Raw genomic sequence first — 115,343 nt, forward strand, 5'->3', positions numbered from 1 at the left:
CATGCTGTACCGGCTCACGTTCATCTCCGGTCTTGCCGTCGGTTACGTGCTGGGCGCGCGGGCCGGTCGGGAGCGGTACGAGCAGCTGCGGAAGACCGCGCAGCGGGTCGCCCAGAACCCCGCGGTCCGCAATGCCGCGGAGTCCGCGGCCCAGAACGGACGGTCCGCCGCTTCGAAGGCCGTCGACACCGTCTCCTCCAAGGTCGGGCACCGCCTGCCCGACTCCGTGGCGGACCGGGTCCGCTCCCTCCGGGACCAGCGCGGGGCGGCGGAGGACGACTGGGGCACCAGCAACACCTGACCTCGAGAGCCCGAGGCCGCGGACGGCTCGGTGGGCCGGGCCGTCCGGGGCCTCGGGCCCGGCCCCTCTGGACGAGCCCCCTCCGGAGGAGGCCCCGGCCGGACGGACGAGCCCCCGCCTGGACGCCCCCGCCGGAGGCAGGCACCGGAGGACGGGCCGGAGGAAGCGGGCCAGGGGAAGCGGGCCGGAGGAAGCGGGCCGGCCCGAGCTCCCCGGGTGCCGCTCCGGTCCCCGAACTTCGCGCCGCCCTGAGCGACGCCCCTCTCACCGGACCCCGCGCCGACCCCCGAGTGACCTCGCCCTCACCGAACGCCGCATCGCCCCCGAGAGACGTTCCGGGACATCCGGGGCGTCGGGGCCGGGGTGCGGGAGGAGACGTCCGGGGCCCGGTCGCGGGGGGCCGGGGGGATCGGCCGGGCCGCGTACCGGTGCGGGCGGGCCGTCGGCCCTGGCCTGCACCGAGTGGTTCCAGCCGCCCGGGGCGGTCCGGATGACGGCACGGGGCCCGGGGTAGGGCATCATCGAGCGACATGGGGATAGTCGCCGGGTTGGACAGTTCTTCCGACTACACACGCATCGTCGTCTGCGACACCGAAACCGGTGCCGTGCTCAGGCAGGGGTATGCCCCGCATCCCGAGAGTGACGGTGACCCCGGCGGCAAGCGGACCGAGATCGACCCGCAGGCCTGGCTCGTGTCGCTCGGCGAGGCCGCCGGCAGCGGGGTGCTGGAGGGTGTGCAGGCCATCGGGGTGTCCGCGCAGCAGCAGGGGATGCTGGCCCTGGACGTCGAGGGCGGACTCGTCCGGCCCGCGCTGCTCGGCAACGACAAGCGCGCCCAGTCCTCGGCCGCCGACCTCATCGACGCGCTGGGCGGGCGGGCGGCCTGGGCCGAGGCCGTGGGCTCCGTTCCGCAGGCGTCGCAGCCGCTGGCGAAGCTGCGCTGGATGGCGCGGTACGAGCCGGAGGCCGCGGCCCGCACCGCGGGCGTCCTCCAGCCGCACGACTGGCTGGTCTGGCAGCTGCTCGGCCGGCCGCCGCGGCGGACCACGGACCGGGGCAGCGCCTCCGCGACCGGCTACTGGTCGGCGGCCACCGGTACGTACCGCCCGGACCTGGTGGAGCTGGCCCTCGGGCAGCAGGTCGTGCTGCCCGATGTCCTCGGTCCCGCCGAGCCCGCCGGGACCACCCCGGAGGGCCTGCTGATCGCGGCCGGTACGGGCGAGACGATGGCGGCGTCGTTCGGGCTGGGCGTGGGCCTCGGGGACGCGGTGGTCTCGCTCGGCGCCTCCGGTTCGATCTTCGCCGTGCACCACGAGGCGCTGGCGGACTCCACCGGCACCATCACCTCGTTCGCCGACGCGACCGGCATGCACCTGCCCGTGGTCCACACCAGCAACGCCGTGCGCACCCTCCGCGGCGCCGCCGAGCTGCTGGGCACGGATCTGGAGGGCCTGTCGGCGCTGGCGCTGAAGTCGACGCCCGGCTCCCACGGGCTGGTGCTGCTGCCCTATCTGGAGGGCGAGCGGACGCCGCACCTGCCGCACACCGCGGGGACCCTCGCCGGGCTGCGGCGGGAGTCCATGAAGCCGGAGAACCTGGCGCGGGCCGCGTTCGAGGGCATGCTGTGCGGGCTGGCCGACGCGCTGGACGTGCTGCGCGGGCGCGGGGTCGCGGTGAACCGGGTGTTCCTGCTGGGTGCGGCCGCCGAGCTGCCCGCCGTGCAGGCCGCGGCTCCGGCGCTCTTCGGCGCGCAGGTGATCGTGCCGCAGGCCGCCGACTACGCCGCGCTGGGCGCCGCCCGGCAGGCCGCATGGGCGCTGGGGGTGGCGCAGGGCTATCTGTCGCCGCAGCAGCCGCCGCTGTGGCAGGGCGCGACGGCGCAGGTCTTCGATCCGGGCGAGGAGCTGGCGGTGGGCCAGGCGGTCCGGCAGCAGTTCATCGCCGTGCGGGAGCAGACCCACCCCGGGGCGTTCCAGAACGTGTTCTAGGGCGTGGCCGTCGGCCGTCCGGCCGCCTGCGATACGTCCCGGCACCCGTTTCCCGGGGCGGTGGTTTCCGGTCATACCTCGCGCGGTGCGGACGGGTGTGCCGGCGGGCGGATCCGGCGTCGGCGAGGCCTCGGACGGCGCATGGACGGCCCGTGCGCGGCCCACTGGGGCGGCTCCGGTCCCGGTCGGCGGGGCCGTGGGCCGCCGTGCCCGGCTCAGGCGCCCGGCACCGTCCCGCGCAGGCACCCGGCACCCCGTCCCGCGCAGGCCCCGGCCCGAAGCGTGCACCGCCGTCCGGCCGGGGCATCCCCCCACCCGGGACGATGCGTCCGTAGGGTCCGGCTGAAGCGTCACTCCGCCCGCCCCGGGCGTCCGTCAGACGGCCCGGGACCGGTCGGTGCAGCCGACCGGCCGTGCAGCAGGACCGGTCGGTGCAGCGGGACCGACCGAACGACAGGCCCCGCCCAGGCAGCCGGCGCGCCCGCCCCAGGCGTCCGCCGCGGGCCGGGGCGAAACGTTCGGGGCCTCCCGGGCGATGCATCCGTAGCACCCCGCCGACGCATCCGCGGCGTACGGCCGGTACGTCCCTACGGCTGTACGTCCCTGCGTCCGTCCCTGCGTCCGTAACAAAACGTTTGACCTCAACTGCTGTTGAGGCCGCAAGGTGTCGCCAGGCCCGCCGGTTCCGGCCGGCTCCGTGCGCTCGCCGAAGACCGTCATGACCGAAGAGAGCCCGTTGTGCTGATCCGACTCCTCAGACCCCATATGGGGCCGTACCGACGACCCGTGGCGCTGCTGGTGCTGCTCCAGTTCGTGCAGACGCTCGCCGCGCTCTATCTGCCCGCGCTCAACGCCGACATCATCGACCACGGCGTGGTGACCGGCGACACCGGCTACATCCTGGAGACCGGCGGCGTGATGATCGCGGTCTCGCTGCTCCAGGTGGCCTGTTCGATAGGTGCGGTCCTCTACGGCGCGCGGACCGCCATGGCGGTCGGCCGGGACATCCGGGCCTCCGTCTTCGACCGGGTGCAGAGCTTCTCCGCCCGTGAGGTCGGCCGGTTCGGGGCGCCGTCGCTGATCACCCGCACCACCAATGACGTCCAGCAGGTCCAGATGCTGGTGCTGATGAGCTTCACGCTGATGGTCACGGCGCCGATCATGTGCGTCGGCGGGATCGTCATGGCGCTGGGCCAGGACGTGCCGCTGTCCTCGCTGCTGCTCGCCGTCGTCCCGGTGCTGGCCGTGCTGATCGGGCTGATCGTGCGGAAGCTCGGCCCGCAGTTCCGCACCATGCAGGGCCGGCTCGACACCGTGAACCGGGTGCTGCGGGAGCAGATCACCGGCATCCGGGTCATCCGCGCCTTCGTCCGGGACGACCACGAGCGGCAGCGCTTCGACCGGGCCAACACCGAGCTGACGGACGTCTCGGTGCGCACCGGGCGGCTGATGACCCTGATGTTCCCCACGGTGATGACGGTGGTGAACGTCGCCGGGGTGGCCGTGCTGTGGTTCGGCGCGCACCGGATCGACAGCGGCAGCATGCAGATCGGGGCGCTGACGGCGTTCCTGAGCTATCTGATGCAGATCCTGATGGCCGTGATGATGGCCACCTTCATGTTCATGATGGTGCCGCGCGCCGAGGTCTGCGCGGAGCGCATCCAGGAGGTCCTGGCGACGGAGTCCAGTGTCGTGCCGCCCGCCGAGCCCGTGACATCGCTCGGCCGGCGGGGGCATCTGGAGCTGCGCGGCGCGGACTTCCGCTATCCGGGCGCCGAGGCGAAGGTGCTGCGCGGGGTGGATCTCGTGGCGCGGCCGGGCGAGACGACCGCGGTCATCGGCTCCACGGGCAGCGGGAAGAGCACGCTGCTCGGCCTGGTGCCCCGGCTGTTCGACGCGACGGGCGGCTCGGTGCTGGTCGACGGGGTGGACGTGGCGTCGATCGCCCCGGCGCTGCTGGCGGAGACCGTCGGGCTGGTCCCGCAGAAGCCGTATCTGTTCTCCGGGACCGTGGCGTCCAACCTGCGCTACGGCCGGCCGGACGCCACCGACGCCGAGCTGTGGCACGCCCTGGAGGTCGCCCAGGCCAGGGAGTTCGTGGAGCGGCTGGAGGGCGGGCTGGACGCGCCGGTCGCCCAGGGCGGCAGCAATGTCTCCGGCGGCCAGCGGCAGCGGCTCGCCATCGCGCGGGTCCTGGTGCGGCGCCCGGAGATCTACCTCTTCGACGACTCGTTCTCCGCGCTCGACTACGCCACCGACGCGGCGCTCCGGGCCGCGCTGTCCCGGGAGACGTCCGGAGCGACGGTGGTGATCGTCGCGCAGCGGGTGAGCACCATCCGCGACGCCGACCGGATCGTGGTCCTCGACGAGGGCCGGGTCGTCGGCACCGGCACCCACCCGGAGCTGATGGCCGGCAACGACACCTACCGGGAGATCGTGCTCTCCCAGCTCACCGAGCAGGAGGCGGCATGACCACCCAGGCACCGGCACCGCGCCGCGGTCCCTCCCCGGCCGTGGGACCGGCGCGCTTCATGGGCGGCCAGCCGGCCGAGCGGTCCATGGACTTCGCCGGTTCGGGCAAGCGGCTGCTGCGCCGGCTGCGGCCGGACCGGGCCCGGCTGTACGGGGTGCTGGCCATGGGCGTGGCGAGCGTGGCGCTGTCCGTGCTCGGGCCGAAGATCCTCGGCGACGCGACCGACCTGGTGGTCGACGGCGCCGTCCTGCCGCCGCACCGGGGCGTGGACTTCGGCGCCGTGGCGGGGGTGCTGCTGTGGGCGCTCGGCGTGTACGCCGCGTCCGGGCTCTTCGGCGTCGTCCAGAGCCGGCTGGCCATCGGCGCCATCAACCGCACGGTCTTCCGGCTGCGCGAGGACATCGAGGCGAAGCTGTCCCGGCTGCCGCTGTCGTACTTCGACCGGCAGCCGCGCGGCGAGGTGCTGAGCCGGGCCACCAACGACATCGACAACATCGCGCAGACCCTCCAGCAGACCATGGGCCAGATCGTGAACTCGCTGCTCACGATCGTCGGTGTGCTGGCGATGATGTTCTGGATCTCCCCGCTGCTGGCCCTGGTGGCACTGATCACCGTGCCGGTGTCGGTGTTCGTCGCGACGGCCGTCGGCAAGCGGGCGCAGCCGCAGTTCGTCGCCCAGTGGAAGACCACGGGCAAGCTGAACGCGCACATCGAGGAGATGTACACCGGGCATGCCGTGGTGACGGTCTTCGGACGGCAGGCCGAGTCCGCCGAGGCGTTCCGGGAGCAGAACGAGGCGCTGTACCGGTCGGGCTTCCGGGCCCAGTTCATCAGCGGGATCATCCAGCCCGCGATGATGTTCATCGGCAACCTCAACTATGTGCTGGTGGCGGTGGTCGGCGGGCTGCGGGTGGCGTCCGGCGCGCTGTCGATCGGGGACGTGCAGGCGTTCATCCAGTACTCGCGGCAGTTCAGCCAGCCGCTGACCCAGGTCGCCAGCATGTCGAACCTGGTGCAGTCCGGGGTGGCGTCCGCCGAGCGGGTCTTCGAGCTGCTGGACGCGGCCGAGCAGGACCCGGACCCGGTGGCCCCGGAGCGCCCCGCCGAGCTGCGCGGGCGGGTCACGCTGGAGCAGGTGTCCTTCCGCTACGAGCCGGAGAAGCCGCTCATCGAGGACCTGTCGCTGGCCGTGGAGCCCGGCCAGACGGTGGCGATCGTCGGGCCGACGGGCGCGGGGAAGACCACCCTGGTGAATCTGCTGATGCGGTTCTACGAGGTGAGCGGCGGCCGGATCACCCTGGACGGGGTGGACGCGGCCCGGATGTCGCGGGAGGAGCTGCGGTCCGCGGTCGGCATGGTCCTCCAGGACACCTGGCTGTTCGGCGGCACGATCGCGGAGAACATCGCGTACGGGGCGCGGGGGGCGACCCGGGAGCAGGTGGAGCGTGCCGCCCGCGCCGCGCACGCCGACCGCTTCATCCGTACCCTGCCCGACGGCTACGACACGGTGATCGACGACGAGGGGACGGGGGTGAGCGCGGGTGAGAAGCAGCTCATCACCATCGCCCGCGCCTTCCTCTCCGATCCGGTGATCCTGGTCCTGGACGAGGCGACGAGCTCGGTCGACACCCGGACCGAGGTGCTGATCCAGAAGGCGATGGCGACGCTCAGCCACGGCCGGACCAGCTTCGTCATCGCCCACCGGCTGTCCACGATCCGCGACGCCGACGTGATCCTGGTGATGGAGAACGGCTCGATCGTCGAGCAGGGCACGCACGAGCGGCTGCTGGCCGCCGACAGGGCGTACGCGCGGCTGTACACGGCGCAGTTCGCGCAGGCCGTGGCGGAGATCGACTGACCGGCCGGGAGCACGGGGCTGCGGGGGTACGGGGCTGCGGGGGTACGGAGGGGCTGGAGGTACGGAGGGGCCAGGCGGCCCGCCGGCACGGGTGGTGTGTCCGTGTCCGGTGGGCCGCCCGGCCGCGTTCCGGGTCCGGGGTGCCCCGTTCGGCGGGGTGTCAGTGCTGCCCGGCCCAGCGGCGCACCGTCGCGGTGGCGTCGGCGGCGTCCGCGGGGGCGAGGTCGGCGATCCGCGCACGGTGGTTGGCGCCGGGGGCCAGCCGGACGGCACTGTCCCGGCTGCCGCTGCCCAGGCGGAACGGTTCCGCCCGCGCGGTGTCGTTCTCGCCGTACACGAAGAGCAGTTCCCGGCCGTGGCGCCGTACCCACCGGTCGATGTCGGGCATGGCGTCCGGCTGGAAGCGCAGCGGGATGTCCCGCGGCACGTAACTGCGCACCTGCTGGATCCCGGGGTGGCGCAGCAGGCCGGCCAGGTGCGAGGTGTCGAACTGGGCGTAGCCGAGCTGGGTGCCCAGCTGGTGGAAGTACGGGAGGACGGACGCGAGGCTGCGGTCGGTGTAGACCGGGAAGCGGGAGACGCCGTCGACCCACCGGTACAGCTCGTCGGTGGTGGCGGTGGGCGCGGGCACCGACGCGCAACCGTCGGCCCCGCTGTACATCCAGAACATCAACGGCAGGCGCAGGACGGCCAGTTCGTACGCCCTGTCCGCACTGCCGAGCGTGCGGAAGGTCTGCCCCTCCTGCCGGGCCCACTGGGCGTAGCGGCCGGCCATCTCCTCGCGGCGCACCAGCGCCTCGCGCTGCACGGCCCGCAGGGCGGAACGGCAGGCGGGGGTCCCGACCCGTCCCAGGAACCGGTCGTACGCGGTGTCGTCCCGGTCGTCGGTGTTGTTGGGCGCGCCGTACACGACGGTGCCGTCCACGTCGCGCGGGTGGAAGCGCCGGTGGTAGACGGTGGCCATGCCGCCCTTGCTGCCCCCGGTGGTCAGCCACGCGCCGCTGTAGAGCGTCTTGAGGGCGCGGATGATCCGGTGGTGGTCGTCGGCGGCCTGCCGGATGTCCAGCTTCGACCAGTCGGGCCGGTCGGGCCGGGACGTGCCGAAGTAGCGGTGCTCGGTGGAGATCTGGTTGCCGTCCACGAGCCGGGTGGGCTCGGCGCGGAAGGCGGGGTCGGAGCCGGCCTCGTAGCCGGTCGTGTACAGCACCGTCGGGCGGCGGAGGGACTTGTGCAGCAGGGTCAGCCGCTGCTCGAAGGTGCCCTTCCCGGGGTGCCGGTGATCGACGGGCTGCCGGTAGCCGAGCTCGAAGAAGCGGTGGCCGGTCGCGGCCGGGCGCTCGGCGATCACGCGCATGCCGGGGAGGGCTTCGATCCTGCTGCGGATGTCGGTGGGGGCGGGCGCGGCGGCTGGTGTGGCGGTGGGGCTGGCGGCGGGCCGGGGCGCTTCGGCAGGGGTGACCGTGGGCCGGGGCTTGGACGGGGCGGACGGTGTTCCGGCCTGGGCCGGTCCGGCCGTGCCGGAGAGGAGCAGCCCGGCCAGCAGGGAGAAGGTGAGCAGCCGTCGGGCCGGCACGGGGAGGTGCGGGCGCCGGCGCGGTGCCGAGCGGTGCGAAGTCCCGGCGAACCGGGGCGTCCCCGTCGCCGGATCCTCTGCCAGGAGGTCCCGGGCGGTGCCGTGCCGCCCGGCCGCGGCGTGGCGGAGTGCGGGCGGGACGTGGCGGAGTGCGGGCGGGTGGCGTTGAGAGGCGTGGTGGTCCGCGACGTCCTGGCCCGGTGATGTCCGGCGGGGCGGCTGGTGCTCGGTGGCGCGGGGTGGTGTGCCGGGGCCGGTGGTGCGGCTGCCGTGCCGCGTGTTCCTCATGTTCTTCATGGGATCCAGCCAAACCGTCGCTACCGGGGGGCCGGATCCCCCGGGAAGCGGAACGCCCTCCCCCACGCGGGGGAGAGTGCGCTGCGCACACCACCCGAACCAGGCCGTGGCCTGACCGCGCGGGTGGCCGGGCCCACTGCCGGGTGACGACGCCTCTGCTCACGAGGTGCTGTGCTCACGAGGTGCTGTGCTCACGGGGGTGCTGGGCTCACGAGGGGCTGTGCTCACGGGGTGTTGGGGCCCCGGCGCACAGCGCGTGGTCGATCAGGGCGCTGGCCGCGTTCTCCTGGTCCTTTATGTGCTCCAGGGTGTCGCCGCGGGCCTCGGAGCGTGGGCCATGGCGCGGGCAACCAGCCGCTCGGGCCGGTGGACGTCGTGGCGCTGCTGGTAGTACTCCTCCGGCGTGGTGTATCCGGGCAGGTCGTCGTGGATGCCGCTGGTGTGCTGGAGCAGCCGGCGGACGGTGATCCGGCTGCCGTCGTTGCCGTTGCCCTGCACCACTCCCGGCAGCCGGTGGGCGACCGTGTCGTCCAGGGACAGCCTGCCCTCGGCCTCCAGTTGGAGGACCACGGTGGCGACCAGCGTCTTGGATGTGCTGGCCATGCGGAAGTAGCCGTTGGAAGGGACCGGGCGGCCGGTGTTCAGGTCGGCGGTGCCGCTGGTGGCGACCGGGTGCCGGCGGTCGGGCGCGATCACGCGGGCCTGCACACCGCTGACACCGAGGGCGTGGATCGCCTCGGTGTCCTGGCTTGACGTGCTCCCTGGCCTAAAGTCCAGGGATTCCGGCCTGGGTCGGTTGACCCTTCCGGGGGCTTCCTGCTTCACCGCGCTGTGCGGGCACAGGTACCCGTCTTACCCGCGCTCCACAGGCGTTTGACGTCTCCACCCGCCCGGCGGCGACGATACGGCGTCCTTCGGCCAGGACGTTGCATGCTGCGTTGTGGTCACGCTCGTGCACGGCGCCACACCGGCCGCACGTCCACTCCCGGACGTGCAGGGGCTTGGGGCCGTCCCGGAATCCGCACGTTGAGCAGAGCTGGGAGGACGGGAAAGCACGGTCCACCTTGGTGAAGGTGCGGCCGTGCTTGGCGGCCTTGTATTCCAGCATGCCGACGAAGGCAGCCCATCCCGCGTCGTGCACGGACTTGGCCAGCCGGCTGCGCCCGAGACCGGACACCGCGAGGTCTTCCACATACACCGCTTGGTTGTCGCGGATGATCTGTGTGGACGCCTTGTGGTGGAAGTCCCGGCGCCGGTCCGCAACCCGCGCATGCTGGCGTGCGACCCTGATCCGCGCCTTGGCCCGGTTCCTCGACCCCCTGGCCTTACGGGACAGCTCCCGCTGAAGCCGCCTGAGCTTCTTCTCCGCCCGACGCAGGAAACGCGGACTGCCGATCTTCGTCCCGTCGGACAGGACAGCGAACGCGGACAAGCCGAGGTCGATACCGGTGTCGGTCCCCGCCTCGGGAAGGATGTCCGGTTCGGTGTCCACGACGAAGCTGAGGAAGTACCGCCCCGAGCTGTCCAGGGTGACGGTCAGAGAGGTGGGCGCGGCAGGAAGCCGCCGCGACCACCTGACCTTGAGATTGCCGACCTTGGCCACGTACACCGTGCCGTCGCTCTGGAGGGAGAAGGCGTTGGTGTTGAGACGGATCGACTGCCGGGTGTCCTTCTTCGACTTGTACCGCGGCGGCCCGACCCTCCGGCCCCGCCGCTTGCCCTTGACCGAATCGAAGAAGTTCCGGTACGCCGTGTCAAGGTCGCGCAGGGACTGTTGCAGGACGACCGCCGACACCTCGCCAAGCCAGGCACGCTCCTCGGTGCGTTTGGCCTGGGTGATGCGACGCCGGGACAACTCGCCCGACGTCACATATGGCAGCCCCGCCGCCTGCGCCTCCTTCCGGTCACGCAGACAGTCGTTCCACACCACACGCGCGCACCCGAACGCCTTCGCCAAAGCGCGGCACTGAGAGGCGTCCGGGTAGGCCCGGAAGTTGTAGCGGAGCTGCATGACCGCGACGCTACTACGACTTGGTCTCGTGAATCAGGAGAATGACTACAGGCGTGGCAGGCATGTGGTTTCGGCGATGCACGTTCACTTGGTCTTTGTGACCAAATACCGGCATGGAGTGTTCGACGATGAGATGCTGACGCGCTGCGAAGAGATCATGCGCAAGGTGTGTGAGGACTTCGAGGCGGAGCTGAAGGAGTTCAACGGCGAACGCGACCACGTCCACCTCCTGATCAACTACCCGCCCAAGGTCCCCGTCTCCAAACTGGTCAACAGCCTCAAAGGCGTCTCCGCCCGCCGGATCCGCCAAGAATTCACCGACCGGATCCACCCCGCCATCACGCACGGGCACCTGTGGTCACCCTCATACTTCGCCGCATCCTGCGGCGGAGCACCACTGGCCACCATCCGCCAGCACATCGAGCAGCAACAACGCCCGCTCTGACCTGCACGTCAGAGCAGCCTTGAGATGCATTCATCCCCGGCGTGAACGCCGGGGCTTTCTGCAAGAGCCCCGGTAACCGCTCCTCGGGGGACGGATCGGCAGGCTGGGCGACGGCGGTGGCGAGCAGCGCAGCGACACCGACGGCCATGGCGAGGTACCTTCGCAGAGTCGAAACCATGGCTGAACGCTAGGTTCGCCCCCAACGGGTCGCGATCCGGTGCTCCCCAGGACCGGACTGGGGATACCCCCAGCGGGGACCGTCACCAGTCCGGCGTCGGCATCTCGGCATCTGCAGGGGCATCGGGATCGGGCGCGCGTTCCCACGACGTGGAATCGGCTGACGGACGGTGTGCAGAAGGCCGGCGGGGCCAGAGGCGACGGCTCCGGGCTCACGAGCCCGCCGGCAACCGGCCGCGGCAACCGCCGGTCCGCGGCTCCCGGTCCTTCTCGGTGGCGACGGCCGAGGCGGACAGGAGCGTCGCGGCGGTGAGGCCGCCCCAGAGCGCGGCCGGGCCGTGGGGGGCGAGAGCGGTGATGGCCGCCGGGGAGACGGCGAGGCCGAAGCCCGTGGAGAGTTCGAAGCGGGCGAGGGCGCTTCCCAGGGCATGGGCCGGGGCGAGGGCGGTGACGAGCGCGGTGGCGCTGCCGGCATAGATGATCTCGCCGATCGTGCAGACGACGGACACCGCGGCGACGGCCGGGGCAGCCCAGCCGGGTCCCAGTGAGGTGGCCGCGAGGAAGCCGAGGTAGGACGCGGCGAGTACCACGCCGCCGAGAGCCAGCACGGCCCGCCGGGAGAAGCGGGACAGCAGGACGGTGACCGGGACCTGCAGGGTGACCACCAGCACCGTGTTGGCCACGAAGACGGCCGCCGACCACACCGGGGAGGCGTGCAACTGGGTCACCAGGACCAGGGGCAGCGCGATTTCGGGGACGTTGAGGCAGAAGACGTAGACCACGTTGGCGGTCAGCAGCGCGCGCATCCGCGGTGCGGGCCCGTCGGCGCCGTCCTCGGCCGGGGCAGCGGCCGTCCGTGCGTGGAGGTGGACCGACCACGCCAGGGCCGCCGCGGCGAGATAGGCGAGCCCGGTGCCGGCTGCCAGCGCCCGCAGTGCGCCGGTGCCGCCCGCCAGGCAGGCGGTGGCGAGGAGCGCGCCCACGCCCAGGCCGGCGTTGCGCAGGGCGCGGCCTGCCGCGAGAGCGGCGTCGCGCTCCCGGCCGTGGGCGACCGTGGCCACGAGCGCCGCGTGGGCGGCCGGCCAGGCCTGGTTGCCGATGCCGAGGAAGAGCGCCGCCGCCGCGAACGGCCAGACGTGCCCGGCCGGGGTGGCCAGCAGCAGCGCCACGCCCAGCGCCCGCACGAGCATCGACGCCGCCACGACCGTGCTGCGTGCGCCCCGGTCCAGCCAGCGGCCCACCGCGGGCATGCACACCAGCCCCACGACGATGCCGGCCGTCATGGCGATGCCGGTGGCCGGTGCGGACAGCCTCAGCACCGTCACTCCGTAAAGCAGCAGAAAGGGCCGCAGCAGGCCGGTGCCGAGCGCGTCCACCATCAGGGCGACGGCGTAGCGGGGGCCTCCGGAGGCACGGACGAGGGCACGGGACCGGCTCTTGGTGGTGGTTGCCATGGCGCCAACGGTGGGTCCGGCCGCCGGGCGGGCCATGCCGGTTGACGGACACCGTCAACCGACGCCGGCGCGGGTTGACCGGTCGGTGATGCTGAGGGGATGACGTTGAGGATCGACATCAGCGGCCTGCCGTCCGAGGGCCTGCGCTTCGCCGCCTCCCCGCTGGCCGAGCTGACCGCGATGCTGCACGTGCTCGCCGAACCGGGGCACCATCCGCAGCTCGCCGACTGGGCCGCGGACGTCCGGTCCGGGCTGCGGCCGGAGCTGGACGAGCGGTTGCGGGAGGCGGAGTTCCTCTGGCGTTCCTCCCAGGCCGACTTCCTGCTCCCCGCCCGGCCCCGGCCGACCCTCGCCGAGGAGTTGGACGACGTGGACCGGATCGACGACGCAACGTACGTGACCGCCGCGCTCGTCACCACGTGCGGCAGCAGCCGGGACCGCTTCGCCGCGCCGTCACCGCTCACCGACGCGGCCGCGCGCGGGCGGGCCCTGGACCTGGCGCAGGCCCGCGGCGCACGGCAGGAGGCCTTCGCGGAACGGCTGCTCACCGACCCGGCGGCCGTGCGGGCGCGGGTGCGGCACACCCTCGAACAGTGCGCCGAGGCCTTCTTCGACGCCGCCTGGGCGGACGTCGCCGTGCAACTCGCCACCGACCTGCGCCTGAAGAACGACCTGCTGCGGCGCCACGGCACCGGGGCGGCCCTCGCCTCGGTCTCCGGCGCGGTCGCCCTGGCACCGGACGGCGACTGCATCGTCGTGGACAAGCTGCAGGACAAGGCGACCTCCGCCCACGGCACCGGGGTCACCTTCATCCCCAGCGTCTTCGGCAGCCCGCACCTGGTGGTGGTCCACGCGCCCGGGTGGCAGCCGGTGGTGCAGTACCCCGTGGCCGAGCCGAGTCCGGCGGAGCCGGTGTCGCTGGAAACGGTCACCCTGCGGCTGGAGGCACTCTCCCATCCGGTACGGCTGCGGCTGCTGCGCACCCTGGCGCGCGGCCCGCACACCACCGGTGAGCTGGCCCACGCCTGGGAACTCTCCCTCCCGGAGGTCTCCCGCCACCTCGCCGTGCTGCGCCGCGCGGGCCTGCTCACGACCCGGCGGCACGGCCGCTATGTCCGCAACACCCTCGAGCTGCCCGAGCTGACGGCGCTGGGGGCCGACCTGCTGGCGGCCGTACTGCGCTGAGCGGCTTCGGTCCCCCTGATCAGCGACCCTGATCAGCGACCCTGATCACCGAGTGGCCAGGGCCTTCCCGGCACAGGTCCGGGCCGGGAGCCGTCACAGGCGGCCCCAGCCGCGTCGGACAACGTCCCTCCCCGGAACCGTCGGTGGGCGGAAAGGACAGGAGACCGGTGTGATCGCGTGATACGTTCAGCGCCGCCGTGCGACGCCACGAACCGAGGAGGTGGGACCGATCAACGCTGCAACAGGTCGGGGCTCCCTCCCTCGCATGGCCCGGGGAGTGCCCGCAGAAGGCATCCCGAAAGGCTGAACGCCATGCGCTTCACCTCTGAGACGTCGTCCGACGGCGTCACCGAACAGCTCTTCACCCTCGGCGAGATCCCCGGCGTGCTCTGGACACCCGAAGGTGCCGCCGGCTCCCGTCCGCTGATCCTGATGGGCCACGGCGGCGGACAGCACAAGAAGGCCCCGGGCGTCGCGGTGCGGGCGCGCCGCTTCGTGGCCGAGTGCGGTGTCGCGGTGGCGGCCGTCGACGTGCCCGGCCACGGCGACCGGCCCAAGGACGAGGAGCTCAACCGGATCGCGACCGAGAACCAGGCGCGCGTGGAGTCCGGCGCGGAGCCGGCTCCGCTGATCGCCGCCTTCCAGGCGCTCGTGGCCCGCCGGACCGTCCCGGAGTGGCGGGCGGTCCTCGACGCGGTCCAGGAACTCTCACACGTCTGCGCCGGTCCGGTGGGCTACTGGGGAGTTTCCCTGGGCTGTGGGCTCGGCGTTCCGTTCGTCGCCGCCGAACCCCGGGTCCGCGCCGCGGTGCTGGGCCTGGGCGGCGCCCGGGCCGTGGCCGAGGACGCCGCGCGGATCACCGTCCCGGTGGAGTTCCTCGTGCAGTGGGACGACGAGCGGGTCCCGCGGGCGGAGAGCCTGGCGCTGTTCGACGCCTTGGCCTCGGGTGAGAAGACCCTGCACGCCAACCCCGGCAAGCACGGGGAGATCCCGCCCTTCGAACTGGACAGCACGGTGCGGTTCTTCGCCCGGCACCTCTGCTGATCCCGGCACCTCTGCTGGTCCCGGCGCTTCTGCTGGTCCCGCGCCCCGGTCGGTTGAACACGCCGACCGGGAGCGGGGTCCGGAACCGAGGCAGCTCAGATGGATGCTCGATGTGCGGTCCTGTGCCCCTCTCTTCTTGTGCGGAAGGACTGCACGGAGGCCAGGTAGGTACGGTCCAGGAGGTCTTGTGAGCAGGGATATCGATGACGACGCACTGGTTGAAGAACTCATCCACATCGCGGGCGGCCCAGGGCACGACCGAGAAGAGCGGCAGCGGAAGGTTGAAATCAGGTGGTATGGCGGCTACTGCTCCTCGGTGGAGGGCCGTCGCACCTCGAAGTGGAAGCATCCGTACTCCAGTGCCCGGACGTGCACGAGCACCACGTCCGGGTCGCTGAACGCATCGTCGAAGGCTGCGTCGAAACCGGCCGTGGTGTCGACCGGAATCTCAAGAAGGCGGCCACCGGCGATATGACCCTGGGCGTCATAGCGGCGCACGGTACGCAGGGCGCCCGGCCGGTCGAAGGGGTAGTTCTCGCCGGGGGTGAACCCGCCGCAGTCATCGGCGTGAATGAAGACGGGACCCTGTTCGTCGTACGCGCCTGGAAGCGCACCCTCCGCGGCGGCCCAGCGTCGCAACGGAGCGTACGAAACAAGGGCAATCCGCTCGCTGAGCCTGATGGGGCGTAGGCAGCAGCGCAGCGGAGAGCCTGTGTCGTCGCGGGTCGCGACGTACGGGACGCAGGGACGGCCTGCGTCATCGGCGACACGCAGTTCCTTGAGGACGGCTGGGTCAACGGGGAGCACGGTGTACCTGGTCATGCGCCCATGCTGGCTCGACGCACGAGCGTCTGCTGGCAGGAAACGGACGTCACGTTCGTGCGTGCCCACGCACAAAGCTGACCGGAAACGTCACACCCGCTGTACGCAGGCCCCTTACGATCCCCACCCCTTGGAATCGATCATCTAGTCCAGATAGCCCCGCAGCTGGTCGGCGTAGGCGTGGTCGCGGAGTTTGCTGAGTGTCTTGGACTCGATCTGGCGGATGCGCTCGCGGGTCACGCCGAAGAGCCGTCCGATCTCCTCCAGGGTGCGGGCGCGGCCGTCGACCAGCCCGTAGCGCAGTTGCACGACCTTCCGTTCGCGCTCCCCCAGGGTGGACAGCACCGCGTCGAGGTGCTGCCGGAGCAGCAGGAACGCGGCGGACTCGACGGGTGAGGCGGCGTCACCGTCCTCGATGAGATCGCCGAACGCGACGTCGTCCTCCTCGCCCACGGGCGCGTGCAGCGACACCGGTTCCTGGGCCAGCCGCAGCACCTCGCCGACCCGTTCCGCGGAGAGGTCGAGATGGGCGGCCACCTCTCCGGGGGTGGGTTCGTATCCGCGTTCCTGGAGCATCCGGCGCTGGACCCGCACGACCCGGTTGATCAGCTCGACCACGTGCACCGGGACCCGTATGGTCCGGGCCTGGTCGGCGAGGGCCCGGGACATGGCCTGACGGATCCACCAGGTCGCGTAGGTGGAGAACTTGTACCCGCGGGCGTAGTCGAACTTCTCGACGGCCCGGATCAGGCCGAGGTTGCCCTCCTGGACGAGGTCGAGCATGGTCAGGCCCCGGCCGACGTAGCGCTTGGCGACGGAGACGACGAGCCGGAGGTTGGCCTCGATGAGCCGGCGTTTGGCCATCCGCCCGAGCACCACCAACCGATCTAGATCCAGGGCCAGTTGGGAGTCGAGCTGTGCGGCGGGAGTGCTGCTCAGCTTCTCCTCGGCGAAGAGCCCGGCCTCGACGCGGCGGGCGAGTTCGACCTCTTCGACGGCGGAGAGCAGCGGGATCCGGCCGATCTCGCGCAGGTACTGGCGGAAGAGGTCGGAGGAGGGGCCGGAGGTGTCGGCGCGCTGGGGCGGGGGCTCGGGGGTGATCTCCTCGACGACGATCTCGGCCGTGGACGGCTCGGATCCGGGGTCCGGGTCGTCGGTCGCGGACTCGGCCGCCGTACCCGTTATCGGAGCGGCGTCGGGGCCGGCCGCGGGGGCTTCACGACCGGCATCGGTGCCGGTGGCCTCGCCGAGTCCGGGGCCAGGTCCGGATCCGGCCGTGGACCCGGACCCGGACCCGGTCGTGGCCCCGGCATCGGACTCGGTGCCGGGCTCGGCCTCGGCGTCCGCCTCGGCGTCGGCCGCGGTACCGGCAGCCGCCGTCCGGGCCGGCCCGGGGCCGGACGCCCCGGTCCCGGAGGCGCGTGCCGAGTCGGCCCCGAGGGCGGCCGGGCCGGCGTCCGGGTGGTGCGGGGGCAGGGTCTGCGGCGGCACCTTGCTGACCGCACCGGTGAGTGTCTGGGATTGCACGGGGGCGACCTCCAGGGTGATCGCTGCCGGGCCGGGGGCGTTCCGGCAGCGGAACGGTTGCGGCTGCGCCACCCTCCGCTCCGGACATTCGGACAGACATCCGCAGGAGGTCCCGGCCGGGCGGCCGGGCGCACCGCGCTCCGCGGACTGAGGCACCGGCCACCAGTGTGGGGTAAGACGTACACCCGCCACGAGGGTCGTGCAGCAACTTTTGAGTCCGGTCCGTGACCGGGCGGATACGGCGCGGCGCGGATGCTTCACCGGGAAGGCGCGGACGATCGCGGCAGCCGCACGAACGACCACCGGCCGAACGCCCGCCGGCCGCTACAGCGCCGCCGCCCCCCGCTCGCGGAGGGACTGGCCGTACTGCTGAAGGACCCACAACTCGTTCTGCACGGTGGCCACATGGCCGGGGTCCGCCTGCGAGCCGAGGCGCTGGAGCGCGCCGCGGATGTCGGTGATGCGCTGGTTGACCGCGGCGAGGCGGACGGCCACGAGCTGGACGCCCGCGTAGACCTCGTCGGGGTCGCGCCGGGTGTGCAGGGGCTCCACGGCCAGTTCGGTGACCAGGGCGCGGACGGAGTCGTCGGGGGCGACGTCCCGGACCCGTGCGAGGTACTCGCGGTCCGCGGCGGCCGCTCCCCCGGCCTCCTCGATGGCCTGCCGCACGGTGGCGTAGGGCGGGGCGGTGAACTCGTCCGCGCCATAGGCGTCGAAGGCCGGGGAGACGAGGTCGGGGCGCTGGAGGGCGAGCTTCAGCAGTTCCCGCTCGACCCGGTGGGCGGGGCTGCGCAGGTTGAGGGCCGGGCCGCGCGGGCCCGGCGGTGCGGCGGGCTGCGGCGGCCCGTCCTGCGCCGGCCGGCCGTCGCGCCGGCCGTTCCGGCCCTCGGCGGAGGCGGGGCCGCGCTGCCCCCGCTCGCGGGCCCAGCGGGCGAGCTGGCCGACACGGCGGACGACGAACTGCACGTCGAGGATGCCCAGCAGGCCGGCCAGCGTGACCGCGTACTCGTGCTGGATGGAGCTGTTCTTGATGCCCGCGACGATCGGGGCCGCCGCCTCCAGCGCGGCGGCGCGCCCCTCGGCGGTGTCGAGGTTGTACCGGTCGACGACGTGCCGGATGGCGAACGCGAACAGCGGGGTGCGGGAGTCGACCAGACCCTGCACGGCCTCGTCGCCCTTGGCGAGCCGGAGTTCGCAGGGGTCCATGCCGTCGGGGGTGATGGCGATGGAGGTCTCGGCGGCGAACTTCTGGTCGTCCTCGAAGGCCCGCAGCGCCGCCTTCTGGCCGGCCGCATCGCCGTCGAAGGTGAAGACCACCTCGGCTCCGGAGTTGTCCATCAGCAGCCGTCGGAGGATCTTGATGTGGTCCCCGGCGAAGGCGGTGCCGCAGGTGGCGATGGCGGTGGTGACCCCGGCGAGGTGGCAGGCCATGACGTCGGTGTAACCCTCGACGACCACCGCGCGGCTGCTCTTGGCGATGTCCTTCTTGGCGAGGTCGATGCCGTAGAGGACGTGCGACTTCCGGTAGAGCGGGGTCTCCGGGGTGTTGAGGTACTTGGGCCCGTTGTCGTCGTCGCGCAGCTTGCGGGCGCCGAAGCCGATGACCTCGCCGGTGATGTCGCGGATCGGCCACATCAGCCGGCCGCGGAAGCGGTCGATGGGGCCGCGGCGGCCGTCCTGGGCGAGGCCGGAGAGGATCAGCTCCTTGTCGCTGAAGCCGCGGCCGCGGAGGAAGCGGACGAGGTGGTCCCAGCCCGCCGGGGAGTAGCCGACGCCGAAGTGCTGGGCCGCCGCCTGGTCGAAGCCGCGCTCGGCGAGGAACTTCCGGCCGATCTCGGCCTCGGGGCCGTCCAGCTGCTCGATGTAGAACTGCGCGGCGATCCGGTGCGCCTCGACCAGGCGGATGCGCTCGCCCTGCTGCCGGCCCGGGGTGTAGCCGCCCTCCTCGTACCGGAGGGTGATGCCCGCCTGGGCGGCGAGCCGCTCGACGGACTCGGAGAAGGAGAGGTGGTCGACCTTCATCACGAAGTCGAGGGTGTCGCCGCCCTCCTGGCAGCCGAAGCAGTAGAAAAGCCCCTTACTGGGACTCACCTGGAACGATGGCGACTTCTCATCGTGAAACGGACAGAGGCCCTTGAGGTTGCCTCCGCCGGCGTTGCGCAGCTGGAGGTACTCGGAGACGACGGCGTCGATCGGGACCGCGTCCCGGACCGCCTTCACATCGTCGTCGTTGATCCTGCCTGCCACGGGTGAAGTCTACGGCGACAGCTCGCGGCACCCGACGGCGACGGCTCCCCGCTGCCCGGCGGCGGCTCCCCCACGGCACCGCAGCCGCTCCCCCGCCGCACTCCGACGGCTCCCGGCGCCCCGTCCGGGGCCGGGTTCAGTCCGTGAGCTCCCGCACGAAGACGTAGTGGGCGCCGCCCGGGTCGAGGACGAACTCCTCACCCAGCCGGGTGAAGCCCTGCCGCTGGTAGAAGCCGGTGGCCGGGGTGCGGCCGTTGCACCAGACGTGGCGGACGTCCCGGGCCTTGATCTCGGCCAGCCCCGCCGCCAGCACGGCCTGCCCGTACCCCTGGCCGCGGACCTCGGGGTCGCTGGCCAGGCCGCGGAAGCGGTAGGCGGGGGTCCGGCCGCCGGGCGCGGCGGCCTCGGGGAGCGGGTCCGGGAAGAAGGTGCCGCAGGCCCGCAGGGCCCCGCTCCCGTCGTAGGCGGCGATGTGGAACACGTCCGGGTCGGAGTCCTCCGGGAAGACCGCGGTCTCCGCGGGCAGGCCGGCGCGCAGCACCGACCGGCGCAGCTCGAAGATCTCCGACACCGGGACGACAGCTGTGGGAATCGCCATGGCGCCCACGCTACGTGATCTTCGCCCTGGGTCCTGTCGTCGGACTCCCGTCGTCCGCCCGGAGGGCGGGCTCCGGGGCGTCAGGTGCATGCTCTCGGCGTGCCGGGCCCTGAGCCTCGTACCGGACGTACTCGGGCCAGGACCCGGGACGGCCAGAGGGGGTACCTCCCGCGCCCTTCGGGCAGCGGGAGGAGCGTGCATGGCGTCGCGGGGCAGACGGGAGTTCGACGGCAGGGCCTAGGCGACCAAGGACGACAGCGGCACCGAGGGGTCGGCGAGGGCCTCCGGGTCCAGCCGGTTCCCGGCGCGGATGAGCTCCTGGATCTGTCCGGTGACGTCCCAGACGTTGACGTTCATGCCGGCCAGCAGCCGCCCCTCGCGGAGCCAGAAGGCGATGAACTCCCGCTTGCCGACGTCGCCGCGGACCAGCACCTGGTCGTAGACGCCGGGCGGCGCGTACCCGGAGTACTCCAGCCCGACGTCGTACTGGTCGGAGAAGAAGTACGGCACCCGGTCGTAGGAGACCGGGTTGCCCAGCATGGCGCGGGCGGCGGCCGGGCCGCCGTTGAGGGCGTTGGCCCAGTGCTCGACGCGGAGCCGGGTGCCGATGGTGGGGTGCTGGGCGGCGGCGACGTCGCCGGCCGCGTAGATGTCCGGGTCGGAGGTGCGCAGCGACTCGTCGACGGCGATGCCGCCGCCGTGGGCCCGGTCCACGAGCTCCAGCCCGGCGTACTCGGCCAGCGCGGTGCGCGGGGCGGCGCCGATCGCGGCGAGCACGCCGTGGGCCGGGTGCTCCTCGCCGGTGTCGGTGCGGGCCGCGAGCACCATGCCGTCCTGGCCGACGATCTCGGTGAGCCGGGAGCCGAAGTCGAAGCGGACGCCGTGCTCCTGGTGCAGATCCGTGAAGAGGGCGCCCAGTTCGGGCCCGAGGACGGAGTGCAGCGGGGTGGCCAGCGGTTCGACGACGGTGACCTCGGCGCCGTAGCCCCGGGCCGCGGCGGCGACTTCGAGTCCGATCCAGCCGGCGCCTGCGATGACCAGATGGCCGTTGTCCCGCCCCAGCGTGGCGAGGACCTGGCGCAGCCGGTCGGCGTGGGCGAGCCGGCGCAGATGGTGCACGCCGGCCAGGCCGGTGCCGGGGATGTCGAGGCGGCGCGGCTCGGCGCCGGTGGCGAGCAGCAGCTTGTCGTAGTGGACGCGGGTGCCGTCGCCCAGGGTGACGGCCTTGGCCGCGCGGTCGAGGTTCACCGCGGGCTGGCCGAGGTGGAGTTCGATTTCGGCCTGGGCGTACCAGGCGGGCTCGTGGACGAAGACGCTCTCCCGCTCGGCGGCCCCGGTGAGGTAGCCCTTGGACAGCGGTGGACGCTCATACGGGTGGTCGCGCTCGTCGCAGATGAGGATGACCCGTCCGGTGAACCCCTCCGACCGCAGGGTTTCGGCGGCTTTCGCCCCTGCCAGCCCTCCTCCGACGATGACGAACGTCTGATGTGCGTCGACCACTTGGTGCCTCCTCGCTGCCGGGCCTTAAGGGGTTCCTGCACTATGCCCGCCCGGGTCGCGTGGTCCGGCACCGCACCTCGCCACGTTGCCGGAGAGTTCTGGTGGCTCCGCTACCAGAACTCTCCGGCGCCCTGCGATGCACGGCACCGGACCACGCGACCTCATCGGACGCTCATGGTGCAAGGACCCCTGAGCCAGTCTCCATGGTCCCCCGCTCTTCTCGCCTCAGGCGAGCCTCCCGCACGGAGCGTGATGCGGGAAGAGGCCCCCTCCGCCCCGGTGTCCCGTGCCCCGTCCCGCCGTTCGGGTGCGGTCCGGCCGTTCGGGTCGGGGTGTCGTGACGGTGTGTCGGTTCGGGGCGGGGTGTCGTGGGGGTGTCGCGGCATCGGCGTCCGGGGCCCGGCCCCGGGGACCTGCCGTGCGCTTGGCGGCGGCCCCGGCCCGCGGCGCGGCTCCCCGCCCCGGTGATCAGCGGCCCCCGGACGGTTCAGCGCCCCCGGGTGAGGCGGGCGTGCAGGCTCCGGGCCGTGGCGTCGGTCAGCGCGGCGATCTGGTCGACGACGACCCGCTGCCGCGCCCGGTCGTCGGCGGCCGCGTTGTACAGCGCGCGGAACTGCGGGTCGAGGCCCTCGGGGGCGCGGGCGCTGAGGGCCTCGGCCAGTTCCCCGAGGACGACGCGCTGGTCGGCGCGGACCTGTTCCTGCTCGTCGCGCTGCATCACATAGAGGTCGGCGACGGCCTTCAGCACCGCACACTCCAGCCGGGCGGCCCGCGGGACGACCAGCTCGGCGGCGTAGCGGGTGAGCCGGCCGGGGCCGTACGCCTTGCGGGTGGCGCTCTCCGCGGCGAGGCAGAACCGCCCGATGAGCTGGCTGGTGGCGTCCTTGAGACGGGCCTGGGCGAGGGCCGAGCCGTCGTAGCCGTGCGGCCACCACTCCTGCTCCATGAGCCGGTCCAGGGCCCCGGCGAGCTCGTCCGGTTCGGTGCCGGGCGGGGCGTAGCGGGCGACGGCGCAGGCGAAGACCTCCCGGCGTTCGGGCTCGGCGAGCAGCAGACCGGGGTCGAGGTGCCCGGCGTGCAGCCCGTCCTCCACGTCGTGGACGGAGTACGCCACGTCGTCCGACCAGTCCATGACCTGGGCCTCGAAGCACTGCCGGTGCTCCGGCGCGCCCTGCCGCAGCCAGTGGAACAGCGGGAGGTCGTCGGCGTAGACGCCGAACTTCGGGGAGTCGGGGTCGGTGGGGTGACCGCCGCGCACCCAGGGGTACTTGGTGGCGGCGTCGAGCGCGGCGCGGGTGAGGTTGAGGCCCACGCTGACCTGCTCGCCGTCCGCGTCGCGCACGAACCGCTTGGGCTCCAGGCGGGCGAGCAGCCGCAGCGACTGGGCGTTGCCCTCGAAGCCGCCGCACTCCTTGGCGAAGTCGTTGAGGACCTGTTCGCCGTTGTGCCCGAACGGCGGGTGGCCGAGGTCGTGGGCAAGGCAGGCGGTCTCGACGAGGTCGGGGTCGCAGCCGAGCGCCGCCCCGAGCTCGCGCCCGACCTGGGCGCATTCGAGGGAGTGGGTCAGCCGGGTGCGCGGGCTGGCGTCCCAGGACAGCGACCGGTCGCCGGAGGCCGGGTCGTGGGGTGCCGAACCGGGGGTGACCACCTGGGTCTTCCCGGCCAGCCGGCGCAGCGCGGCGGAGTGCAGGACCCGGGCCCGGTCGCGCTGGAAGGCCGTGCGGCCGGGGCGCTTGTCGGGCTCGGGGGCCCGGCGCTCGACGTCCTCCCCGGCGTAGGGGCCGTACTGCTCCTGTGCGGTCTCCCGCGCGGGAAAGGAGCTCACCCGGTCGTTTCCTGCCATAGAGGGACGGTAACGGGCGCGGCCGACAGCCGGGGCACCGCCGGTCGCGCGGGGGAGGAATCGGTTCCGCGCTGCCCTTCGTCCTCGGCTCTCTCTTCTCTGCCCCCGCGGGGCCGGCGCGCTCGTCTCTGCCTTCCCGCGGGGGCCGGCGCGCTCGTCTCTGCCTTCCCGCCGGGCCTGTCCGTCGTCCCGCCCGCCGTCGTCCCGCCTCCCGTCGCGGGCCGCTGCCCGCCCGGTGCGGTCCCCGGGCCGGGACGTCACGCGGCGTCCCGGGGGCGGGGCTGTCACGCGGCTCGGGAGCCCGGAGCCTCACGCCGCGGCCGGGCGCCGCTCCCCTGTCCGTACGGGTGCGGTGGCGAGCGCCTCGTCGTAGCGGTGCAGCAGCAGCCGGGCCATGGCCGGGTGGGCGCCGAGCGGGGCGGCGGCGATCCCCGGAGCCTCGGCCGCGCTCCGGACGGCGAACCGGCCCGGGGCGGTGTAGTAGGAGGCGACAGCGACGCGCTCGTGGCCGCGGGCGCGGAGCTCGGCCACCGCGTCGGGCACGGTGGGGCCGGCGGCCGAGGCGTAGGCGGGCAGGACGGGCACTCCGCCGAGCCGGGCGGAGAGCAGTTCGGCGGTGGCCGCGGTGTCGACGGCGGAGTCGGGGTCGCGCGAGCCCGCGGCGGCCAGCACCACGGCACCGCGCTCCATTTCCGTCCGGGTTCCTGCCGGTTCGCCGCAGTCTGCGCCCGCGCCGATGGAGTGGCCGGATCCCGCGGTACCGCCCGGGTGGTGGCCGGAATCCGTCGCCCCCGCGGCGGGCCAGCCCGCTTCGACGAGCCGGCCGTGCAGCGCCTCGGCGAGCAGCGGATGCGGGCCGAGCGGCGCGGCGATCCGGGCCCGCAGCCCGGCCGCGGCGGCGAGGGCCTCCGGGATGTCGTGCTTCACATGGTGGCCGCGGCCGAGCAGCAGCGGCACCAGCACGGCCTCGCCGCGCAGGGCGGCCAGCGTGTCGGGCAGCAGTGGCGCGTTGAGCTCGATGTGCCCGAGCCGGACGGGGACCTCGGGCCGCAGGGCCCGGACCCGGTCGAGGAGAGTCCGGACGGTGCGCAGGGCGCGCGGGTCGCGGCTGCCGTGGGCGACCGCGACCAGGGCCGGGGGCCGTCGGCGGTCGCCGGGCAGCGGGCGCCGCAGGCTGCGGGCGCCGGCGTGCGGCAACTGGCTGCTGAGCTGTGCGGTGATGCGGAACATGAGCTGCGCCGTACTGTCGAGGGGGACCGGGACCGGCCGGCCGGGGCTCCGGGGCCGGCTGCCGGGGTGGGACGAGGGTGGCCGAGGGGTGCCCGCGGGCGGTGTCGACGCCGTCATGAAGGAAGTCTGGCCACCGGTCGTTGCCGGGCGGTTGCGGCGAAATAACACCGGGTTTCGGAGGCCTCACGGGGCGGCGAACCCGACGGGGAAGCCCGTCCCCGGAGGGCCCGCGGACCGCCGGTGCAGGACCTGCGGAGCGCCCGGTCGATCACTCGTGCGAACCATTTCCGTCCTTCCGTCGTCCTTCCCCTGGGTGGGGAAGCGATCAGGGGAGGATCGGATGGGCGGGCCTCGGCTGCCGCAGTTCCGGGTACGTCCGGCCGGAAGGCCGCGTCCCGGGGTCCGAGGGCCGCGGCTCGGACCCCGCGGAGCATGGCCCGGGCTCCGGCGGCTGTGCACCGGGTGGCGGGCCTGGCCCCTCCGGAAGAGACGCCGGGCCGTGCGGGCGGCCGTGCTGGCCTGTGTGCTGGCGCTGCTGCCGATGACCTGGCTGTACGCGACCACGTCCGACCGGATGCGCGACGTCGCGAGCACCCCGTCCGCGCCGGTGGCCGTGGTCTTCGGCGCCGGGCTGTTCGGGGGCCGCCCCACGCCGTACCTCGCGCACCGGCTGGAGGCGGCGGCCGAGCTCTACCGGCAGGGGAAGATCCGGGTGGTGCTGGTGACCGGCGACAACAGCCGGACCGACTACGACGAGCCGGACGCGATGCGCGGCTATCTCGTGCGCCACGGGGTGCCGGGGCGCCACATCGTCAGCGACTACGCGGGCTTCGACACCTGGGACTCCTGTGCCCGGGCGAAGCGGATCTTCGGGGTGGACCGGGCGCTGCTGGTCAGCCAGGGGTTCCACATCCGGCGGGCGCTGGCGCTCTGCGGGGCCGCGGGCATCGACGCGTACGGCGTCGGGGTGGCCGAACCCCAGGACGTGACCTGGTGGTACGGCGGCACCCGGGAGATCGCCGCCGCGGGCAAGGCGGCCCTGGACTCGGCCCTGCGCCCGGAACCCCACTTCCTCGGCCCCCGCGAGCCCGGGGTGGCCCGCGCGCTGGGCGGCTGAGGTGCCGCAGCGCCGGACACCGGCTGCGGGGCGGCATCACCCGAGGGGCACCGAAGTACTGCGCTGCGCGAACACCCAACCCCCTGAGCAGCAGGTGTCCGATCCGTACACCGGCCGGGCGGAGGAGCCACTGACAGCCATGGCTTGTTGTGTCACATGCTGTTGTGATCGGCTCCGCCAGGCTCGATGATGTCCTGCGGCGACGGGGAGCGGGGGCGTGGGATGCTGCGAGGAAGTGCTGACGCGCCGGCGGCTGCCTCATGAGGCAGCGCGTGCAGCTCGCTCTGCAGATCATGCTGGTACTTGTCGCGAGTCTGCTCGGCATCGTCACCAACTACGCCACCAATACAGACAACGCGCCCTGGCTGTTACGCGTCATTCAGCAGGCATCCGTACCAGCCATCGGGCTGCTGATAACCGCCATGGTCGTCGGGCAGATCGTCATGTACCGGCTGGAGAATCCCGCACCGCCGCGCGTGGACTGGCCGCGCGACCGGGTGCCGTACCCCGGTCTTGACGCCTTCGGCGAGGACGAAGCGGCGGTCTTCTTCGGACGTGAGGCGCAAGCCGCCGAGCTGACCCGCAGGCTGCACGGGTCGTCGCAGCAGCCAGCCGAACGGTTCCTCATGCTCGTCGGAGCTTCCGGAAGCGGCAAGTCCTCTCTGGTCAGAGCGGGTGTGATGCCACGGCTGCGCGAGCGACGCTGGACGGTCCTGCCGGCCTTCTCCCCCGGGCCGAACCCTCTTGGCGCCCTGGCTTCCGCCATCGTTGAGGCCAGCGGCGGGGCGGAACCGGTGAGCGCCGTCCTGCGGCGTCTCCGCCAGGAGCCGAACGCGCTCGTCAGAGAGTTGACGCGGCTGCCAGGCGGGCGCTTCCGCCGCACGCTCATGGTGATCGACCAGTTGGAAGAGGTGGTCACTCTCGCCGGTGAGCGGGAGCGGGCGCAGTTCCTCGAAGCGCTCCGCACCTGTGTCGAGCAGGCCTCCGGTGTCCGCGTGCTGGCCACACTCAGGGTCGACTTCCTGGGCAGACTCCTGGGCACCGGGTACGCAGAGATCGTTCAGCACCCCCTCACCATCGGGACATTGAGCAGGGGGCAGTTGGCCCAGGTGGTGGAGCGCCCGGGAGCTATGGTGGGCCTCTCCTTCGCTCCTGGAGTGGTCGACACGATCGTGGACGAAACGGGCGCGGACGACGCCTTGCCGCTGCTCGCCTACCTCTTGCAGGAGCTCTACTTCGCCTCCGGCCCAGGGGGAACGGTCACCGAGGATCTGTACCGCGGTCTCGGTGGTGTGGCCGGCGCTCTCGCACGGCAGGCGGACCACACGGTGGCCGAACTCGCCCCGGCCGAGGGCATCGACTTCGTCCTCCGTGTCCTCCTGAGGTTCGTCACCGTTCAGGGGCAGGAAGCTGCCCGCCGACGTGTACTGCTGTCCGAGCTCACGGACCGGGAGCGTCACGTCGTGGACGCCTTCGTCGACGCGCGGTTGCTGCGGTCCGACGTGGGCGACGACACGTTGTTCGGCCAGGACCCCTGTGCCGAGGTGACGCACGAGGCCCTGTTCCGCCAATGGGCTCCACTGCGGCAAGAGGTCGAGGCGCGTGTCGAGCGGCTGCGCGAACGAGCCGAACTGGAACGTTGGGCCGAGGACTGGGAACACTCCGGCCGCAGCAACGACTACCTGCTGACAGGAGAACGATTGTCCCTGGCCCAGGGCTGGCTGGAAGCCTTGGAAGAGGCGGGGCAGGCATCGGAACCTGCCCGCGCCCTGGTGCGGTCCTCCCAGCAGTGTGATCAAGCTTTTCTCCGCCGGGTCTCGGACAGCATCGGCCGGCAGGCCCTCGGCGGTGCGGAGACCCACCCGGAGCAGGCAGTTCTCCTGTCGCTCGCCGCCCTCGGCGAATGCGCCCCGACCCCGTCGGCACGCCGGGCCTTGATGACCGCTCTGGCAGCCAGCCATCTGCGTACCCGGCTGGACGGGCACACGGACACGGTCCGAGACATCGCCTGGTCCCCCAACGGGAACCGTCTGGCCACCGCGTCGCGGGACGGCACGGCCCGGGTCTTCGACGCCCGATCCGGACGGCCCCTGCTCGTCCTTCCGACCGACGGTGCGATGGTCGAGTCGGTCGCCTGGTCACCCGACTCCTCCCACATCGCCACCGCTGGTCGGGACCGCGTGGTCCGTCTCTGGGACGCCTCCTCCGGCAATCCCGACCTGCTGTTGACCGGCATGACGGATGTCGGCAGGCAGGTGGCCTGGTCGCCCGACGGCCGACACATCGCGGCCACATCGAAGGACTGCGTCGTACGCGTCTGGGAAACTGGTACAGCCACTCCTGTGCAGGAACTGCGCGGGCACCGCGACGATGTCTGGGGCGTCGCATGGTCCCCCGACGGCACCCGCCTCGCCTCCGCCTCCCACGACCAGACGGCGATCGTGTGGAACCTGGCAACGAGCGCGGCGGTGGCGCAGCTGACCGGCCACTCGGATTTCGTCGAGGGCGTGGCGTGGTCGCCCGACGGACGCTGTGTCGCCACCGGATCGGGCGATCACACCGCCCGCATCTGGGATGCGGAGACTGGCGAGCTGCGACTCCTGATGCGCGGACACACCGACTACGTATGGAACCTGGCATGGTCCCCGGACGGCCGGATGCTGGCCTCCGCCTCGTCAGATCGGAGCGTGCGCGTCGTCAGCACCGAGGATGCGAAGGTCCTGGCCGTATTGCGCGGCCACACCGACACCGTATGGGGAGTGGACTGGTCGCCGACGGGCACACAGCTCGCCACCGGCTCGACCGACGGCACAGGATTCATCTGGGACCTGCGGCCCCGGGGGGCCGAGCGCGTACTGGTCCACGGGCACACCGGCCCCGTGAACCAGGCGGCGTGGTCCCTTGACGAAAGCCGTCTCGCCACCGCCTCCGACGACGGCACGGTGCGGCGCTGGGACGCGACGACCGGGACTCCCAGCGGGCAGACGGTACTCCTCGGCGACCGGGTGTGGTCTGTGGCCTGCTCTCCGCTGGACAACCGGCTTGCGCTCGGCACCAACGACGGCCTCTTCCGGGTCATGGACGACACCGGAAGCGTTCTGTTCGAGCATCGTGGCGAGGTCGTGGAGGCGTGCTCCTGGTCCCCGGACGGCAGCCGGATCGCCACTGGCGGGCACGACGGCACCGTTCGCGTCCGCTCTGCGCGGACCGGCGCCGAGTTGCAGGCGCTGACCGGGCATCAAGACTGGGTCAGCCGTATCGCATGGTCGCCCGCCGGCAGGATGCTCGCCAGTTCCTCGGACGACCGCACCTGCCGGCTGTGGGACGTCACCGAGTGCCGACAGCTCACCGTCCTGCGCGGCCACGACAACTACGTGGACGACGTCGCCTGGGCCCCGGACGAACTACGCGTCGCGACGGCGTCCGGTGACTGGACAGCCGCCGTGTGGGACGTGGCCACGGGACGCCGTATCGACATCATGAAGGGCCACGAGGGCCGGGTCCGCGCCATCGCATGGTCTCCCGACGGAAGGTTCATCGCGACCGGCTCGGACGATCGAACCGTACGAGTCTGGTCCTCCGCCACCTTCACGGAGATTGCGGTCGTCGGCGTACACCAGGACAAGGTCACCTCGGTTGCCTGGTCGCGGGACAGCACCCGGCTGCTCACCGCGTCCTTCGACGGAACGGCCCGCGTATGGGCCGCCGACCCTGACTTCGACCGGCTCGAAGCACATGCCCGGGGACGGGTCTTCCGCACGCTCGGCGAGGAAGAGCGGCGTCAGCACCTGCTGCCGCTCACCCCGCCGTAGTCAGTACCGCTCCTCGACCGAGCGGTCATCGGTGTGCAACAGATACTCGTCCGGATCGAGGCCCATCTCCTTGCGCGCCGACGACGCCCAGTACATCGCGTTGCGCTCGGCAAACGACTCGGGGCCGTCGTAGGAGATCAGCCAAACGAACTGGTTGCGCTCGCGGTCGATCCAGGCGCCGCCGATACCGAACCCCAGCTCCAGGCGGAGAGGAACGATTTCTGCACGCCACCGCTCCACCCACTCGTCCAGCAGGCCCTCCCGGACGGTGTACGTGCGGAGCTGGGTGGTCCTCGGCATCTGGACGTCCCTCCCGGGCAAGGCGCGGCGTTGGTCCTCAGGCTACCCAGGCCATGGGCAGCGGGTGGCCGGAACCGTACGGACGACGCACAACGAAGGCCGACGAACTGCGCCCCTTCCTCCCCGCTGCCGCCATGCGGATCACGGATCAGTTGACGTCGGTCGACGGAAGCTGCCCGCCGCACAGTCCCCCGTCTCCAGCAGGACACGCCGCCAGGGTGAGACCGCGGCCCCAGGTATGGGGACGTTCGGCCGTTGGTGGCGCCCGACAAAAGTCCATGGGCGCCACCGGCCCCCACTCCTCACCCCGCCCCCGCGCGCCCGCTGAGGTGACCGTGCGCCGGGTGTAACGCGGGGAGTCCCGGGCCGTAACACCCCCGACGCACGCTGGCCGCATGCGCACCGAGACCGCGGCCCCCGTCGACACCCACTGTCCGTACTGCTCGCTGCAGTGCGGCATGGGACTGCAGCCCGGGGCGGGCGGGGTGGAGGTGGTGGAACGGACGGCGTTCCCCGTCAACCGGGGCGCCCTGTGCGGCAAGGGCCGGACCGCGCCCGCCGTGCTGTCCTCCCGGGTGCGGCTGACCGAGCCGCTGGTCCGATCCGCCGCCGGGGAGCTCGAACCGGCCGGCTGGGAGGAGGCCCTGGACCGGATCGCCGCCGATCTCGCCGGGGCGCGCGCCGGGCACGGCCCGGACGCGGTCGGTGTGTTCGGGGGCGGCGGGCTGACCAACGAGAAGGCGTACGCCCTCGGGAAGTTCGCCCGGGTGGCACTGGGCACCTCGCAGATCGACTACAACGGGCGCTTCTGCATGGCGTCGGCCGCCGCCGCGCACCAGCGGGCGTTCGGGCTGGACCGCGGGCTGCCGTTCCCGCTGGCGGACATTCCCGGCGCGGGCTGCGTGATCCTGGTCGGCTCCAACCTCGCCGAGACCATGCCCCCGGCCGTCCGCTACCTCACCGAGCTGAAGGAGAACGGCGGGACCCTGATCGTCATCGATCCGCGCCGGACCCGCACCGCCGACCAGGCCGACCTGCACCTCGCGCCGCGCCCCGGCACCGATCTGGCCCTCGCGCTGGGTCTGCTGCACCTGGTGGTCGCGGAGGGCAGGCTGGACGAGGAGTTCATCGCCGCCCGGACCTCCGGCTGGCCTGAGGCCCGTGCCGCGGCGATGGCGCACTGGCCGGAGCTGGTGGAGCGGATCACCGGTGTGCCGCTGCCGCAACTGCGCCGGGCGGTCGCCCTGTTCTGCGACGCGCCCGCCTCGATGGTGCTGACCGCCCGCGGGCCCGAGCAGCAGTCCAAGGGCACCGACACCGTGGGCGCCTGGATCAACCTGTGCCTGGCCACCGGGAACGCCGGGCGCCCGCACGCCGGTTACGGCTGCCTCACCGGGCAGGGCAACGGGCAGGGCGGACGCGAACACGGCCAGAAGGCCGACCAGTTGCCCGGCTACCGCAAGCTCACCGACCCGGCGGCGCGCGCCCATGTGGCGGACGTGTGGGGCGTGGACCCCGACGAGCTGCCGGGCCCCGGCCGCAGCGCCTACGAGCTGCTGGACGCCCTGGGCACCGAGGTGAAGGCGCTGCTGATGATGGGCTCCAACCCGGTGGTCTCCGCGCCCCGCGCCGCCCACATCGAGGAGCGGCTGCGTTCCCTGGACTTCCTCGCCGTCGCCGATGTGGTGCTCTCCGAGACCGCGCAACTCGCCGATGTGGTGCTGCCGGTGACGCAGTGGGCGGAGGAGACCGGCACCACCACCAACCTGGAGGGCCGGGTGCTGCTGCGCCGCAGGGCCCTCGACCCGCCGCCCGGGGTCCGTTCGGATCTGGACGTGCTGAGCGGCCTCGCGGCCCGGCTGGGCCGGGAGAAGGGGTTCCCCACCGATCCGGAGGAGGTCTTCGACGAGCTGCGCCGCGCCTCGGCGGGCGGCCCCGCCGACTACGCCGGCATCACCTACGGCCGGATCGCCGCGGAGGACGGGGTGTTCTGGCCCTGTCCGGACGCCGGCCGGCCGCACCCCGGCACGCCCCGGCTCTTTCTCGACCGGTTCGCCACCGACGACGGGCGGGCGCGGTTCGTCCCGGTGACGCACCGGCCCGCCGCCGAGGAGCCGGACGCCGACTACCCCGTGCTGCTGACGACGGGCCGGGTGCTGGCCCAGTACCAGTCGGGAGCCCAGACCCGGCGCGTCGACGAGCTGAACACGGCCGCTCCGGGGCCGTTCGTACAGCTGCATCCGCGGCTCGCCGAGCGGGTGGGGGTGTCCGAGGGCAGCCCGGTGGCGGTGGTCTCCCGCCGCGGGCGGGCGGTCGCACCGGCCCGGATCTCGACCGATATCCGCCCCGACACGGTCTTCATGCCCTTCCACTGGCCGGGGGCCGGCCGGGCGAACTCGCTGACCAACCCGGCGCTCGACCCGACGTCCCGGATGCCGGAGTTCAAGGTCTGCGCGGTCCGGCTGGAGGCGGCCCCGGCGGACGGCTGACCCCGGCGCGGGGCCGGTGCGCGGCCATCGTGCAGGCGCCGTTCCCGACCGGCTCCTCCGGTGAACCGGGCCGACCGGCACGGGCACCCCGGCAGCACGGCCCCCGCCCCTCCGGCCGGCGGACCGGTCCCGCCGGTCCGCCGGTGCCAGTGGACGTCCATGGGCGTCAGTGGGCGTCGATCTCCCGCAGATACGCCTCCTTGGCGGGCTCGTCCAGGAAGGACGCCCGGAAGGAGTTGCGGGCCAGGGTGCGCACGGTCTCCTCGTCCAGCCCGAGGGCGTCGGTCACGGCCACCATGTTGTCGTGCAGGTAGCCGCCGAAGTAGGCGGGATCGTCGGAGTTGACGGTGACCAGCAGCCCGGCGTCCAGCATCAGCCGCAGCGGGTGGTCCTCCAGCCGGTCGATGACGCGCAGCCGGACGTTCGACAGCGGACAGACCGTCAGCGGCACCTGGTCGGCGACCAGCCGGGCGACGAGGGCCGCGTCCTCCAGGGACCGCACGCCGTGGTCGACCCGGTCGACGCCGAGCACGTCCAGCGCCTCCCACACATAGGACGGCGGGCCCTCCTCCCCGGCGTGCGCGACGCACTTGAGACCGGCCTCGCGGGCCAGCGCGTACACCTCGCGGAAGGCGGACGGCGGGTTGCCGACCTCGGCGGAGTCCAGCCCGACCGCGGTGATCCGGTCCAGGTGGGGGCGGGCGCTCTCGAAGGTCGCCACGGCGGACTCCGGGCTCTCGTCGCGCAGGAAGCACATGATCAGCCGGGTGGTGATGCCGTGCTTCTCCGGGGCGGCGTCCAGCGCGCGGGCGAGGCCGTTGATCACGGTCCCGATGGGCACCCCGCGCGAGGTGTGGGCCTGCGGGTCGAAGAAGATCTCGGCGTGCCGGACCCCCTGCTCCCGGGCGCGGGCCAGATAGGCGTCGGCCAGGTCCGCGAAGTCGTCCTCGGTGCGCAGCACCGCCATCAGCGCGTAGTAGAGGTCCAGGAAGGACTGCAGGTCGGAGAAGGAGTAGGCGGCGCGCAGCTCGTCCTGATCGGCGTACGGCAGCCGGATCCCGTTGCGCTCGGCGAGCGCGAAGGCGAGCTCGGGCTCCAGGGTGCCTTCGATGTGAAGGTGCAGTTCTGCGGTGGGGATCGGGCGCACGGGCGGGAACACCTGCTCTGTGTTGCGGGGACGGTCCGGTACCGGGGCCGGCAGCCGGGTTACGGGCCTGAGGGACGACGGGCTGTGGGCGTGCGGCCGCCCGGAAGCGGAAGTGATCATTCAGGGTGAGGGGTCATTCAGGGTAACGCGCCGATCCGTACGGCCAGTCGCCGCCGCGCACCTGCCTGCCGGACGTGCGCAACCGCCTGGCCACCGGTTCCGCGGCGAGGTAGACCCAGGCGCGGGCGCTCCCGCCGGCGGCGGGCAACACCTCGCGGACCACGCGTTCGTAGATGTTCGCGGGGTCGCCGGGGGCGTAGTCCTCCAGCTCGTCGAGGGCCGCGAGCAGCCGGTCGTAGTGGGCGGCGGCCGGGGTGACGAGCTCGCCGCGGATCTCCCCCCGCGGGTCCTGGACGGCGTACGGCCAGCCGGGCCCCTCGTAGAGCACGGCTCCGCGCATCGACCCCGGATCCTCGGCGACGGTGCGGCCGAGGAGGAAGCGGTCGTGGTTGACCTGGCCGGGCCGGAGCGTGCCGTAGACGAAGAAGGGCAGCCGCTCGGGGGCGGCCGGGTCCCCGGGGGTCGGTCGGGTCGTCATGGCAGGGGTACCTCCTCGGGGCCGGGGCGCTGGGACCAGCCTGCACCGGGGCGTCCCGGTGGCGGAGAGCGGGGCCCTCCCCCGCCCTGACCGGGCGGTTTCTCCCGTATCGGGGCGGCTTCCGGGAGCGCGGCGCGGCGGGCGCGGAAAGGCGTCCGTGGGGCCCCGGCCGTAAAATCCAGACATGGGAGAGCGGCCGTTCGCGCCCGCCGCACCGGAACTCGTCCTTGAAGCCGACGGCGACTCCCGGGTGATGCGTCCCAGCCGGTCGTACCACGTGGGGCGCGATCCCTCGAGCGACATCGTGCTGAGCGATGCCAGGGTCTCCTGGCACCACGCGGTGCTGCGTCCCTCCGCGGGCCACTGGATGCTGGAGGACACCGGCAGCACCAACGGCACATACGCGAACGGGGAACGCGTCCGGCAGTCGGGGGTGGGGCCCGGCACCGTCATCCGCTTCGGCAGTCCCGCCGACGGCCCGCGCGCGGTGCTCAGCGGGCTGCCGCAGCCCCGGCGGTACGAGCGGCCGCCCGCGGTCTCCCACCCGTCCGCCACCAACACCTTCCGGCGGCCGACCTCGGTCCGTCCGCTGCCCCCGGAGCGCACCGTGCGGATCGGCCGGGCGGCCGGGAACGACCTGGTCGTCGCCGATCTGTCGGTGTCGCGGCACCACGCCGAGCTGCGGGTCACCGGGGTGGACGGCGGGCACGAGATCGTGGATCTCGGCAGCCACAACGGCACCTATCTGAACGGGCAGCGCGTGCTGCGGGCCCTGGTCGGGCCCGGTGACATCATCGGGATCGGGCACTCCGCGTTCAGCCTGGCCGGGGACGAGCTCCAGGAGTTCGTCGACACCGGCGAGGTGTCGCTCGCGGTCCAGGACCTCACGGTGCGGGTCGACCGGGGGCGCCGGACGCTGCTGGACGACGTGTCTTTTCCGGTGGGCGAAAAGCGCCTGCTCGCGGTGGTCGGACCGAGCGGCGCGGGAAAGTCGACCCTGCTCAACGCGCTGACCGGGCTGCGGCCCGCGGACCGGGGCACGGTGCTCTACGACGGCCGGGACCTGTACCGGGACTACGCGGAGCTGCGGCAGCGCATCGGGCTCGTCCCGCAGGACGACATCCTGCACACCCAGCTGACGGTGCGCCGGGCCCTCGGCTACGCCGCACGGCTGCGCTTCCCCCAGGACACCGCGAAGGCGGAGCGGCAGGCCCGGGTGGACGAGGTGATCCACGAGCTGGGTCTGGACCAGCGGGTGCGGCAGCACGTCCACAGCCTCTCCGGGGGCCAGCGCAAGCGGGTCAGCGTGGCGCTGGAGCTGCTGACGAAGCCGTCGCTGCTCTTCCTCGACGAGCCCACGTCCGGTCTCGACCCGGGCATGGACCGCTCGGTGATGCACATGCTGCGGGGGCTGGCGGACGACGGGCGGACCGTCATCGTGGTGACGCACAGCGTGCTGAGCCTGGACGTGTGCGACCGGCTGCTGGTGCTGGCGCCCGGCGGGCGGATCGCCTACTACGGGCCGCCGGAGGAGAGCCTGGCGTACTTCGGCTTCCGGGAGTGGCCGGAGGCGTTCGAGGCCTTCGAGAACGACACCGGGCGGGACTGGGCCGGGCGGTTCCGCGCCTCCGCGCAGTACCGGCGGTACATCGTGGCCGCCACGGAGCAGCCGCAGCGCCCGCGGGAACAGGCGCAGAGCTCGGTGGCGCCGCCGAAGGCCCAGAGCTGGAGGTCGCAGCTGTGGACGCTGATCCGGCGGTACGCGGCGGCGCTCGCCGCCGACCGGACCTTCCTCGCCGTCATGGTCGTGCTCCCGTTCGTGATGGGCGCGATGGCACACGCCCTCGCCGGCAGCCGGCTCGGCCGGCAGGAGGCGATGAACACCCTGCTGATCCTGTGTGTGGGGGCCGTCCTGACCGGCGCCGCCAACGCGGTACGGGAACTGGTCAAGGAGAGAACGATCTATCAGCGGGAGCGGGCCGTCGGGCTGTCCCGCTCGGCGTATCTCATGTCCAAGGTGGTGGTGCTGGGGCTGATCACCGTGGTCCAGGCGGTGGTGCTGACCGTGGTCGGGCTGTTCGGGGTGGATCTGAACGCCCCCGGCGGCGAAGGGGTGTTCCTGCCGGCCGGCGTCGAGATCGCGCTGGCCGTGGCGCTGCTGGGGTTCACGGCGATGATGCTGGGCCTGTTCGTGTCCGCCCTGGTGCGGAAGGAGGAGGTCACCATGCCGCTGCTGGTCCTCCTCGCGATCGTGCAGGTGGTGTTCTGCGGCGCGCTGCTGAAGCTGAGCGGGGTGCCGGGGCTGGACCAGCTGTCGTGGCTGGTGCCCGCGCGGTGGGGGCTGGCCGCCATGGCCGCCACGGTCGACCTGCAGCGCATCGTGCCGCAGAGCGTGGCGTCGGATCCTTTGTACGACCACTCGGCCGGGATCTGGGTGCTCGACATGAGCATGTTGGTGGTGCTGTCGGTGCTGCTGGGTTACGCGGTGACGAAGCTGCTGCGCCGCCACGAGCCGGACGTCATGCGGGAGTAGCGGGTGGTCGTGGTGCGCGGCGGAGTACCGGGCGGGTGCGGCGGCCCGTCCGGCCGGCCGGGGACGAGGCGGGGCGCGGGGCGCGGCAGGGGGCGGGACGGAGCCCGGCGCGGACGGCAGGGACGGCAGGGCACAGGAAGCGGACGGCAGGGCGTAGAAAGGAGCCGCCGATGACGACCGAGGCCGACTTCCGTCCGAGCCATGTGGTCCCCCGGGAGGGCATGGCCACCTGGTCGGCACCGGACGGTGCCAGGCCATCGGTCCCGCTGGACCCGTTGCTGCCCGTCCAGGTGGTCGACCGCCGGGGGGACTGGGCGCTGGCGCTGTGTTCCAACGGCTGGTCGGCCTGGGTGGACGGGCGGCTGCTGGTGTCCGTGCCGCGGCACCCGCCGGCGCCCGGCCGCCCCGCCGTCCGGGAGGCGGACCCCCGGCCGCTACTGGAGCGGGTGGCCGGCGAACTGGCCGAGTACCGGCGCCTGGTGGCGGAGCTGGCGGCCGGGCGGCTGGACAGCGGCGCGTTCCGGCAGCGGACCGAGGGCCGCCGGGTGGGCGTGGTCGTGGACGGCGAGTCGGTCTGGCTGTACGACGCGCACCACGAGCGGTGGTGCTACTGCGACGGCACCTCGCTGCAGACCTTCGCCACGCCGCAGGGGCCGGTGCGGGACGGGCCCTCGCCGCCGTCGTCACCACCGCCGCAGGCGCCGGGACGGGCGCCGCCGCACGGCCCCGGGGCGACGGACACCGTGCCGGAGGCGGGGGCGGGACCCGCCGACGACTCCTTCGACGAATCCGCCGAACGGACGCGGATCGTCGAGCCGGAGGCGCGGGACGCGCCCGGCCACCGGCGGACCCGGTGGGGTGACGGCCGATGACGGGGCGGGAGCGGGGTGAGCCGGGGCCGGGCGTGCCGGAGCCGAGTGGGCGGGAGCCGGACGCCGGCGCAGGTGCCGGTCCGGGTGGGGATCCGGGACCGTTCGCCGCCGCCGGGGCCGGTCCCGGTGCGTCCGAGGGCCCCGGCCGGCGGGTCGCCGCGTACCGGCTGGAGCAGGAGATCGGGCGGGGCGGCATGGCCGTCGTCTACCGGGCGGAGGACCTGCGGCTGGGCCGCACGGTCGCGGTCAAGCTGCTCGCCCCCGAACTCGCCCGCAACGAGACGTTCCGCCGGCGGTTCGAGCTGGAGTCCCGGGTGGCCGCGGCGATCGACCATCCGCACATCGTGCCGGTCTTCGAGGCCGGGGAGACGGACGGCGTGCTCTTCATCGCCATGCGCTACGTCGAGGGCCGCGACCTGCGGGCGCTGCTCGACCGGGACGGCCCGCTGTCCATCGAGGACGCCTGCCGGATCGCCGTCCAGGTGGCGTCCGCCCTGGACGCGGCCCATGCGCACGAACTGGTGCACCGGGACGTCAAACCCGGGAACATCCTCGTCGCCGAGGGCACCGACGCCGACCACCCCGAGCACGTCTACCTCACGGACTTCGGGCTGACGAAACGGGCGCTGGCCCTCAGCGGGTTCACCAGCGCCGGGCAGTTCGTGGGGACGCTCTCCTACGTGGCGCCGGAGCAGATCTCCGGCCGCCCGGTCGACGGCCGCTGCGACGTCTACAGCCTGGCCTGCGTCGTCTTCGAGGCGCTGACGGGCGCCCCGCCGTTCCGCCGCGAGGACGACATCGCCCTGCTCTGGGCGCACCAGAACGACCCGCCGCCGGTGCTCTCCGAACGGCGGCCGGAACTGCCGCCCGCCGCGGACGAGGTGATGGCCAGGGCCCTGGCCAAGGCGCCCGGCGACCGCTACGGCACCTGCCGGGAGTTCGTGTCGGAGCTGCGCGCGGCGGGCCGGACCGTACGGCCCTCGGACGCCGGGCACCGGCGGCCCGCGGAGCGGACGCCGACCCGGCTCGATGTGCGGCCGGGCACCCCGGAACCGCCGTCGGCCCCTCCCCCGCCGCCGCGCTGGGCGGCACCGGTCTTCGCCGTGCGGCGCGGCTGAGCACACCACGGCCCGACGGCGACGGGCCTCCCGCTCACCGCGGTGCAGGCCGCCCGGGAGGCGGGCGCCGAGGTCGTGGCGGTCGTGACACAACCACGACCACTGCCACGACCACACCGTCCCCGGAACAGCGGCCCAGCGCCCAGGACCGCGGCCCCCAACTCCAGCCCTCGCTCAGGGTTTTACCTGGTCGGGCGGCTCGCCGGCGGTCACCTGCCCTGTGGAATGATCGAACAGAGTCGTTGCGAGGGGGAATCGTCATGACCGTCACCGTCCGGTCGGCCGCCACGGAGGACCGGCCCGCGCTGCTGCTGCGCCCCTGGGAGGACGGCGACGCGGACGCGCTGATCGAGGCGTACCGCGATCCCGCCGTGGGCCGGGCGAAGACACTGCGCGTGACGAACCACGAGGACGCCCGTCGCTGGCTGGACATCGAACGGCGGGGCTGGGCCGACGGGCACCGCTTCTCCTTCGCCGTGCTCACGGCCGCGGCGGACGGCGGGGACGAACCGGTGGGGTACGTGGTGCTGAAGCGTCCGGATCCCGCCGGGCCGCGAGCCGAGGTCGGCTACTGGACCATGCCGCGCGCCCGGGGGCTGGGGGTGGCTCCCCGCGCCCTGGAAGCGCTGACCCACTGGGCCTTCGAGACCTTCGCCGCCGAGGGGCTCGAGGAGTTGGAACTGCTGCACCAGGCGGACAACCCCGCCTCCTGCCGGGTGGCGGAGAAGGGCGGTTTCCCCTTCGTCCGGGTACTGCCGCCCCGGCCGCCGGAGTTTCCGCTGGACGAACACCTGCACCTGAGGCGGGCCCCGGCCTGAGCCACCGGGCCGGGCGCGGGCGGTCCGGCCTGCCGGGACGAGGCCGTCACGCCGGACCGGTGCGTCGCCGCCGCCCGAACACCGTGACGCTCCGAACACGGTGGTGCTCCGAACACCGCGACGCCCCGGACACCGCGACGCCCCGGGCCCGGCCGCGGTCCGCCGGCTCCGGAGCGGAACGGCCCGCGCCTACCGGCCGGACGGGCCGCCCGCGCCCTGCCCCCGGGCCTCCTCGCCCCGCGCCTCGACCGCCCCGTGGTGGCGTACGCGCAGGGCGAGCAGTCCGCCGAGGAAGCCCGCGGCCAGGCCCCACAGTGCGCCGAAGCCGATCAGCGGCAGGAAGTTCGCCCGCAGGGAGACCTCGCCGCCGAGCCCGCCGCCGAGGTCCCCGACACCGATCACGGTGAGGCCGTAGTGCGCGAAGATCCTGGTCAGCAGCCCGATCACCAGCATGGTCAGGGCCATCGCCAGCCCGAGGTGCCAGGCGTGCTGCCAGGGCCGGATCCGGGCGGGTGAGCGGACCGCGGTGAGGAAGCCCGCCGCGAGCAGCGCGATCACGGCCACGACGACCAGCACCCAGGCCCGGTCGTCGCGTTCGGCGACCGCGGCCAGATCGAGCGTCGCGTTCCCGCCGCCGGACGTGCGCAGCACCTCGTCGAGCACCCGCGGCACGGGCAGGCCGATGCCCTCGGCCACCCGGCCGTCCCAGGAGCCGCCGATGCCGACGCCGAACGCCAGCCACACCAGGTTGGGCAGCCCGAGCAGCAGGGCGGCCAGGGTCTCCGCGGGGTGCCCGCGGGTGGCGGCCACCACCAGGCCGACGACCACGCCGATCGCCACGTAGAGCAGCAGCACCGCCACCATCGCGAACGCGGGTGGCCGGACGGACTCCTGGAAGTGCAGCAGCCGGGACGGCAGCGGGGCGCGGTGGGAGACGAGGAAGGTGAGAGCCAGCACGGCCAGCAGCCACAGCAGGCCGAACCCCAACGTGGCCGGGACGTCGGCCCGGAAACCCACGGTCGGGTTGGCGTCGAGCAGATCGCCGATGTCCTCGGCCAGGCCGCCGCCCACGGACACCTCGAACGTGTGGCGGGCGAGGAGGGCGAGCAGCACCAGCATCAGGCACCACAGCACCGCCGTACGGACGACCCGGTCGAGCACCTCCCGGCCCGTGGCCACCGCCCGGTGCCGCAGCGGCAGCAGGAAGAGCACCGCCATGACGAGGGCACCGGCGAGCGTCACCGACAGCGGGACGACCTCGACGGCCGCGTCCGTCTGCGCCAGGAACCCGGCGTCGCCGGAGAGTTGCACCTCCCCCCCGACCGCCATGACGACCATGGCCACGACCACCCGGGGGTACGCCTCGCCCGGCAGGTGCGGGGCGCCCGCCGCCCACAGGCCGAGGCAGGCGACGACCAGCATCGTGACCGCACCCGCCAGCACCACCACCAGCGCGTCCAGCCAGGCGCGCACGGGCAGCAGGGCCGGTGGTTCGCTCCCCGTGGCACCCGGGGCGGGGCGTCGCATCTGGCTCACGCAGTCTCCTACGGACTCACGCCACGTCCTACCGACTCACACCGTCTACGGACTTCACGCTGTCTGCCTGCGGACCCGCGCCGCCTCCCGCGGGCGGGAGCGTCGCGGGGGCGCCCCGACCGGATGGCCCGATTCCTCGTCCCACCGTAAGCACGGGGCCGCCGCCCCGCTTGCGGACGGTGAGGATGTGCCGCACACAATGAGACGAAACAGACCATTGGGGTCAAGGCTGTCTCCCGGAAGCCCGCGCCACGGGCGCTCCGGGAACCCCGTGCCACGCCCCTCCACCCGCGGAACCGCGCCCGGGTCCCTCCCGGGAGCCCGGCGCCCTGCTCCCTCCCCGGGCACTCGGCGCCCTCCGACATGTTCCCGGGACGGGTGCTCCGCGCCGCGGAGCGGCCGGGCCGCCGTACGGCTCGGAGGTTCGCCGGCTGTTCGGAGGTTCGCCGCGCAGACCGGGATCACGCCGGGAAGGAGAGCCCGTGACCTCCCCACCCCCGCCCGGCCGCCGTCCGACGGGCCCGCCGTCGGGGCCGCTGTCCGGCCGGCCGACGGAGCCCGGCTCCTCCGGTCCGCCCGGCGCCTCCGGCCCACCGGGCTCGTCCGAGCCGTCGGAGCCGCTCATTCCGGGACCGCCGGAGGGCCCGCCGCCAGGCGGCTCCGGTGGATTCGGCGGCGGTCCGGAGGGGCCGGGAGAGCCGGGCGGCGGGCCGGGCGGGCGCGGACCGCGCCGCCCGTGGTGGCGCTCGGTTCCGCATCTCGCCGCGCTCGCCGGGCTGCTGGCGGCGGCCGTCGCGGTGATCCTCGTCCTCACCCGGTCGGCCGACGAGCCCGGTACGGGCGAGGTGTTCCTCCAGGCGGCCACCGACGGGGGCCGCGACCCGTTCACCGCGTCCACCGCCGAGGACTCCTCCGCCCCGGAGCGCCCCACCGCCACCCCGAGCGCGCCGTCCGCGACCGGCGGCACCCCGAGCATCACCGGCTCGACGCCCGGCCTCTACGGCGGCACCCGCAACGTCGCGAGCTGCGACGTCGAGCAGCAGATCGACTTCCTGGCCCGGAACCGGGACAAGGCCGCGGCGTTCGCCGGGGTCGTGGGCATCCCGCCGAGCCGGATCCCCTCGTACCTGCGCTCGCTCACGCCGGTGCAGCTGCGCCTGGACACCCGGGTGACCAACCACGGCTACCGGAACGGCGAGGATGCCGCCTACCAGGCGGTCCTCCAGGCCGGAACGGCCGTCCTGGTCGGTCCGCACGGGCTGCCCCGGGTGCGCTGCGCCTGCGGGAACCCGCTGCAGCCGCCGGTGGCCGTGGAGCGGAACCCGAAGCAGGTGGGGCAGGCCTGGCCCGGTTACCAGCAGTCGAACGTGGTGGTCGTGGCCCCGGCGTCCCGGGTGATCGACGTCTTCGTGCTGTTCGACCCGGAGACGGGCACCTGGTTCGAACGCCGCCGCGGTGACGACACGGCACGGAACGACCGGCGCACGAGCCGCCCCTCCGACATCCCGGCGGCCTCCCCCGCGCCGCCGACCCGGGACGCCTCACCACCGACCCGGGGGCCCCGGACCCCGGAGAGGTCCGAGCCTCCGGACACCGCCACGTCCCGGCCGCCCGAGACCCCGACGAGTGCGCCGACCGGCCCGGACAGCCCCGCCCCCGACGGCACACCACCGTGACCGTGCCGGGCCCGCTCGCCCGGGAGCGCCGGGAAGCGCCCGGAGCCGGTCAGGCCACCCACTGGTCCCAGGCCAGCTTGCACACCAGGCCCACCACCACGACCACCAGGACGCCCCGTACGAAGCCGCTCCCCCGCTTCAGCGCCATGCGCGCGCCCACCGTGCCGCCCGCCAGGTTGAAGACGGCCATCAGGGCGGCGAGCCGCCAGAGCACCGTGCCCTGGACGGAGAACGTCGCCAGCGCGCCCAGATTGGTGCAGACATTGACGACCTTGGTCGTGGCGGAGGCCGTCACCAGGTCCATGTGGAGGATCGCGGCGAGGGCGATGACCAGGAAGGTGCCCGTTCCGGGGCCCAGCAGGCCGTCGTAGAAGCCGATGCCCAGCCCCGCCACCAGCACGGCGGCGACGACGCGCCGCCGGGTCGCGGGGCCGGGTGCGGGCGCCGTGCCGAAGGCCGGCCGGAGCAGGACGAACGCCAGCACCCCGAGGAGCACCACCATGATCAGTGGCCGCAGCACCGCGCTGTCGATGCCCGCCGCGAACGAGGCTCCCGCGAGCGAGCCGGCCAGTGCCGCCAGCCCGATCCGGACGGCCGTCCGGACGTCGACCGGGGCCCGGCGCACGTAGGTGACCGCGGCGGCGGAGGTGCCGACGACCGCCACGGCCTTGTTGGTGCCCAGGACGTACACCGGCGGGAGGTGCGGCAGGCCGACCAGCAGGGCGGGGAGTTGGAGCAGACCGCCGCCGCCCACCACCGCGTCGATCCAGCCCGCCGCGGCGGCCGCGAGGCACAGCAGGAGCAGCGTTGTCAGAGATATGTCGGGCACCGCGGCAGCCTACGTGCCGCCCGTCCTCGGCCTCCCGTCGCCCGGCCGGTCGTCCCGCGGCTTGCCGGGCCCCGGGTCGCGCCCGGCCATCCGTCCGCGAGACGCGGCAGTGGGGCCGGTCCTGTGCGGTGTCCGGCCGACTGCCCCGGCACCGGGAGCCGGCACGGCCCGCCCCCGCACGCCGTCGCCCCCGCGAACGGGGCTCACAGTTCCCCGCCGGGCGCGCTGAGGGCAGCGTTGCGCACGGGAAACAGGGGTGATGCGGGCGGGAAACGCACACCCCGCAGGCTTCGGAGCATGGCACCCGCGCAGCACGACCCCGCCCGCGCCGCCGGCCACCGCATCACGGTGGTCGGCGGCGGCATGGCCGCTGCCCGGCTGGTGCAGCAACTGGCGGCGCGCGGCGGCGCGGACGACGCTCCGCCGCCGGCCGTCACGGTGATCGGCGAGGAGTCCCACGCGCCGTACAACCGGGTGCTGCTCGCCGACGTCCTGGCCGGCCGGTACGCGCCCGAGGTGATCGGGCTGCCCGCCCCGCCGTCCGCGGCGACCTGGCTGACCGGTGTCCGCGCCGTGCGGCTGGACCGCGCGGCGGGCGAGGTGATCTGCGACGACGGGCGGCGCGTCCCGTACGACGCGCTGGTGCTGGCCACCGGTTCGAACCCGGTCCTGCCGCCGCTGCGCGGCCTGTTCGGGCCGGACGGCCATGACCTCCCCGAGGGGGTGCACGCCTTCCGCACGCTGGACGACTGTCTCGCGCTGGCCGCCGCCGTCCGGCCCGGCACCCGGGCCGTGGTCATCGGCGGCGGGCTCCTGGGGGTGTCCGCCGCCCGCGCGCTGGCCTCCCGCGACGCGCAGGTGGTCCTGGCGCAGCAGGGCGAGCGGCTGATGGAGCGCCAACTCGACGCGGGGGCCTCGCGGCTGCTGCACGGGCACCTGACGGGGCTGGGGGTCGAGGTGCACACCGAGTGCCGGGTCCGGGGTCTGCGCCTGCGGCCCGCCGGAGGCGAGGGCACGGACCGGGCCGTCTCGGCCGTCGAACTCGCGGACGGCTTCCGGCTCGACGCCGATCTCGTCGTCCTGGCCTGCGGGGTCCGCCCCCGCGTGGGCCTGGCGCGGGCCGCCGGTCTGCGGACCGGCCGCGGCATCGTCGTCGACGACCGGCTGCGCACCTCGGACCCCCGGATTCACGCCATCGGCGACTGCGCGGAGCACCACGGCGTGCTGTACGGCCTGGCCGGACCGGCGCAGGAGCAGGCCGACGCGCTCGCGGACCTCCTCACCGGAGACGCCGGGGACACCCCCGGTTACACCGGGACCCGCTCGCTGACCCGGCTCACGCTCTCCGGGCTCGGGCCCCGAGGGGACCGGGCCGGGGCGCCGGACGCCGGCGCTCCCGCCACGGGAACCGTTCCCACCACGGGAACCGCCCGCGACACCCCCGACGCCACCGGCGCAGCGGCCCGCCGCGCGACCGCCACCGGCCCGGCCACCGCGGCCGGCGCATCCGCCCCCGCCCCGCTCCCCGAACCGGCCGCCGCCCCCGGGCCGTTCGACCTCGCCGCGTTCGGCGAGACCGAACCCGCCCCCGGCGACGACGTCATCCACCTCTCCGACGCCACCCGCGGCGCGTACCGGAAGGTCGTCGTCCGCGGCGACCGGCTCGTCGGAGGCATCCTGCTCGGCGATCTCGGCACCGTCGGTGCGCTCGCCCGCACCTGGGAGGGCGACGAGCCGCTGCCCTCCGCCCCGCTGCTCCACCTGCTCACCAACGATGGAGGCTCCTGATCATGGCGCTCGCGTCCCTGCCCACGATTGTGCTGATCGGCCACGGGATGGTCGGCCAGCGCTTCCTCGAGGCCCTCGCCGACCGCGGAGTCACCGACCGGGCGCGCGTCGTCGTGCTGTGCGAGGAGCCCCGCGCGGCGTACGACCGGGTCCAGCTGACCTCGTACTTCTCCGGCCGGACCCCCGACGACCTCTCCCTCGTCGAGGCGGACTTCATGGCGCGCCACGGCATCGAGCTGCACCTCGGCGACCCGGCGGAGTCCGTCGACCGCGCCGCCCGCACCGTGACCTCGCGCGCCGGGCTGACCATCGGGTACGACACCCTCGTCCTGGCCACCGGGTCCTACCCGTTCGTGCCGCCCGTCCCGGGCAAGGACGCGACCGGCTGCTTCGTCTACCGCACGGTCGAGGACCTGCTCGCGATCGAGGAGTACGCGCAGGGCCGGACCACCGGCGCCGTCGTCGGCGGCGGGCTGCTCGGGCTGGAGGCCGCCGGGGCGCTCAAGGGCCTCGGACTGGACACCCACATCGTCGAGTTCAACCCCCGTCTGATGCCCGTCCAGGTGGACGAGGGCGGTGGCGCGGCGCTGCGCCGCACGGTCGAGGAGATGGGGCTGACCGTGCACACCGGCGTCGGCACCCAGGAGATCACCACGGACGGGGACGGCGCGGTCACGGGCATGTCCCTGTCCGACGGCTCCGAGCTCACCACCGGGCTCGTCGTCTTCTCCGCCGGGGTGCGCCCGCGGGACCAGCTCGCCAGGGAGTGCGGGCTGACCGTGGGCGAGCGCGGCGGCATCAGCGTGGACGAGCACTGCCTGACCTCCGATCCGTCGGTGTACGCGATCGGCGAGTGCGCGCTGGCCGCCGACGGCCGGGTCTACGGCCTCGTCGCGCCCGGCTACGAGATGGCCGAGACCGCCGCGGACGCCATCGCGGGCCGGGCCCCGGACGCGTCGGGCTTCACCGGGGCCGACACCTCCACGAAGCTCAAGCTGCTCGGGGTGGACGTCGCCTCCTTCGGCGACGCGCACGGCACCGCCCCCGGCTGCCTCGACGTCGTCTACGCCGACTCCCGCGCCGGGATCTACAAGAAGCTGGTGGTCGGGGCGGAGGGCACCCTGCTGGGCGGCGTACTGGTCGGGGACGCCGACGCGTACGGCATGCTGCGGCCCCTCACCGGGACGGTGCCGCCGCTCCCGCCCGAGCAGCTGGTGCTGCCGGCCGGCGCGGGGGCGCCCGCCGCGCTCGGCCCGTCGGCGCTGCCCGACGACGCGGTCGTCTGCAACTGCCACAACGTCACCAAGGTCGCCATCCGCACCGCCGTCACCGAGCACCGCTGCACCGATGTCCCGGCCGTGAAGAAGTGCACCAAGGCGGGCACCGGCTGCGGCAGTTGCGTCAAGGTGCTCACCACCCTCGTCAACGACGAGCTGGAGGCCGGCGGCATCACGGTCGACAAGGGGCTGTGCGGCTGCTTCGAGCAGACCCGGGCCGAGCTGTACGAGATCGTGCGGGTCCGCGGCCTCACCACGCACGCCCAGGTGCTCGACGAGCACGGGCGGGAGGCGGCCCGCGGCGGCGACGGCTGCGAGATCTGCAAGCCCACCCTGGGCTCGATCATCGCCTCGCTCGCCCCCTCGATCGGCGCGGACGGCTATGTCCTCGCGGGCGAGCAGGCCGCCCTCCAGGACACCAACGACCACTTCCTCGCCAACCTCCAGCGGAACGGTTCGTACTCGGTGGTGCCCCGGATCCCCGGCGGGGAGATCACCCCCGAGAAGCTCATCGTGATCGGCGAGGTCGCCCGGGACTTCGGCCTCTACACCAAGATCACCGGCGGTCAGCGCATCGACCTGTTCGGCGCGAGCGTCGACCAGCTGCCGCGGATCTGGGCCCGGCTGGTCGACGCCGGCTTCGAGTCCGGCCACGCCTACGGCAAGGCGCTGCGCACGGTGAAGTCGTGCGTGGGGCAGACCTGGTGCCGCTACGGAGTGCAGGACTCGGTCCGGATGGCGATCGACCTGGAGCTGCGCTACCGGGGGCTGCGCAGCCCGCACAAGCTGAAGTCGGCGGTGTCCGGGTGCGCCCGCGAGTGCGCCGAGGCGCGCGGCAAGGACTTCGGGGTGATCGCCACCTCCAACGGCTGGAACCTCTACGTCGGCGGCAACGGCGGCGCCGACCCCCGGCACGCCGATCTGCTCGCCCAGGACCTCTCCGACGCCGAACTGATCCGGCTGATCGACCGGTTCCTGATGTTCTACATCCGCACCGCCGACCGGCTGGAGCGCACCTCCGCCTGGCTGGAGCGCATCGAGGGCGGGCTGGACCACGTACGGGACGTGGTGGTCCACGACTCGCTCGGCCTCTGCGACGAGCTGGAGCAGCTGATGGCCGACCACGTCGCCGGCTACCGCGACGAGTGGGCGGCGACCCTCGACGACCCCGACCGGCTGCGGCGCTTCGTCTCCTTCGTCAACGCGCCCGGCACGCCGGACCCGTCGGTGCGGTTCGTCCCCGAACGCGACCAGGTGAAGCCCGATCTGACCGTGCTGGCCGGTCCCGTCCTTCCTGTCCGGACCCTCGAAGGGAGCTCTGCCCGATGACACTCGCCCCGGAACACCCGCTCGCCCCCGAACGGCTCACCACGCGCGTCGAACTGCTCGTCGACCAGCGGTGGCTGGCCGTCTGCGACCTCGCCGCGCTCACCCCCGGGCGGGGAGTCGCCGCCCTGCTGCCGGACGGCCGGCAGGTCGCGGTGTTCCTGGACCGCGGGGGCGCCGTGTACGCGATCGGCAACCAGGACCCGTTCACCGGCGCGTACGTGCTCTCCCGCGGGCTGGTCGGCCGGACCGCGGAGGACGGCGGAGGCGCAGCCGGGGAGGCCGACGGCGGGAACCCCGCGGCGGCGGGCACCGACGGCCCAGGCGCGCGGGCGTTCGTGGCCTCGCCGCTGCTCAAGCAGCGTTTCTGCCTCACCACCGGCCGCTGTCTGGACGACGCGTCGGTGACCGTGCCCGCGTTCGCCGTCCGGGTCGGCTGACCCGGCTCGGCGGCCGGCCGTACGCCGGAGTCGGCGGGCGCGGCGGTGGTGCCCCCGGCCCGGGCAGCCGCCCGGCCCACCGGGGGTTCGGGGGCGGGCCGGGACACCGTGGGGCCGGTGGGAACGCCGGTGCCCCTGGGGTTCCGGCCCGCGCGGGAGCACCGGCACCCGCCGTGCCGCCCCTCGCGCTACGGCACGGCCGCGCCTAGGCTGACTCGCGGGTCACGCCCGCGGACGAGGCCGGCAACGGCACGGCCTCGGACGGGGCGGCGGGCGCCCTCCGGCGACGAGGCGAGGAGACCGGTCATGACGGGCTGGACCGCGAACGACATTCCGGATCAGGCCGGGCGCACCGCCGTGGTGACCGGCGCCAACAGCGGCCTCGGCTATGTGACCGCCCGCGAGCTCGCCCGCCGGGGAGCCCATGTGGTGCTCGCCTGCCGGGACGCCACGCGCGGCAAGGAGGCCGAGGCCCTCATCCGGAGCGACGTCCCGGACGCCGACGTGCAGTTCGCCCCGCTCGACCTCGCGGATCTCTCCTCCGTGCACGACTTCGCCCGGTCCTTCGAGCGCGACCGGCTCGACCTGCTGATCAACAACGCGGGGGTGATGGCCCTCCCGCACCGGCGGACCATCGACGGCTTCGAGATGCAGTTCGGGGTGAACCACCTGGGGCACTTCGCCCTGACCGGCCTGCTCCTGCCGAAGCTGCTCGCGACGCCCGCGGGCGCGCGGATCGTGACGGTCTCCAGCGGGCTGCACGTCCTGTCCACCATCGATCCGCGTGACCTCAACAGCGAGCGCGGATACCGCCGCTGGGTGGCGTACGCGCGGTCCAAGAGCGCCAACCTGCTGTTCGTCCACGAGCTGGCGCGACGGCTGACCCGCGCGCACGCCCCGGTGACGGCCGCCGCCGCACACCCCGGCTACGCCTCCACCCACCTGGCCACCGCGGGGGTGCGGATGGAGGGCCGCCGGGCGGCCGAGAAGATCGTGTCCGCGGGCAACCGGCTGCTGGCCCAGCCCGCCGGGAGCGGCGCACTGCCCTCCCTGTACGCCGCCACCGCCCCCGGGGTGCACCAGGACGCCTACATCGGCCCGCGGCTGCACTGGCGCGGCGCGCCGGTCCCCGCCCGACGGGCCCCGTGGACCCGCAACGACCTGGCAGGCGAGCAGCTCTGGGGCGCCTCCGAGCGGCTGACCGGGGTGGCGTACGCGGCGCTGGAGCGGTAGAGGCCTGTGACGGCGGCCCTCGGCCCGGCTCCCGCCTTACCCGCGGGCCGGCCGGGGCCTCGGCCGTCCACGGCCTGCCCGGGACGGGGCCCTGCCGGGGGAGCACCCGCACCCCGGCCCTCGGCTCCGGCCACCCGGCCGCCATCGGCGCTCCACCGCACCACGGCACAGCCGTCCTCCGGTTCCCCCTCCGCCCGTCCGCCGGTCCGCCGGTCCGCCGGTCCGCCGGTCAAAGAGCACTGCCGCTTCACCGCTCGTTGTCACCCCGGTCACGGCCCCCTCCTATCGTCCGGTGGCGCGTGACTCCGTGCGCCGTCCGGCCACGGGGTGGTCACACAACTGGCGGTGGAGTGACAGTGGAACGTCGCACTTTCCTGCGTGGAGCAGTCATCGGCGGCTCGGCCGCGGCCTTCGGGGGCACCCTGATGCGGGGAGCCGCCTACGCGGCCCCCGCACAGCCCGGCCCCGGGCCCTACGGCGCCCTGGGCGCGGCCGACGCGAACGGCATCCAACTGCCCGGCGGATTCAGCAGCCGGGTGATCGCCCGGTCGGGACAGACCGTCCCGGGCACCTCGTACACCTGGCACAGCGCACCCGACGGCGGCGCCTGCTTCGCCGACGGGACGGGCTGGATCTACGTCTCCAACTCCGAGATCGACCCCGGCGGCGGCGCGAGCGCCGTCAGCTTCAGCGCGGCGGGCACCGTCACCGGCGCCCGCCGCATCCTCTCCGGCACCCGGCAGAACTGCGCGGGCGGCAGAACCCCGTGGAACACCTGGCTGTCCTGCGAGGAGGTCAGCCGGGGCTACGTTCACGAGACGGACCCGTGGGGCGTGCAGCCGGCCCGGCGCCGCGACGCGATGGGCCGCTTCAAGCACGAGGCGGCCGCCGCCGATCCGGTGCGCCGGACGGTCTACCTCACCGAGGACGAGACCGACGGCTGCTTCTACCGCTTCACCCCGGACACCTGGGGCGACCTGTCCAGCGGCACCCTCCAGGTACTCAAGGCCGGTTCCGCGACGTCCGGTTCGTTCAGCTGGGCGACCGTGCCCGACCCGGACGGCTCCCCCACCCTCACCCGGAACCAGGTTTCCGGCGCCAAGCGGTTCAACGGCGGCGAGGGGTGCCACTACGCCAACGACACCGTCTGGTTCACCACCAAGGGCGACAACCGGGTCTGGCAGCTCGACCTGGCGAACAGCACCTACCAACTGGCCTACGACGACTCCCTGGTCGTGGGCACGGACGCCCCGCTGACCGGCGTGGACAACATCACCGGCACCTCCTCCGGCGACCTCTTCGTCGCCGAGGACGGCGGCAGCATGGAGATCTGCGTCATCACCCCGGACGACGTCGTCGCACCGTTCCTGCGGATCAACGGCCAGTCCGCCTCCGAGATCACCGGCCCGGCCTTCTCCCCCGACGGACAGCGGCTCTACTTCTCCAGCCAGCGCGGCACGAGCGGCAGTTCGTCGGCCGGCATCACCTACGAGGTCACCGGCCCGTTCCGGGCGTAGCCCCTGCCCGAGGCGGACGCGGGCGCCGCACCGGTGGTGGCCGTGCCGGTGGTGGCCGTGCCGGTGGTGGCCGTGCCGGTGGTGGCCGTGCCGGTGGTGGCCGTGCCGGTGTCTGCCTGGACGAGGACCGACAGGCGGACACCGGCACGGACGGTCCCGGCCCCGCGTGCCGGCGCCGTCGCGCGGGGCCGGCGGCGGCCGGGACCTCGTCCGGGCGGTCACCGTGCCGCGACACGAACCGGACGCTCAGGAACCGGCCCCGCTGGCCGCGGCCGACACCTCCGCGAGCTCCGACGGCGACGGCACCACGGCGGCGCCGCCCCGCAGCAGGGCGGCGCCCAGCGGCGTCAGGGTGTGCAGCACCGCGCCGCCGTGCCGCAGGGTGACGACCAGCCCGGCCTCCCGCAGCACGCTCGCGTGCTGACTGGCCGACGCGGCCGACACCCCGACCCTGCGGGCGAGTTCCCCGGTCGTACAGCCGTGGCCGATGGTCCGCAGCACCGCGGACCGGGTGTGGCCCACCAGCTTGCCGAGCGAGCCGACGTCCCCCGCGCAGCTGCGCACCGGCTTCGTGGGCACCGACTCCTCGGTGTGCTCCACCGGGTAGACCAGCACCGGCGTCAGATCCCGGTCGTGGAACGTCACCGGGGTCCGGCGGCAGAAGAACGACGGCAGCAGCAACAGCCCCCGGCCGCCGAGGTACAGGTCCCGGTCGACCGGATAGTCCGACTCCAGCACCGGGGAGCGCCACCGCATGGTCCCCGGCAGCGACGCCAGCAGCCGGTCGGTGCCGCCGTCGAGCAGCGCCCGGCCGCGCGCCGCCCGGTCCGCCTCGATCCGGGCCCGTATGTGCGGCCAGTACGGGGCGATGGCGGCCCGGTGGTAGCTGCGCAGGGCGCCGATCAGCCGGCCCAGCGCCCCGCTGTCGCCGTCGGCGAGCTCGCGCAGCCAGCCCGGCCGGGTGCGCGCCGTGCCGAGCAGTGACAGCTCGTGCTGCAGCCGCGGCGCCGGCGTCTCGCGCAGTGCCTCGATCGCCGGTTCCACGCCGAGCACCCCTTCCGGCGGCGTCAGGAAGTCGGGGAAATAACCGCGCGACGGCACCAGGGAAGAGAGCAGGCGTGTTTCACCATTCAACCTGGATCGCGCTTCACAACGCCACGGTCCGTAAACCGTTGGCCCTTGCTTGTCGCGTAGTCGGTGAAAACTGAGGACGGATTCCCATAGCGCGTCCGGACGTGCGGCTATCCGGACCCGGGCGAGATCAAGCCCGGTGAAATGGATGCGTAGCACCAAACCCCCACAAGTGGCCCCCGCCTTTGTCCCGGTCACCGAGTATGCACGCCAGCACTGTCGGTTACCACGCCGTTTAAGCCACAGTTGAAACGGGTCGCGGGCCTCCGGCCCCTACCGAAATGCTGGACCCCGTCGGGCACACGGAAGCCGCCGATGGGACTGTTGTGGGGGCAGTGCGGCGGTTCGCTTCCGGGCGGCTTTGGGTACCGCCTCGCGCTCGGCAGGGGTTACGGCCTGCGGTCCGGTGCACACGAGCCCGCCCGGACCGCGGGTCGAACACCTGGAAGCCGACCGCCCGGGCACCTTCCACGCGGCAGTCCGATCACGGCCCCGCCCCAGCGGACGTGCGGAGGAACAGGCTCCAAAAGGCGGATACGATTCCGCGAACCGCATGGAGCCGGCACGGCGCCGCATGATCCCGCCATCGCGCAGAGGATGAGCAAGGACACGGCGGCCACGGCAATCCACACGAGAACTCCGGGTGCACACATTGCGAACCCTTTGCGCACCGGTTGCGCGCGACAGGGCTGCCGCATTGCCCCGCACTCACGGGCAAGGCCGGGCGTTCCGTCGCCCCGTACGGAAGTCCCCATCACTGCACAGGAGTTGCCGGAATCCCCGGGACGCCGCACAAGGAACGTCGACAAGCCCATCCCCCGACCGAACTCATTCGCACGGGGGTGACGGACTCATTGCGCACGAGGCATGCGCACGGGCATGGAAAGCGATTGCGGCAGCCTTCTCCACCCACTCCACCCCGCGCGCTCAGCCCTTGCTGGTAAGGGTCCGGAGCAGGGTGTCGAGATAACGACGCTGACCGTCGATATCGGAAGGCAGGGCCTGCGGGACCGCATGGATGAGCTGGATCTGGCCGAGGTGAGCGGTGTAGACCAGCACCCCCCGGCGGTGCGCCTCGTCGGCGGGAAAACCGAGATCGGTGAAGATCTGGGTGACGAACGCGATCCGGCGCTCGGTCACCCGTCGCAGCACGGCGGCCACCTGAGGGTGTGAGATCGACGTCAGCAGGGTGACTTCGATCGGATCTCCGGTGGTCGCCGCCGCAGGGACCGCTTTGAACAGACTGCGCAGCCGCCGCTGCGGGTCCGGCTCCGGTTCCACCGCAGCGATCACGTGTTCCGTGTTCGCCTCTTCCCAATGGCTGAGCGCAGCCTCGATCAGCGCGTCCCGGTTGGGGAAGTGCCAGTAGAAACTGCCCTTCGTGGTCCCCAGGCGCTTGGCGAGCGGCTCGACCGCGACAGCCGTCAGGCCGCCTTCACCGATGGCCGTCAGGGCTGCGTCGATCCAGTCCTGAGCCGTCATGCGGCCGCTGTCACGGCGTGGCTGATTCTTGCGGTGCACCATGACGCCATACGCTACCGTATGGACATCCATACGCTTCCGTATGGTGCGCGGCGGAGCGTGCGCGAAGACGTTCCGTCGCGGTCGTGCGCGCCCGACTCGCCTGCCGTCGGGGCCGAACGGGACCAGGCGCATCAGGAGGGGTGTCGCGGCACGATACCGCGCCACCCCTCCGTTCGAAACGGGGGAACGAGACCATGCGAACGAACCGGCCCACAGCGCGCGGCACATGGGCAAGAAGCGGCACCAACGGCGAGAAGGCGGCAGCGGTTGCCGCCGACGGGCTCACCCCCGATGAGCCGGCCGGCCGCGGGGGGACGGAGACATGCTGACCGAGACGGGATACTGCACCCAGGAAGTGGCCCCGGAGGACCGGTTCGACTACTGGCGGGAAATTCTCTCCAAGAACGACGCGCCCGCGGAGATTCTCAGCGGCCGGGCAGCCGACTTCCCCGCGTCACTGCGCATCCTGCAACTGGGCGCCGTACGCCTGTGGAAGACCGAGCACCCTCGGATGACGCTCCGCCGCACCCGGAAACTGATCCGGCATTCCGATCCGGAGATGTATCACCTGTCACTGGTCCTCCGCGGCACCAAGACGCTGACCCTGCGCGAGCGCGAAGTGCATTACGGAGCCTATGACGTGACACTCCTCGACACCTCGCGCCCTTACTTCATGGAGGCACGCACCGAGGACAGCCGGGAGCGCGTCCTGAGCACGGATGCCTTCATTCCGCGCCACCTGCTGCCGCTGCCGGCGACGAGCGTCGGCCGGCTCCTCAACCGGCGGTTCTCCGGCCGGGACGGGCTCGGGGGCATCCTCGCCACCTTTCTCACCCGGATCTGGGACGACGCCGGCTCCTATCAGCCCACCGACGGGCCACGGCTGGGCACGGTCGCCACCGATCTGCTCTTCGCGCTCTTCGCCCACGCCCTCGACGCCGAGCGGCCCCTCGAACCGGAGACGCAGCGCCGCAGCCTGACCCTGCGCATCAGGACCTTCATCCACCAGCACCTCTCCGACCCCGGCCTCACCCCCCGCACCGTCGCGGCCGCACACCACATTTCCCTCAGCTACCTGCACCGCCTCTTCCAGGAGGAGCAGCTCACCGTCGCCGGCTGGATCCGCCACCAGCGACTCGAACGGGCACGCCACGACCTCGCCGACGCCGCGCTGTCCCACACCCCCGTCTACGCGATCGCCGCCCGCTGGGGTTTCCCCCGCGCCTCCGACTTCACCCGGGTCTTCACGTCCGCCTACGGCATGTCGCCCACGGCCTACCGGAACGAAGCGCGCCACACGGCCATCGACGCGTAGCGCTCGTCCGCGACCGCCGGCGGACGCATCGCCGGGCCCTCGCCGTCGAGGTCCGCTCGGGGTCGCGCGGCACAGCCCATCGGGCATCCGGCCGGCGTCAGGTGTTCCGCGGGCCGGAAAAGAACGGGGGCGGCACCTCCGCACAAGGTGCCGCCCCATTCAGGTGCCGAAGCCGCCGGGTCGAGGGTGAGTCCCGACGGGCGCTCCGGCGTGTGTGGCGAGGCGCCGACCGTCGCCCCGCCACGTCTCAGCGGTGGTCGCTGCCCTCGCTCTCGACGGCCGCACGGCCTGCCTCGAGACGCGCCACCGGGATCCGGAACGGCGAGCAGGAGACGTAGTCCAGTCCCGCCTCGTGGAAGAAGTGGACCGAGTCCGGGTCACCGCCGTGCTCGCCGCAGACGCCGAGCTTGAGGTCGGGACGGGTGGCCCGGCCGGCCTCGACGGCGTTCCGGACCAGCGAGCCGACACCGTCCCGGTCGATCGTCTCGAACGGGCTGACGCCGAAGATGCCCTTCTCCAGGTAGGCGGTGAAGAAGCTCGCCTCCACGTCGTCCCGGGAGAAGCCCCACACCGTCTGGGTGAGGTCGTTGGTGCCGAAGGAGAAGAACTCGGCGGCCTCCGCGAGCTGGCCGGCGGTCAGCGCGGCCCGCGGCAGCTCGATCATGGTGCCGAGGGTGAGCTTGAGGTCGGTGCCGGTCGCGGCCTCCACCTCGGCGATGACCTGCTCGGCCTCGTCCCGCACGATCTCCAGCTCCTGCACCGTGCCGACCAGCGGGATCATGATCTCGGCCCGCGGGTCGCCCTTGGCGTTCTTGCGCAGGGCCGCGGCCTCGGCGATGGCCCGCACCTGCATGGCGAACAGCCCCGGGATGACCAGGCCGAGCCGCACACCGCGCAGACCCAGCATCGGGTTCTGCTCGTGCAGCTTGTGGACGGCCTGGAGCAGCCGCAGGTCGTTCTCGTTGGGGTCCTTGCGGGACTCGGCGAGGGCGACCCGGACGGACAGCTCGGTGATGTCCGGCAGGAACTCGTGCAGCGGCGGGTCGAGCAGCCGCACGGTGACCGGCAGCCCGTCCATCGACTCGAACAGCTCGACGAAGTCGTCGCGCTGCAGCGGCAGCAGGGAGCCCAGCGCCTCGTCGCGCTCGTCCTCGGCGTCCGCCAGGATCAGCCGCTCGACCATCTCGCGCCGCTCACCGAGGAACATGTGCTCGGTGCGGCAGAGCCCGATGCCCTGGGCGCCGAAGCGGCGGGCCCGCGAGGCGTCCTCGGCGTTGTCGGCGTTGGCCCGTACCCGCAGCCGGCGTACCCGGTCCGCGTAGGCCATGATCCGGTGGACGGCCTTGACCAGCTCGTCCGCGTCCTCGGCGCCGGCGTGCATCCGGCCCTCGAAGTACTCGACGACCGGGGACGGCACGACCGGCACCTCACCGAGGTACACCTTGCCGGAGGAGCCGTCGATGGAGACGACGTCGCCCTCCTCGATCACCACGCCGCCGGGCGCGGTCATCCGCCGCCGCTTGGTGTCGACCTCGAGCTCCTCGGCGCCGCAGACACAGGTCTTGCCCATGCCGCGGGCGACCACGGCCGCGTGCGAGGTCTTGCCGCCGCGCGAGGTCAGGATGCCCTCGGCGGCGATCATGCCGTTGAGGTCGTCGGGGTTGGTCTCCCGGCGGATGAGAATGACCTTCTCACCCGAGCGGGACCACTTGACCGCGGTGTAGGAGTCGAAGACCGCCTTGCCGACGGCCGCGCCCGGGGAGGCGGCGATGCCGCGGCCGATCTTCTCGGTCTTCGCGCTCTCGTCGAACCGGGGGAACATCAGCTGGGCGAGCTGTGCGCCGTTGACCCGCTGCAGCGCCTCGGCCTCGTCGATCAGACCCTGGTCCACGAGCTGGGTGGCGATCCGGAAGGCGGCACCCGCGGTGCGCTTGCCGACCCGGGTCTGCAGCATCCACAGCTGACCGCGCTCGATGGTGAACTCGATGTCGCACAGGTCCTTGTAGTGCGTCTCGAGGGTTTCCATGATCTGCATCAGCTGGTCGTACGACGCCTTGTCGATCCGCTCGAGATCGGCCAGCGGCACGGTGTTGCGGATACCGGCGACGACGTCCTCGCCCTGCGCGTTCTGCAGGTAGTCGCCGTAGACGCCCTGGTGGCCGCTGGCCGGGTCGCGGGTGAACGCGACGCCGGTGCCCGAGTCCGGGCCGAGGTTGCCGAAGACCATGGAGCAGACGTTGACCGCGGTGCCCAGGTCGCCGGGGATGCGCTCCTGACGGCGGTACAGCTTGGCGCGGTCGGTGTTCCAGGACTCGAAGACGGCCCGGACGGCGAGGTCCATCTGCTCGCGCGGCTCCTGCGGGAACTCGCGGCCGGTCTCCTTGAGGACGATGCCCTTGAACTGCTCGACGAGCTGCTGGAGGTCGGCGGAGTCGAGATCGACATCGACCTTGACGCCCTTGGCCCGCTTGGCCTCCTCGATGGCCTCCTCGAAGAGCTCACCGTCGACGCCGAGCACGGTCTTGCCGAACATCTGGATGAGCCGCCGGTACGAGTCCCAGGCGAACCGCTCGTCCCCGGCCTGGGCGGCGAGCCCGCTCACCGACTCGTCGGAGAGGCCGATGTTGAGGACCGTGTCCATCATGCCGGGCATGGAGAACTTGGCACCGGAACGTACGGACACCAGCAGCGGGTTGTCCGGCTGGCCGAGCTTCTTGCCCATGTTCCGCTCGAGCGCCTCGAGGTGGGCGCTCACCTCGTCCCGCAGCGCCGGGGGCTCGCTGCCGCTGTCGAGGTAGACCTTGCAGGCCTCGGTGGTGATGGTGAAGCCCGGAGGCACCGGGAGACCGAGGTTGGTCATCTCGGCGAGGTTGGCCCCCTTCCCGCCGAGCAGGTCCTTGAGCTCCTTGTTGCCCTCGGTGAAGTCGTAGACGAACTTCTGCTGATCTTCTGTTTCCGACACGGGACTCGACTCCTCGCGGACGGCTGCCCTGACGGCCGGGAGCGTACCCAGATCGAAGGCATGTGAGTACGTCCACTCGGCCGTCATGCGGCTGTAACCACTCGTCCGCCACCAGATCGAAAGTGCGGAGCCCGGCGGCCACTCATTTGAGCGACTTCAAGAAATGAATTCAAAACTACTGAGCGCCACGAAAATTCAAGATCGAGTTACTCACAGCGAGAAAGTTATACAGTTCTCGAAGCTTCAATGGGTGGCACCCAGTGCCACCCATTGAAAAGCCGCACCCTGTCTTCGAGTGCTCATCTGAGCGGACCACTGATCAGGGGTGGCGAGGATCACGCGCTCAGCGAAGGCCGAATCTCATCCTGTGGACACATTCGGAGCGGTGTCGGCTCAGATGAGCACTCGTGTGGCGACCCGTCGCGCCGACCGTTTCTGTGATACCGAGACTCGGAGTGACCAGTTCCGGACGGAGCGCGACGAAGGGCAGGGCCGGCCGCATGACAGGGCACCATCTTCTGGTCCACGACGGCACCTTCGCCGTGGTGACCGACTCCGGCGACATCACGGGCGTCCGGGGCGCCTCTCCCGACGGGCTGTTCTCCCGGGACGCCCGTCACCTGAGCCGGTGGCAGCTGACCGTGGACGGCGCACCGCCCGACGTGCTCGTCGCCGCCGCGCAGGCGGGCCCCGACCGCCCACTGGCCGCGGTCCTCACGCCGCCCGCCGGCCCGCCCGAGCCGGCGGCCTGCACGGTCCGGCGGGAGCAGGCCGTCGCCGACCGCTCCCTGGCCGAGCGCATCCGGCTGACCAGCAACCGCCCCGAGCCGGTGACCGTCCGGATCACCCTGACCGTGGACGCCGACTTCGCCGACCAGTTCGAGCTCCGCAGCGACCGGCACCGCTACGACAAGGCGGACGCCGTGCGCTCCGCCGACGCCTCGCCGGACGGCGTCACCTTCGCCTACGAACGGGCCGCGCCCACCGGGCGGCCCGCCTGGCACTCCCGAACGGTGATCCGTGCGATTCCCGCCCCGGACACGGTGTCGCGCACCGCGGGCGGCACCGCCCACACGCTGGAGTGGCGCGTCGAGCTGCCCCCGCACGGCAGCGGACAGATCACGCTCCAGGCCTGGGCCGTGCCCTCGGGAACCGGGGAGGAACCGCCGCCGATCGAGCCGCCGGCCGTGGCGCTGGCCGGGCCCGCCCGGGAGAACGCCGCCTTCACCGGAGCACACCCCCGGCCCCGGGATCTCATCGGCTGGCCCGAGCTGGCCCGCACATGTGAGCAGGGGCTGGCCGACCTCGCCGGGCTGCGCATCCCGGCGCACGGCCCGGACGGGGAGCCGCTGCGGGTGCCCGCGGCCGGCATCCCCTGGTTCCTCGCCCTCTCCGGGCGCGACTCCCTGCTCACCTCGCTGTTCGCCCTGCCGTACCGGCCCGGGCCGGCCGCCGCGACCCTGACCGCGCTCGCCGCGGCCCAGGGCACGGCGTACGACGAGCCCCCGGCGCTCGGGGGCACCGGCCGCCAGGAGCAGCCGGGCCGGATCCCGCACGAGATCCGGCACGGCGAACTCGCGCACTTCGGGCAGGTCCCGTACGGGCGCTACTACGGGGCCGTCGACGCCACCCCGCTCTTCCTGACCCTGCTGCACGCCTGTACCGAGCAGACGGCCGACGACGGCCTCGCCCGGCGGCTGGCGCCCCAGGCACGGGCCGCCGTGGAGTGGATGTTCCGGGACGGCGGGCTGACCGAGCACGGCTGGCTGGTCTGCTCCGGGGACGAGGGCGCCGCGGCCCACCGGGGCGGCGACTCCCACCAGAGCTGGCGCGACTCCCCCGGGGCCCTCTGCCACGACGACGGCACCCCCGCGGCGGGACCGGTCGCGGTGGCCGCCGCCCAGGGCTACGCGTACGACGCGCTCCTCCGCACCGCCGGCCTGGCCCGCAAGACCTGGGACAACGTGGCCTTCGCGGACCGGCTGGAGGAAGCCGCCGTCCGGCTGCGCAGCCGCTTCCACGAGGAGTTCTGGATGCCGGGGGCGGACTTCCCGGCAGCGGCCCTGGACGGGTCGGGCCGCCGGGTCGAGGTGCTGACCTCGGACGCGGGCCATCTGCTGTGGTCGGGGATTCTGGACCCGGCGCGCGGCGAGACGGTCGGCCGCCGGCTGCTGGGCCCGGACTTCTTCTCCGGCTGGGGCATCCGGACCCTGGCCGCGGGCCAGCGGCCGTACCACCCGCTCTCCTGGCACCGGGGCGCGATCCGGCCGCACGACAACGCGCTGAGCGTGCTCGGGCTGGCCCGCTACGGGCTGACCGAACAGGCCCTGGCCGTGACCCGCGGGCTGGTCGAGGCGGCGGCGGTGCACGGCTGGCGACTGCCGGAGAGTATGGCCGGCTACGGCCGGGACGAACATCCGGTACCGGTGCCGTGCCCGCACTCGGGCTCACCCCGGGCATGGGCGGCCGCCACTCCCCTGGCCCTGCTCAGCGCGCTGAGTCCGGGGCTGGGGTGATCGGGCGGGGGGGGTGATCGGGCGGGGGTGGGCCTGAGGCCGGGTGGGGCTGGGGCCGGGGTGATTGCTGCGGGGATGGGGTCACCGCGGGGATACCGCGGGGATGAGGTGGTCACGGCTGGGGTGCGGGGGTGCCGGTCCGGACCGCGGCGCGCCCGGGCCTGCGTCGTCCGGTCCGACCGGAAGCGGGCGTCGCGGACGGCGCCGGAGCAGCCCGGCCGCCGTCCCTGTCGCGCCCGGGGTCCCTCGTCGCGCCCGGGGTCCCGTGTCGTCCCCCGCCGTGCCTTGCCGTCCCCGCCGTCCCGGGGTCAGCCGCCGGAGGTGTCGAGCTCCGCGTCGGCACCGATCCCGGCGCAGTCGTAGGGGTCGTCGAGCCAGCCGTCGGGCAGGACCACCCGGTTCCTGCCGGAGGTGCGTCCGCGCGGGCCGTCCGCGCCCTGCGGCCAGGGCTGGTCCAGGTCCAGCTCGTTCAGCAGAGCGTCCAGCTCGTCGAGCGACGAGGTGATCGCGAGCTTCTTGCGCATCTCCGAGCCGATGGAGAAGCCCTTGGTGTACCAGGCGACGTGCTTGCGGAAGTCGATGACACCCCGTGCCTCGTCCTCCAGCCACTCCCCCAGGAGCTGGGCGTGCCGCCGCATGACGACCGCCACCTCCTTGAGCGTCGGCGCTGCCGGTCCGGGGCCGGTACCGGCTTCGCCTGGCTCGTGCCCGCCCGGCTCGTGCCCGCCCGGATTCTCGAAGGCCGCGACCAGGTCTCCGAAGATCCAGGGACGCCCGAGGCAGCCCCGGCCCACCACGACGCCGTCGCAGCCGGTCTGCCGCACCATCCGCACCGCGTCGTCGGCCGACCAGATGTCCCCGTTGCCGAGCACCGGGATCTCCGGCACGGCCTCCTTGAGCCGGGCGATCGCGTCCCAGTCGGCGGTGCCGCCGTAGTGCTGCGCCGCGGTGCGCCCGTGCAGGGCGATCGCGGTGACGCCCTCCTCGACGGCGATGCGCCCCGCGTCGAGGTAGGTGATGTGGTCGTCGTCGATGCCCTTGCGCATCTTCATGGTGACCGGCAGGGAGCCCGCGCCCGCGACGGCCTCCCGGAGGATGGAACGCAGCAGGTTCCTCTTGTAGGGCAGGGCGGAGCCGCCGCCCTTCCGGGTCACCTTGGGCACCGGGCAGCCGAAGTTGAGGTCGATGTGGTCGGCCAGGTCCTCGTCCGCGATCATGCGGGCGGCCTTGCCGACCGTGACCGGGTCCACCCCGTAGAGCTGGATGGAGCGGGGCTTCTCGGTCCCGTCGAAGTGGACCAGCCGCATCGTCTTGGCATCCCGCTCGACCAGCGCACGCGTGGTGATCATCTCGCTGACGAACAGCCCTTTGCCGCCGCTGAACTCACGGCACAGGGTGCGGAACGGCGCGTTGGTGATCCCGGCCATGGGGGCCAGGACCACCGGCGGCTGCACCGTGTGCGGGCCGATCTGCAGCTGGGTCATCGGGAGAGCGTCCTTCAGGCGTGACGGGCGGGTCGGCGTCCCCGCGGTGCGGTCTCGGGGACCGGGCATCCGGCGGGACGGCCTCCCATTGTCCCGCATCCGCCGGGACGGTCCGGACGGTGCGGTTCGTCGTACCCGCCCGACCGGTGGTTGTACGGTTCAACCGTGTCCGGACTCAGCCACCGGCGGCGGCTGCTCGTGCTCGGTATCTGCTGCATGAGCCTGCTGATCGTCAGCCTCGACAACACCGTTCTGAACGTCGCCCTGCCCGCCATGCGCCGCGACCTCGACGCCTCCGTCCCGGGCCTGCAGTGGACCATCGACGCGTACACCCTGGTGCTGGCGTCACTGCTGATGCTGGCCGGCTCGACGGCGGACCGGATCGGTCGGCGGCGGGTGTTCAAGGCGGGTCTGGTGCTGTTCACCCTCGGCTCGGTGCTGTGCAGTGTGGCTCCCGGCCTGGGCTGGCTGGTGGCCTTCCGGATGGTGCAGGCGGTCGGGGGCTCGATGCTCAACCCGGTGGCCATGTCGATCATCACCAACACCTTCACCGACCCCCGGGAGCGGGCCCGCGCGATCGGCGTCTGGGGCGGGGTCGTCGGGATCAGCATGGCCGCCGGGCCGCTGGTGGGCGGGGTGCTGGTGGACGGCGTGGGCTGGCGGTCCATCTTCTGGCTCAACCTGCCGGTGGGGCTGGCGGCCCTGGTGCTCACGGCCCGGTACGTCCCCGAGTCGCGGGCGGCACGGCCCCGGCGGGTGGACGCCGTCGGTCAGCTGCTCGTCATCGCCCTGCTGGGATCCCTCACCTACGCGATCATCGAGGGGCCGGCGGCCGGCTGGACCTCGCCGCTGATCCTGACCTGCGCCACCGTCGCGCTGCTCGCCGCCGTGGGCCTGGTGCGCTACGAGCGGCGCCGCGAGGAGCCACTGATCGACCCGCGGTTCTTCCACAGCGCGCCGTTCAGCGGGGCCACGGTGATAGCGGTGAGCGCGTTCGCGGCGCTGGGCGGCTTCCTGTTCCTCAGCACGCTCTACCTGCAGGAGATCAAGGGGCTGTCGGCGCTGCAGGCCGGGGTGTGGATGCTGCCGATGGCAGCGACGACGTTCGTCTGCGCACCGCTGTCCGGACGGCTGGTGGCCGTCCGCGGTCCCCGGCTGCCGCTGCTGCTCGCCGGGGTGTCGATGGCCGCGAGCGGTCTGCTGTTCGCGGTGTTCGACGCGCAGCGCTCGGACGGGCTGCTGCTCACCGGCTACGTGCTGTTCGGCGTGGGCTTCGGCCTGGTCAACGCACCGATCACCAACACCGCGGTCTCCGGCATGCCGCGCTCCCAGGCGGGCGTGGCCGCGGCCGTCGCCTCCACCAGCCGGCAGGTCGGCCAGTCGCTCGGGGTGGCGGTGATCGGCGCGGTGCTGGCGACCGGGGTGCGTGCAACGGCCGACGCCGGGGCGTTCGTCGCGGCGAGCGACCCGGCCTGGTGGATCATCGCCGGGTGCGGTGCGGCGGTACTGGCCGTGGGCCTGGCCACCACCGGTGGCTGGGCGGCCCGTTCGGCCCAGCGGACCGCCGCCCTGTTCGAAGGGGGCACCGTGGATCAGGCGTCCGCGAACTCGAGGGCGTGAAGCTGCTCCAGCCGCTCGCGCGACTCGTCGTCCGCCGGGACGTAGGTGACGATCCGCGGTCCCTGCCGGGGCCCCAGCCAGAGGCTGGTGTGGTGGAGGTGCAGCATGCCGGCCCGGGGACTCCGGATGCGCTTCAACTGGTCCGTCGCGTTCAGCACCTCGTGCTCCTCCCAGAACGTCCGGAACGCGGGCGAGACCCGCTGGAGCCGGTGGAGCAGCGTGGTCCAGGCCGGCTCGGCGAGGTGTTCCGCCATCGCCGCCCGGAACTTGGCCACCATCGCCCGCTGCGACTCCTCGAGGTCGACCATGGCTGCCTGCCAGTCGGCGTTGGTGAAGCCGAGCCACATGCAGTTGCGGTCCTCGTACGGCAGCGCGTCCAGGTCGACGATCATCCGCGCGAAGCCGCGGTTGTAGGCCAGGACGTCGTACCGGCTGTTCTGGACACAGGCCGGGTACGGCTCCAGCTGCTCCAGCATCAGGCGCAGGGACGGGGAGATGCTGGGGCACGTGCGGCCGGGCGCCGGGTCGGATGCTCCTGCGAGCGCGAAGAGGTGGCTGCGCTCGCTCGGGTCGAGCAGCAGGGCGCGGGCGACGGCGTCGAGCACCTGCGCGGAGACATGGATGGGGCGCGCCTGCTCCAGCCAGGTGTACCAGGTGACGCCCACCGCGGAGAGCTGCGCGACCTCCTCACGGCGCAGGCCGGGTGTACGGCGGCGCCGGCCCCGGGGCAGTCCCACCTGCTCGGGGGCGATCCGTTCACGGCGGCTGCGCAGGAAGGCGGCGAGCGCGGCCCGCTGCGCCGCTTCCCCCTCGGGCCGCTCCGGGCCGGTGACCCGGGTGGTGGGAGCGGGAGTGGGGGTGCGGGTGGGAGTAGTGGTGGAAGTGAGCGTGGTGGCGTTGGCGTTGGCGTTGGCGTTGGCGTTGGCGTTGGCGTTGGCGTTGGCGTTGGCGTTGGCGTTGGCGTTGGCCGGGAACGTGGCGGTGGCCCGGGCGGTAACGGTCGTTGCGGTCCCCCGGGCAGCCGCGGCTGAGGTGGTTTCCGCGGGAGCGGCAGCCTCCGTTGGCGGAACCCGGGTGGCCGGGGCCTGCGCCGCCGTCCCGGACTGCGAGGTCGTTCCGGGCCGCGGGGTCGTCCCTGGCTGCGGGGTCGCCGCCTGTGCTGGAGTGGTCATAACGTCAGGGTGCCGCACCGTTCAGCCCGTTTCCAGGTAGTCCCGATACCAGGATAAAGAGACTCTGGTACCCGGCTCAGCGGTGATCGACGCTCGGAACCGTGAGCGATATCCGACTACGCACCCCGACCTCCACGTACACCACGGCGACCGCCGCCGCACCGCCCGCACTCGGCCGACTCGGCCTGTTCACCGTGCTGTTGGGCGCCTCCCTTCCTCTGATCGATTTCTTCATCGTCAACGTCGCCCTGCCGTCCATCGACCGAGAGCTCGCCGCCGGCCCCGCACTGCTGGAACTGGTGGTGGCGGGGTACGGCGTCTCCTACGCCGTCCTCCTGGTGCTGGGCGGCCGACTGGGTGACATGTTCGGTCGCCGCAGGCTCTTCCTCATCGGAATGGCAGCCTTCGGCCTGACCTCGCTGGCGTGCGGCGTCGCGCCGGACGCCTGGTCGCTGGTCGCCGCCCGGGTGGCCCAGGGCGCCGCCTCGGCCTTCATGCTGCCCCAGGTCCTGGCCACCATCCAGGCGACGACGTCCGGCGCCCGCCGGGGGCGCGCGCTGAGCCTGTACGGCGCGACGGCGGGGCTGTCGATGGTCGCCGGGCAGGTCCTCGGGGGCGTTCTGGTGGCGGCCGATCCCGCCGGGACCGGCTGGCGTTCGGTCTTCCTGGTCAATGTGCCGGTGGCGCTGCTCGGTCTGGCGCTCGCGGCCCGTACCGTCCCGGAGACCCGCTCCGAACGGCCGGCGCCGGTCGACCTGCCGGGCACCGTCCTGTTGGGCATCTCGCTGACCGCGCTGCTGGTGCCGCTCACCGAGGGACGGGCTGCGGGCTGGCCGCTGTGGACCTGGGTCCTGCTGGTGGCGGTCCCCTTCACGGTCGCCGCGTTCTGGGCAGTGGAACGACGGGCCGACCGGCAGGGGCGTACGCCGCTGGTGCCGCCGAGTCTGCTGACGTCGCCGGGGCTGCGGCGCGGGTTGCCGATGATACTGCCGTTCTCCATCGGCTTCGGCGGCTTCATGTTCGTCGTGGCGGTGGCACTCCAGCAGGGACTGCGTCTCGGGCCGGTGGCGGCCGGTCTGGCGCTGGTGCCGATGGCGCTGGCCTTCTTCGCCGCCTCGCTGATGGGCCCGCGGCTGGTCGGCCGGTACGGCAGCCGGGTGGTGACCGCCGGCGGACTGTTCCAGGCCGTGGGACTGGCACTGCTCGTCATGACCGCACTGCGGAACTGGCCGGAGCTGGGCTTCGGGGACCTGCTGCCGGGCACGGCACTGGCCGGGTTCGGACAGGGGTTCCAACTGCCCGTGCTCTATCGCATCGTGCTGGCGGACGTGCCGGGTGACCGAGCCGGTGTCGGCAGCGGCGTCATGGTGACCACCCAGCAGTCGAGCCTGGCGTTGGGCGTGGCCACCCTCGGCAGTCTGTTCCTGGCGCTGGACGAAGCGGTGGGGATGCGCGACGCGCTGGCCGGCACGCTCGTCGCCCAACTGGGGCTGGTGGCGCTGACGGTGCTGCTGAGCCTGCGGTTGCCGCGCACGGTGACCTGAGAAGCGGGCCCGACGGGCGGGCGCAGGGCCGGGCGCGGGGCACCGCAGAGCTCCCGGGCCGCCCGGCAACGTGCGGACGACCGATGCGCCGGGCGTGACCGAGCGCTCGGCGGGGCGGCGGCCGATACGCCGGGGTGGGGGCGACCGCCGGAGCAGCACGAGACCGCGCCGGAGCGATGCGGAAGCCAGGAGCGACCGAAGCCGGAAGAGAGCGAGGACGGCCGGAGCCCACAGGAGGACGGGACGGATCTGCGGGGCTGACTGACGTGCGGTCGATGCCGGCCACCGAAGGAAGCCCACACGGCCCCGTGTCCCGTTTCGTCCGCATCGCCACGCCTCGCTCTGCCTGCGCATCGCGTCCCCTGTCCGTCCCGGCGCATCGCACCGTCCTGCGTTCCGACGTTCACCGTGCCGCACTCGGCCGTCGTCCGCGCCCACTCCGCCGCGGACCCCCACGAAGGAGTGACAACTATTGAAATCTGTCATCACACATGCCATGGTCGGTGAGCAGAAAGGCATTACCCAGCAACCTCCGGCCCGCGGGCCGCCCACCTCCTCGGAGTCCCCATGACGTCGCAGCAAGTCCCCCTCCGCACTCTCGGCTCCACCGGCCCGCGAGTCCCGGCACTCGGCCTGGGCTGCATGGGGATGTCCGCGCTCTACGGCGAGACGGACGAGAAGGAGTCGATCGCCACCATCCACGCCGCTCTCGACGCAGGCCTGACACTGCTCGACACCGGCGACTTCTACGGCATGGGTCACAACGAGCTGCTGATCCGCGACGCACTGCGGAGCAGCAGCCAGGGCCGCGACCGGGCCGTCCTCAGCGTGAAGTTCGGCGCTCTGCGGGACGCCCGGGGCGGCTGGTCCGGACACGACGGACGGCCGGCCGCGGTGAAGAACTTCCTGGCCTACTCGCTCCAGCGGCTCGGCACCGACCACGTCGACATCTACCGGATCGCCCGGGTGGACCCGGCCGTTCCGATCGAGGAGACGGTCGGGGCGATCGCCGAGGCGGTCGAGGCAGGACAGGTGCGGCACATCGGTCTGTCCGAGGTCGGCTCCGACACGCTGCGCCGGGCGTCAGCCGTGGCCCCGGTCTCGGACCTCCAGATCGAGTACTCCCTGCTCTCCCGGGGCATCGAGGAGGACATCCTGCCCACCTGCCGGGAGCTGGGCATCGGCATCACCGCGTACGGCGTGCTGTCCCGAGGCCTGATCAGCGGGCACTGGAGCCGTGACCGTCGGCTCGACTCCCGTGACTTCCGCGGCATGAGCCCCCGTTTCACCGGGGACAACCTGAACCACAACCTCGATCTGGTCGAAGCTCTCCGCAAGGTTGCCGATGCGAAGAGTGCTACCGTCGCCCAGATCGCCATCGCCTGGGTCCTGGCCCGCGGAGAGGACATCGTTCCGCTCATCGGCGCCCGACGGCGCGACCGTCTCGGCGAGGCGCTCGGCGCACTGGAGGTCACGCTGGACGCAGATGACCTCACTGCGATCGAGGCGGCCGTCCCGGCCGGTGCGGCAGCGGGAGCACGCTATCCCGCGGCCCAGATGGCGCACCTGGACAGCGAGAAGATATAGCCCCGTACCCGAACGAGAGGCCCCAAGGACCCGATGCCGCCCGAGACTCTGACCCCCGCCCGCATCCTCGAGGTCACCGAGGAGGTGCTCCGGCGGTACGGCCCGGCCAAGGCCACGGTGGTCGATGTGGCGCGGGCACTGGGCGTCAGTCACGGCAGCGTCTACCGGCATTTCCCCAGCAAGGCCGCGCTCCGCGAAGCGGTCACGGCGCGCTGGCTCGACCGGACCTCGGCCGAACTGGACACGATCGCCTCCGGGCCCGGACCGGCCGCAAGCCGGCTCGAGCTCTGGCTGTCCACGCTGTTCGACGCCAAGCGCCACAAAGCGGGCGACGACCCGGAACTCTTCGCCACCTACATGGTGTTGATCGGCGAGAGCAGCGGAGTCGTCGACCAGCACATCGACGACCTGGTGGGGCAGCTGGCGAAGATCCTCAGGGACGGCTGCGATCAGGGGGTGTTCGCCGCCCCGGAGACCGGCTTCGACGCCACGGCACGCGCGGTGTTCGACGCCACGGGCCGCTTCCACGACCCGGCGTACGCCATGGAGTGGTCCGCACCGGAGATCACCACCGCGTTCGCGGGCGTACGGGACCTGGTCCTGCGGGGCCTGCGCAGCTGAGCCCATGTGCTGCACAGCGCCCAGGTGTTGAACCAACCCGCACAACACACGAGTGGATGACCCCTGCCCCGCACAACGCCGAGCAGCTGAGCCCTGTACCAGGCAACACCCGGGCTGCTGAGCCCCTGCCCTGCTGCGCAGCGCCCGACCTTCTGCGCCCTGACCTGGCGCAGTGCCCGAGCCACTGAGCCCGCTCCGGCGAGGTGCCCGAGCATCCGAGCCGGCCCTGCGCAGCGCCTGAGCAGCGGAGCCGTCTTCTGTACACGGTCTGCGCATCGGCCATCGCCGGGGTCCGCGAACCAGCGCGGAGCAGCGGAGCGGAGCGGGTGCTGCGATGTCCGTCGCCTTCAGGTGCTGCGGCACCCGACCGGGCCCTGCGGTGCCCGACGAGGCTTCGGCTTCCGGTCGGCTCAGGCCGAGGCCGGGGCGCGCCAGCCCGTGTCACGTCCCGTCGCGGCCAGCAGCGCGTCGAAGGCCGAAGCGCCGTCGGGTACCGGCAGGGGGTCGCCGAAGACCTTCATCTGCCGGGCCGTCGGAGCCATTTCTTCGACCAGCGCGGCGAGCGCGCCGATGCTCGCGGGGTCGGGGGTGAAGCGCTGTCCGGTGGCGCGTGCGAGGTCCCAGGCGTGCACGGTCAGGTCGAGCAGCACCATGCTGCCGAGCGTCCGCGCGGAAAGGTTCATAGATCCGGCGGTGCCCTCGTCGGCGCCCGGTGCGGCCCAGGCCTGGACGAGCCGCGCGGTCTCATCGCTGAAGCGTCCGCGCCAGTCCCCCTTCAGATAGTCGGGGGTGGTGGTGAAGTCCGCCTCCTTCCGGGCGGCCACCGCCTGGAAGCCGATGACCACATGAAGGAGGTGATTGAAGAGATCGCCCACGGCGTACTCCGCACAGGGGGTGGGCGCTCCGAGCTGATCGTCACGCAGGCCGCGCACCACGGGTGCAGCTTCCCGGGACGCCGCTTCGAGCAGTTCACTGATACCGGTCGTCATGGCTCCGACGCTAGAGGAGGTCCAGCGGAGGCGGCTTGAAAAAACGCGACGTACGATCGCCGTCATGGCACGACCACGGCGTGACACCCGGGGCATCATGGACGCCCCGGAGCTCCTCCGGCGGGTGCGCTTCCGCCGCCGCGAACCCGCCGGGCCGCTGCGTCCGTACCTGGAGCACTACTGGCTGATCGACTGGGATCTGCCCGAGCCGTACGCCTCCCATGTGGTGCCGCACCCGTCCGTCAACGTCGTCTTCCAGCAGTACGGCGACCAGGAGGGCTTCGGTGAGCTGTCGGGCATCGGCCAGGAGCTCTCGACGCACAAGCTCGAAGGCGTCGGCCGGGTGTGCGGTGTGCAGTTCCGGCCCGGGGGCTTCCGGCCGTTCGCTCCCGGCCCGCCGGTGTCGTGGTGGACGGGGCGGCGGCTCCCGCTCACCGAGGCCTTCCCCGACACCGCCGGAGCCGCGGAGGCGGTGCTCGGCCCGGCAGAGGAGGACGCCCGGGTCGCCGCCCTCGACGCCTTCCTCCTGGCGCACGGTCCGGTGGCGGACCCGCAGGCCGATCTCGCCATGACGCTGGCCCACCGCATCCGTACCGACCGGACGATCCTGCGGGTCGCCGACTTCGCCCGCGCCGAGGGGCTGTCCGTGCGGACGCTCCAGCGCCTCTTCGCCGGCTACGTGGGGGTCGGTCCCAAGTGGGTCATTCTGCGCTACCGGATCCACGAGGCCATGGAGCGGGCCGCTCTGGAGACGGAGGTGGACTGGGCAGCCCTCGCGGCCGAACTCGGCTACAGCGACCAGGCACATCTGGTGCGCGACTTCACCGCCACGGTCGGTGTACCGCCGACGGCCTACGCGAGCTGAGCCGGGGCGCACCAGCAACGCACCGGCGCCCCGGACCTGCGAGGTCCGGGGCGCCGGGATCAGCCGTGGGCCGAGGGGTGCGTCGCTCAGCAGCCGAGCAGGCGACCGCCCAGGTAGGCCTGGATCTGGTCGAGCGAGACGCGCTCCTGCTTCATGGTGTCGCGCTCACGCACGGTCACCGCGTTGTCGTCCAGGGTGTCGAAGTCGACGGTGACGCAGAACGGCGTGCCGATCTCGTCCTGGCGGCGGTAGCGGCGGCCGATGGCGCCCGCGTCGTCGAACTCGATGTTCCAGTTCTTCCGCAGGTCGGTGGCGAGGCCCTTGGCCTTCGGCGACAGCTGCGGGTTGCGGGACAGCGGCAGCACGGCCACCTTGACCGGCGCCAGCCGCGGGTCGAGGCGCATCACGGTGCGCTTCTCCATGACGCCCTTGGCGTTAGGCGCCTCGTCCTCGTTGTAGGCGTCGAGCATGAAGGCGAGCATCGCCCGGTTCACACCGGCCGCCGGCTCGATGACGTAGGGGGTCCAGCGCTCGCCGGCCTCCTGGTCGAAGTACGACAGGTCCTGGCCGGACGCCTTGGAGTGCGCGCCCAGGTCGTAGTCGGTCCGGTTGGCCACGCCCTCCAGCTCGGAGAACTCGGTGCCACCGAAGTTGAAGCGGTACTCGATGTCCGCGGTGCGCTTGGAGTAGTGCGAGAGCTTCTCCGCCGGGTGGTCGTACCAGCGGATGTTCTCCTCACGGATACCGAGGTCCCGGTACCAGTTCCAGCGCTGCTCCATCCAGTACTCGTGCCACTGCTCGTCCTCGCCGGGCTTGACGAAGAACTCCATCTCCATCTGCTCGAACTCGCGGGTGCGGAAGATGAAGTTGCCCGGGGTGATCTCGTTCCGGAAGGACTTGCCCATCTGCGCGATGCCGAACGGCGGCTTCTTGCGCGAGGTCTGCTGCACGGCCGCGAAGTTGGTGAAGATGCCCTGCGCGGTCTCGGGACGCAGGTAGGCGACGGAGCCGGAGTCCTGGGTCGGGCCGAGGTGGGTGGCGAGCAGGCCGGAGAACTGCTTGGGCTCGGTGAAGGCGCCCTTGTTGCCGCAGTGCGGGCAGTTCACGTCCGTGAGCCCGTTGGCGGGCAGGTGGCCGTGCTTGGCCTCGTACGCCTCCTCCAGGTGGTCCGCGCGGAACCGCTTGTGGCAGGAGGTGCACTCGGTGAGGGGGTCGGTGAACGTGGCGACATGACCGGAGGCCTCCCAGACCTCCGGGGCCAGGATCACCGACGAGTCGATACCGACCACGTCGTCGCGCGAGGTGACCATGGAGCGCCACCACTGGCGCTTGATGTTCTCCTTGAGCTCGACGCCCAGCGGTCCGTAGTCCCAGGCGGCGCGCTGGCCACCGTAGATCTCGCTGCACGGGTAGACGAAGCCACGGCGCTTGCTCAGGCTGACGATGGTGTCGATCTTGTCGGCGGCCACGGTGCTCTCTTCATTACGACGACGAAGGTCATGGTGGGATCCGCCGGAACACCCGCGCGCGGATGGGGACCGCCCCGCCCGGAGGGTGCGGGAGGCCGGCCCCTGCGGCCCAGCGAATACCTCAGATTACCGGCGGCTGTACCCCCTGGATCAAATCGGTTCGGCCTTGCTCCGCCCGATGCGCTTTGTTGACAATCGTTTCCACCTTTGTTGAAAATGAGTGTCATGAACGTAGGACGCCGTCTCATACCCGCCGCAGCCGTCGCCGGAGCCACCGCGCTCGGCCTGGTCGCCCTCTCCGCCTGCTCCCCCGCCGGCGGCTCGACCGGCACGAAGAACGGCAAGCTGGACGTGGTGGCGTCCTTCTACCCCATGGAATACCTGGCGAAGGAGATAGGCGGCAAGCATGTCTCCGTCTCCGCGCTGACGAAGCCCGGCACCGAGCCGCACGACCTCGAGCTCACCCCGCAGCAGACCGCCCGGCTGGGCGAAGCCGGCATGATCCTCTACCTCAAGGGCCTGCAGCCCGCGGTCGACGAGGCCGTCGGCCAGGCCGAGGTGGAGAACACCGTCGACGCCGCCCGCCTGACCCGGCTGGAGAACCACGGCGCCTCCGTCGGTCCCGACCACGGCCACGGCCACAGCCACGGCGAGGAGCAGCACGGCGGCGAGGGGGCCGCGGCCGACCCGCACATATGGCTCGACCCGGTGAAGTACGCGCAGGTCGCCGAGGGCGTGGGCAAGGCCCTGGAGAAGGCCGACCCGGACCACGCCGCGGACTACCGGAAGAACACCGAGCAGCTGGTGGGCAAGCTCGACGGGCTCGACAAGGAGTTCCGGAACGGCCTGAAGAAGCGTTCCACCGACACCTTCATCACCACCCACGCCGCCTTCGGCTACCTGGCCGAGCGCTACGGCCTGGACCAGGAGGCCATAACGGGCCTCAGCCCGGAGTCCGAGCCCAGCCCGTCGCGGATCCGGGACCTGCACGGGATCGTCGCGAAGGACAAGGTCAACACGGTCTTCTTCGAGGCGATCGCCAGCAAGCGGACCGCGAGGAGCCTGGCCCGGGACACCCGGCTGAAGACCGATGTCCTCGACCCGCTCGAGGGGATCACCCCACAGTCCCAGGGCGACAATTACCTCGAGGTCATGCAGGCGAACCTGCGGAACCTGCAGAAGGCGCTCGGGACCCCATGACGGCTCGGGACCACATGACGGAGGAACCCATGGCACGCCGCGCCGAAGGCCGTACCGACGACGAGGACCGGCCGGTCGTGGCGCTGCGCGGGGCGTCCGCCTCGCTCGGCGCGCGGCCCGTGCTGCGCAAGGTCGACCTGACCGTGCGGCGCGGCGAGGTCGTCGCCCTGCTCGGCGCCAACGGCTCCGGGAAGTCGACGGCCGTACGGGCCGTGGTGGGGCAGGTTCCGCTCACCGGCGGTGAGCTGGAGCTGTTCGGCACCGAGGGGCGCCGGTTCCGCGACTGGGCGCGCATCGGCTACGTGCCGCAGCGCACCACCGCAGCGAGCGGCGTGCCGGCGACCGTCCGCGAGGTCGTCTCGGCGGGCCGGCTGTCCCGCGCCCGGCTGGGTGTCCTGCGCCGCGCCGACCGGGCCGCGGTGGACCGGGCCCTGGAGCTGGTGGGCATGGCCGACCGGGCCAAGGACTCCGTGAACGCCCTCTCCGGCGGCCAGCACCAGCGGGTGCTGATCGCCCGTGCCCTCGCGGCCGAACCCGAACTTCTGATCATGGACGAGCCGATGGCCGGCGTGGACCACGCCAGCCAGGAGGTCCTCGCCGCGACCCTGCGCGAGGCGGTCTCCGGCGGCGCCACCGTCCTGCTCGTCCTGCACGAACTCGGTCCGCTGGAGCCGCTGATCGACCGCGCCGTGGTGCTGCGCGACGGCTGCGTGGTCCACGACGGGCCGCCGCCGCAGGCCGTCGGCCAGCACGCGCTGCCCGGTCACGACCATGTGCATCCGCACGCGGACACCGCCGCTGAGCCGATCCGGACGGGGCTGCTGACCTGATGACCACCACCACGACCCACCGCACCGGCCGTCGCCTCCGGCGGCCGTCCCGGGGGCGCTGAGAGCCATGGACCTCCTCACCTACGACTTCATGCAGCGGGCGCTGCTGGCCGCCGTGCTGGTGGGCATCACCGCCCCCGCCGTCGGGATCTACCTCGTGCAGCGCCGCCAGGCGATCATGGGCGACGGCATCGGGCACGTGGCCCTGACCGGTGTCGCCCTGGGTTTCCTCACCGGCACCAACCCGGTGTGGACGGCCGTGCTGGTCTCCTCGCTCGGCGCCGTGCTGATGGAGCTGATCCGCTGGTACGGCAAGGCGCGCGGCGATCTGGCACTGGCGATGCTGTTCTACGGCGGCATGGCGGGCGGCGTGCTGCTGATCAACCTCGCGCCGAACGGGTCCAACGCCAGTCTCACCTCGTATCTCTTCGGCTCGATCACCACGGTGTCCCGCTCCGACGTGGTGGCGATCTCCGTGCTGGCCGCCTTCGTGGTGCTGATCACGCTGGGCCTGCGGCGCCAGCTGTTCGCCGTCTGCCAGGACGAGGAGTTCGCCCGGGTCACCGGTCTGCCGGTCCGGCTGCTGAACCTGCTGCTGGCCGTGACGGCGGCCGTCACCGTCACCGTGGCGATGCGGGTCGTCGGCCTGCTGCTGGTCAGCGCGCTGATGGTGGTCCCGGTGGCCGCCGCCCAGCAGGCCACCCGCGGCTTCGCCATGACGCTGGCCCTCGCCATCGGGATCGGTGTGGTGGTGAGCCTGTCCGGCACGGTCGGCTCGTTCTACGTCAACGTGCCGCCCGGGGCGAGCATCGTCATCCTCGCCATCGCCGTCTTCGGAGTGATCACCGCGCTCGCCGCGCCGATGGCGAAAAAACGGGCCCGCCGGGCCGCGGCGGCCGGGGAAGAGTGCACCCTTGAAGTACCACCGGGCGTCGCCGCCACGGGGGACGACGTCAAGGTGTAACCGTTTCCGCACGCCCGGGCTGGCACAATGGCGACCCGTACGTGCGGGACGGGTGATCTCAAGGAGGCAACGGTGGCTACCGCGGGGAGCAGTTCGGCGAACACCGCCCCAGTGCGCGGCCGGTCGACCCGACAGCGCGCCGCAGTGGCGGCGGCACTCGACGAGGTGGACGAGTTCCGCAGCGCCCAGGAGCTGCACGACATGCTCAAGCACCGTGGCGACTCGGTCGGCCTGACCACCGTCTACCGCACCCTCCAGTCCCTCGCCGACGCCGGCGAGGTGGACGTCCTGCGGACCAGTGAGGGCGAGGCCGTCTACCGCCGTTGCAGCACCGACGACCACCACCACCACCTGGTGTGCAGCCACTGCGGCAAGGCGGTCGAGGTGGAGGGCCCGGCCGTGGAGAAGTGGGCGGAGCAGATCGCCGCCGACCACGGCTTCGTGGACGTCGCCCACACCATCGAGATCTTCGGCACCTGCGGGGAGTGCGCGGCAGCGCGGTCCTGATCCCGCGGGAGAGCGGCGAGGGCGGCGGCAGCACGCTCCGAGGCTCCCGTCCGGCACGAGAACCACCCCGGGGGCCCGTCCGGCGCGGGAGGCCCGTCCGGCGCGCGGACAGCGCCCGAGACCGGCTCCGTGCGCCCTCCGCACACGCACACCCGCCCCCGGACCGGGGAACCCCACGGCGCGGTCCCACCGCGCCCCCAGCCCGCTCCGCTCCCCCACGACGTCCGCCCCCGCACCGGACGAGGCGCAGGGGCGGAGCGGCGGCCTTCCGGCCGGGGTACGAACCGGCCGGGGGTCAGGAACCGGCCGGGGCGGAGGTCCCGTCGGTTTCCTCCCCCGCGTTCGGCAGCGCGCCACCGAACCGGCGGTCCCGGGAGGCGTACTCCAGGCAGGCCCGCCACAGGTCACGGCGGTCGAAGTCCGGCCACAGCACGTCCTGGAAGACCATCTCGGCGTAAGCGCTCTGCCATATCAGGTAGTTGGAGGTGCGCTGCTCGCCCGAGGGGCGCACGAACAGGTCCACATCCGGCATGTCCGGGTAGTACATGTACTTGGCGAGGGTCTTCTCGTTCACCTTCGAGGGGTCGAGCTTCCCCGCCTTCACGTCCGCGGCGATGGCCGCCGCCGCATCTGCGATCTCCGCACGGCCGCCGTAGTTGACGCAGAAGTAGAGCGTCATCGCGTCGTTGTCCTTGGTCTGCTCCTGTGCCACCTGGAGCTCCTGGACGACGGACTTCCACAGCTTCGGCATCCGGCCGGTCCAGCGGATCCGGATGCCCAGGGCGTCCATCTCGTCGCGGCGGCGCCGGATCACGTCGCGGTTGAAGTTCATCAGGAAGCGCACCTCTTCGGGCGAGCGCTTCCAGTTCTCGGTGGAGAAGGCATACAGCGAGAGGTTCTTGACCCCCATCTCCAGACAGCCCTTGAGGACGTCCAGGACGACCCCCTCGCCGACCTTGTGCCCCTCGGTGCGCGGCAGTCCGCGCTCCTTCGCCCAGCGGCCGTTGCCGTCCATCACGACCGCCACATGGTTCGGCACCAGCTCGGCCGGGATCTTCGGCGGGCGCGCACCGGACGGGTGCGGCTCGGGGGTCAGGTACTCGCGGCGGCGGCCCAGAAGCCCGCGTCGTGCCATTGCGTTCCGTCTCCTATTTCTCTACATACCTGAGCGAGCGCAGTCCACGCTCCAAATGCCAGTGCAGATACGCCGCCACGAGTCCACTGCCCTCCCGGGCGTGCCGGGCCTCGCTCCGGTCCGCGGTCTCCCAGTCGCCGGTCAGCAGCGCGCCGAGCAGCGTCAGAGCTTCCGTCGAGGGTACGACGCTGCCGGGGACCCGGCAGTCGACGCACACCACGCCCCCGGCGGCGACCGAGAAGAACCGGTTGGGGCCGGGCATCCCGCAGCGCGCGCACGCCTCGAAGCTCGGGGCGTAGCCGTTGACGGCGAGGGAGCGGAGCAGGAACGCGTCCAGGACGAGATGCGGCTCGTGCGCCCCCGACGCCAGGGTCCGCAAACCCCCGACGAGCAGCAGGTACTGCTGCACGGCGGGCTCGCCCTCGTGGTCGGTGAACCGTTCGGCGGTCTCCAGCATGGCGGTGCCGGCGGTGTAGCGGGCGTAGTCGGTGACGATGCCGCCACCGTACGGGGCGATGGTCTCACTCTGGGTGCAGAGCGGCAGGCCACGCCCCACGAGTTCGCTGCCGCGCGCGAAGAACTGCACGTCGACGTGGGAGAACGGCTCCAGCCGGGCCCCGAACTTCGACTTGGTGCGGCGCACTCCGCGGGCAACCGCGCGCACCCGGCCGTGGCCGCGCGTGAGCAGCGTGATGATCCGGTCCGCCTCACCCAGCTTCTGGGTGCGCAGCACGATGCCGTCGTCGCGGAACAGACTCATGCCGCCATTGTCCCGTACGCAGGGACCGGCACCGGCGGCCGGGGCGCGGGTCGGGGGCGGGGCGGGCACATACGGAGGGCGGTGCGGTGGGTCGCGGCGGGCTGGTCAGGAGGGGGTGCGGGCCGCCGCGACGAGCAGCCCCTCGGTCTCCTCGTGGCCGAGGAGGAGGGCCTGGCCGACGGCGGCGAGCGCCTCGCGCTCCGCGGGGCTGTACGGGCCGTCGGCGAGCGCGATCCGGGCACCCTGCAGCAGGATCCCCTCCCGGCCCACCGGGGCGAGGTGCGGGGACAGCGGTTCGAGGGCCTCGTGGAGCTCGATCGCCAGTGCGGTGCCGCCTTCGAGACCGCCGTCGAAGCAGCCGGGCAGCCGCCCGGTGTCGGCGGCCAGGGCTTCGACCAGCGCGAGCAGCTGCTCTCCGGTGCAGTCCTCGAATCCGGCGCCGCGCACCGCGCCGACCGCGACCTCCCGGACACCGCGGTCCTCGGCGCCGCCCGCCGCGAGGACGGCGAGCGCGACGGTGTGCACGGCGTCCCGGAGCATGGCGGAGAAGCGGGTGGTGGTCGGGTGGTCGAGGACGTCGGCGCCGAACCGTCCGTGGCAGGAGCAGCACTCGACGACGGGGCCGGTGGCACCGCGCGGGAGGAGCGGCAGACCGAACACGGCGAGCCGGCGGCGGCCGGTGCGCCGGCGGTAGTTGCGGTCGCCACCGCAGTCCGGGCAGAAGAACTCACCGTCACCGACGGTGCGCCACGTCGTGCGCATTCCCCACACGCGCTGCATTGCGCACCTCCGCCACATCGGCCCCGAATGTACCGACACGGACTGCCGTCACTCGGTGACTCTTCGGCAACGGCGCCGTGTGGAGGTGATGTTAACCACATCCGTGATGCGACGTCAGCACCCTGTACGGAGCCGGCCCTCCGGCCGCGCGCCGCGGCGGCGCCCCCCGGCGCCCGGGGGCGGGCACCCTGACCCGCCCGACCTGCGGCGGGCCGGCGGGGCGCCCGGCGGGAGCCGGCTGCCAGGCGGCGCAGATCACACCGAGGGCCCGCCCCGGACACGGCTGTGCCCCCGTTCCGGCGCCGGAACGGGGGCAGTGGGGCGGAAACGGCGCGGAATCAGCCGCGCGCGGCCCGGTTCACCGCGGAGATGACGGCCTTCAGCGACGCGCGGGTGGTGTTGGGGTCGGTCCCGATGCCCCACAGCACCTTTCCGTCGATGGCGCACTCGATGTACGAGGCGGCGCGGGCGCTCGCGCCCTCGCTCATCGTGTGCTCCTGGTAGTCCAGCAGCCGGGCGTCGATGCCGATCGCGGCCAGCGCGTCGAAGAACGCGGAGATCGGGCCGTTGCCGGTTCCGGTCAGGACCGTGTCCACCCCGTCGACCACGGCCTCCACGGTGAGCGCGTCGCCGCCGTCCGTGGTGGTCGAGGTCTGGGCGGAGCGCAGCGCGATCCGGCCCCAGGCGTTCTCCGGGGTGGGCAGGTACTCGTCCTGGAAGGTGGACCAGATCTGCGCCGGGGTGACCTCGCCGCCCTCGGTGTCGGTCTTGGTCTGGATGATCTTCGAGAACTCGATCTGCATCCGGCGCGGCAGGTCGAGGTGGTGGTCGTTCTTCAGGACGTAGGCGATTCCGCCCTTGCCGGACTGCGAGTTGACCCGGATCACGGCCTCGTAGGAGCGGCCGACATCCTTGGGGTCGATGGGCAGGTACGGCACCGCCCACTCGATGTCCTCCACCGCCTTGCCCTGGGCGGCGGCCTCGGTCTCCATGGCCTCGAAGCCCTTCTTGATGGCGTCCTGGTGGGAGCCGGAGAAGGCGGTGTAGACCAGGTCGCCCGCGTAGGGGTGGCGCGGGTGGATGGTCATCTGGTTGCAGTACTCGGCGGTGCGACGGATCTCGTCGATCTGCGAGAAGTCGATCTGCGGGTCGACGCCCTGGCTGAACAGGTTCATGCCCAGCGTCACCAGGTCGACGTTGCCGGTGCGCTCACCCTGGCCGAACAGGCAGCCCTCGATGCGGTCGGCGCCCGCCATGATGGCCAGTTCGGCGGCGGCGACGGCGGTGCCGCGGTCGTTGTGCGGGTGCACCGACAGACATACGTGCTCACGCCGGGAGAGGTTCCGCGACATCCACTCGAAGCGGTCGGCGTGCGTGCTCGGGGTCGAACGCTCCACGGTGGCGGGCAGGTTGAGGATGATCTCGCGGCCGGGCTCGGGCTGCCAGACGTCCATGACGCCTTCGCAGACCTCCAGGGCGAAGTCCAGCTCGGTGTCGGTGAAGATCTCGGGGCTGTACTGGTACCCGAAGGCCGTCTCGTCGCCCAGCAGCTTCTCGGCGTACTCCATGACCAGCCGGGTGCCGTCGGTGGCGATGGCCTTGACCTGCTCGCGGGAGCCGCGGAAGACCACCCGGCGGAAGACCGGCGCGGTCGCGTTGTACAGGTGCACGGTCGCCCGGTGCGCGCCCTTCAGCGACTCCACCGTGCGCTCGATCAGCTCCTCGCGCCCCTGGGTGAGGACGGAGATCGTCACGTCCTCGGGGATGGCGCCCTCTTCGATGATCGAGCGGACGAAGTCGAAGTCGGTCTGTCCGGAGGAGGGGAAGCCGACCTCGATCTCCTTGTAGCCCATGGAGACCAGCAGGTCGAACATGGCCCGCTTGCGGGCCGGGGACATCGGGTCGATCAGCGCCTGGTTGCCGTCCCGCAGGTCGGTGGAGAGCCAGCGCGGGGCCTGCGTGATGCGGTTCTCCGGCCAGGTCCGGTCGGGGATGTCCACGGCCTCGTACCGGCCGTAGCGGTGGATCGGCATTCCGGAGGGCCGCTGGGTGACGGACGCCGCGGTGATGGGCGTGGGGCGACCGACGGAAGAGGCGGGGTTCATGTGCGTGGGCTCCTGTCGAAGGGTTCTCGACGGCCGACGGTGGGCAACACCGGACTCCGCGGGGAGGGGGTCGGCCTCGACTACAGACCCTCGCCGCGGCGGCTAAGAAGAAGCAGCCCATAACGCATGATGATCCGCAGCGTAGCGGAGTCCGCCACCGGCCGCCGAGTCCGTTCCAGCATGCAAGACGGACGGGGGTGTGACGGCGAAGCGGTGTGACAGCGGGGACCGGGTTGTCACTCCATTTCGGTAATCATGGTCGCAACCAGTGACACTTTCATCACTCCGTGCCACATTGCGCAGCATGACCCCAGTCTTCTGCACGATCGTGCCGCCCCACGTCCTCGACAAGCTCGCCCGGACCGACGACCCGGTGCTGGCCTCGCCCGCCCGGCGCACCCTGGAGCACGACGCCTCGCAGCGCACCCGGCGCCGGCTGACCACGGTCATCGGAGCCGCCGCCGCGACGGCCTCCCGGGGCCCCGCCGACAAGCCCCTCCGCACCATCTGCGACGCCCGGCACCGGGAGCAGCTGCCGGGCACCGAGGTGCGCGGCGAGGGCGACGAACCGGTCAAGGACGCGACCGTCAACCGCGCCTACGCCGGGCTGGGCGCGACCTTCGAGCTCTACCTCAAGGTCTACGGCCGCAGCTCCATCGACGGCTCGGGGCTGCCGCTGGACGCGACGGTCCACTACGGCGAGGACTACGGCAACGCCTTCTGGGACGGCCACCGGATGGTCTTCGGCGACGGTGACGGCGAGATCTTCCTCGACTTCACCATCCCGGTGGACGTGATCGGTCACGAGCTGACCCACGGCGTCACCCAGTACACGGCCAATCTGGAGTACTTCGGCCAGTCGGGCGCCCTCAACGAGTCGATGTCCGATGTCTTCGGCTCACTGATCAAGCAGTACGCGCTGGGCCAGACCGCCCAGGAGGCCGACTGGCTGATCGGTGCGGGTCTGCTCGCCCCCCGGGTCACCGGGGAGGCGCTGCGCTCCATGAAGGCCCCGGGCACCGCGTACGACGACGACGTCCTGGGCAAGGACCCGCAGCCCGCGTCGATGGACGACTACGTCCGCACCGGCAGCGACAACGGCGGGGTGCACATCAACTCCGGCATCCCCAACCGGGCCTTCTACCTCACCGCCACGGAGCTCGGCGGCCACGCCTGGGAGCGGGCCGGGCAGATCTGGTACGACGTGCTGACCGGGGGCGAGCTGGCCCCGGACGCCGAGTTCGCGGACTTCGCCCGGCTCACGGTCGCCGCCGCGCAGGCCCGCTACGGCGAGGGGGCGGAAGGGGAGGCGGTGCTGAAGGCCTGGTCCGAGGTGGGGGTGCCGACCGGACGGCAACGCACCGCGGGATGACGGCGGGAACGGCCCCCGGAGTGGGTACTGGTCCAGCCATGCACATTCACGTGACACGCAGCGGAGGATTCGCGGGCATCGAGCGCAGCGCCGAGGTGGACACCTCGGGCCGGGCCGATGCCCCGGAGTGGCAGGCCCTGGCCGAGGAGGCGGCGGCCGCCGGCCGGGACGCGCCGCCGGCCGGGGTGCCCGACGGGTTCAGCTACCGGATCACGGTGGACGGCCGCACCTTCCACTGCGCCGAGCCGCGGCTGAGCGACGCCCAGCGGGAGCTGGTCACCCGGGTGCTGAAGGAAGGCGCGTAGCCGGACGTCGTGCCCCGCCCCGCGGACGGGCGGGCACGGGCGGCGGGGCCTCTACGGCCTGTCTGGCCCTAGAAGCCCAGCTTGCGCAGCTGCTTGGGGTCCCGCTGCCAGTCCTTGGCGACCTTGACGTGCAGGTCCAGGAAGACCGGGGTGCCGAGGAGCGCCTCGATGTGCTTGCGCGACTTCATCCCGACCTCCTTCAGCCGGGCGCCCTTGGGGCCGATGATGATGCCCTTCTGGCTGGGCCGCTCGATGTAGACGTTGGCGTGGATGTCGAGCAGCGGCTTGTTCTCGGGGCGCCCCTCCCGGGGCAGCATCTCCTCGACGACGACCGCGATCGAGTGCGGCAGCTCGTCCCGGACGCCCTCCAGGGCGGCTTCCCGGATGAGCTCGCCGACCATGACCTGTTCGGGTTCGTCGGTGAGGTCGCCCTCGGGGTAGAGCGCCGGGCTCTCGGGGAGCATCGGGACGATCAGGTCGGCGAGCAGGCCGACCTGCCGGTCACCCACGGCGGACACCGGGATGATCTCGGCCCACTCGATGCCGAGCTCCTTGCCGAGCCGGTCGATGGCGAGGAGCTGCTCGGCGAGTTGCTTGGAGTCGACCAGGTCGGTCTTGGTGACGACGGCGACCTTGGGGGTCTTCTTGATCCCGGCCAGCTCGGTGGCGATGAAGCGGTCGCCGGGGCCGAGCTTCTGGTCCGCGGGCAGACAGAAACCGATGACGTCGACCTCGGCCCAGGTGGTGCGCACCACGTCGTTGAGCCGCTCGCCGAGCAGGGTGCGCGGCTTGTGCAGCCCCGGGGTGTCGACCAGGACGAGCTGGGCGTCGGGGCGGTGCACGATGCCGCGGACGGTGTGCCGGGTGGTCTGCGGCCGGTTGGAGGTGATCGCCACCTTCGTCCCGACCAGTGCGTTGGTCAGGGTCGACTTGCCCGCGTTGGGGCGGCCGACGAAGCACGCGAAGCCCGCGCGGTGGGTCGCCTCCGGCGCGGACTGGGACGAGGGGGATCGGTCACTCATGGCGCCCATTCTCCCCGATCGCCCGGCCCGCCTCGACCAGCCCGGGGGACCGGGGCCCGGAGGGGGCGCGCCCGTCGGCCCGTGCGCTGCTGCCGCCGGGCGCGGGCGCCCCGGTCACCCGACGGTGACGGAGGCGCGGAGGGTGCCGTCGGGGCCCGCGAGGAGGACGGGGGTGTCCGGGCCGCCGAGGTCGCGCACCGCGGCCCGGTCGCTGTCCGAGACCTCCTCGGCGCCGGTGACCAGGGCCGCGGCCTCCAGGGACTGGGCGCCGCCGGCCACCGCCATCGCCACGGCGGTCTGCAGCGCGCTGAGCTTGAGGGAGTCGAGCTCGACGGTGGCGGCGACGTAGGTACGGCCCGTCTCGTCCCGCACGGCCGCCCCCTCCGGGACGGAGTTCCGCGCACGGGCGGAACGGGCGAGGATGATGATCTTGCGGTCGTCCGGGTCGAGAGGCGCTTCGCTGCTCATGCGGACGAGCATATGCCGCCCACCGTCGCTCGGCGCGGGAGGGCCGCCGGTGGGGAGAGCCGGACGTCGAACGGACGCCGGTGGGAGAGTCGTACGTGCCACAGCCGACGGCAGCCCGCAGACGTCCGTCTCCCGGTGACCGGCAGCCGCTGGAACCATGGGCGGTCGCCACCGTCGTCGCGACGGCCCCGGACGGCCCCGGACGGGGCGGCCGTCGGCCCGGCCCCGCCGCATCGGCGGCCGTCAGCCGGCGACCGGGGAGATCGACTCGCGGCGGCCCTCGGGGGAGGTCAGCCAGGCCAGCTTCGCGGCGGTGTCGGTGCCGTGCAGCGGGTTGTGCAGCACCACCGTCAGGTCGGGACGGGCGGGCAGGCGCAGCTGGGTGCTCTCGAAGAACAGGCTGCCGGCCACCGGGTGTTCGTGCTCCTTGACGAGCTGCCCGCCGGCCCGGACGTCACCGCGGGCCCACAGCTCGGTGAACTCCTCGCTCACCGCGGAGAGTTCGTCGATGATCTGCTGGAAGCCCTCGTCGTCCGGCCGCTCGGAGACCGACGCACGGAACTGGGCGACGACCGCGGGCGCGGCCTCCTGCCAGGTGCGGCTGCGCGACCGGTAGGCCGGGTCGGTGAAGAAGTCCACCAGGCAGTTGCCACCGGGCTCGAAGCCGAAGACCAGCGCGGCGGCGTCGTTGTGCATCACCGTGTTCCAGTACGGGTCCAGGATGTGCGCGGGGAACGGCATCCAGCCGTCGATCAGCCGGCGCAGCCCGTCGCACGCCGGGGAGCCGGGATCCTCGGCCTCGGGGAGCGGCGGGTTCAGCCCGGCGAGGATGTAGAGATGGCGCCGTTCGGCGCTGCCGAGCCTCAGCACCCGGGCGACCGCGTCGAGGACCTGCGGGGAGACCGTGATGTCGCGGCCCTGCTCCAGCCACTGGTACCAGGAGGCGCCGACCCCCGCGAGGACCGCGACCTCCTCGCGGCGCAGGCCGGGCGTGCGCCGCCGGGCGCCGCCGTCGGGCAGCCCCGCCTCCGCCGGGCTGATCCGTGCCCGACGGCTCATCAGGAAGTCCCGCAGTTCCTGCCGTCGACGGGACTTCCCGCCCGCCGCCTGCCGTGCCGCCCCGGTCCCCGTCACCGGCTCCCCCTCCTTGCTCGCCCCCGGCACCGTCCGGCAGATGTCCGCCTGGTGGTGCGACCACCAGCATAAACTCCCGCTCCCCGGGGGGACTTGGCGCCGCGGAGGCTGGTCGCATGGCGATCGACACCACTTCTCCACCGGCAGCTCAGGCCCCGCCCCGGGCGGAACGGCTCGCCCCGCGGGCCCGGCTCGTGCTGCTCATCCTGTGCGCGGCCCAGTTCATGGTCGCGCTCGACTTCTCCATCCTGAACGTGGCACTTCCCGTGCTGGGCGAGGACCTCGGATTCGGCCAGTCCGACCTCCAGTGGGCGGTCACCGCGTTCGCTCTGCCGTCGGGCGGCTTCCTGCTGCTGTTCGGCCGGATCGCCGACCTGTACGGGCGGCGCAGGCTGTTCCTCACCGGCCTGGGCCTGTTCACCGCGGCGTCCGTGCTGGCCACGCTGGCCTGGGATCCGGCGTCCTTCCTCACCGGGCGGGCGCTCCAGGGCCTGGGCGCCGCGGTCGTGGTGCCCACCGGTATGTCCCTGCTGACCACCACCTTCCCCGAGGGGCCGCAGCGGGACCGCGCGCTGGGCGTCAGCGGCACCCTGATGTCGCTGGGCTTCACCGTGGGCATGGTGCTGGGCGGTGTGCTGACCGACACGGCCGGCTGGCGGTCCACGATGGGCCTGCTGGCGGTGGCGGGCGCCGGCGTGCTGCTCGCCGCGCCCGGACTGCTCGCCGAGAGCCGTCATCCGCAGCGGCCCCGGGTCGACGTTCCGGGCGCGGTCACCGTCACCGGCGGTCTGCTGGCCCTGATCTACGCCCTGTCGACGGCGGCCCAGCGCGGCTTCGGCGGTGCGGACGTGCTGCTGACCCTGGCCGCCGGGGTGGTGCTGCTGGGCGCGTTCGTGGCCGTGGAGTCCCGGGCGGCCGAGCCGCTGGTGTCGCTGCGCATGCTCCGTCGTCCGACGGTGGCCTGGGGCAACGCCGGGGGCCTGACCGCCTTCGCGATGATGAGCTCCGTCATCTTCCTGCTGACCCTCTACCTCCAGGAGGTGCTGGGGCTCTCCGCCTTCTGGACGGGGCTGGTCTTCGGGGTGCAGGGCGTGGTCGCGGTGTTCTCCGGGATGGTCGCACCGCGGCTGGTCGCCCGGATCGGCGCCCGGTCGACGCTGCTCCTCGGCCTGTTGACGCAGGCGCTCTTCACCGCGCCGCTGTTCCTGCTCGGCACAGCCGCCTGGGGCGCCTGGGCCGCCACGGTGGGGGTGACCCTGGCCTGCGCCGGGCACCTGTGGGCGATCGTCGCCTACGGCAGCATCGCCACCTCCGGTGTCCCGGACGGCGAACAGGGGCTGGCCACCGGTCTGGTGACCAGTTCCCAGCAGGTGGGGCTCACGGTCGGCATTCCGCTGCTCAGCGCGTTGGCGACCAGCCGGGGCGACGCCCTGCGGGAGGCCGGTGCGGACGCCGTCGCGGCCACGCTGGGCGGCATCCGGCTGGGGCTGGGCGTGGACGCCCTCGTCGTGGCGGTCGTGGCGGTGCTGATCGGCGTCGGGCTGCGCCGTCGCGGGAGTGCGGCCCGCGGCTGAGTCCTTGCGCTCCGAGCGCCCGGGTCACGCCCTCATGCGGCAAGGACCCCTGAGGCGCGGGGAGGCCCGCCGCGGTCCGCGACGGGCCTCCCCGGGGTTTGCGGTCAGTCGTCGGTGCCCGCGTCCTCGTCGTCCGGCGGGCCCTCTCCGGAGCGCACCGGCTCGACCAGGACCGTGACGATCCGGTTCCGCCGGCCTGCGGGGGACTCAGCGGTCAGCCGGAGGGCCTTGAGCGTCGGGTCGGCGATGTCCTCGGAGAGGTCGACCTCGGCCGTCGCCCCGGCGATCGGGACCCGGCCCAGCGACTTGGCGAGCAGCCCGCCCACGGTCTCCACGTCCTCGTCGTCCAGTTGGAGCCCGTACAGCTCGCCGAGGTCGCCGATGTCGAGCCGGGCCGTGACCCGGTACCGCTCCTCGCCCAGCTCCTCGACGGGCGGCAGCTCCCGGTCGTACTCGTCGGTGATCTCGCCGACGATCTCCTCGAGGATGTCCTCGATGGTGACGATGCCGGCGGTGCCGCCGTACTCGTCGATGACGACGGCGACGTGATTGCGGTCGTGCTGCATCTCGCGCAGCAGGTCGCCCGCGTTCTTGGTGTCGGGCACGAAGGCGGCCGGACGCATCGCGGTGGAGACGAGGTCGGTCTCGGCGTCCCGGTTGATGTGCGTCTTCCGGGCGAGGTCCTTCACGTACACGATGCCGACGACGTCGTCCTCGTTCTCCCCGGTCACCGGGATGCGGGAGAAGCCGGAGCGCAGCGCGAGGGTGAGCGCCTGGCGGACGGTCTTGGCCCGCTCTATGACCACCAGGTCGGTGCGCGGCACCATCACCTCGCGGACCAGGGTGTCGCCCAGCTCGAAGACCGAGTGCACCATCCGGCGCTCCTCGTCCTCGATGAGGGACTCCTGCTCGGCGAGGTCCACCATGGCGCGCAGCTCCGCCTCCGAGGCGAAGGGGCCCTTGCGGAAGCCCTTGCCGGGGGTGAGGGCGTTGCCGAGGAGGATCAGGAGCTGCGGGACCGGCCCCATGACCCGGGCCAGCGGCAGCAGCACGTACGCGGCGGCCGTGGCGGTGTTCAGCGGGTGCTGGCGGCCGATGGTGCGCGGGGAGACCCCGACGGCGACGTAGGAGACCAGCACCATCACGCCCAGCGCGACGGCCAGCGCCTCCCAGGTCTCCCGGAACTCGCGCACACAGACGTAGGTGACCAGGACCCCGGCGGCCATCTCGCAGGTGACGCGGACCAGCAGCGCCACATTGAGGTAGCGGGTGGGGTCGGCGGCGACGGCCATCAGCTTGGCGCTGCCGCGCCGCCCGGAGCGGACGGCCTCCTCCGCACGGAACCGTGTCGTCCGGGCGAGGCCCGCCTCGGCGCAGGCCGCGAGCCAGGCCACGACGACGAGCAGGACGGCGGCCGCGACGAACGATCCGGTCATCGCGTGGTGGGGGCCGGGGACGGCCCGTCGAGGCCGCGCTCGGCGCGCCAGCCGTCGACGATCGCCTTCTGCAGGCCGAACATCTCGGCCCGCTCGTCCGCCTCCTCGTGGTCGTAGCCGAGCAGGTGGAGAACGCCGTGCACGGTGAGGAGCTGGAGCTCCTCGTCCATGGAGTGGGCCGTCTCCGCCTCCTCGCCCTGCTTCTTCGCCACCTCCGGGCAGAGCACGATGTCACCGAGGAGCCCCTGCGGGGGCTCCTCGTCGTCCTTGGCCGGCGGGCGCAGCTCGTCCATCGGGAAGGACATGACATCGGTCGGGCCGGGGAGATCCATCCACTGGATGTGGAGCTGCTCCATGGCGTCGGCGTCGACGACGATCACCGAGAGTTCGGAGAGCGGGTGGATGCGCATCCGGGTGAGGGCGTAGCGGGCGACGTCCAGGACCGCCTGCTCGTCGATGTCCGTGCCGGACTCGTTGTTGACGTCGATCGACATGGGGTTTTCGCGTTACTTTCGTTGGATTGTCACAGCCCGTTGCGGCTGTCGTACGACTCGTACGCGTCGACGATACGGCCGACCAGCTTGTGCCGGACGACGTCACTGCTGTTCAGCAGCGAGAAGTGGACGTCGTCCACCCCGTCCAGGATCTCCCTGACCTGGCGCAGACCGCTCTTGGTGCCGCCCGGCAGGTCGATCTGGGTGACGTCACCCGTGATCACGATCTTGGAGTCGAAGCCGAGCCGGGTGAGGAACATCTTCATCTGCTCGGGGCTGGTGTTCTGCGCCTCGTCGAGAATGATGAACGCGTCGTTGAGCGTCCGGCCGCGCATGTACGCCAGCGGGGCGACCTCGATCGTGCCGGCCGCCATGAGGCGCGGGATCGAGTCGGGGTCCAGCATGTCGTGCAGCGCGTCGTAGAGCGGGCGCAGGTACGGGTCGATCTTCTCGTAGAGGGTGCCCGGCAGGAAGCCGAGCCGCTCCCCCGCCTCGACCGCGGGCCGGGTCAGGATGATCCGGTTGACCTGCTTGGACTGCAGGGCCTGCACCGCCTTGGCCATGGCCAGGTAGGTCTTGCCGGTACCGGCCGGGCCGATGCCGAAGACCACCGTGTGCTTGTCGATCGCGTCGACGTAGCGCTTCTGGTTGAGCGTCTTCGGGCGGATCGTGCGGCCGCGGTTGGACAGGATGTTCTGGGTGAGCACCTCGGCGGGGGACTCGGTGGCGCCCGCTGCTCCGTCTTCCTCGCGCAGCATGGCGATCGAGCGTTCCACTGCGTCCTCCGTCATCGGCTGGCCGGTGCGGAGCACCAGCATCATCTCGTCGAACAGGCGCTGGATCAGAGCCACTTCCCCGGCGTCGCCGACGGCGCTGATCTGGTCACCGCGGACATGGATATCGGTGGACGGGAAAGCCCTCTCGATCACTCGCAGCAGGGAGTCGCCGGATCCCAGGACCGTGACCATGGGGTGCTTGGCCGGGACGGTGAAGTGGGCGCGCGCCTGCCCCTGCGCGGGAGTCTTGGCTGGTGTCTGAGTCATGAGCCGGCTCTCTGGCCTGCTCACCCCGCCTTCCATGCTCGACATGCCGCGCGCCATGCCGCACGGCACCTTGGGATACCAGCCTACGACGGAGCACCGACAACGCCCGAGCGCTTTTCGCGTACGCCCGAACGCGCTCCGCGTCCGGCCTCAGCGCGGCCGGAAACCGATGGTGGGCACCGCCCGGCGCAGCGGCCAGGGCCGGGCCCCGGCGGGCAGCAGCTCGTCGAGGAAGCGGTACCGGCGCAGCGCCGCCGCCTGGTCGTCGAACGACTTCACGTGCTGCCACCAGGAGGCGATCTCCACCCAGCCCGGGGCGGACAGCGAGCCGCCGAACTCCTGCACCGAGAGGGCGGCGGTCAGCCCGGCGAAGGCGAGCCGGTCGCCGAGCGGCCAGCCGGCCAGGGTCCCGGTGACGAAGCCGGCGACGAAGACGTCCCCGGCGCCGGTGGGGTCGAGCGCCTCGACCCGGATGGCGGGCACCTCGGCGGTCTCCCCGGTGCCGCCGTCGACGGCGTACGCCCCGTCGGCGCCCATGGTGACCACGGCCAGCGGCACGGTCTCGGCGAGGGCCCGGGCGGCGGCGCGCGGGCAGTCGGTGCGGGTGTAGCGCATCGCCTCCTCCGCGTTGGGCAGGAAGGCCTCGCAGAGCTCCAGGTCGGGGAGGGCGGCGAGGTCCCACTGCCCGGTGTCGTCCCAGCCGACGTCGGCGAAGATCCGGCTGCCCCGCCCGGCGGCGACCCCGATCCACTCGGCGTGCCGCCCGGGGGCCAGCGCCGCGACACAGGCGCGCGCCGGCGGCGGACAGGCCGGGTCGAGCCCGGCGGGCGGCGCCTCGTGGCCGTGCGTGACCATCGTGCGCTCCCCCTCGTACGCCATGGAGACGGTGACCGGGGAGTGCCAGCCGGGCACCCGGTGCGACTGGTCGAGGTCGATGCCCTCACCGGCCTCCAGGCTGTCCCAGCAGTAGTCGCCGTACATGTCGTCGCCGAAGGCCGCGGCGAGCGAGGTGCGCAGGCCGAGCCGGGCGAGCGCGGTGGCCATGTTGGCGACCCCGCCGGGGCTGGACCCCATGCCGCGCGCCCAGGACTCGGTGCCGCGGACGGGGGCGCTGTCGAGTCCGGTGAAGATGATGTCGAGGAAGACCGCGCCGGTCAGATAGACGTCCACCGCCGGATCGGCCGGGGTGCGCAGCGCGGCGAGCGGATCGAGCAGGTGGCCCGGCCCCGTCTCCCGCGCTTCAGGAATCCCGTCGGGTGTCGTCCCCATGATGTTCCCCGGTCTCACCACATTCGTTGCAGGTGGCACCACCATGACCCATCGTACGAACCGGGTCGAGCGCCGGTCAGCGGCGCTTGGGCAGAGCGACCCGCATGAGGTCCCGGGCGACGGTGAGTTCCCCGTCGAACCCGGCGGCGCGCGCCTGGCGTTCGAACTCGGCGGGCTCGGCGTAGCGCTGCGAGAAATGGGTCAGCACCAGGTGCCGCACACCTGCCTCCGCGGCGGCCCGCCCGGCCTGCCCGGCCGTCAGATGGCCGTGCTCCTCGGCGAGCCGGGTCTCCTCGTCGAGGAACGTCGATTCGATCACCAGCATGTCGCACCCGTCGGCGAGGGCGTGCACGCCCTCGCACATCCGGGTGTCCATCACGAACGCGAAGCTCTGGCCCCTTCGGGCCTCGCTGACCTGGTCGAGCGTGACGGTGACGCCGTCCTCGGCGGTGAACACGCCGTCCCGGCGGATGCGCCCGACGTCGGCGCCGCGGATGCCGAACCCGGCCAGCCGGTCGGGCAGCATCCGCCGGCCGTCCGGCTCGGTGAGCCGGTAGCCGTAGGACTCCACGGGGTGCGAGAGCCGACGGGCCTCGAAGGTGAACTCCGGCCCCGCGACCAGCACACCTCCGTCGCCGGAGACCGGCTCCTCCGTGATCGGGACGGTCTCCCGGTAGGCCGTGGACCAGCGCAGCCGGTCGAAGAACCGTTTCCCGCTGGCCGGGTAGTGCGCGGTGACCGGATGCGGCACGCGGTCGAGGTTGATCCGCTGGATCACCCCGGCCAGCCCGAGCGAGTGGTCCCCGTGGAAGTGGGTGACGCACAGCCGGTTCAGATCGTGCGCGGCGACCCCGGCGAGCAGCATCTGCCGCTGGGTGCCCTCGCCGGGGTCGAAGAGGATGCCTTCGCCGTCCCAGCGCAGCAGATAGCCGTTGTGGTTGCGGTGCCGCGTGGGCACCTGGCTGGCGGTGCCGAGGACGACGAGTTCGCGGGAGGACAAGGGACTATCCGGGGGGCCAGTTCAGGCCACGGCCGCCGAGTACATGGGCGTGCGCGTGGAAGACGGTCTGCCCGGCGCCGGAGCCGGTGTTGAAGACGATGCGGTAGCCGGTGCCGACGACCTTCTCCTCGGCCGCCACCTCACCCGCCTCCCGCAGGATCTCGGCGGTCAGCCCCGGCTCGGCGGCCGCGAGAGCGGCGGCGTCGGGGTAGTGCGCCCTGGGGATGACGAGGATGTGAGTGGGCGCCTGGGGGTTGATGTCCCGGAACGCGACGGTCGTCTCCGTCTCCCGCACGACGTCCGCGGGGACCTCTCCTGCGGCGATCTTGCAGAACAGGCAGTCGGTCTGCGGTTCTCCCGCCATGTGCCGAGCCTCCTTGAAATGCGATCAGTACGTCCGCATGCTAACGGGCCCACCGACCACCCCCACGATCACCACCACCCCACCAACCACCGAACCACAGGCCACAGCCCCGTTGAACCGGCCCGGGGCCACCGGGGGCCTACCTCAGGACGTGGGGACGCTGCCGTGCACAGAGGCGCGGTGCCACCGGGCGGGTCCGGGGACATGACGGCAGCGGGTGCCGCAGGGCCGGGTGAACGCAAGGGGGCAGGCCGCAGGGCCGGGTGAACGCAAGGGGGTGGGCCGCAGGGCCGGGTGAACGTCAGGGGGTGGGGGCGCAGGGGTGGGGGGTTCCGGAAGCTGCCGTGTATTTGTGGGCCCCCAGGGCCCGTAAATATACGTTCNNNTCCCCGCACCGCGCGTTTTTTTTGGCCCCCCCCCCCCCCCAAAAAATACTCACCCCCCCCCCCCCCCCCCGGCCCCCCCCACCCCCGAAACCCACCACACACCCGCACCCACACACCAGCGCCCGCACACCCGCACCCGCACCCGCACCCGCACAACCGACGCCCGCACAACCGAACCGCAAGACCCCCAAGCGCACGCCGAACGGCGTTACGGCAAAGACGGCGGCACCTTCGCCGGCCGCTCCTCCAACCCCGCCAGCGCGATCCGGATCGCCTCGTCCAGCTGCGGATCCCGCCCCGCCGCCGAGTCCTGCGGCGTGTGCACGACCTCGACGTCCGGATCCACCCCGTGGTTCTCGACCTCCCAGCCGAGCCCCTCCAGCCAGAACGCGTACTTGGGCTGGGTGACGGACGTCCCGTCGACCAGGCTGTAGCGGCCGTCGATCCCGATCACCCCGCCCCACGTCCGGGTACCGACCACCGGACCGATCCCCAGGGCCTTGATCGCCGCGTTGACGATGTCCCCGTCCGAGCCGGAGAACTCGTTGGCGACGGCGACCACCGGCCCGCGCGGCGCGTCCTGCGGATAGGTCAGCGGGGCCATGCCGCGCGGCAGGTCCCAGCCGACCACCCGGCGGGCCAGCTTCTCCACGACCAGCTGGGACGTGTGGCCGCCGCGGTTCTCGCGGACGTCCACGACCAGCCCCTCGCGGGCGACTTCGACCCGCAGGTCGCGGTGGAGCTGGGCCCAGCCGGAGCCGACCATGTCGGGCACATGGAGGTAGCCGAGGCGTCCGCCCGTCCGCTCGTGGACGTACGCGCGCCGGTCGGCGACCCAGGCGTGATACCGCAGCGGCTCCTCGTCCGCGACCGGCACGACGACGGCGTGCCGGGGGTCCCCGCCGCCCGCCGGGGCGACGGTGAGTTCCACGGGCTTCCCGGCGGCCCCCACGAGCAGCGGCCCGGGCCCGGTGACGGGGTCCACCGGGTGGCCGTCGACGGCGAGGATCGCGTCCCCGGCGCGGACGGCCGCGCCGGGCGCGGTGAGCGGGGAGCGGGCGTCCGGGTCGGAGGTCTCGGAGGGCAGGATCCGGTCGATCCGCCAGGCCCCGTCCGCGTCCCGGGAGAGGTCCGCGCCGAGGAGCCCCTGCCGGTGCGCGTGGTGCCCGGGGCCGCCGGGCGGGGTGACGTACGCGTGCGAGGTGCCCAGCTCGCCCTGCACCTCCCACAGCAGGTCGACCAGGTCGGAGTGGGTGGCGACCCGGGTGAGCACCGGGCGGTAGCGGTCCAGGACGCCGTCCCAGTCGACGCCGCTCATGCCGGGGTGCCAGAAGTGGTCCCGCATCAGCCGCCCGGCCTCGTCGTACATCTGCCGCCACTCGGCGGCGGGGTCGACGGTGTGCCGGATGCGGGAGAGGTCGACGGTGACGGCGCCGCCGTGGTCGTCGTCCTCGTCCGACTTGCTGTCGGCGGGGACGAGCCGCAGCTTGCCGCCGGTGGCGAGGAGCACCCGCTTGCCGTCGCCGGTGACGGCGAAGTCATCGACGTCCTGGGCGAGTTCCTCGGTCCGCAGCTGTCCGAGGTCGTAGCGCTCCAGCGCGCTGGTGGGCCCGTCATCCTCGGGCGTGGCGAGCGCCGCGCCGAGCACACCGCGCAGCGGGTGCCGCAGCCACAGCACCCCGCCGTCGGCCGCCCGCAGGCCGGAGTAGCGGCCGCCCTCGACCGGGAAGGGCACGGCGCGGTCGGCGAGGCCGTCGAGGTCTATGCGGGTGGCGGGGCGCGCCGGGTCGTCGCCGTCGCCGTCCGGCTTCTCCTCCTCGACGGGCCGGCCGTGCCGCTGGGGCCCGAACGGCGAGGGGGTGTCGGCCGCGAGGGTGAGCAGGTGGGGGCGGCAGGCGCCCACGAAGGCGAGGTCGAAGACGTGTGCGTCGTAGACCGGGTCGAAGGCGCGCTCGGAGAGGAACGCGAGGTGCTTGCCGTCGGCGGTGAAGGCGGGCGCGTAGTCGTTGAAGCGCAGCGGGGTGGCGTCGGCGACGGACAGGTCGGCGGTGTTGGCGATCTTCAGCTGGCGCAGCGGGCCGGGGCCGGGGTGGGACCAGGCGAGCCAGCCGGAGTCGGGCGAGAAGACCAGCCCGTCGGCGTCCCCGTGGGGGCTGTTCGCGACCTCACGGACCTCGCCGGAGTCCCGTTCGACCAGCAGGACCCGGCCGTCGTGGGAGGCGACCGCGGCGCGGCTGCCGTCGGGGGCGACGGCGAGGTCGAGGACCCGGCCGAGCCGTCCGGCGGCGAGCCGGCGCGGGGCGGCGCCGGGCGCGGAGCCGGCCGCGGGCGCGAATTCGAGGGCGTCCTCGCCCTCCGCGTCGGTGACCCAGACGACGTGCTCCTCGCCGCGGGCGGAGCCGCGGTCCTGGAAGGTGCGGGGCAGCCGGGCCCGCACGCCCGGTTCGGCGGCCAGCGCCCGGGCCGGTCCCTCGCGGTGGGTGACCCAGTGGATGCTGCCGCGGACCTCGACGGCGCTGCCGCGCCCGGTGCGGTCGGGGCAGGCGTCCCCGAGGTAGGCGGCGGCGCGGACCGGGTGCGGCCGGCGGTCGGTGCGCTGCCCGCCGAGACGGATCTCCAGGCGGCGCGGCTCGGCGCTCTCCAGATCGTCCAGCAGCCAGAGTTCACCGGCGCTGCTGTACACCACGCGGGTGCCGTCGGTGGCGGCGTGCCGGGCGTAGAAGCCGTCGGGCACGGCGCCGTCCGGGCCGGAGCCGAGGGGGGTGTGCCGGCGCAGCCCGGAGCCGTCGGGCAGCGAGGAGTAGAGCGCGCCGACGCCCTCGTGGTCGGAGAGGAAGGCGATCCGGTCGCCCACCCACAGGGGGCATTCGATGTTGCCGTCGAGGCCCGCGTGCAGCCGCTCGAACTGCCCCTCCCCGGTGGGGTCGAGCCAGAGCTTTCCGGCGGTGCCGCCCCGGTAGCGCTTCCAGGCGGCGGCCTCGCGGCCCATGGTGACCGAGAGCAGCAGCACGGCGCCGTCCGGGCCGTACGCCAGGTCGCCGACCGGACCGTACGGGAGGGTGCGGGCGGGGCCGCCGTCCAGGGGTACCGCGCGGGCCCAGGACCGGCGCAGGGAGGCCTGTCCGTGCGTGGTGACGGCCAGGATGTCGCCGTCCGGGGTCCAGCCGCGGACGGTGGTCCGCACACTGCCCCAGTAGGTGAGCCGGGTGGAGCCGCCGCCGTCGACCGGGGCGGTGTGCACCTCGGGCAGGCCGTCCCGGGTCGAGGTCCAGGCGATGTGCTGCCCGTCGGGAGAGATCCGCGGGAACGAGACGGGCATGTTGTCCGCGCTGACCCGCCAGGCACGGCCGCCGTCGAGCGGCGCCGCCCAGACGTCGTCCTCGGCGGTGAAGGCGATCAACTCGCCGTGCAGGTGGGGGAACCGGAGGTACGAAGGCTGCGTCACCCTGCCACACTAACGATCCGTTGCGGCCCGTCACCAGGGGCCGGGCGGCCGCGGAGCTTCCGGGCGAGGGGGACGGACCGGCGGTTCCCGGTCGTTCGCGGGCAGACCAGCCGTTACGGCCCATACCGTCCGGAGGGCCGGGACCGACAACCGGGTCGCCGCCTCCGGCGGTTCAGGACCAGCGGCCGGTGCGCCCCAGCAGCAGTGCCGTGGCGGCGGTGCCCGCGGTGGAGGTGCGCAGCACACTCGGCCCCAGCCGGTGGGGCTGCGCCCCCGCGGCGGCGAAGGCCGCCAACTCCTCGGGGGAAACGCCCCCTTCGGGCCCGACGACGAGCACGATGTCCCCGCCGGCGGGGAGTGCGGCGGTGGCCAGGGGCTCGCTCCCGGCGTCCCGGTCCTCGTGCAGCACGGCGGCGAAATCGGCGCTCGCGAGGAGGGCCGCGACCTGCTTGGTCGTCATGGCGTCGGCGACCTCGGGGAACCGCACCCGGCGGGACTGCTTGCCCGCCTCCCGGGCCGTACTGCGCCATTTGGCGAGGGACTTGGCGCCCCGGTCGCCCTTCCACTGGGTGATGCAGCGGGACGCCTGCCAGGGCACGATCGCGTCGACGCCGGTCTCGGTCATGGTTTCGACGGCCAGTTCGCCGCGGTCGCCCTTGGGCAGGGCCTGGACGACGGTGATCCGGGGCGCGGGCTCCTCCTCGGTCACGGCCGCGCCGACGGTGAGGACGAGCCGGTCCTTGCCCTCGGTGGTCCGCACCACGCACGGCGCCGAGCCGCCCCGTCCGTCGGTGAGCACGACCTCCTCGCCGGCCCGCAGCCGGCGCACGGAGACGGCGTGCCGCCCCTCGGGGCCGTCGAGCACGAACTCGCCGGTGCCGGGCAGAGTGTCGACGACGAAGACGGGTGCGGTCACGACGCGGTGTCCGGCTTCAGCGAGGCCCGTGCGGCGTCGACTTCGGCGGCGAGGAGCTCGACCAGCTCGCCGGCGGGCAGCTCCCGCGCCAGCCGGTGGCCCTGCCCGGCCCACAGCGCCATGCCCTGCGGGTCCCCGGCCGCGGCGGCGGCCTTGCGCAGCCCCGCGGTCAGGTAGTGGATCTGCGGGTACGCGGCGGGGGCGTACGGGCCGTGCTCCCGGATGAACCGGTTGACCAGGCCGCGGGCCGGGCGCCCGGAGAAGGCGCGGGTGAGCTCGGTGCCCGGGAACACCGGGTCGGTGACCGCCCTCTTGTGCAGCTCGTTGGCGCCGGACTCGGGGCAGACCAGGAAGGCCGTGCCGAGCTGGGCGGCGGTGGCGCCGGCGGCCAGCACGGCCGCGATCTGCGCTCCGCGCATCAGCCCGCCGGCGGCGACGACCGGCACCTGGACGGCCTCGCGGACCTGTGCGATGAGGGTCAGCAGGCCGACACCGTGCCCGGGGCCGTCGGCGTACGGGTCGTCGTGGTGGGTGCCCTGGTGCCCGCCGGCCTCGATGCCCTGGACGCAGACGGCGTCCGCGCCCGACCACTGGGCGGCCTGCGCCTCGGCGGGGCTGGTCACGGTCGCCACGGTGAGGGTTCCGGCCTTGGCGAAGGCGTCGAACACGGCCCGGGAGGGGCAGCCGAAGGTGAAGGAGACGACCGGGACCGGGTTGTCGAGGAGGATCGCGACCTTGGCCTCGTAGGCGTCGTCGGTGCTGCCGTCCGTCTCGCCGAGCGGGGTCTCGTACCAGGTGGCCTCGCCCGCGAGCTGTTCGCGGTAGACGTCGACGGCGGCCGCGTCGGCGACGGAGGGCTGCGGCATGAACAGATTGACGCCGAAGGGCCGGCCGGTCAGGCCGCGCAGCGCCTTGATCTCCTCGTACATGGCCTCCGGCGTCTTGTAGCCGGCCGCCAGGAAGCCGAGGCCGCCCGCCTCGGACACGGCGGCCACGAGCTCGGGGCAGGACGCGCCACCGGCCATGGGGGCCTGCACGATCGGGTACCGGGAGAGGTCGGTGAGCGCGGAGGGCATGACCACATGGTGTCACGCCCGCCGGGCCCGGCACGGCCGGACCCCGGAGCCGGCGTCCGGCGCGCGCCACCCGGCCGGAAGGACGGCCGGGGACACGGGTGTTGCCTGCCGGGGCTGCCGGCGGGGCGTCCGCGGCCCGGCGGTCGGAACCACCGGGCCGGCGTGGCCTCAGCGGCCGTTGAAGGCGTCCTTCAGCCGGGAGAACAGCCCCTGCTGTCCGGGCTGGAAGTGGCCGGAGGGCCGCTCCTCGCCGCGCAGCTTGGCGAGCTGCCGCAGCAGGTCCTCCTGCTGCGGGTCGAGCTTGGACGGCGTCAGCACCTCGACGTGCACGATCAGGTCGCCGCGTCCGCCGCCCCGCAGGTGGGTGACGCCGCGCTGGTGCAGCGGGATCGACTGGCCGGACTGGGTGCCGGGCCGGATGTCGACCTCCTCCAGCCCGTCGAGCGTCTCCAGCGGGCACTTGGTGCCCAGCGCCGCCGCCGTCATCGGAATGGTGACGGTGCAGTGCAGGTCGTCGCCGCGCCGCTGGAAGACCGGGTGCGGCAGCTCGTGGATCTCGACGTAGAGGTCGCCGGCGGGCCCGCCTCCGGGGCCGACCTCGCCCTCGCCCGCGAGCTGGATCCGGGTGCCGTTGTCCACACCGGCCGGGATCTTGACGGTGAGGCTGCGCCGCGAGCGGATGCGTCCGTCGCCCGCGCACTCCGGGCAGGGGGTCGGCACGACGGTGCCGAAGCCCTGACACTGCGGACACGGCCGCGAGGTCATGACCTGGCCCAGGAAGGACCGCGTCACCTGCGACACCTCGCCGCGGCCGCGGCACATGTCACAGGTCTGCGCCGAGGTGCCCGGCGCCGCGCCCTCGCCGGTGCACGTGGTGCACACGATCGCGGTGTCGACCTGTATGTCCTTGGTGGTGCCGAAGGCCGACTCGTCCAGCTCGACGTCGAGCCGGATCATCGCGTCCTGGCCGCGCCGGGTGCGGGACCGCGGCCCGCGCTGCGAGGCGGTGCCGAAGAACGCGTCCATGATGTCGGAGAAGTTGCCGAAGCCCGCGCCGCCGAAGCCGCCCGCGCCACCGCCTCCGCCGGCCTGCGAGAGCGGGTCCCCGCCGAGGTCGTAGACCTGCTTCTTCTGCGGGTCCGAGAGCACCTCGTAAGCGGCGTTGATCTCCTTGAACCGCTCCTGGGTCTTCGGGTCCGGATTGACGTCCGGGTGCAGTTCGCGAGCCAGGCGCCGGAACGCCTTCTTGATCTCGTCCTGCCCTGCGTCGCGGCGCACGCCCAGTACGGCGTAGTAGTCCGTGGCCACTTTTACGACTCCGCCAGGATCTGTCCGACGTAACGTGCCACTGCGCGTACCGCTCCCATCGTTCCGGGGTAGTCCATGCGGGTCGGTCCGACCACGCCGAGTTTGGCGACTGCCTCGTCGCCCGAACCGTAGCCGACCGCGACGACCGATGTGGACGTCAGCCCCTCGTGGGCATTCTCATGCCCGATTCGTACGGTCATGCCGGAGTCCTTGGCCTCGCCGAGCAGCTTGAGGAGCACCACCTGCTCCTCGAGAGCCTCCAGCACCGGCCGGATGGTCAGCGGGAAGTCGTGTCCGAAGCGGGTCAGATTGGCGGTACCGCCGATCATCAGCCGCTCCTCGGTCTCCTCGACCAGCGTCTCCAGAAGAGTCGCCAGGACGGCGGAGACCGTGCCCCGGTCCTCCGTCTCGAAGGACTCCGGAAGATCCTGCACCAACTGCGGCACATCCGCGAACCGGCGGCCCACGACGCGGCTGTTGAGCCGGGCCCGGAGGTCCGCCATCGAGGTCTCGCCGAACGGCGCCGGGCAGTCCACCAGGCGCTGTTCGACCCGCCCGGTGTCCGTGATCAGCACCAGCATGATCCGGGCCGGGGCGAGGGAGAGCAGTTCCACATGCCGGACGGTCGACCGCGTCAGCGACGGGTACTGGACCACCGCGACCTGCCGGGTGAGCTGCGCGAGCAGCCGGACCGTGCGGCCCACGACGTCGTCCAGGTCGACCGCGCCGTCCAGGAAGTTCTGGATGGCCCGGCGCTCCGGCGAGGACAGCGGCTTCACGCCCGCCAGCCGGTCCACGAAGAGCCGGTAGCCCTTGTCGGTGGGGATACGGCCGGCGCTGGTGTGCGGCTGGGCGATGTAGCCCTCGTCCTCCAGCACCGCCATGTCGTTGCGCACGGTGGCCGGGGACACGCCGAGGCCGTGCCGCTCGGTGAGCGCCTTGGAACCGACCGGCTCCTCGGTGCCCACGTAGTCCTGGACGATGGCGCGCAGCACTTCGAGTCTGCGTTCACTGAGCATGCGCACACCTCCAGTGGTGGTTCCGTGGGCCTCTGCCTGGCACTCGCTGTATCTGAGTGCCAGCTTCCCCCGCCTCAGTGTACGGCGGGGTGGTGTGAACCGGGCAAGGGCCGTCACCGCCGGTGTTGGCCGGACGGCGGGTCACCGTACCGCTCCGCCGTAGCCTCGTCGCATGGATCACACAACGGAAGAGCCGCGTTGGGAGATGCTCGCGCCGGGGGTCGAACGGCGCAGACTGCCCGTCTGGGACATGACCGCCGGGGTGGTGCACGGCCCGGACGCGGTGCTGATGGTGGAGGCCGGTTCGAGTCTGCGCGAAGGCGCGGAACTGGCCCGCCAGGCAGCGGGGTCGGCGGGCCGGAGGGTGACACATCTCGCACTCACCCACCCGCACTTCGACCATGTGCTCGGGATGGACGCCTTCCCCGGGGCGGAGGTGTACGCCGCCGTCGGCATGGACCGGCTACTGACCTCGCACCGGGAGCGGGAGGCCCTGCGTGCCGACGCGGTGCGGCAGGGGGTGGAGCCCGCCGCCGCCGCGGAGGCCACGGAGCGGCTGGCGGCGCCGCACCACCTGATCAGCGGCGAGATGACGATCGCACTCGGCGGCGGCCGGGAGGCGGTGCTGGTGAACGTCGGCCCCGGCCACACCGGACACGACCTGGCGGTGCTGGTACCGGGCACCGGCGGGGCCCCGAGCGTGCTGTTCTGCGGCGACCTGGTGGAGGAGTCGGGCGAACCGCAGGCCGGGCCGGACGCCGTACCGGCCCAGTGGCCCGCGGCCCTGGACCGCCTGCTGGACCTGGGCGGCGAGGACGCGCTGTACGTCCCCGGCCACGGCGCGGTGGTGAATGCCCGTTTCGTCCGGGAGCAGCGGGACGAGCTGGCGGCCCGTTTCGGCGTGTCGTAGTCACGACCAGCCGTTTCTTCCTACTGTCGGGCGATGCGCAGCAGAGAGTACGGGCCGGACCTCACCCCGCCGTGGAAGAAGCAGCAGCCCGCCCCGGAGGTTCCGGCCGAGCCCGGCCTGGTGGTCGAGGAGGTGTCGACCGGCTTCTGCGGCGCGGTGATCCGCTGTGAGAAGACGGCGGAGGGACCAACGGTCACGCTGGAGGACCGGTTCGGCAAGCACCGGGTCTTCCCGATGGTGCCGCGCGGCTTCCTGGAGGAGGGGCGCGTCGTCACCCTGGTGCGCCCGTCGCACACGGCGCCCGCCCGCACCGGCCGCACTGCCTCCGGCTCGATCGCCGTCCCCGGAGCGCGTGCCCGGGTCGCACACGCCGGGCGCATCTACGTCGAGGGGCGGCACGACGCGGAGCTCGTGGAGCGGGTCTGGGGCGACGACCTGCGGATCGAGGGCGTGGTCGTGGAGTATCTGGAGGGGGTCGACGACCTTCCGGCGGTGGTCCGGGACTTCTCCCCCGGTCCGGACGCCCGGCTCGGCGTCCTCGTCGACCATCTGGTGCCCGGCTCCAAGGAGTCGCGGATCGCCGAACAGGTCACCGACGCCCACAGCCTGGTCGTGGGACACCCCTACATCGACATCTGGGAGGCGGTGAAGCCCGCGTCCGTGGGCATCCCCGGCTGGCCGTCGGTCCCGCGCGGGCAGGACTGGAAGACCGGGGTGTGCCGGGCGCTGGGCTGGCCGGAGAACACCGGGGCGGCCTGGCGGGAGCGCGTCCTCGCCTCCGTGAACAGCTACAAGGATCTGGAGCCGGCGCTGCTGGGCCGGGTCGAGGAGCTGATCGACTTCGTCACCGCGCCGTGAGGGGTGCCGGCCCTGTGCCCGCGCTCCTCGTGCATGGACCCCTGAGTCCCGTCAGAGGCCGGTGGGGCGCGCGGGCCCCGGGGAGCCGGCCGGCCCGGTGAACCCGGCGGCGCCCCCGGAGCCCGCGGGTTCCGCCCAGCCGGGGACGCCGGGCGGGCGCGACACCGCGAAGAGCATCGCCGCCAGGGCGACGCCCTCCCGCGGGGCCTCCGCCGCCCCGCCGCGGGACGGTGAGGGCGGCCGGGAGGGCTCTCGGGAACCCCTCATGTCACTCACAACACAGGATGCTCCGTGCCCTCAGGAATCACTGCACCGCGAGGGGCCCGGGCGGCGGGCCGGTGCCGTCCGGGGCGCCGTCCGTGCGCGGGCGCGGGAGGGGCGTCACGGCGTCGTGCTCGGCCCGGCTGGCGTGCGTTGCGCCACCCGGAACGCCGGCGACGCGGCCCGGGGCATCGGTCGGCCCTCTGCCTCCGGCCCGCCGTCCCGGCCCCCTCGGCTCAGTCGACCAGGTCCCGGACGACGGCGTCGGCCAGCAGCCGGCCGCGCAGGGTGAGCACGGCCCGGCCCGCCTCGTACGGCTCCGGCTGGAGCAGGCCGTCGGCGAGGGCGCGGGCGGCGGCCCGGGTGCCCGCCGGTGCCAGCAGACCGAGCGGGCAGCCGTCGCGCAGCCGCAGCTCCAGCAGGATCCGCTCGACCCGCCGGTCCTCGTCGGCCAGGATCTCCCGCCCGGCACCTGGCGACCGCCCCTCCGCCAGGGCCTGGGCGTACGCGCCCGGGTGCTTCACGTTCCACCAGCGGACACCGCCGACGTGGCTGTGCGCGCCCGGACCGGCGCCCCACCAGTCGGCCCCGGTCCAGTAGAGCTCGTTGTGGCGGCAGCGCCCGGCCGCCGAGGTCGCCCAGTTGGACACCTCGTACCAGTCGAAACCGGCGCGGGAGAGCGTCTCCTCGGCGATCAGGTAGCGGTCGGCGTGCACGTCGTCGTCGGTCATCGGCACCTCGCCGCGCCGGATCCGCCGGGCCAGCTGGGTGCCCTCCTCGACGATCAGCGCATAGGCGGACACATGGTCCGGGCCCGCCTGGACCGCCGCGTCCAGGGAGGCGCGCCAGTCGTCGTCGCTCTCCCCCGGCGTGCCGTAGATCAGGTCGAGGTTCACATGGTCGAAGCCGGCGGCCCGGGCCTCGGCGACGCACGCCTCGGGCCGGCCCGGGGTGTGGGTGCGGTCCAGCACCTGCAGGACGTGCTGCCGGGCGCTCTGCATGCCGAAGGAGACCCGGTTGAAGCCGGCCGCCCGCAGCTCCTCCAGATAGCGCGGATCCACCGACTCCGGATTGGCCTCGGTGGTGATCTCCGCGCCGTCCGCCAGCCCGAACTCCTCCCGGACGGCCGCGAGCATCCGCCCCAGGTCCGCGGCGGCCAGCAGGGTCGGGGTGCCCCCGCCCACGAACACCGTCTCCACCGGCCGCGGGTCGTCGCCCAGCACCTTCCGGGCGAGCCGGATCTCCTCGGCGACGGTCTCCGCGTAGTTGTCCCGGGAGGCCAGGGCGCCGCCGGAGCCTCGCAGCTCACTGGCGGTGTAGGTGTTGAAGTCGCAGTACCCGCAGCGGGTCGCGCAGTACGGCACATGCAGATAGAAGCCGAGCGGCCGCTCGGCCGCCCCGTCCAGGGCGTGGCGCGGCAGGGTCCCGGCTGAGGGCATGGGCTCGCCGTCGGGCAGTGCGGATGGCATACGGCCCATTGTCCCCCGACGCGACGGTGTCCCGGCCGCGGACGTCCGGGGCGGCTGCGGGGCCGGTGCCGGGACCGCCATGACGGGCCGGAGCCCCGGGTCACCGGCGGTGGAGCACCAGCAGCGCCAGGTCGTCGTCGGGCGGGGCCGTATCGAAGCCGTGCACCAGCGCGCGGATGCGCTCGGCGGTCCCGGCCGCGCCGAGCCCCGCGCACCCCGCCAGCGCGGCGGCCAGGCCGTCGCCGTCGTCGAACTGCCGCTGTCCCGAGCGCCGCTCCGTCACCCCGTCCGTCACGCACAGCAGGGTGTCGCCGGGTTCCAGGTCGAACGTCCCGGCCTCGTACGCGGTGTCCTCCAGCACGCCGAGCAGCACCTGCGGCGCGGCCACCGGCCGCACCCGGCCGTCCGGGCGGAGCAGCAGCGGCAGCGGGTGGCCGGCACTGGCCAGGGTGCAGCGGAGGCCGCCCGCCTCCCCGGTCGCCACCAGTTCCCCGAAGAGCAGGGAGAGGAACCGGACCTGGGTGACCTCGCCCGCCGGGTGGGCGCCCGCGGTGGCCACCGCGGCGACGGCGGCGACGGCGGCCGCCGCGGCCTCGGTCGCCTGCGTCGCGTCGTCCACCAGCATGCGGTTGAGCCGGTCGAGCACCCCGGCGACACCGTGGCCCTCGTGGGCCAGCAGCTTGAGCCAGGGCCGCACGAGACCGGTGACGACGGCCGCCTCCGGGCCGCTGCCGCAGACGTCGCCGAGGGCGAAGCACCAGCGCCCCTCACCGGCGTGGAAGATGTCGTAGAAGTCGCCGCCGGCCCAGGCGCCCTCACCGGCGGGTTCGTACACCACCTGGGTGTCCACGCCGGGGACGGCCGCGATGCTCCGGGGCCGCAGGCCCTGCTGGAGCACCAGGCTGGTGGTGGCCTGCCGCGTGTACTGGCGCGCGGAGACCACCGCCAGCGCGACGCGCCGTGCGAAGTCCTCGACCAGCGCCGTCACTTCGTCCGGGATGCGCGCCAGACCGGCCCGGCCGAGCAGCAGGGTGCCGGCGCTGCGGCCGCCCGCGAAGAGCCGGCAGGCGAGCGCCGAGCCGTGCTCGTCGCCGGGCTCCGGATCCGGCCACTCCGCGAGCACCGGCCCGTCGGCGGACCCGTCGGGCGCCGGAACGGCCACCACCGCCGCGGCCTGCGGCCACGGCCAGGGCACCGGCCAGCCCAGCGCGGCATCGGGCAGCGCCGGCGGGTCCTTCTCCAGCACCGTGCGCAGTCCCTCGATCCGGGTCTCGTTGGCGTGCCACACGCGGGCCAGACGGGGCTGGGCGCCGGGGCCCCGCCCGGCCTCGCCGTCCAGCCAGACCGCGCACCAGTCGGCGAACCGCGGCACCAGCAGCTGGGCCGCCAGCGCCGCCACCTTCTCCTCGTCGAACTGCCCGGCCAGCAGGTCGGACGCCTCCGCGAGGAAGGACAGGGCGCCCCGGCTGCACCAGCCGCCGTCGCGGTCCGGCGCGGGGTCGGGACCGGACCGAGGCACCGGGTCACCGGCCGGCCCACCGGACGGCCGTGGTGCTCCGGGGGCCGGCGGCGCTCCGGAGGCGGTCACCACTCCGGGGACGGGCACTTCTCCAGGGACGGGCACTTCTCCAGGGGCGAGCACCGCAGACCACAGCGGCGGCACCCCGCGGACCGCGGGGTCCGGGACGACGGCACCGGCGGTCGCCGGCAGCCGGAACCACACCGTCTTCAGCCCCCGCCGGTAGCTGACGCCCCAGGACTCGGCGAGGGCCCCCACCAGGTGCAGGCCGCGGCCGTACTCGCCCGCGGGGTGCGGCTCGCCGCGCAGGGGGCGCGCCGGGTGGTGGTCGGAGACCTCGACGACCAGGGCTTCCGCCCCGCCGACGGCACCGTCCGCCCCGCTGTCGGCGTTGCCCGGCCCGCCATCGGCACTGCCCGGCCCGTCCGCCGGGACCAGCCGGCAGACGAGCTCCACCTCCGTTCCGGCGTGCACCACGGCGTTGGTGACCAGTTCGCTGACGAGCAGGGCCGCGTCGTCCGCGAGCCGTTCGGCGAACGGACCGGACCCCGGCAGTCCGGCCTCGGCCCAGCCGGCGAGCACCAGGCGGACGAAGCCGCGCGCGATGCCCGGGGACCGGGGATTCCCGGGCAGGCTGGTGTGGGCCACCCGGTCCGGACCGCCGACGGCGGGACGGGCACCGGCGGTTTCCCGCTGCATCGGAATCGACCCCACGTGAGCGTCTCCTGATCCGTGACTCCTGCCCGGTTCGGGCATTCAGCCGTGACGACACCGCCAGAGTGACAGAATGAACCCGCCCATGAGCACCGAGTCACCGAAGTCGGCGGGCGGATGAGAGCGACGATGCGAACCGAGCACGACGGACCGGGTTCCGCGGCTCCGCGCGGCGGAGCGGCGGACCCTGCGGCCGGAGTGCCTCCGTGCCCGGCACCGGCCGGAGCCCCCTGGCCGAACTGGCACGCGGATGTCGACCGGCCGTACGGCCCGGACGGTGCGGCCCGGGGCCGCGGTCCGCTCGTGCCCGGCAGCCGTCGGCAGCAGGCCCGGCCGCGACGCACGGCGGGTGCCCGCCCGGCCCCGCCCGATCCCCCGAGGACCCGATGATGAGCAGCGCCCCCGCCACCGACCGGGCGAGCATCCTCCTGGTGGACGACATGGAGGACAACCTCGACGCCCTGGAGGCCGTGCTGGGCGGTCTGGGCGAACCGCTGGTGCGGGCCGGGTCCGGGGAGGAGGCGGTGAACGCCCTGCAGGAGCGGGAGTTCGCCGTGGTGCTGCTCGATGTGGTGATGCCGGGCATGGACGGCTTCGAGACGGCAGCGAGCATCAGACGGCACGACCGGTCCCGCGATGTGCCGATCATCTTCCTCACCGGCACCGGGACCGGCACGGACCGCGGCTACGCCTTCCGCGGCTATGCCACGGGCGCGGCCGACTTCGTCGCCAAGCCCTTCGACCCGTGGGTGCTGCGCGCCAAGGTCGGCGTCTTCCTCGATCTGCACCGGAAGAACCGCCAGTTGCAGCGGCTGCTCGCCCGGGACCGGGAGCAGCTGGACACGCTGGCCGAACGGCTGGCCTCGATCGAGAGCTGCCTGTCCACCGGCCGGGCGCCGGACACGGCGGAGCTGCGGGCCGGCGTGGCCCGGATGGAGGAGGCGCTGCGCGAGCTGCGGAGCGGGCGGTGAGGGGGATACCGCCCGCCCCGCGGATGTGCCGGGCGGACCCGGCGCGGCGGGTGCCGCTACGCCTCGCGCGAGCCGTTGTACATCTCGTCGATCAGGTGCTTGTACTCGCGCTCCACGACCGGCCGCTTGAGCTTGAGGCTCGGCGTGAGCTCCCCGTGCTCCACATCGAGGTCGCGGGGCAGCAGGCGGAACTTCTTGATGGTCTGCCAGCGCTGCAGGCCCTCGTTGAGGCGGCCGATGTAGCCCTCGATGAGCTCCTGCACCTGCGGGGAGGCGACGACCTCGGCGTACGGCTTGCCGCCGAGTCCGTGGTCCGCGGCCCAGCTCAGGATCGACGGCTCGTCGAGCGCGATCAGGGCGGTGCAGAAGTTCCGGTCGGCGCCGTGCACCAGGATGTTGGAGACGAACGGACAGACCGCCTTGAACTGGCCCTCGACCTCGGCGGGGGCGATGTACTTGCCGCCCGAGGTCTTGATGAGGTCCTTCTTGCGGTCGGTGATCCGCAGGAAGCCGTCCGAGGAGAGCTCGCCGATGTCGCCGGTGTGGAACCAGCCGTCGGACTCCAGCACTTCGGCGGTCTTGTCGGGCAGCCCGTGGTAGCCCTCCATGATGCCGGGGCCGCGCAGCAGGATCTCGCCGTCGTCGGCGATCCGCACCTCGGTGCCGGGCAGCGGCTTGCCGACGGTGCCGGTGCGGTAGGACTCGCCGGGGTTGACGAAGCTGGCGGCGCTGGACTCGGTGAGGCCGTAGCCCTCCAGGATGTGGATACCGGCGCCGGCGAAGAAGTAGCCGATGTCGGGCGCCAGCGCGGCGGAGCCGGAGACGGCGGCCCGCAGCCGTCCGCCGAACGCCTCGCGCAGCTTGGCGTAGACGAGCTTGTCGGCGACGGCGTGCTGCGCGGCGAGGCCGAAGGGGGCGCTCCGCTTGCCGGTGCGCCGGAAGTTGTCCTGGGTGACCTTGGCGTACTCGCGGGCGACCCCGGCCGCCCACTGGAAGATCTTGTACTTGGCGCCGCCGCCCTCGCGGGCCTTGGCGGCGACCCCGTTGTAGACCTTCTCGAAGATCCGCGGCACGGCGGCCATATACGTCGGCCGGACCACCGGCAGATTGTCGATGATCTTGTCGATGCGGCCGTCGACGGCGGTGACGTGCCCGACCCCGATCTGCCCGGAGATCAGCACCTTGCCGAAGACGTGCGCCAGCGGCAGCCACAGGTACTGCACGTCGTCCGCGGCGACCATCCCGGTGGCCGGGATCGCGCGGGCCATGTACGACCAGTTGTCGTGCGGCAGCCGTACGCCCTTGGGACGGCCGGTGGTGCCCGAGGTGTAGATCAGGGTCGCGAGCTGGTCGGCGGTGATGGCGTCGATCCGCTTGCGGACGCTGTCCGGGTTGTTCTCCAGGTGCGCGGCGCCGCGCCGCTCCAGCTCGGCCAGGGAGAGCACCCAGCCGTCCGGGTCGCCCTCGGCCGGCTTGGCGTCCGACTCCTCGATCACCACGACATGGGCCAGTTCGGGGAAGTCGGCACGCCGCTCCCGCGCCTTGGCCAGCTGTTCCGCGTCCTCGGCGATGAGCACCCGGCTGTCGGAGTCCGCGATGATGAACGCGGTCTCCGCGCTGTTGGTGCTCGGGTAGATCGTGGTGGTGGCCGCCCCGGCACAGAGAATGCCGAGGTCGGAGAGGATCCATTCGAGCCGGGTGCTGCAGGCGACGGCCACCCGCTCCTCGGGGCGCACGCCCAGCTCGATCAGCCCGGCGGCGATGGAGAGCACTCGCTCCGAGGACTGCTTCCAGGTCAGCGAGCGCCACTCGTCCCGCCCGGACGACGACGGCACGGGGTAGCGGTACGCCTCGGCGTCCGGTGTGGCATCGACCCGCTCCAGGAAGAGGGTCGCCACGGAAGGCGGCCGGTTCTCGATCAACGTCTGCGTGTCGCTCACGACATCCTCCGTGGCCCGCGGCAGTGCTGTGACTGGCTGGAAGTTGTTTAACTGGCGAGTAACCTTCGAGCAGGCATCAGGTTAAAGCTCGTACCGCCAGTACGTAAGGGGTGCCGGCCCTCCGTCTTGGCCGAGTCCTGTCGCAGGGCCGGACCAGGCCTGTCATCCCGGGGAAAACCAGGAGTCTGCGGTTTTCTCCGCCATCACCCGGATGGACCGGGAGCGCCGGGCAGAACTCCGGCGCCCGCCCCCTCGGGGACGGGCGCCGGAAGTGAAGCAGCCGTTACTTCTTCGCCTTGGCGTCGCCGCCCTCGGTGTCGGAGGACAGCACCGCGATGAAGGCCTCCTGCGGGACCTCCACGTTGCCGACCATCTTCATCCGCTTCTTGCCTTCCTTCTGCTTCTCCAGCAGCTTCCGCTTACGGGAGATGTCACCGCCGTAGCACTTGGCGAGCACGTCCTTGCGGATGGCGCGGACGGTCTCCCGGGCGATGACCCGGCTGCCGATCGCGGCCTGGATCGGCACCTCGAAGCTCTGCCGCGGGATGAGCTCGCGCAGCTTGCCCACCAGCCGCACCCCGTAGGCGTAGGCCTTCTCCTTGTGGGTGATCGCGGAGAACGCGTCGACCTTGTCGCCGTGCAGCAGGATGTCGACCTTGACCAGGTCGGCGGTCTGCTCGCCGGTGGGCTCGTAGTCGAGCGAGGCGTAGCCGCGGGTCTTGGACTTCAGCTGGTCGAAGAAGTCGAAGACGATCTCGGCGAGCGGCAGCGTGTACCGCAGCTCCACCCGGTCCTCGGAGAGGTAGTCCATGCCCTGCAGGGAACCGCGCCGGGACTGGCAGAGCTCCATGATCGCGCCGATGAACTCGCTCGGGGCGAGCAGCGTGGCGCGGACGACCGGCTCGTACACCTCGGAGATCTTGCCGGTGGGGAACTCGCTGGGGTTGGTGACCGTGTGCTCGGCGCCGTCCTCCATGGTCACGCGGTAGACCACGTTGGGGGCGGTGGCGATCAGGTCCAGGCCGAACTCGCGCTCCAGCCGCTCCCGGATGACGTCCAGGTGCAGCAGGCCGAGGAAGCCGACCCGGAAGCCGAAGCCCAGCGCGGCGGAGGTCTCCGGCTCGTAGACCAGCGCGGCGTCGTTGAGCTGGAGCTTGTCCAGGGCCTCGCGGAGCTCCGGGTAGTCGGAACCGTCCAGCGGGTAGAGCCCGGAGAACACCATGGGCTTGGGGTCCTTGTAACCGCCGAGCGGTTCGTCGGCCCCCTTGTTGAGCTGGGTGATCGTGTCACCCACCTTGGACTGGCGGACGTCCTTCACACCGGTGATGAGGTAGCCCACCTCGCCGACGCCGAGGCCGTCGGCGGAGGTCATCTCCGGGGAGTTGGTCCCGATCTCCAGCAGCTCGTGCGTGGCACCGGTGGACATCATCCGGATGCGCTCGCGCTTGCTGAGCTGGCCGTCGACGACCCGGACGTAGGTGACCACGCCGCGGTAGGAGTCGTAGACCGAGTCGAAGATCATCGCGCGGGCCGGGGCGTCCTTGACACCGACGGGCGCCGGAATGTCGGCGACCACCTTGTCGAGCAGGACGTCCACACCGACGCCGGTCTTCGCGGAGACCTTCAGCACGTCCTCGGGCTCGCAGCCGATGAGGTGGGCCAGCTCCTCGGAGAACTTCTCGGGCTGGGCGGCCGGCAGGTCGATCTTATTGAGGACCGGGATGATCGTGAGGTCGTTCTCCATCGCCAGGTAGAGGTTGGCGAGGGTCTGCGCCTCGATGCCCTGGGCGGCGTCGACCAGCAGGATCGTGCCTTCGCAGGCCGCCAGGGACCGGGAGACCTCGTAGGTGAAGTCGACGTGGCCAGGCGTGTCGATCATGTTGAGGATGTGGGCGGTGCCCTGGTCCTCACCGGTGGTCGGCGCCCAGGGCAGCCGGACCGCCTGGGACTTGATCGTGATGCCGCGCTCGCGCTCGATGTCCATCCGGTCGAGATACTGAGCGCGCATCTGGCGCTGCTCGACGACGCCGGTGAGCTGCAGCATCCGGTCGGCAAGGGTCGACTTGCCGTGGTCGATGTGAGCGATGATGCAGAAGTTGCGGATCAGCGCCGGGTCGGTACGGCTCGGCTCCGGCACATGGGAAGGGGTCGCGGGCACGCAGGGTCCTGTTTCTTGAGACGCCTATCGCCTCTGGTCGGATCGATACGTAGCCTCCATCCTCCCATGGCCGCCGCGCGGGCCACCGCTGCCCGCCGGAGAGCACGGCCCCGGTGCCCACCGGGCCTCGACCGGTTTGGGAGGCCATCGGGCCTACTGCTAGCCTGGTCCACTGTGCCTCGTGCCCTCTCACGCGCGGCGCAGATCAAGAATCCGACGAACCTGCAAAGGCTCTTTCGTGGCGAACATCAAGTCCCAGATCAAGCGGAACAAGACGAACGAGAAGGCGCGCCAGCGCAACAAGGCCGTCAAGTCCTCGCTCCGTACCGCGATCCGCAAGACCCGCGAGGCCGTCGAGGCCGGCGACGTCGAGAAGGCCACCGTGGCCGCTCGCGAGGCCGCCAAGAAGCTCGACAAGGCTGTCAGCAAGGGCGTCATCCACAAGAACGCCGCTGCCAACAAGAAGTCGGCGCTGGCCACCCGCGTCGCCGGCCTCAAGGGCTGACGACATCTCCGAGTCCCCGCAGGGACTCACCCGCCCCTCATGAGGGCGCTGCCCCCTCGGGCGCTGATCACAGCTCCGACGGCCGGGCAGAACCGGGGCTCCGGCCCCACTCGCGGGACAGCGTCCCGCCGGGGACTCACGGTCCCCACTCCGCCGCCCCGGACCCAGCGGTCCCTCTCAACCGCTCCGGACGGCACCTTCGCGGAGAGCGATCTCCTGCGACACCGCGCCGCACGCGGCCTGCGTTCGCCACGCGGGTGCGGCGCACCGAGTCGAACCGAAGGCCCGGCACCTGCCCTTCCCCAGGGCGGTGCCGGGCCTTTGGCGTGGGCTGACGCTTTGACGTGGGCGGGCGCTTTGGCGCGGGCTGGCGCATTGGCGTGAGCCGGAGCTTTGGCGTGAGCCGGAGCTTTTCGCGAGGGGGCGTTGGCGGCTACGCGAGAGTGACGGGGGGGGGTCCGGTTCCGGTGGCTCCGGCTACGGGTTCCGCTCCCGCAGAACAAGGTCGAGCAGCCCCGGGAACCGGGCGTCGAACTCGGGGCGGCGCAGCCGGTTGACCCGCTTGGCCCCCATGTCGCGCTGCTCGACCAGACCGGCCGCCCGGAGCGACGCGAAGTGGTGACTGAGCGCCGCTTTGCCGACAGGCACGTCGAAGCTGCCGCAGCTGCGCGCCCAGTCCTCCGAGGCGGCGAGCTCCCGCACCAGAACGAGCCGGACCGGGTCGGCGAGCGCCGCCAGCGCGACCTCGACCGGTACCTCGTCGGGGTGAGTGTGCTCAGGCGCGGCCCGATGGCTCATGCCGTCTCCCGGATCACTTGCCGAGTGTTCGATCAAAACCATACACTCGCGGGTGTTCGCTTCTCATTGAATACTAGCGGCAGGGGACGATCATGCGTGCAATCGTGCTGGCGGAGTTCGGCGGACCGGATGTCCTGACCGAGACGGACGTGCCGGTACCGGAGCCCGGACCCGGCGACGTGACGATCGACGTCGCGTACGCAGGGGTCAACTTCGCCGAGCTCAAGGCCCGTAGTGCCGGGTTCCGGGTGCCTGCCCTCCCGTTCGTTCCCGGCCTCGAGGTCTCCGGCCGGATCAGGGCCGTCGGGGCGGGCGTCGAAGAGCTGCGACCCGGGCAGGAGGTCGCCGCGCTCACCGGCTCGGGCGGATACGCCGAGGTCGCCGTGGCGTCGGCCGCCACGGTCTTCGCGCTCCCGGCCGGGGTGTCACTGCGCACCGGTGCCACTCTCCCGACGGTGCTGCCCACCGCGCACGCCCTGTTGCACGAGGTGGGCCGGCTGACGCGGGGTGAGACCGTCCTGGTGCAGGGAGCGGCCGGCGGCATCGGAACCGTCGTCGGCCAACTCGCCCGGCTGGCCGGCGCCCGTACCGTCCTCGGTGTCGTCTCCCGCAAGGAGAAGATCGAGCAGGCTCTCGCGTCCGGTTACGACGAGGTGTTCGTCGGCGACGGCTTCGTCGATGACGTCCGGCGCAGCACCGGCGGCCGGGGCGTCGACCTGGCTCTCGACCCGGTGGGCGGCGATGCGTTCCGGCGGGCCCTGGATTCACTCGCGCCTTTCGGCCGGCTCGTCTCGTTCGGCAACGCGAGCGGCGCGGAGCCGTGGGGGATCGGCCAGGCCGATCTGATGCCCGGCGGGCGCTCCGTGGCCGGTTTCTCCGTCCTGACCCTGGCGGAGAACGACCCGCAGGCGCTGCGCACCATCGTGGACAGGGCTTTCGCGCGCGTGGCCGAGGGCGCGGTCGACCTGCCGGTGAGCGCCGAATTCCCGCTGGCGGATGCCGCAGCGGCCCACCGCCTCATCGAGACCCGTACGACCACGGGCAAGCTGCTGCTGCGGGTCGCGGGGGACTGACGGCGGCTGCCCGCGGGGGCCCATCGGCCGTGGGCACCCTTCGGTGCCGGGGACATCCCCGACGGGGGCTTCCGGGCCGGTGGGGCTTCCGCCAATGGGGGCTCTCGGGCCGACAACCGGCCGGGCGGAAGGGGCGTCAGTACGGGCGGGCGGGGCGCGCCGCGCGGGCCACGGCGACCACCGCCTTCTCCAGGGCGTACGCAGGGTCGTCGCCACCGCCCTTGACCGCGCCGTCCGCCTCGGCCACGGCTCGCAGGGCGGCCGATACCCCGTCCGCCGACCAGCCGCGCATCTGCTGCCGCACGCGGTCGATCTTCCACGGCGGCATACCCAGTTCGCGGGCGAGATCTCCGGGACGCATGCCGCGCGGCGCGGAGGCCAGCTTGCCGATCGCCCGCACCCCTTGTGCGAGGGCGCTGGTGATCAGGACCGGGGCGACTCCGGTGGAAATCGCCCAGCGCAACGCCTCGAGGGCCTCCGCCGCGCGGCCCTCGACGGCGCGGTCGGCCACGGTGAAGCTGGATGCCTCGGCCCGGCCGGTGTAATAGCGAGCGACCACGGCCTCGTCGATGGTGCCCTCGACATCGGCGGCGAGCTGGGAGCACGCGCTCGCCAGTTCGCGCAGATCGCTCCCGATCGCATCCACCAGCGCCTGGCAGGCCTCCGGCGTCGCCGACCGGCCGACGGAGCGGAACTCGGACCGCACGAAGGCCAGCCGGTCCGCGGGCTTGGTCATCTTCGGGCAGGCCACCTCACGGGCGCCTGCCTTGCGCGCCGCGTCGAGCAGCCCCTTGCCCTTGGCCCCGCCCGCGTGCAGCAGGACGAGGGTGATCTCCTCGGCGGGCGCGGCCAGATAGCCCTTGACGTCCTTGACGGTGTCGGCGGAGAGGTCCTGGGCGTTGCGGACCACCACGACCTTGCGCTCGGCGAACAGTGACGGGCTGGTCAGCTCGGCGAGCGTCCCCGGCTGCAACGCGTCGGGGGTGAGGTCGCGCACATCGGTCTCGGCATCGGCGGCGCGCGCGGCGGCGACCACCTGCTGCACCGCGCGGTCGAGCAGCAGATCCTCCTGGCCCACGGCGAGCGTCACGGGGGCGAGCGGGTCATCGGTCGAAGTCTTCCTGGCCATCGCGGAACAGCATCCCACGGGCCACCGACATCGGTGCTCGTCGGCGATCCGGCGGTCATGGCTCGGCCACGGACTGGCGCCCTGCTGGGCTGTCCTCGCACTGTTCGGCGTCCGCCGGTTGGCTTCCCCCTGCCCGGGCACCCGCCCATCGCCGTTCCCGGCGTCGGCCCCGCGGCCCAGCACATCGTCCGGCCGGGGCGTGCGGCTCCCCATCGGCCTCCCTGGGCATGTTGCGGACGGGCCGCCTCCTCGCCTGCGGCGCACGTGGCCTGGGAACGGCGCTGCCGGTCCGCTCCCCCGTTTCCGGCCGCTCCTCGACGGTCCCGCACAATGGGCGCGTGAGCAGCGCGACGCCCCACCCCGACGAGACAACCGCACACCCCGGCCACTCCGCACCTCCCACCCATCATGTGCTGGTGCTGCCCGACCGTGACGCCGCGGAGGAGGCGGCCGAAGAGGTCGTGAGCCGCTTCGGACCGCCCGAGGAACCCCAGCTCGTCCGGGACGCCCTGGCGGGTGAGGACGACGCCGAGGACGCCCAGTGGCTGGTGGTCGTCGAGGACCCGGCGGACACCATGGACACCGCCGCTCTCGACGAGCTCGCGTCGGAGTACGAGGGCTGGCTCGAGCGACCGTAACACCCGCTGACCGGCTGCTGACCAGGTCCTGACCATCTCCTGCTCATCTCCTGACCGGCTGCCGTCGACCCGGCCACCGGCCGTCGACCGTCGACCGCCGACCGCCGACCGCCGACCGCCGACCGCCGACCGCCGACCGCCGACCGCCGACCGCCGACCGCCGCAACTGCGCCGCCGAGTCGAGGAGCGGTCAAGCGAGGTCGAGCACCGTTGGGACGCGGTCGAGTTCCAGGGCAAAGTGGTCACGATAGGCGGCGAGGATCTCCGCATCAGACGTCAGAGTTTCCTCGTAGCGCTCCCCCGCGACCGTGGTGACCAGCCGGTCGCCACTGAGCGTGACCCGTGCCTCCCCTCCGTCGGTGAGCCGGGAGCAGACCAGCTTCCGGGTGAACGGGGATTTCGGCGAGGTCCGGTGCCACCAGCAGGTCGCCTCGAAGTCCTCCAGCGCACGGGGACGGACGGCCAGCCGGTACTGCGGGGCGCCGTCCTTCAGGACGTCCAGGTCGCCGTCCGGTGTCCCGGTGATCCGGAAGGTGCCGCCGGGGTCCGCTTGCTCTCCCCGTTCGGTCAGGCGCAGCGGATGGTGGCTGTGCGCTCCGAAACCCACGTCGACCAGCCAGGGGCCCGGGTCGTCCGGGCTCTCGACGCGCAGCGCGAGGTGGTCGTACGGCGGGCCGATCCGGTCGGGGC

At 73.0% G+C, this 115,343-nt stretch carries 88 protein-coding genes and 1 pseudogene (1 of these 89 cut by a window edge); 40 read left to right on the top strand and 49 right to left on the bottom strand.

From position 1 onward, the window contains the following. Nucleotide 1 precedes the first annotated feature (1 nt). The 4 genes from ACFYYR_RS01655 to ACFYYR_RS01670 all read left to right on the top strand — a co-directional run bounded on the left by ACFYYR_RS01655 (nt 2) and on the right by ACFYYR_RS01670 (nt 6,620). Nucleotides 2-301 carry a YtxH domain-containing protein gene (locus tag ACFYYR_RS01655; RefSeq protein ID WP_388845651.1) on the top strand — a complete coding sequence of 100 codons (300 nt, stop codon included), beginning with the start codon at nt 2-4 and terminating at the stop codon, nt 299-301. Nucleotides 302-831: 530 nt separating this feature from the next. Beyond that, a complete protein-coding gene (locus ACFYYR_RS01660; RefSeq protein ID WP_388845654.1) occupies nt 832-2,289 on the top strand; it encodes an FGGY family carbohydrate kinase in 1,458 nt (485 codons plus the stop codon). Nucleotides 2,290-3,027: 738 nt separating this feature from the next. Continuing rightward, entirely contained in the window at nt 3,028-4,761 is a 1,734-nt protein-coding gene (locus tag ACFYYR_RS01665) for an ABC transporter ATP-binding protein (RefSeq protein WP_388845657.1), read from the top strand. Further along, nucleotides 4,758-6,620: an ABC transporter ATP-binding protein gene (locus ACFYYR_RS01670; RefSeq protein WP_388845660.1), complete on the top strand. Its 1,863-nt coding sequence runs from the start codon at nt 4,758-4,760 to the stop codon at nt 6,618-6,620. The genes ACFYYR_RS01665 and ACFYYR_RS01670 overlap by 4 nt, the downstream gene beginning before the upstream one ends. A 160-nt stretch (nt 6,621-6,780) precedes the next feature. Here the strand turns inward: ACFYYR_RS01670 and ACFYYR_RS01675 are convergent, their stop codons facing one another. From ACFYYR_RS01675 to ACFYYR_RS01685, 3 genes are all read right to left on the bottom strand, one after another. Next, a complete protein-coding gene (locus ACFYYR_RS01675) occupies nt 6,781-8,481 on the bottom strand; it encodes a S28 family serine protease (RefSeq protein WP_388845663.1) in 1,701 nt (566 codons plus the stop codon). Nucleotides 8,482-8,784: 303 nt separating this feature from the next. Next, the gene (locus tag ACFYYR_RS01680) at nt 8,785-9,315 is read right to left on the bottom strand and encodes a serine hydrolase domain-containing protein (RefSeq protein ID WP_388845666.1); all 531 of its coding nucleotides are present in this window, start codon (nt 9,313-9,315) and stop codon (nt 8,785-8,787) included. Continuing rightward, a complete protein-coding gene (locus tag ACFYYR_RS01685; protein ID WP_388845669.1) occupies nt 9,257-10,501 on the bottom strand; it encodes an RNA-guided endonuclease InsQ/TnpB family protein in 1,245 nt (414 codons plus the stop codon). The genes ACFYYR_RS01680 and ACFYYR_RS01685 overlap by 59 nt, the downstream gene beginning before the upstream one ends. Between ACFYYR_RS01685 and tnpA the strand changes: the two genes are divergently transcribed. After that, nucleotides 10,500-10,946: an IS200/IS605 family transposase gene (gene tnpA, locus ACFYYR_RS01690; RefSeq protein WP_388845672.1), complete on the top strand. Its 447-nt coding sequence runs from the start codon at nt 10,500-10,502 to the stop codon at nt 10,944-10,946. The two genes, ACFYYR_RS01685 and tnpA, sit on opposite strands and share 2 nt — an antisense overlap. 389 nt (nt 10,947-11,335) lie before the next feature. Here tnpA and ACFYYR_RS01695 read toward each other — a convergent pair whose 3' ends face one another. Further along, entirely contained in the window at nt 11,336-12,577 is a 1,242-nt protein-coding gene (locus ACFYYR_RS01695) for an MFS transporter (protein WP_388845675.1), read from the bottom strand. A 99-nt stretch (nt 12,578-12,676) separates the two neighbouring features. Between ACFYYR_RS01695 and ACFYYR_RS01700 the strand changes: the two genes are divergently transcribed. After that, entirely contained in the window at nt 12,677-13,762 is a 1,086-nt protein-coding gene (locus tag ACFYYR_RS01700) for a DUF5937 family protein (RefSeq protein WP_388845678.1), read from the top strand. Nucleotides 13,763-14,074: 312 nt separating this feature from the next. Further along, entirely contained in the window at nt 14,075-14,806 is a 732-nt protein-coding gene (locus ACFYYR_RS01705; protein WP_388845681.1) for an alpha/beta hydrolase, read from the top strand. A 303-nt stretch (nt 14,807-15,109) separates the two neighbouring features. On the opposite strand, the gene ACFYYR_RS01710 is transcribed toward ACFYYR_RS01705, so the two are convergent. The 7 genes from ACFYYR_RS01710 to ACFYYR_RS01740 all read right to left on the bottom strand — a co-directional run bounded on the left by ACFYYR_RS01710 (nt 15,110) and on the right by ACFYYR_RS01740 (nt 24,573). Next, on the bottom strand, nt 15,110-15,628 hold the full coding sequence (locus ACFYYR_RS01710; RefSeq protein WP_388845684.1) for a DUF1203 domain-containing protein: 519 nt from the start codon (nt 15,626-15,628) through the stop codon (nt 15,110-15,112). 144 nt (nt 15,629-15,772) lie between these two features. Continuing rightward, complete coding sequence (locus ACFYYR_RS01715) at nt 15,773-17,155, bottom strand: RNA polymerase sigma factor (protein WP_388845687.1); 1,383 nt, start codon at nt 17,153-17,155, stop codon at nt 15,773-15,775. Between the two features lie 324 nt (nt 17,156-17,479). Then, on the bottom strand, nt 17,480-19,402 hold the full coding sequence (gene dnaG / locus ACFYYR_RS01720) for a DNA primase (protein WP_388845690.1): 1,923 nt from the start codon (nt 19,400-19,402) through the stop codon (nt 17,480-17,482). A gap of 136 nt (nt 19,403-19,538) precedes the next feature. Next, nucleotides 19,539-20,000: a GNAT family N-acetyltransferase gene (locus ACFYYR_RS01725; protein ID WP_388845693.1), complete on the bottom strand. Its 462-nt coding sequence runs from the start codon at nt 19,998-20,000 to the stop codon at nt 19,539-19,541. Nucleotides 20,001-20,237: 237 nt separating this feature from the next. After that, on the bottom strand, nt 20,238-21,500 hold the full coding sequence (locus ACFYYR_RS01730) for an NAD(P)/FAD-dependent oxidoreductase (RefSeq protein WP_388845695.1): 1,263 nt from the start codon (nt 21,498-21,500) through the stop codon (nt 20,238-20,240). A gap of 487 nt (nt 21,501-21,987) precedes the next feature. After that, nucleotides 21,988-23,343: a deoxyguanosinetriphosphate triphosphohydrolase gene (locus tag ACFYYR_RS01735; RefSeq protein WP_388845698.1), complete on the bottom strand. Its 1,356-nt coding sequence runs from the start codon at nt 23,341-23,343 to the stop codon at nt 21,988-21,990. A gap of 309 nt (nt 23,344-23,652) precedes the next feature. Further along, nucleotides 23,653-24,573 (bottom strand): sirohydrochlorin chelatase, encoded by a 921-nt coding sequence (locus ACFYYR_RS01740; RefSeq protein WP_388845701.1) that lies wholly within the window; start codon nt 24,571-24,573, stop codon nt 23,653-23,655. A 340-nt stretch (nt 24,574-24,913) separates the two neighbouring features. Between ACFYYR_RS01740 and ACFYYR_RS01745 the strand changes: the two genes are divergently transcribed. Further along, nucleotides 24,914-25,690, top strand: a complete 777-nt coding sequence (locus tag ACFYYR_RS01745) for a vancomycin high temperature exclusion protein (RefSeq protein ID WP_388845704.1) — start codon at nt 24,914-24,916, stop codon at nt 25,688-25,690. A gap of 272 nt (nt 25,691-25,962) precedes the next feature. Then, on the top strand, nt 25,963-29,502 hold the full coding sequence (locus tag ACFYYR_RS01750) for an AAA family ATPase (RefSeq protein WP_388845707.1): 3,540 nt from the start codon (nt 25,963-25,965) through the stop codon (nt 29,500-29,502). Here ACFYYR_RS01750 and ACFYYR_RS01755 read toward each other — a convergent pair whose 3' ends face one another. Beyond that, nucleotides 29,503-29,802 carry an NIPSNAP family protein gene (locus ACFYYR_RS01755; RefSeq protein ID WP_388845710.1) on the bottom strand — a complete coding sequence of 100 codons (300 nt, stop codon included), beginning with the start codon at nt 29,800-29,802 and terminating at the stop codon, nt 29,503-29,505. A gap of 395 nt (nt 29,803-30,197) precedes the next feature. On the opposite strand from ACFYYR_RS01755, the gene ACFYYR_RS01760 reads away from it, so the two are divergent. After that, nucleotides 30,198-32,291: a molybdopterin oxidoreductase family protein gene (locus tag ACFYYR_RS01760; RefSeq protein WP_388845713.1), complete on the top strand. Its 2,094-nt coding sequence runs from the start codon at nt 30,198-30,200 to the stop codon at nt 32,289-32,291. 166 nt (nt 32,292-32,457) lie between these two features. On the opposite strand, the gene ACFYYR_RS01765 is transcribed toward ACFYYR_RS01760, so the two are convergent. Together ACFYYR_RS01765 and ACFYYR_RS01770 are read right to left on the bottom strand one after the other, a co-directional pair. Next, nucleotides 32,458-33,438, bottom strand: a complete 981-nt coding sequence (locus tag ACFYYR_RS01765) for an adenosine deaminase (protein WP_388845716.1) — start codon at nt 33,436-33,438, stop codon at nt 32,458-32,460. 133 nt (nt 33,439-33,571) lie between these two features. Then, the gene (locus tag ACFYYR_RS01770) at nt 33,572-34,036 is read right to left on the bottom strand and encodes a gamma-glutamylcyclotransferase family protein (protein ID WP_388845719.1); all 465 of its coding nucleotides are present in this window, start codon (nt 34,034-34,036) and stop codon (nt 33,572-33,574) included. A gap of 184 nt (nt 34,037-34,220) precedes the next feature. Between ACFYYR_RS01770 and ACFYYR_RS01775 the strand changes: the two genes are divergently transcribed. The 4 genes from ACFYYR_RS01775 (at nt 34,221) to ACFYYR_RS01790 (ending at nt 39,377) form a co-directional block, all read left to right on the top strand. Beyond that, a complete protein-coding gene (locus tag ACFYYR_RS01775) occupies nt 34,221-36,569 on the top strand; it encodes an FHA domain-containing protein (RefSeq protein WP_388845722.1) in 2,349 nt (782 codons plus the stop codon). A 170-nt stretch (nt 36,570-36,739) separates the two neighbouring features. Continuing rightward, the gene (locus ACFYYR_RS01780; RefSeq protein ID WP_388845725.1) at nt 36,740-37,441 is read left to right on the top strand and encodes a hypothetical protein; all 702 of its coding nucleotides are present in this window, start codon (nt 36,740-36,742) and stop codon (nt 37,439-37,441) included. A gap of 32 nt (nt 37,442-37,473) precedes the next feature. After that, nucleotides 37,474-38,559, top strand: a complete 1,086-nt coding sequence (locus tag ACFYYR_RS01785) for a serine/threonine-protein kinase (RefSeq protein WP_388845728.1) — start codon at nt 37,474-37,476, stop codon at nt 38,557-38,559. A gap of 260 nt (nt 38,560-38,819) precedes the next feature. After that, nucleotides 38,820-39,377 carry a GNAT family N-acetyltransferase gene (locus ACFYYR_RS01790; protein WP_388845731.1) on the top strand — a complete coding sequence of 186 codons (558 nt, stop codon included), beginning with the start codon at nt 38,820-38,822 and terminating at the stop codon, nt 39,375-39,377. Nucleotides 39,378-39,566: 189 nt separating this feature from the next. Here the strand turns inward: ACFYYR_RS01790 and ACFYYR_RS01795 are convergent, their stop codons facing one another. Continuing rightward, complete coding sequence (locus tag ACFYYR_RS01795; protein ID WP_388846415.1) at nt 39,567-40,904, bottom strand: streptophobe family protein; 1,338 nt, start codon at nt 40,902-40,904, stop codon at nt 39,567-39,569. Between the two features lie 491 nt (nt 40,905-41,395). On the opposite strand from ACFYYR_RS01795, the gene ACFYYR_RS01800 reads away from it, so the two are divergent. Next, nucleotides 41,396-42,589 (top strand): DUF6777 domain-containing protein, encoded by a 1,194-nt coding sequence (locus ACFYYR_RS01800; RefSeq protein WP_388845734.1) that lies wholly within the window; start codon nt 41,396-41,398, stop codon nt 42,587-42,589. A gap of 49 nt (nt 42,590-42,638) precedes the next feature. Here the strand turns inward: ACFYYR_RS01800 and ACFYYR_RS01805 are convergent, their stop codons facing one another. Beyond that, a complete protein-coding gene (locus ACFYYR_RS01805; RefSeq protein ID WP_388845737.1) occupies nt 42,639-43,418 on the bottom strand; it encodes a sulfite exporter TauE/SafE family protein in 780 nt (259 codons plus the stop codon). A 342-nt stretch (nt 43,419-43,760) separates the two neighbouring features. Here ACFYYR_RS01805 and ACFYYR_RS01810 point away from each other — a divergent pair, with 342 nt between their 5' ends. The 5 genes from ACFYYR_RS01810 (at nt 43,761) to ACFYYR_RS01830 (ending at nt 50,999) form a co-directional block, all read left to right on the top strand. After that, the gene (locus ACFYYR_RS01810) at nt 43,761-45,206 is read left to right on the top strand and encodes an NAD(P)/FAD-dependent oxidoreductase (protein ID WP_388846416.1); all 1,446 of its coding nucleotides are present in this window, start codon (nt 43,761-43,763) and stop codon (nt 45,204-45,206) included. A gap of 2 nt (nt 45,207-45,208) precedes the next feature. Further along, nucleotides 45,209-47,812, top strand: coding sequence for a nitrite reductase large subunit NirB (nirB, locus tag ACFYYR_RS01815; RefSeq protein ID WP_388845740.1), 2,604 nt, complete (start codon nt 45,209-45,211; stop codon nt 47,810-47,812). Further along, the gene (locus ACFYYR_RS01820; protein ID WP_388845743.1) at nt 47,809-48,249 is read left to right on the top strand and encodes a nitrite reductase (NAD(P)H) small subunit; all 441 of its coding nucleotides are present in this window, start codon (nt 47,809-47,811) and stop codon (nt 48,247-48,249) included. Before nirB ends, ACFYYR_RS01820 begins: the two co-directional genes overlap by 4 nt. A gap of 306 nt (nt 48,250-48,555) precedes the next feature. Then, nucleotides 48,556-49,482: an oxidoreductase gene (locus ACFYYR_RS01825; RefSeq protein ID WP_388845745.1), complete on the top strand. Its 927-nt coding sequence runs from the start codon at nt 48,556-48,558 to the stop codon at nt 49,480-49,482. A gap of 356 nt (nt 49,483-49,838) precedes the next feature. Continuing rightward, nucleotides 49,839-50,999: an alkaline phosphatase PhoX gene (locus ACFYYR_RS01830; RefSeq protein WP_388845747.1), complete on the top strand. Its 1,161-nt coding sequence runs from the start codon at nt 49,839-49,841 to the stop codon at nt 50,997-50,999. Nucleotides 51,000-51,245: 246 nt separating this feature from the next. On the opposite strand, the gene ACFYYR_RS01835 is transcribed toward ACFYYR_RS01830, so the two are convergent. Together ACFYYR_RS01835 and ACFYYR_RS01840 are read right to left on the bottom strand one after the other, a co-directional pair. Beyond that, on the bottom strand, nt 51,246-52,289 hold the full coding sequence (locus ACFYYR_RS01835) for a helix-turn-helix domain-containing protein (protein WP_388845750.1): 1,044 nt from the start codon (nt 52,287-52,289) through the stop codon (nt 51,246-51,248). 768 nt (nt 52,290-53,057) lie between these two features. Further along, nucleotides 53,058-53,654: a TetR/AcrR family transcriptional regulator gene (locus ACFYYR_RS01840; protein WP_388845753.1), complete on the bottom strand. Its 597-nt coding sequence runs from the start codon at nt 53,652-53,654 to the stop codon at nt 53,058-53,060. A 322-nt stretch (nt 53,655-53,976) separates the two neighbouring features. Between ACFYYR_RS01840 and ACFYYR_RS01845 the strand changes: the two genes are divergently transcribed. Next, a complete protein-coding gene (locus ACFYYR_RS01845; RefSeq protein ID WP_388845756.1) occupies nt 53,977-54,969 on the top strand; it encodes a helix-turn-helix domain-containing protein in 993 nt (330 codons plus the stop codon). 247 nt (nt 54,970-55,216) lie between these two features. On the opposite strand, the gene ppdK is transcribed toward ACFYYR_RS01845, so the two are convergent. Next, the gene (gene ppdK, locus ACFYYR_RS01850; RefSeq protein ID WP_388845758.1) at nt 55,217-57,931 is read right to left on the bottom strand and encodes a pyruvate, phosphate dikinase; all 2,715 of its coding nucleotides are present in this window, start codon (nt 57,929-57,931) and stop codon (nt 55,217-55,219) included. A 500-nt stretch (nt 57,932-58,431) separates the two neighbouring features. Between ppdK and ACFYYR_RS01855 the strand changes: the two genes are divergently transcribed. Then, nucleotides 58,432-60,447: a glycogen debranching N-terminal domain-containing protein gene (locus ACFYYR_RS01855; RefSeq protein WP_388845761.1), complete on the top strand. Its 2,016-nt coding sequence runs from the start codon at nt 58,432-58,434 to the stop codon at nt 60,445-60,447. Between the two features lie 308 nt (nt 60,448-60,755). Here ACFYYR_RS01855 and dusB read toward each other — a convergent pair whose 3' ends face one another. Next, nucleotides 60,756-61,931: a tRNA dihydrouridine synthase DusB gene (dusB, locus tag ACFYYR_RS01860; protein WP_388845763.1), complete on the bottom strand. Its 1,176-nt coding sequence runs from the start codon at nt 61,929-61,931 to the stop codon at nt 60,756-60,758. Between the two features lie 165 nt (nt 61,932-62,096). Between dusB and ACFYYR_RS01865 the strand changes: the two genes are divergently transcribed. Beyond that, on the top strand, nt 62,097-63,551 hold the full coding sequence (locus ACFYYR_RS01865) for an MFS transporter (protein WP_388845766.1): 1,455 nt from the start codon (nt 62,097-62,099) through the stop codon (nt 63,549-63,551). Here ACFYYR_RS01865 and ACFYYR_RS01870 read toward each other — a convergent pair. Continuing rightward, nucleotides 63,524-64,390: pseudogene (locus ACFYYR_RS01870) on the bottom strand (helix-turn-helix transcriptional regulator); the annotation flags it as partial. The gene ACFYYR_RS01865 and the pseudogene ACFYYR_RS01870 overlap by 28 nt on opposite strands. 443 nt (nt 64,391-64,833) lie before the next feature. Here ACFYYR_RS01870 and ACFYYR_RS01875 point away from each other — a divergent pair. From ACFYYR_RS01875 to ACFYYR_RS01885, 3 genes are all read left to right on the top strand, one after another. Further along, nucleotides 64,834-66,267: an MFS transporter gene (locus ACFYYR_RS01875; protein WP_388846418.1), complete on the top strand. Its 1,434-nt coding sequence runs from the start codon at nt 64,834-64,836 to the stop codon at nt 66,265-66,267. Nucleotides 66,268-66,834: 567 nt separating this feature from the next. Beyond that, the gene (locus ACFYYR_RS01880; protein ID WP_388845768.1) at nt 66,835-67,854 is read left to right on the top strand and encodes an aldo/keto reductase; all 1,020 of its coding nucleotides are present in this window, start codon (nt 66,835-66,837) and stop codon (nt 67,852-67,854) included. Nucleotides 67,855-67,887: 33 nt separating this feature from the next. Continuing rightward, nucleotides 67,888-68,475, top strand: a complete 588-nt coding sequence (locus tag ACFYYR_RS01885) for a TetR/AcrR family transcriptional regulator (RefSeq protein WP_388845771.1) — start codon at nt 67,888-67,890, stop codon at nt 68,473-68,475. Between the two features lie 410 nt (nt 68,476-68,885). Here ACFYYR_RS01885 and ACFYYR_RS01890 read toward each other — a convergent pair whose 3' ends face one another. After that, entirely contained in the window at nt 68,886-69,464 is a 579-nt protein-coding gene (locus ACFYYR_RS01890; protein ID WP_388845774.1) for a TIGR03086 family metal-binding protein, read from the bottom strand. 64 nt (nt 69,465-69,528) lie between these two features. Between ACFYYR_RS01890 and ACFYYR_RS01895 the strand changes: the two genes are divergently transcribed. Continuing rightward, complete coding sequence (locus ACFYYR_RS01895; RefSeq protein WP_388845777.1) at nt 69,529-70,329, top strand: DUF6597 domain-containing transcriptional factor; 801 nt, start codon at nt 69,529-69,531, stop codon at nt 70,327-70,329. Nucleotides 70,330-70,415: 86 nt separating this feature from the next. Here the strand turns inward: ACFYYR_RS01895 and ACFYYR_RS01900 are convergent, their stop codons facing one another. Next, nucleotides 70,416-71,798, bottom strand: coding sequence for a glycine--tRNA ligase (locus tag ACFYYR_RS01900; RefSeq protein ID WP_388845780.1), 1,383 nt, complete (start codon nt 71,796-71,798; stop codon nt 70,416-70,418). A 225-nt stretch (nt 71,799-72,023) separates the two neighbouring features. On the opposite strand from ACFYYR_RS01900, the gene ACFYYR_RS01905 reads away from it, so the two are divergent. The 4 genes from ACFYYR_RS01905 to ACFYYR_RS01920 all read left to right on the top strand — a co-directional run bounded on the left by ACFYYR_RS01905 (nt 72,024) and on the right by ACFYYR_RS01920 (nt 75,299). Beyond that, entirely contained in the window at nt 72,024-72,998 is a 975-nt protein-coding gene (locus ACFYYR_RS01905; protein WP_388845783.1) for a metal ABC transporter substrate-binding protein, read from the top strand. 29 nt (nt 72,999-73,027) lie between these two features. Continuing rightward, nucleotides 73,028-73,828 carry a metal ABC transporter ATP-binding protein gene (locus ACFYYR_RS01910; RefSeq protein WP_388845786.1) on the top strand — a complete coding sequence of 267 codons (801 nt, stop codon included), beginning with the start codon at nt 73,028-73,030 and terminating at the stop codon, nt 73,826-73,828. A gap of 67 nt (nt 73,829-73,895) precedes the next feature. Next, a complete protein-coding gene (locus tag ACFYYR_RS01915) occupies nt 73,896-74,792 on the top strand; it encodes a metal ABC transporter permease (protein WP_388845789.1) in 897 nt (298 codons plus the stop codon). Between the two features lie 72 nt (nt 74,793-74,864). Beyond that, nucleotides 74,865-75,299 (top strand): transcriptional repressor, encoded by a 435-nt coding sequence (locus tag ACFYYR_RS01920; RefSeq protein WP_351506221.1) that lies wholly within the window; start codon nt 74,865-74,867, stop codon nt 75,297-75,299. A gap of 295 nt (nt 75,300-75,594) precedes the next feature. On the opposite strand, the gene ACFYYR_RS01925 is transcribed toward ACFYYR_RS01920, so the two are convergent. From ACFYYR_RS01925 to leuA, 4 genes are all read right to left on the bottom strand, one after another. Next, nucleotides 75,595-76,434 (bottom strand): isoprenyl transferase, encoded by an 840-nt coding sequence (locus ACFYYR_RS01925; protein ID WP_388845793.1) that lies wholly within the window; start codon nt 76,432-76,434, stop codon nt 75,595-75,597. A gap of 13 nt (nt 76,435-76,447) precedes the next feature. Beyond that, nucleotides 76,448-77,194 carry a DNA repair protein RecO gene (gene recO / locus ACFYYR_RS01930; RefSeq protein WP_351506217.1) on the bottom strand — a complete coding sequence of 249 codons (747 nt, stop codon included), beginning with the start codon at nt 77,192-77,194 and terminating at the stop codon, nt 76,448-76,450. 105 nt (nt 77,195-77,299) lie between these two features. Further along, nucleotides 77,300-77,992 carry a TerB family tellurite resistance protein gene (locus tag ACFYYR_RS01935; protein WP_388845796.1) on the bottom strand — a complete coding sequence of 231 codons (693 nt, stop codon included), beginning with the start codon at nt 77,990-77,992 and terminating at the stop codon, nt 77,300-77,302. 320 nt (nt 77,993-78,312) lie between these two features. Beyond that, a complete protein-coding gene (leuA, locus tag ACFYYR_RS01940; RefSeq protein ID WP_388845799.1) occupies nt 78,313-80,079 on the bottom strand; it encodes a 2-isopropylmalate synthase in 1,767 nt (588 codons plus the stop codon). Between the two features lie 304 nt (nt 80,080-80,383). Here leuA and ACFYYR_RS01945 point away from each other — a divergent pair, with 304 nt between their 5' ends. Together ACFYYR_RS01945 and ACFYYR_RS01950 are read left to right on the top strand one after the other, a co-directional pair. After that, on the top strand, nt 80,384-81,451 hold the full coding sequence (locus ACFYYR_RS01945; protein ID WP_388845802.1) for a M4 family metallopeptidase: 1,068 nt from the start codon (nt 80,384-80,386) through the stop codon (nt 81,449-81,451). A gap of 38 nt (nt 81,452-81,489) precedes the next feature. Next, the gene (locus ACFYYR_RS01950) at nt 81,490-81,756 is read left to right on the top strand and encodes a protealysin inhibitor emfourin (protein WP_388845804.1); all 267 of its coding nucleotides are present in this window, start codon (nt 81,490-81,492) and stop codon (nt 81,754-81,756) included. 68 nt (nt 81,757-81,824) lie between these two features. Here the strand turns inward: ACFYYR_RS01950 and era are convergent, their stop codons facing one another. From era to ACFYYR_RS01965, 3 genes are all read right to left on the bottom strand, one after another. Further along, nucleotides 81,825-82,787 carry a GTPase Era gene (era, locus tag ACFYYR_RS01955; protein WP_388845807.1) on the bottom strand — a complete coding sequence of 321 codons (963 nt, stop codon included), beginning with the start codon at nt 82,785-82,787 and terminating at the stop codon, nt 81,825-81,827. A 105-nt stretch (nt 82,788-82,892) separates the two neighbouring features. Then, nucleotides 82,893-83,258 carry a cytidine deaminase gene (locus ACFYYR_RS01960; protein ID WP_388845810.1) on the bottom strand — a complete coding sequence of 122 codons (366 nt, stop codon included), beginning with the start codon at nt 83,256-83,258 and terminating at the stop codon, nt 82,893-82,895. Between the two features lie 231 nt (nt 83,259-83,489). Then, the gene (locus ACFYYR_RS01965) at nt 83,490-84,305 is read right to left on the bottom strand and encodes a helix-turn-helix transcriptional regulator (RefSeq protein ID WP_388846419.1); all 816 of its coding nucleotides are present in this window, start codon (nt 84,303-84,305) and stop codon (nt 83,490-83,492) included. A 191-nt stretch (nt 84,306-84,496) separates the two neighbouring features. Between ACFYYR_RS01965 and ACFYYR_RS01970 the strand changes: the two genes are divergently transcribed. After that, nucleotides 84,497-85,954, top strand: a complete 1,458-nt coding sequence (locus tag ACFYYR_RS01970; protein WP_388845813.1) for an MFS transporter — start codon at nt 84,497-84,499, stop codon at nt 85,952-85,954. 104 nt (nt 85,955-86,058) lie between these two features. Here the strand turns inward: ACFYYR_RS01970 and ACFYYR_RS01975 are convergent, their stop codons facing one another. The 11 genes from ACFYYR_RS01975 to hrcA form a co-directional block, all read right to left on the bottom strand. Beyond that, entirely contained in the window at nt 86,059-87,390 is a 1,332-nt protein-coding gene (locus ACFYYR_RS01975) for a hemolysin family protein (protein ID WP_388845816.1), read from the bottom strand. Beyond that, nucleotides 87,387-87,884: an rRNA maturation RNase YbeY gene (ybeY, locus tag ACFYYR_RS01980; protein WP_388845819.1), complete on the bottom strand. Its 498-nt coding sequence runs from the start codon at nt 87,882-87,884 to the stop codon at nt 87,387-87,389. Before ybeY ends, ACFYYR_RS01975 begins: the two co-directional genes overlap by 4 nt. Nucleotides 87,885-87,913: 29 nt before the next feature. Further along, the gene (locus ACFYYR_RS01985) at nt 87,914-88,927 is read right to left on the bottom strand and encodes a PhoH family protein (RefSeq protein ID WP_388845822.1); all 1,014 of its coding nucleotides are present in this window, start codon (nt 88,925-88,927) and stop codon (nt 87,914-87,916) included. 150 nt (nt 88,928-89,077) lie between these two features. Beyond that, the gene (locus ACFYYR_RS01990) at nt 89,078-90,196 is read right to left on the bottom strand and encodes a carbohydrate kinase family protein (protein ID WP_388845825.1); all 1,119 of its coding nucleotides are present in this window, start codon (nt 90,194-90,196) and stop codon (nt 89,078-89,080) included. A 76-nt stretch (nt 90,197-90,272) separates the two neighbouring features. After that, complete coding sequence (locus tag ACFYYR_RS01995; RefSeq protein WP_388845828.1) at nt 90,273-91,196, bottom strand: ribonuclease Z; 924 nt, start codon at nt 91,194-91,196, stop codon at nt 90,273-90,275. 4 nt (nt 91,197-91,200) lie between these two features. Next, entirely contained in the window at nt 91,201-91,560 is a 360-nt protein-coding gene (locus tag ACFYYR_RS02000) for a histidine triad nucleotide-binding protein (protein ID WP_388845831.1), read from the bottom strand. 594 nt (nt 91,561-92,154) lie between these two features. Continuing rightward, a complete protein-coding gene (locus tag ACFYYR_RS02005; RefSeq protein ID WP_388845834.1) occupies nt 92,155-95,391 on the bottom strand; it encodes a PDZ domain-containing protein in 3,237 nt (1,078 codons plus the stop codon). Nucleotides 95,392-95,563: 172 nt separating this feature from the next. Next, nucleotides 95,564-96,307, bottom strand: coding sequence for a 16S rRNA (uracil(1498)-N(3))-methyltransferase (locus ACFYYR_RS02010; RefSeq protein WP_388845837.1), 744 nt, complete (start codon nt 96,305-96,307; stop codon nt 95,564-95,566). After that, nucleotides 96,304-97,383 (bottom strand): nitronate monooxygenase, encoded by a 1,080-nt coding sequence (locus tag ACFYYR_RS02015; protein ID WP_388845840.1) that lies wholly within the window; start codon nt 97,381-97,383, stop codon nt 96,304-96,306. The genes ACFYYR_RS02010 and ACFYYR_RS02015 overlap by 4 nt, the downstream gene beginning before the upstream one ends. A gap of 168 nt (nt 97,384-97,551) precedes the next feature. After that, nucleotides 97,552-98,691, bottom strand: a complete 1,140-nt coding sequence (gene dnaJ / locus ACFYYR_RS02020) for a molecular chaperone DnaJ (RefSeq protein ID WP_388845843.1) — start codon at nt 98,689-98,691, stop codon at nt 97,552-97,554. Nucleotides 98,692-98,693: 2 nt separating this feature from the next. Further along, entirely contained in the window at nt 98,694-99,710 is a 1,017-nt protein-coding gene (hrcA, locus tag ACFYYR_RS02025) for a heat-inducible transcriptional repressor HrcA (RefSeq protein ID WP_351515351.1), read from the bottom strand. A 172-nt stretch (nt 99,711-99,882) separates the two neighbouring features. Here hrcA and ACFYYR_RS02030 point away from each other — a divergent pair, with 172 nt between their 5' ends. Together ACFYYR_RS02030 and ACFYYR_RS02035 are read left to right on the top strand one after the other, a co-directional pair. After that, on the top strand, nt 99,883-100,620 hold the full coding sequence (locus ACFYYR_RS02030; RefSeq protein WP_388845846.1) for an MBL fold metallo-hydrolase: 738 nt from the start codon (nt 99,883-99,885) through the stop codon (nt 100,618-100,620). Nucleotides 100,621-100,653: 33 nt separating this feature from the next. Next, nucleotides 100,654-101,478 carry a DUF3097 domain-containing protein gene (locus ACFYYR_RS02035; protein ID WP_388845849.1) on the top strand — a complete coding sequence of 275 codons (825 nt, stop codon included), beginning with the start codon at nt 100,654-100,656 and terminating at the stop codon, nt 101,476-101,478. Nucleotides 101,479-101,529: 51 nt separating this feature from the next. Here the strand turns inward: ACFYYR_RS02035 and ACFYYR_RS02040 are convergent, their stop codons facing one another. The 3 genes from ACFYYR_RS02040 to ACFYYR_RS02050 all read right to left on the bottom strand — a co-directional run bounded on the left by ACFYYR_RS02040 (nt 101,530) and on the right by ACFYYR_RS02050 (nt 105,441). Further along, nucleotides 101,530-101,745, bottom strand: coding sequence for a hypothetical protein (locus tag ACFYYR_RS02040; RefSeq protein WP_388845852.1), 216 nt, complete (start codon nt 101,743-101,745; stop codon nt 101,530-101,532). A gap of 230 nt (nt 101,746-101,975) precedes the next feature. Next, the gene (gene hemW, locus ACFYYR_RS02045) at nt 101,976-103,208 is read right to left on the bottom strand and encodes a radical SAM family heme chaperone HemW (protein WP_388845855.1); all 1,233 of its coding nucleotides are present in this window, start codon (nt 103,206-103,208) and stop codon (nt 101,976-101,978) included. Between the two features lie 100 nt (nt 103,209-103,308). Then, nucleotides 103,309-105,441 carry a SpoIIE family protein phosphatase gene (locus tag ACFYYR_RS02050; protein WP_388845858.1) on the bottom strand — a complete coding sequence of 711 codons (2,133 nt, stop codon included), beginning with the start codon at nt 105,439-105,441 and terminating at the stop codon, nt 103,309-103,311. 386 nt (nt 105,442-105,827) lie between these two features. On the opposite strand from ACFYYR_RS02050, the gene ACFYYR_RS02055 reads away from it, so the two are divergent. Continuing rightward, complete coding sequence (locus tag ACFYYR_RS02055; RefSeq protein ID WP_388845861.1) at nt 105,828-106,412, top strand: two-component system response regulator; 585 nt, start codon at nt 105,828-105,830, stop codon at nt 106,410-106,412. A 56-nt stretch (nt 106,413-106,468) separates the two neighbouring features. Here the strand turns inward: ACFYYR_RS02055 and ACFYYR_RS02060 are convergent, their stop codons facing one another. Beyond that, a complete protein-coding gene (locus tag ACFYYR_RS02060) occupies nt 106,469-108,352 on the bottom strand; it encodes an AMP-dependent synthetase/ligase (protein WP_388845864.1) in 1,884 nt (627 codons plus the stop codon). Between the two features lie 283 nt (nt 108,353-108,635). Then, a complete protein-coding gene (lepA, locus tag ACFYYR_RS02065; protein WP_388845867.1) occupies nt 108,636-110,510 on the bottom strand; it encodes a translation elongation factor 4 in 1,875 nt (624 codons plus the stop codon). A 238-nt stretch (nt 110,511-110,748) separates the two neighbouring features. Between lepA and rpsT the strand changes: the two genes are divergently transcribed. Further along, a complete protein-coding gene (gene rpsT / locus ACFYYR_RS02070) occupies nt 110,749-111,015 on the top strand; it encodes a 30S ribosomal protein S20 (RefSeq protein ID WP_351515358.1) in 267 nt (88 codons plus the stop codon). A 477-nt stretch (nt 111,016-111,492) separates the two neighbouring features. Here rpsT and ACFYYR_RS02075 read toward each other — a convergent pair whose 3' ends face one another. Then, nucleotides 111,493-111,813 (bottom strand): ArsR/SmtB family transcription factor, encoded by a 321-nt coding sequence (locus ACFYYR_RS02075; protein WP_388845870.1) that lies wholly within the window; start codon nt 111,811-111,813, stop codon nt 111,493-111,495. A 92-nt stretch (nt 111,814-111,905) separates the two neighbouring features. Here ACFYYR_RS02075 and ACFYYR_RS02080 point away from each other — a divergent pair, with 92 nt between their 5' ends. Further along, complete coding sequence (locus tag ACFYYR_RS02080; RefSeq protein ID WP_388845873.1) at nt 111,906-112,886, top strand: zinc-binding alcohol dehydrogenase family protein; 981 nt, start codon at nt 111,906-111,908, stop codon at nt 112,884-112,886. A gap of 136 nt (nt 112,887-113,022) precedes the next feature. Here the strand turns inward: ACFYYR_RS02080 and holA are convergent, their stop codons facing one another. Continuing rightward, nucleotides 113,023-114,015 (bottom strand): DNA polymerase III subunit delta, encoded by a 993-nt coding sequence (gene holA / locus ACFYYR_RS02085; RefSeq protein ID WP_388845876.1) that lies wholly within the window; start codon nt 114,013-114,015, stop codon nt 113,023-113,025. A 410-nt stretch (nt 114,016-114,425) separates the two neighbouring features. On the opposite strand from holA, the gene ACFYYR_RS02090 reads away from it, so the two are divergent. Beyond that, on the top strand, nt 114,426-114,653 hold the full coding sequence (locus ACFYYR_RS02090; protein WP_388846421.1) for a hypothetical protein: 228 nt from the start codon (nt 114,426-114,428) through the stop codon (nt 114,651-114,653). A 190-nt stretch (nt 114,654-114,843) separates the two neighbouring features. On the opposite strand, the gene ACFYYR_RS02095 is transcribed toward ACFYYR_RS02090, so the two are convergent. Beyond that, nucleotides 114,844-115,343, bottom strand: the 3' portion of a protein-coding gene (locus ACFYYR_RS02095; RefSeq protein WP_388845879.1) for an arylamine N-acetyltransferase. The gene runs 184 nt beyond the window's last position; only the last 500 of its 684 coding nucleotides appear in the window; its start codon lies off the right edge, out of view; the stop codon is at nt 114,844-114,846.

Source organism: Streptomyces sp. NPDC001922, from assembly GCF_042891165.1.
In the GTDB taxonomy this organism is placed as follows: domain Bacteria; phylum Actinomycetota; class Actinomycetes; order Streptomycetales; family Streptomycetaceae; genus Streptomyces.

What these genes read in the sequence shown, in the direction of transcription:
- ACFYYR_RS01905 (WP_388845783.1), top strand. Translation starts at nt 72,024, where the DNA reads ATGAACGTAGGACGCCGTCTCATACCCGCCGCAGCCGTCGCCGGAGCC.
- ACFYYR_RS01990 (WP_388845825.1), bottom strand. Translation starts at nt 90,196, where the DNA reads ATGGGGACGACACCCGACGGGATTCCTGAAGCGCGGGAGACGGGGCCG.
- ACFYYR_RS01970 (WP_388845813.1), top strand. Translation starts at nt 84,497, where the DNA reads ATGGCGATCGACACCACTTCTCCACCGGCAGCTCAGGCCCCGCCCCGG.
- ACFYYR_RS01740 (WP_388845701.1), bottom strand. Translation starts at nt 24,573, where the DNA reads ATGTTCCGCATCACCGCACAGCTCAGCAGCCAGTTGCCGCACGCCGGC.
- ACFYYR_RS01660 (WP_388845654.1), top strand. Translation starts at nt 832, where the DNA reads ATGGGGATAGTCGCCGGGTTGGACAGTTCTTCCGACTACACACGCATC.
- ACFYYR_RS02035 (WP_388845849.1), top strand. Translation starts at nt 100,654, where the DNA reads ATGCGCAGCAGAGAGTACGGGCCGGACCTCACCCCGCCGTGGAAGAAG.
- ACFYYR_RS02055 (WP_388845861.1), top strand. Translation starts at nt 105,828, where the DNA reads ATGATGAGCAGCGCCCCCGCCACCGACCGGGCGAGCATCCTCCTGGTG.
- ACFYYR_RS01975 (WP_388845816.1), bottom strand. Translation starts at nt 87,390, where the DNA reads ATGACCGGATCGTTCGTCGCGGCCGCCGTCCTGCTCGTCGTCGTGGCC.
- ACFYYR_RS01675 (WP_388845663.1), bottom strand. Translation starts at nt 8,481, where the DNA reads ATGAGGAACACGCGGCACGGCAGCCGCACCACCGGCCCCGGCACACCA.
- ACFYYR_RS01915 (WP_388845789.1), top strand. Translation starts at nt 73,896, where the DNA reads ATGGACCTCCTCACCTACGACTTCATGCAGCGGGCGCTGCTGGCCGCC.
- ACFYYR_RS01705 (WP_388845681.1), top strand. Translation starts at nt 14,075, where the DNA reads ATGCGCTTCACCTCTGAGACGTCGTCCGACGGCGTCACCGAACAGCTC.
- nirB (WP_388845740.1), top strand. Translation starts at nt 45,209, where the DNA reads ATGGCGCTCGCGTCCCTGCCCACGATTGTGCTGATCGGCCACGGGATG.
- ACFYYR_RS01885 (WP_388845771.1), top strand. Translation starts at nt 67,888, where the DNA reads ATGCCGCCCGAGACTCTGACCCCCGCCCGCATCCTCGAGGTCACCGAG.
- ACFYYR_RS01735 (WP_388845698.1), bottom strand. Translation starts at nt 23,343, where the DNA reads ATGGCAGGAAACGACCGGGTGAGCTCCTTTCCCGCGCGGGAGACCGCA.
- ACFYYR_RS01985 (WP_388845822.1), bottom strand. Translation starts at nt 88,927, where the DNA reads ATGACTCAGACACCAGCCAAGACTCCCGCGCAGGGGCAGGCGCGCGCC.
- ACFYYR_RS01695 (WP_388845675.1), bottom strand. Translation starts at nt 12,577, where the DNA reads ATGGCAACCACCACCAAGAGCCGGTCCCGTGCCCTCGTCCGTGCCTCC.
- ACFYYR_RS01725 (WP_388845693.1), bottom strand. Translation starts at nt 20,000, where the DNA reads ATGGCGATTCCCACAGCTGTCGTCCCGGTGTCGGAGATCTTCGAGCTG.
- ACFYYR_RS01845 (WP_388845756.1), top strand. Translation starts at nt 53,977, where the DNA reads ATGCTGACCGAGACGGGATACTGCACCCAGGAAGTGGCCCCGGAGGAC.
- ACFYYR_RS01925 (WP_388845793.1), bottom strand. Translation starts at nt 76,434, where the DNA reads ATGGCACGACGCGGGCTTCTGGGCCGCCGCCGCGAGTACCTGACCCCC.
- ACFYYR_RS01825 (WP_388845745.1), top strand. Translation starts at nt 48,556, where the DNA reads ATGACGGGCTGGACCGCGAACGACATTCCGGATCAGGCCGGGCGCACC.
- era (WP_388845807.1), bottom strand. Translation starts at nt 82,787, where the DNA reads ATGGGCGCCATGAGTGACCGATCCCCCTCGTCCCAGTCCGCGCCGGAG.
- ACFYYR_RS01655 (WP_388845651.1), top strand. Translation starts at nt 2, where the DNA reads ATGCTGTACCGGCTCACGTTCATCTCCGGTCTTGCCGTCGGTTACGTG.
- holA (WP_388845876.1), bottom strand. Translation starts at nt 114,015, where the DNA reads ATGGCCAGGAAGACTTCGACCGATGACCCGCTCGCCCCCGTGACGCTC.
- ACFYYR_RS01755 (WP_388845710.1), bottom strand. Translation starts at nt 29,802, where the DNA reads ATGCCGAGGACCACCCAGCTCCGCACGTACACCGTCCGGGAGGGCCTG.
- ACFYYR_RS02030 (WP_388845846.1), top strand. Translation starts at nt 99,883, where the DNA reads ATGGATCACACAACGGAAGAGCCGCGTTGGGAGATGCTCGCGCCGGGG.
- ACFYYR_RS01780 (WP_388845725.1), top strand. Translation starts at nt 36,740, where the DNA reads ATGACGACCGAGGCCGACTTCCGTCCGAGCCATGTGGTCCCCCGGGAG.
- ybeY (WP_388845819.1), bottom strand. Translation starts at nt 87,884, where the DNA reads ATGTCGATCGACGTCAACAACGAGTCCGGCACGGACATCGACGAGCAG.
- ACFYYR_RS01960 (WP_388845810.1), bottom strand. Translation starts at nt 83,258, where the DNA reads ATGCTCGTCCGCATGAGCAGCGAAGCGCCTCTCGACCCGGACGACCGC.
- ACFYYR_RS01880 (WP_388845768.1), top strand. Translation starts at nt 66,835, where the DNA reads ATGACGTCGCAGCAAGTCCCCCTCCGCACTCTCGGCTCCACCGGCCCG.
- ACFYYR_RS02080 (WP_388845873.1), top strand. Translation starts at nt 111,906, where the DNA reads ATGCGTGCAATCGTGCTGGCGGAGTTCGGCGGACCGGATGTCCTGACC.
- ACFYYR_RS02000 (WP_388845831.1), bottom strand. Translation starts at nt 91,560, where the DNA reads ATGGCGGGAGAACCGCAGACCGACTGCCTGTTCTGCAAGATCGCCGCA.
- ACFYYR_RS02075 (WP_388845870.1), bottom strand. Translation starts at nt 111,813, where the DNA reads ATGAGCCATCGGGCCGCGCCTGAGCACACTCACCCCGACGAGGTACCG.
- ACFYYR_RS01685 (WP_388845669.1), bottom strand. Translation starts at nt 10,501, where the DNA reads ATGCAGCTCCGCTACAACTTCCGGGCCTACCCGGACGCCTCTCAGTGC.
- ACFYYR_RS01795 (WP_388846415.1), bottom strand. Translation starts at nt 40,904, where the DNA reads ATGCGACGCCCCGCCCCGGGTGCCACGGGGAGCGAACCACCGGCCCTG.
- ACFYYR_RS01770 (WP_388845719.1), bottom strand. Translation starts at nt 34,036, where the DNA reads ATGACGACCCGACCGACCCCCGGGGACCCGGCCGCCCCCGAGCGGCTG.
- dusB (WP_388845763.1), bottom strand. Translation starts at nt 61,931, where the DNA reads ATGACCCAGCTGCAGATCGGCCCGCACACGGTGCAGCCGCCGGTGGTC.
- leuA (WP_388845799.1), bottom strand. Translation starts at nt 80,079, where the DNA reads ATGAACCCCGCCTCTTCCGTCGGTCGCCCCACGCCCATCACCGCGGCG.
- ACFYYR_RS01945 (WP_388845802.1), top strand. Translation starts at nt 80,384, where the DNA reads ATGACCCCAGTCTTCTGCACGATCGTGCCGCCCCACGTCCTCGACAAG.
- ACFYYR_RS01670 (WP_388845660.1), top strand. Translation starts at nt 4,758, where the DNA reads ATGACCACCCAGGCACCGGCACCGCGCCGCGGTCCCTCCCCGGCCGTG.
- ACFYYR_RS01840 (WP_388845753.1), bottom strand. Translation starts at nt 53,654, where the DNA reads ATGGTGCACCGCAAGAATCAGCCACGCCGTGACAGCGGCCGCATGACG.
- ACFYYR_RS01710 (WP_388845684.1), bottom strand. Translation starts at nt 15,628, where the DNA reads ATGACCAGGTACACCGTGCTCCCCGTTGACCCAGCCGTCCTCAAGGAA.
- ACFYYR_RS01700 (WP_388845678.1), top strand. Translation starts at nt 12,677, where the DNA reads ATGACGTTGAGGATCGACATCAGCGGCCTGCCGTCCGAGGGCCTGCGC.
- ACFYYR_RS01895 (WP_388845777.1), top strand. Translation starts at nt 69,529, where the DNA reads ATGGCACGACCACGGCGTGACACCCGGGGCATCATGGACGCCCCGGAG.
- ACFYYR_RS01775 (WP_388845722.1), top strand. Translation starts at nt 34,221, where the DNA reads ATGGGAGAGCGGCCGTTCGCGCCCGCCGCACCGGAACTCGTCCTTGAA.
- recO (WP_351506217.1), bottom strand. Translation starts at nt 77,194, where the DNA reads ATGAGTCTGTTCCGCGACGACGGCATCGTGCTGCGCACCCAGAAGCTG.
- ACFYYR_RS01760 (WP_388845713.1), top strand. Translation starts at nt 30,198, where the DNA reads ATGCGCACCGAGACCGCGGCCCCCGTCGACACCCACTGTCCGTACTGC.
- ACFYYR_RS01965 (WP_388846419.1), bottom strand. Translation starts at nt 84,305, where the DNA reads ATGAGCCGTCGGGCACGGATCAGCCCGGCGGAGGCGGGGCTGCCCGAC.
- ACFYYR_RS01855 (WP_388845761.1), top strand. Translation starts at nt 58,432, where the DNA reads ATGACAGGGCACCATCTTCTGGTCCACGACGGCACCTTCGCCGTGGTG.
- ACFYYR_RS01790 (WP_388845731.1), top strand. Translation starts at nt 38,820, where the DNA reads ATGACCGTCACCGTCCGGTCGGCCGCCACGGAGGACCGGCCCGCGCTG.
- ACFYYR_RS02015 (WP_388845840.1), bottom strand. Translation starts at nt 97,383, where the DNA reads ATGCCCTCCGCGCTCACCGACCTCTCCCGGTACCCGATCGTGCAGGCC.
- hrcA (WP_351515351.1), bottom strand. Translation starts at nt 99,710, where the DNA reads ATGCTCAGTGAACGCAGACTCGAAGTGCTGCGCGCCATCGTCCAGGAC.
- ACFYYR_RS01950 (WP_388845804.1), top strand. Translation starts at nt 81,490, where the DNA reads ATGCACATTCACGTGACACGCAGCGGAGGATTCGCGGGCATCGAGCGC.
- ACFYYR_RS01745 (WP_388845704.1), top strand. Translation starts at nt 24,914, where the DNA reads ATGGGCGGGCCTCGGCTGCCGCAGTTCCGGGTACGTCCGGCCGGAAGG.
- ACFYYR_RS02040 (WP_388845852.1), bottom strand. Translation starts at nt 101,745, where the DNA reads ATGAGGGGTTCCCGAGAGCCCTCCCGGCCGCCCTCACCGTCCCGCGGC.
- ACFYYR_RS01935 (WP_388845796.1), bottom strand. Translation starts at nt 77,992, where the DNA reads ATGTGGCGGAGGTGCGCAATGCAGCGCGTGTGGGGAATGCGCACGACG.
- ACFYYR_RS01910 (WP_388845786.1), top strand. Translation starts at nt 73,028, where the DNA reads ATGGCACGCCGCGCCGAAGGCCGTACCGACGACGAGGACCGGCCGGTC.
- hemW (WP_388845855.1), bottom strand. Translation starts at nt 103,208, where the DNA reads ATGCCATCCGCACTGCCCGACGGCGAGCCCATGCCCTCAGCCGGGACC.
- ACFYYR_RS01820 (WP_388845743.1), top strand. Translation starts at nt 47,809, where the DNA reads ATGACACTCGCCCCGGAACACCCGCTCGCCCCCGAACGGCTCACCACG.
- ACFYYR_RS01890 (WP_388845774.1), bottom strand. Translation starts at nt 69,464, where the DNA reads ATGACGACCGGTATCAGTGAACTGCTCGAAGCGGCGTCCCGGGAAGCT.
- tnpA (WP_388845672.1), top strand. Translation starts at nt 10,500, where the DNA reads ATGACCGCGACGCTACTACGACTTGGTCTCGTGAATCAGGAGAATGAC.